The sequence below is a fragment of the Citrobacter sp. HN-141 genome (assembly GCF_033341895.1).
Lineage (GTDB): Bacteria > Pseudomonadota > Gammaproteobacteria > Enterobacterales > Enterobacteriaceae > Citrobacter.
Map to the genome: position 1 here is coordinate 171,372 of NZ_JAWPBF010000002.1, position 115,343 is coordinate 286,714.

At 52.1% G+C, this 115,343-nt stretch carries 110 protein-coding genes, 1 other RNA gene and 1 other annotated feature (1 of these 112 only partly in view); of the genes, 68 read left to right on the forward strand and 43 right to left on the reverse strand.

The features are described from left to right. Nucleotides 1–356 precede the first annotated feature (356 nt). Complete coding sequence (ehaB, locus tag RYZ59_RS03730; RefSeq protein ID WP_318044929.1) at nt 357–3,299, forward strand: autotransporter adhesin EhaB; 2,943 nt, start codon at nt 357–359, stop codon at nt 3,297–3,299. An 82-nt stretch (nt 3,300–3,381) separates the two neighbouring features. Beyond that, nucleotides 3,382–4,005, forward strand: coding sequence for a hydrogen peroxide resistance inhibitor IprA (gene iprA, locus RYZ59_RS03735; protein ID WP_318044927.1), 624 nt, complete (start codon nt 3,382–3,384; stop codon nt 4,003–4,005). Between the two features lies 1 nt (nt 4,006). Here the strand turns inward: iprA and ampH are convergent, their stop codons facing one another. After that, nucleotides 4,007–5,164 carry a D-alanyl-D-alanine-carboxypeptidase/endopeptidase AmpH gene (gene ampH / locus RYZ59_RS03740; protein WP_318044925.1) on the reverse strand — a complete coding sequence of 386 codons (1,158 nt, stop codon included), beginning with the start codon at nt 5,162–5,164 and terminating at the stop codon, nt 4,007–4,009. Between the two features lie 381 nt (nt 5,165–5,545). Between ampH and sbmA the strand changes: the two genes are divergently transcribed. Both sbmA and RYZ59_RS03750 read left to right on the forward strand, forming a co-directional pair. Continuing rightward, a complete protein-coding gene (sbmA, locus tag RYZ59_RS03745) occupies nt 5,546–6,766 on the forward strand; it encodes a peptide antibiotic transporter SbmA (protein WP_040232769.1) in 1,221 nt (406 codons plus the stop codon). A 14-nt stretch (nt 6,767–6,780) separates the two neighbouring features. Then, a complete protein-coding gene (locus tag RYZ59_RS03750) occupies nt 6,781–7,884 on the forward strand; it encodes a DUF1615 domain-containing protein (protein WP_318044921.1) in 1,104 nt (367 codons plus the stop codon). Here the strand turns inward: RYZ59_RS03750 and RYZ59_RS03755 are convergent. Continuing rightward, nucleotides 7,869–8,192, reverse strand: coding sequence for a YaiY family protein (locus tag RYZ59_RS03755; RefSeq protein WP_202039333.1), 324 nt, complete (start codon nt 8,190–8,192; stop codon nt 7,869–7,871). The genes RYZ59_RS03750 and RYZ59_RS03755 overlap by 16 nt on opposite strands. A 263-nt stretch (nt 8,193–8,455) precedes the next feature. On the opposite strand from RYZ59_RS03755, the gene RYZ59_RS03760 reads away from it, so the two are divergent. Next, the gene (locus tag RYZ59_RS03760) at nt 8,456–8,677 is read left to right on the forward strand and encodes a DUF2754 domain-containing protein (RefSeq protein WP_137384665.1); all 222 of its coding nucleotides are present in this window, start codon (nt 8,456–8,458) and stop codon (nt 8,675–8,677) included. A 22-nt stretch (nt 8,678–8,699) separates the two neighbouring features. On the opposite strand, the gene ddlA is transcribed toward RYZ59_RS03760, so the two are convergent. Continuing rightward, nucleotides 8,700–9,794 (reverse strand): D-alanine--D-alanine ligase, encoded by a 1,095-nt coding sequence (ddlA, locus tag RYZ59_RS03765; RefSeq protein WP_318044918.1) that lies wholly within the window; start codon nt 9,792–9,794, stop codon nt 8,700–8,702. Between the two features lie 301 nt (nt 9,795–10,095). Here ddlA and RYZ59_RS03770 point away from each other — a divergent pair, with 301 nt between their 5' ends. The 5 genes from RYZ59_RS03770 to adrA all read left to right on the forward strand — a co-directional run bounded on the left by RYZ59_RS03770 (nt 10,096) and on the right by adrA (nt 14,978). Further along, a complete protein-coding gene (locus tag RYZ59_RS03770) occupies nt 10,096–11,292 on the forward strand; it encodes a multidrug efflux MFS transporter (protein ID WP_202039330.1) in 1,197 nt (398 codons plus the stop codon). Nucleotides 11,293–11,540: 248 nt separating this feature from the next. Then, nucleotides 11,541–11,783: a sigma-S stabilization anti-adapter protein IraP gene (locus RYZ59_RS03775; protein ID WP_202039329.1), complete on the forward strand. Its 243-nt coding sequence runs from the start codon at nt 11,541–11,543 to the stop codon at nt 11,781–11,783. Between the two features lie 104 nt (nt 11,784–11,887). Continuing rightward, nucleotides 11,888–13,303 (forward strand): alkaline phosphatase, encoded by a 1,416-nt coding sequence (phoA, locus tag RYZ59_RS03780; protein WP_318044915.1) that lies wholly within the window; start codon nt 11,888–11,890, stop codon nt 13,301–13,303. 147 nt (nt 13,304–13,450) lie between these two features. Further along, entirely contained in the window at nt 13,451–13,771 is a 321-nt protein-coding gene (psiF, locus tag RYZ59_RS03785; protein ID WP_048212462.1) for a phosphate starvation-inducible protein PsiF, read from the forward strand. 91 nt (nt 13,772–13,862) lie between these two features. Next, nucleotides 13,863–14,978, forward strand: a complete 1,116-nt coding sequence (gene adrA, locus RYZ59_RS03790) for a diguanylate cyclase AdrA (RefSeq protein WP_137384661.1) — start codon at nt 13,863–13,865, stop codon at nt 14,976–14,978. A 14-nt stretch (nt 14,979–14,992) separates the two neighbouring features. Here the strand turns inward: adrA and proC are convergent, their stop codons facing one another. Further along, nucleotides 14,993–15,802: a pyrroline-5-carboxylate reductase gene (proC, locus tag RYZ59_RS03795; RefSeq protein WP_318044912.1), complete on the reverse strand. Its 810-nt coding sequence runs from the start codon at nt 15,800–15,802 to the stop codon at nt 14,993–14,995. Between the two features lie 189 nt (nt 15,803–15,991). On the opposite strand from proC, the gene RYZ59_RS03800 reads away from it, so the two are divergent. The 4 genes from RYZ59_RS03800 (at nt 15,992) to ppnP (ending at nt 18,489) form a co-directional block, all read left to right on the forward strand. Beyond that, nucleotides 15,992–16,447: a YaiI/YqxD family protein gene (locus RYZ59_RS03800; protein WP_101741820.1), complete on the forward strand. Its 456-nt coding sequence runs from the start codon at nt 15,992–15,994 to the stop codon at nt 16,445–16,447. A 184-nt stretch (nt 16,448–16,631) separates the two neighbouring features. Beyond that, nucleotides 16,632–17,177 (forward strand): shikimate kinase AroL, encoded by a 546-nt coding sequence (gene aroL, locus RYZ59_RS03805; RefSeq protein ID WP_318044908.1) that lies wholly within the window; start codon nt 16,632–16,634, stop codon nt 17,175–17,177. 278 nt (nt 17,178–17,455) lie between these two features. Continuing rightward, nucleotides 17,456–18,133 carry an AroM family protein gene (locus RYZ59_RS03810; protein ID WP_137384659.1) on the forward strand — a complete coding sequence of 226 codons (678 nt, stop codon included), beginning with the start codon at nt 17,456–17,458 and terminating at the stop codon, nt 18,131–18,133. A 71-nt stretch (nt 18,134–18,204) separates the two neighbouring features. Next, a complete protein-coding gene (gene ppnP, locus RYZ59_RS03815; protein WP_003021477.1) occupies nt 18,205–18,489 on the forward strand; it encodes a pyrimidine/purine nucleoside phosphorylase in 285 nt (94 codons plus the stop codon). A gap of 93 nt (nt 18,490–18,582) precedes the next feature. Here ppnP and rdgC read toward each other — a convergent pair whose 3' ends face one another. Beyond that, nucleotides 18,583–19,494 carry a recombination-associated protein RdgC gene (rdgC, locus tag RYZ59_RS03820; RefSeq protein WP_137384658.1) on the reverse strand — a complete coding sequence of 304 codons (912 nt, stop codon included), beginning with the start codon at nt 19,492–19,494 and terminating at the stop codon, nt 18,583–18,585. A 91-nt stretch (nt 19,495–19,585) separates the two neighbouring features. Between rdgC and mak the strand changes: the two genes are divergently transcribed. Then, entirely contained in the window at nt 19,586–20,494 is a 909-nt protein-coding gene (gene mak / locus RYZ59_RS03825) for a fructokinase (RefSeq protein WP_318044905.1), read from the forward strand. A 4-nt stretch (nt 20,495–20,498) separates the two neighbouring features. Here mak and araJ read toward each other — a convergent pair whose 3' ends face one another. From araJ to sbcD, 3 genes are all read right to left on the reverse strand, one after another. Further along, nucleotides 20,499–21,668 (reverse strand): MFS transporter AraJ, encoded by a 1,170-nt coding sequence (gene araJ, locus RYZ59_RS03830; RefSeq protein WP_202039732.1) that lies wholly within the window; start codon nt 21,666–21,668, stop codon nt 20,499–20,501. A gap of 194 nt (nt 21,669–21,862) precedes the next feature. Next, complete coding sequence (sbcC, locus tag RYZ59_RS03835) at nt 21,863–25,006, reverse strand: exonuclease subunit SbcC (RefSeq protein WP_318044903.1); 3,144 nt, start codon at nt 25,004–25,006, stop codon at nt 21,863–21,865. Further along, a complete protein-coding gene (sbcD, locus tag RYZ59_RS03840; RefSeq protein ID WP_318044901.1) occupies nt 25,003–26,205 on the reverse strand; it encodes an exonuclease subunit SbcD in 1,203 nt (400 codons plus the stop codon). The genes sbcC and sbcD overlap by 4 nt, the downstream gene beginning before the upstream one ends. A gap of 190 nt (nt 26,206–26,395) precedes the next feature. Here sbcD and phoB point away from each other — a divergent pair, with 190 nt between their 5' ends. The 5 genes from phoB to malZ all read left to right on the forward strand — a co-directional run bounded on the left by phoB (nt 26,396) and on the right by malZ (nt 33,571). Continuing rightward, nucleotides 26,396–27,085, forward strand: coding sequence for a phosphate response regulator transcription factor PhoB (phoB, locus tag RYZ59_RS03845; RefSeq protein ID WP_003021496.1), 690 nt, complete (start codon nt 26,396–26,398; stop codon nt 27,083–27,085). Nucleotides 27,086–27,135: 50 nt separating this feature from the next. Next, nucleotides 27,136–28,431 (forward strand): phosphate regulon sensor histidine kinase PhoR, encoded by a 1,296-nt coding sequence (gene phoR, locus RYZ59_RS03850; protein WP_137384654.1) that lies wholly within the window; start codon nt 27,136–27,138, stop codon nt 28,429–28,431. A 407-nt stretch (nt 28,432–28,838) separates the two neighbouring features. Beyond that, on the forward strand, nt 28,839–30,158 hold the full coding sequence (gene brnQ, locus RYZ59_RS03855) for a branched-chain amino acid transporter carrier protein BrnQ (RefSeq protein WP_318044899.1): 1,320 nt from the start codon (nt 28,839–28,841) through the stop codon (nt 30,156–30,158). 81 nt (nt 30,159–30,239) lie between these two features. Then, a complete protein-coding gene (gene proY / locus RYZ59_RS03860; protein ID WP_318044897.1) occupies nt 30,240–31,613 on the forward strand; it encodes a proline-specific permease ProY in 1,374 nt (457 codons plus the stop codon). A gap of 140 nt (nt 31,614–31,753) precedes the next feature. After that, entirely contained in the window at nt 31,754–33,571 is a 1,818-nt protein-coding gene (gene malZ / locus RYZ59_RS03865) for a maltodextrin glucosidase (protein ID WP_318044895.1), read from the forward strand. Here the strand turns inward: malZ and RYZ59_RS03870 are convergent. Further along, nucleotides 33,565–34,467 (reverse strand): LysR family transcriptional regulator, encoded by a 903-nt coding sequence (locus RYZ59_RS03870; RefSeq protein ID WP_318044894.1) that lies wholly within the window; start codon nt 34,465–34,467, stop codon nt 33,565–33,567. The two genes, malZ and RYZ59_RS03870, sit on opposite strands and share 7 nt — an antisense overlap. A 273-nt stretch (nt 34,468–34,740) precedes the next feature. Here RYZ59_RS03870 and RYZ59_RS03875 point away from each other — a divergent pair, with 273 nt between their 5' ends. From RYZ59_RS03875 to RYZ59_RS03885, 3 genes are all read left to right on the forward strand, one after another. Beyond that, entirely contained in the window at nt 34,741–35,382 is a 642-nt protein-coding gene (locus RYZ59_RS03875; RefSeq protein ID WP_047416914.1) for a hydrolase, read from the forward strand. 172 nt (nt 35,383–35,554) lie between these two features. Continuing rightward, nucleotides 35,555–36,100, forward strand: coding sequence for an antibiotic biosynthesis monooxygenase (locus RYZ59_RS03880; RefSeq protein WP_005125120.1), 546 nt, complete (start codon nt 35,555–35,557; stop codon nt 36,098–36,100). 21 nt (nt 36,101–36,121) lie between these two features. Beyond that, complete coding sequence (locus RYZ59_RS03885; protein WP_202039317.1) at nt 36,122–37,990, forward strand: amidohydrolase; 1,869 nt, start codon at nt 36,122–36,124, stop codon at nt 37,988–37,990. A 60-nt stretch (nt 37,991–38,050) separates the two neighbouring features. Here RYZ59_RS03885 and RYZ59_RS03890 read toward each other — a convergent pair whose 3' ends face one another. Then, nucleotides 38,051–38,653 (reverse strand): peroxiredoxin, encoded by a 603-nt coding sequence (locus tag RYZ59_RS03890; RefSeq protein ID WP_048212444.1) that lies wholly within the window; start codon nt 38,651–38,653, stop codon nt 38,051–38,053. Between the two features lie 168 nt (nt 38,654–38,821). Beyond that, a complete protein-coding gene (acpH, locus tag RYZ59_RS03895; protein ID WP_318044888.1) occupies nt 38,822–39,403 on the reverse strand; it encodes an ACP phosphodiesterase in 582 nt (193 codons plus the stop codon). A 90-nt stretch (nt 39,404–39,493) separates the two neighbouring features. On the opposite strand from acpH, the gene queA reads away from it, so the two are divergent. The 5 genes from queA to secF all read left to right on the forward strand — a co-directional run bounded on the left by queA (nt 39,494) and on the right by secF (nt 45,106). After that, the gene (gene queA, locus RYZ59_RS03900) at nt 39,494–40,558 is read left to right on the forward strand and encodes a tRNA preQ1(34) S-adenosylmethionine ribosyltransferase-isomerase QueA (protein ID WP_202039315.1); all 1,065 of its coding nucleotides are present in this window, start codon (nt 39,494–39,496) and stop codon (nt 40,556–40,558) included. 208 nt (nt 40,559–40,766) lie between these two features. After that, nucleotides 40,767–41,894 (forward strand): tRNA guanosine(34) transglycosylase Tgt, encoded by a 1,128-nt coding sequence (gene tgt / locus RYZ59_RS03905; protein WP_045440480.1) that lies wholly within the window; start codon nt 40,767–40,769, stop codon nt 41,892–41,894. Between the two features lie 22 nt (nt 41,895–41,916). Beyond that, nucleotides 41,917–42,249, forward strand: a complete 333-nt coding sequence (gene yajC / locus RYZ59_RS03910; RefSeq protein WP_061155582.1) for a preprotein translocase subunit YajC — start codon at nt 41,917–41,919, stop codon at nt 42,247–42,249. Between the two features lie 27 nt (nt 42,250–42,276). Next, complete coding sequence (secD, locus tag RYZ59_RS03915) at nt 42,277–44,124, forward strand: protein translocase subunit SecD (protein WP_137384646.1); 1,848 nt, start codon at nt 42,277–42,279, stop codon at nt 44,122–44,124. 10 nt (nt 44,125–44,134) lie between these two features. Continuing rightward, nucleotides 44,135–45,106: a protein translocase subunit SecF gene (gene secF, locus RYZ59_RS03920; RefSeq protein ID WP_202039313.1), complete on the forward strand. Its 972-nt coding sequence runs from the start codon at nt 44,135–44,137 to the stop codon at nt 45,104–45,106. 111 nt (nt 45,107–45,217) lie between these two features. On the opposite strand, the gene RYZ59_RS03925 is transcribed toward secF, so the two are convergent. Together RYZ59_RS03925 and RYZ59_RS03930 are read right to left on the reverse strand one after the other, a co-directional pair. Next, on the reverse strand, nt 45,218–46,099 hold the full coding sequence (locus RYZ59_RS03925) for a nucleoside-specific channel-forming protein Tsx (protein WP_318044880.1): 882 nt from the start codon (nt 46,097–46,099) through the stop codon (nt 45,218–45,220). 298 nt (nt 46,100–46,397) lie between these two features. Further along, complete coding sequence (locus RYZ59_RS03930) at nt 46,398–46,937, reverse strand: DUF3251 domain-containing protein (protein WP_137384643.1); 540 nt, start codon at nt 46,935–46,937, stop codon at nt 46,398–46,400. Nucleotides 46,938–47,091: 154 nt separating this feature from the next. Between RYZ59_RS03930 and nrdR the strand changes: the two genes are divergently transcribed. From nrdR to pgpA, 6 genes are all read left to right on the forward strand, one after another. Next, nucleotides 47,092–47,541, forward strand: a complete 450-nt coding sequence (nrdR, locus tag RYZ59_RS03935; RefSeq protein ID WP_003021571.1) for a transcriptional regulator NrdR — start codon at nt 47,092–47,094, stop codon at nt 47,539–47,541. A gap of 3 nt (nt 47,542–47,544) precedes the next feature. After that, nucleotides 47,545–48,648 (forward strand): bifunctional diaminohydroxyphosphoribosylaminopyrimidine deaminase/5-amino-6-(5-phosphoribosylamino)uracil reductase RibD, encoded by a 1,104-nt coding sequence (gene ribD / locus RYZ59_RS03940; RefSeq protein WP_318044878.1) that lies wholly within the window; start codon nt 47,545–47,547, stop codon nt 48,646–48,648. Between the two features lie 86 nt (nt 48,649–48,734). Further along, nucleotides 48,735–49,205 carry a 6,7-dimethyl-8-ribityllumazine synthase gene (gene ribE / locus RYZ59_RS03945; RefSeq protein ID WP_003021575.1) on the forward strand — a complete coding sequence of 157 codons (471 nt, stop codon included), beginning with the start codon at nt 48,735–48,737 and terminating at the stop codon, nt 49,203–49,205. A 19-nt stretch (nt 49,206–49,224) separates the two neighbouring features. Next, nucleotides 49,225–49,644 (forward strand): transcription antitermination factor NusB, encoded by a 420-nt coding sequence (gene nusB, locus RYZ59_RS03950; protein ID WP_000801129.1) that lies wholly within the window; start codon nt 49,225–49,227, stop codon nt 49,642–49,644. A gap of 76 nt (nt 49,645–49,720) precedes the next feature. Continuing rightward, the gene (gene thiL / locus RYZ59_RS03955) at nt 49,721–50,698 is read left to right on the forward strand and encodes a thiamine-phosphate kinase (protein WP_202039309.1); all 978 of its coding nucleotides are present in this window, start codon (nt 49,721–49,723) and stop codon (nt 50,696–50,698) included. Continuing rightward, a complete protein-coding gene (pgpA, locus tag RYZ59_RS03960; RefSeq protein WP_318044873.1) occupies nt 50,676–51,194 on the forward strand; it encodes a phosphatidylglycerophosphatase A in 519 nt (172 codons plus the stop codon). Before thiL ends, pgpA begins: the two co-directional genes overlap by 23 nt. Nucleotides 51,195–51,251: 57 nt before the next feature. Here the strand turns inward: pgpA and yajO are convergent, their stop codons facing one another. The 4 genes from yajO to xseB are packed head-to-tail and all read right to left on the reverse strand — an operon-like array spanning nt 51,252 to nt 55,312. Continuing rightward, entirely contained in the window at nt 51,252–52,226 is a 975-nt protein-coding gene (yajO, locus tag RYZ59_RS03965; protein ID WP_318044870.1) for a 1-deoxyxylulose-5-phosphate synthase YajO, read from the reverse strand. Nucleotides 52,227–52,282: 56 nt separating this feature from the next. Next, nucleotides 52,283–54,145, reverse strand: coding sequence for a 1-deoxy-D-xylulose-5-phosphate synthase (gene dxs, locus RYZ59_RS03970; RefSeq protein ID WP_318044867.1), 1,863 nt, complete (start codon nt 54,143–54,145; stop codon nt 52,283–52,285). Between the two features lie 24 nt (nt 54,146–54,169). Next, nucleotides 54,170–55,069 (reverse strand): (2E,6E)-farnesyl diphosphate synthase, encoded by a 900-nt coding sequence (gene ispA / locus RYZ59_RS03975; RefSeq protein WP_202039307.1) that lies wholly within the window; start codon nt 55,067–55,069, stop codon nt 54,170–54,172. Then, the gene (gene xseB, locus RYZ59_RS03980; RefSeq protein WP_096759458.1) at nt 55,070–55,312 is read right to left on the reverse strand and encodes an exodeoxyribonuclease VII small subunit; all 243 of its coding nucleotides are present in this window, start codon (nt 55,310–55,312) and stop codon (nt 55,070–55,072) included. It lies immediately after the preceding gene. A 196-nt stretch (nt 55,313–55,508) separates the two neighbouring features. On the opposite strand from xseB, the gene thiI reads away from it, so the two are divergent. After that, the gene (gene thiI / locus RYZ59_RS03985) at nt 55,509–56,957 is read left to right on the forward strand and encodes a tRNA uracil 4-sulfurtransferase ThiI (protein ID WP_045440518.1); all 1,449 of its coding nucleotides are present in this window, start codon (nt 55,509–55,511) and stop codon (nt 56,955–56,957) included. Nucleotides 56,958–57,053: 96 nt separating this feature from the next. On the opposite strand, the gene yajL is transcribed toward thiI, so the two are convergent. Together yajL and panE are read right to left on the reverse strand one after the other, a co-directional pair. Continuing rightward, complete coding sequence (gene yajL, locus RYZ59_RS03990) at nt 57,054–57,644, reverse strand: protein deglycase YajL (protein ID WP_318044860.1); 591 nt, start codon at nt 57,642–57,644, stop codon at nt 57,054–57,056. Continuing rightward, a complete protein-coding gene (gene panE / locus RYZ59_RS03995) occupies nt 57,607–58,518 on the reverse strand; it encodes a 2-dehydropantoate 2-reductase (protein ID WP_318044858.1) in 912 nt (303 codons plus the stop codon). Before panE ends, yajL begins: the two co-directional genes overlap by 38 nt. A 174-nt stretch (nt 58,519–58,692) precedes the next feature. On the opposite strand from panE, the gene RYZ59_RS04000 reads away from it, so the two are divergent. Further along, nucleotides 58,693–59,184 (forward strand): YajQ family cyclic di-GMP-binding protein, encoded by a 492-nt coding sequence (locus RYZ59_RS04000; RefSeq protein ID WP_003831002.1) that lies wholly within the window; start codon nt 58,693–58,695, stop codon nt 59,182–59,184. A gap of 46 nt (nt 59,185–59,230) precedes the next feature. On the opposite strand, the gene RYZ59_RS04005 is transcribed toward RYZ59_RS04000, so the two are convergent. Continuing rightward, nucleotides 59,231–60,595 (reverse strand): MFS transporter, encoded by a 1,365-nt coding sequence (locus tag RYZ59_RS04005; protein ID WP_318044857.1) that lies wholly within the window; start codon nt 60,593–60,595, stop codon nt 59,231–59,233. A gap of 250 nt (nt 60,596–60,845) precedes the next feature. Here RYZ59_RS04005 and RYZ59_RS04010 point away from each other — a divergent pair, with 250 nt between their 5' ends. Both RYZ59_RS04010 and RYZ59_RS04015 read left to right on the forward strand, forming a co-directional pair. Further along, nucleotides 60,846–61,178, forward strand: coding sequence for a DUF1493 family protein (locus RYZ59_RS04010; protein ID WP_318044856.1), 333 nt, complete (start codon nt 60,846–60,848; stop codon nt 61,176–61,178). A gap of 177 nt (nt 61,179–61,355) precedes the next feature. Beyond that, nucleotides 61,356–61,694, forward strand: coding sequence for a DUF1493 family protein (locus RYZ59_RS04015; RefSeq protein WP_318044854.1), 339 nt, complete (start codon nt 61,356–61,358; stop codon nt 61,692–61,694). A gap of 57 nt (nt 61,695–61,751) precedes the next feature. On the opposite strand, the gene cyoE is transcribed toward RYZ59_RS04015, so the two are convergent. The 7 genes from cyoE to RYZ59_RS04050 all read right to left on the reverse strand — a co-directional run bounded on the left by cyoE (nt 61,752) and on the right by RYZ59_RS04050 (nt 69,107). After that, nucleotides 61,752–62,642, reverse strand: a complete 891-nt coding sequence (gene cyoE, locus RYZ59_RS04020; RefSeq protein ID WP_100194043.1) for a heme o synthase — start codon at nt 62,640–62,642, stop codon at nt 61,752–61,754. 11 nt (nt 62,643–62,653) lie between these two features. Then, nucleotides 62,654–62,983 carry a cytochrome o ubiquinol oxidase subunit IV gene (locus RYZ59_RS04025; RefSeq protein ID WP_318044849.1) on the reverse strand — a complete coding sequence of 110 codons (330 nt, stop codon included), beginning with the start codon at nt 62,981–62,983 and terminating at the stop codon, nt 62,654–62,656. Next, a complete protein-coding gene (locus tag RYZ59_RS04030) occupies nt 62,983–63,597 on the reverse strand; it encodes a cytochrome o ubiquinol oxidase subunit III (protein WP_003831007.1) in 615 nt (204 codons plus the stop codon). The genes RYZ59_RS04025 and RYZ59_RS04030 overlap by 1 nt, the downstream gene beginning before the upstream one ends. Continuing rightward, complete coding sequence (cyoB, locus tag RYZ59_RS04035; protein ID WP_003021610.1) at nt 63,587–65,578, reverse strand: cytochrome o ubiquinol oxidase subunit I; 1,992 nt, start codon at nt 65,576–65,578, stop codon at nt 63,587–63,589. Before cyoB ends, RYZ59_RS04030 begins: the two co-directional genes overlap by 11 nt. 11 nt (nt 65,579–65,589) lie before the next feature. Next, nucleotides 65,590–66,546, reverse strand: coding sequence for a cytochrome o ubiquinol oxidase subunit II (cyoA, locus tag RYZ59_RS04040; RefSeq protein ID WP_202039301.1), 957 nt, complete (start codon nt 66,544–66,546; stop codon nt 65,590–65,592). 459 nt (nt 66,547–67,005) lie between these two features. Beyond that, the gene (ampG, locus tag RYZ59_RS04045; protein ID WP_318045206.1) at nt 67,006–68,481 is read right to left on the reverse strand and encodes a muropeptide MFS transporter AmpG; all 1,476 of its coding nucleotides are present in this window, start codon (nt 68,479–68,481) and stop codon (nt 67,006–67,008) included. Nucleotides 68,482–68,528: 47 nt separating this feature from the next. Beyond that, the gene (locus RYZ59_RS04050; RefSeq protein WP_005125164.1) at nt 68,529–69,107 is read right to left on the reverse strand and encodes a lipoprotein; all 579 of its coding nucleotides are present in this window, start codon (nt 69,105–69,107) and stop codon (nt 68,529–68,531) included. A gap of 306 nt (nt 69,108–69,413) precedes the next feature. On the opposite strand from RYZ59_RS04050, the gene bolA reads away from it, so the two are divergent. The 9 genes from bolA (at nt 69,414) to RYZ59_RS04095 (ending at nt 79,837) form a co-directional block, all read left to right on the forward strand. Beyond that, entirely contained in the window at nt 69,414–69,731 is a 318-nt protein-coding gene (bolA, locus tag RYZ59_RS04055) for a transcriptional regulator BolA (RefSeq protein ID WP_040232707.1), read from the forward strand. 345 nt (nt 69,732–70,076) lie between these two features. Continuing rightward, nucleotides 70,077–71,375 (forward strand): trigger factor, encoded by a 1,299-nt coding sequence (tig, locus tag RYZ59_RS04060; protein ID WP_137384629.1) that lies wholly within the window; start codon nt 70,077–70,079, stop codon nt 71,373–71,375. A 247-nt stretch (nt 71,376–71,622) separates the two neighbouring features. Then, nucleotides 71,623–72,246 carry an ATP-dependent Clp endopeptidase proteolytic subunit ClpP gene (gene clpP, locus RYZ59_RS04065; protein WP_003021624.1) on the forward strand — a complete coding sequence of 208 codons (624 nt, stop codon included), beginning with the start codon at nt 71,623–71,625 and terminating at the stop codon, nt 72,244–72,246. 126 nt (nt 72,247–72,372) lie between these two features. Beyond that, nucleotides 72,373–73,647: an ATP-dependent protease ATP-binding subunit ClpX gene (gene clpX / locus RYZ59_RS04070; protein ID WP_318044837.1), complete on the forward strand. Its 1,275-nt coding sequence runs from the start codon at nt 72,373–72,375 to the stop codon at nt 73,645–73,647. Between the two features lie 184 nt (nt 73,648–73,831). Beyond that, a complete protein-coding gene (gene lon, locus RYZ59_RS04075; RefSeq protein ID WP_003831014.1) occupies nt 73,832–76,186 on the forward strand; it encodes an endopeptidase La in 2,355 nt (784 codons plus the stop codon). Nucleotides 76,187–76,376: 190 nt separating this feature from the next. Further along, nucleotides 76,377–76,667, forward strand: coding sequence for a nucleoid-associated protein HU-beta (gene hupB, locus RYZ59_RS04080; protein ID WP_219352570.1), 291 nt, complete (start codon nt 76,377–76,379; stop codon nt 76,665–76,667). A 268-nt stretch (nt 76,668–76,935) separates the two neighbouring features. Further along, complete coding sequence (ppiD, locus tag RYZ59_RS04085; protein ID WP_318044835.1) at nt 76,936–78,810, forward strand: peptidylprolyl isomerase; 1,875 nt, start codon at nt 76,936–76,938, stop codon at nt 78,808–78,810. Nucleotides 78,811–78,957: 147 nt separating this feature from the next. After that, entirely contained in the window at nt 78,958–79,332 is a 375-nt protein-coding gene (locus RYZ59_RS04090; protein WP_318044833.1) for a helix-hairpin-helix domain-containing protein, read from the forward strand. A gap of 106 nt (nt 79,333–79,438) precedes the next feature. Beyond that, entirely contained in the window at nt 79,439–79,837 is a 399-nt protein-coding gene (locus RYZ59_RS04095; protein ID WP_005125170.1) for a YbgC/FadM family acyl-CoA thioesterase, read from the forward strand. A gap of 52 nt (nt 79,838–79,889) precedes the next feature. Here the strand turns inward: RYZ59_RS04095 and queC are convergent, their stop codons facing one another. Together queC and RYZ59_RS04105 are read right to left on the reverse strand one after the other, a co-directional pair. Further along, nucleotides 79,890–80,585, reverse strand: a complete 696-nt coding sequence (gene queC / locus RYZ59_RS04100; protein ID WP_137384626.1) for a 7-cyano-7-deazaguanine synthase QueC — start codon at nt 80,583–80,585, stop codon at nt 79,890–79,892. A 65-nt stretch (nt 80,586–80,650) separates the two neighbouring features. Continuing rightward, nucleotides 80,651–82,351, reverse strand: coding sequence for an SgrR family transcriptional regulator (locus RYZ59_RS04105; protein WP_318044828.1), 1,701 nt, complete (start codon nt 82,349–82,351; stop codon nt 80,651–80,653). A gap of 144 nt (nt 82,352–82,495) precedes the next feature. On the opposite strand from RYZ59_RS04105, the gene cof reads away from it, so the two are divergent. Then, on the forward strand, nt 82,496–83,314 hold the full coding sequence (cof, locus tag RYZ59_RS04110) for an HMP-PP phosphatase (RefSeq protein ID WP_318044825.1): 819 nt from the start codon (nt 82,496–82,498) through the stop codon (nt 83,312–83,314). Between the two features lie 51 nt (nt 83,315–83,365). On the opposite strand, the gene RYZ59_RS04115 is transcribed toward cof, so the two are convergent. Then, nucleotides 83,366–84,421: a PLP-dependent cysteine synthase family protein gene (locus RYZ59_RS04115; RefSeq protein WP_318044823.1), complete on the reverse strand. Its 1,056-nt coding sequence runs from the start codon at nt 84,419–84,421 to the stop codon at nt 83,366–83,368. A 112-nt stretch (nt 84,422–84,533) separates the two neighbouring features. Between RYZ59_RS04115 and decR the strand changes: the two genes are divergently transcribed. The 5 genes from decR (at nt 84,534) to amtB (ending at nt 90,493) form a co-directional block, all read left to right on the forward strand. Further along, complete coding sequence (gene decR, locus RYZ59_RS04120; RefSeq protein ID WP_170974431.1) at nt 84,534–84,992, forward strand: DNA-binding transcriptional regulator DecR; 459 nt, start codon at nt 84,534–84,536, stop codon at nt 84,990–84,992. Nucleotides 84,993–85,036: 44 nt separating this feature from the next. Then, a complete protein-coding gene (locus RYZ59_RS04125) occupies nt 85,037–86,809 on the forward strand; it encodes a SmdA family multidrug ABC transporter permease/ATP-binding protein (protein WP_318044817.1) in 1,773 nt (590 codons plus the stop codon). Then, entirely contained in the window at nt 86,802–88,580 is a 1,779-nt protein-coding gene (locus RYZ59_RS04130) for a SmdB family multidrug efflux ABC transporter permease/ATP-binding protein (protein WP_202039294.1), read from the forward strand. The genes RYZ59_RS04125 and RYZ59_RS04130 overlap by 8 nt, the downstream gene beginning before the upstream one ends. 256 nt (nt 88,581–88,836) lie before the next feature. Then, on the forward strand, nt 88,837–89,175 hold the full coding sequence (gene glnK, locus RYZ59_RS04135) for a P-II family nitrogen regulator (protein WP_137384619.1): 339 nt from the start codon (nt 88,837–88,839) through the stop codon (nt 89,173–89,175). 31 nt (nt 89,176–89,206) lie between these two features. After that, nucleotides 89,207–90,493, forward strand: a complete 1,287-nt coding sequence (gene amtB, locus RYZ59_RS04140; protein WP_115600833.1) for an ammonium transporter AmtB — start codon at nt 89,207–89,209, stop codon at nt 90,491–90,493. A 73-nt stretch (nt 90,494–90,566) separates the two neighbouring features. On the opposite strand, the gene tesB is transcribed toward amtB, so the two are convergent. Then, nucleotides 90,567–91,427, reverse strand: a complete 861-nt coding sequence (tesB, locus tag RYZ59_RS04145) for an acyl-CoA thioesterase II (protein WP_137384618.1) — start codon at nt 91,425–91,427, stop codon at nt 90,567–90,569. A 212-nt stretch (nt 91,428–91,639) separates the two neighbouring features. Between tesB and RYZ59_RS04150 the strand changes: the two genes are divergently transcribed. Next, complete coding sequence (locus RYZ59_RS04150) at nt 91,640–92,209, forward strand: YbaY family lipoprotein (RefSeq protein WP_202039293.1); 570 nt, start codon at nt 91,640–91,642, stop codon at nt 92,207–92,209. Between the two features lie 34 nt (nt 92,210–92,243). Here RYZ59_RS04150 and RYZ59_RS04155 read toward each other — a convergent pair whose 3' ends face one another. Further along, nucleotides 92,244–92,555 carry an MGMT family protein gene (locus RYZ59_RS04155; protein ID WP_318044805.1) on the reverse strand — a complete coding sequence of 104 codons (312 nt, stop codon included), beginning with the start codon at nt 92,553–92,555 and terminating at the stop codon, nt 92,244–92,246. Between the two features lie 162 nt (nt 92,556–92,717). Here RYZ59_RS04155 and ffs point away from each other — a divergent pair. The 3 genes from ffs to RYZ59_RS04170 all read left to right on the forward strand — a co-directional run bounded on the left by ffs (nt 92,718) and on the right by RYZ59_RS04170 (nt 93,479). Then, nucleotides 92,718–92,814, forward strand: an RNA gene (ffs, locus tag RYZ59_RS04160) — signal recognition particle sRNA small type. Nucleotides 92,815–93,012: 198 nt separating this feature from the next. Then, a complete protein-coding gene (locus RYZ59_RS04165; protein ID WP_048212417.1) occupies nt 93,013–93,264 on the forward strand; it encodes a hypothetical protein in 252 nt (83 codons plus the stop codon). Further along, nucleotides 93,261–93,479, forward strand: coding sequence for a hypothetical protein (locus RYZ59_RS04170; RefSeq protein ID WP_005125184.1), 219 nt, complete (start codon nt 93,261–93,263; stop codon nt 93,477–93,479). The genes RYZ59_RS04165 and RYZ59_RS04170 overlap by 4 nt, the downstream gene beginning before the upstream one ends. A gap of 59 nt (nt 93,480–93,538) precedes the next feature. Here RYZ59_RS04170 and RYZ59_RS04175 read toward each other — a convergent pair whose 3' ends face one another. Beyond that, nucleotides 93,539–94,966: a PLP-dependent aminotransferase family protein gene (locus tag RYZ59_RS04175; RefSeq protein WP_318044802.1), complete on the reverse strand. Its 1,428-nt coding sequence runs from the start codon at nt 94,964–94,966 to the stop codon at nt 93,539–93,541. Nucleotides 94,967–95,052: 86 nt separating this feature from the next. Between RYZ59_RS04175 and RYZ59_RS04180 the strand changes: the two genes are divergently transcribed. After that, nucleotides 95,053–95,664, forward strand: coding sequence for a hypothetical protein (locus tag RYZ59_RS04180; protein WP_318044801.1), 612 nt, complete (start codon nt 95,053–95,055; stop codon nt 95,662–95,664). Nucleotides 95,665–95,746: 82 nt separating this feature from the next. Next, complete coding sequence (locus RYZ59_RS04185) at nt 95,747–96,100, forward strand: DUF1428 domain-containing protein (protein WP_061067436.1); 354 nt, start codon at nt 95,747–95,749, stop codon at nt 96,098–96,100. A 54-nt stretch (nt 96,101–96,154) separates the two neighbouring features. Here RYZ59_RS04185 and RYZ59_RS04190 read toward each other — a convergent pair whose 3' ends face one another. Further along, complete coding sequence (locus RYZ59_RS04190) at nt 96,155–97,708, reverse strand: EAL domain-containing protein (RefSeq protein WP_318044796.1); 1,554 nt, start codon at nt 97,706–97,708, stop codon at nt 96,155–96,157. A gap of 188 nt (nt 97,709–97,896) precedes the next feature. On the opposite strand from RYZ59_RS04190, the gene RYZ59_RS04195 reads away from it, so the two are divergent. Both RYZ59_RS04195 and ykgO read left to right on the forward strand, forming a co-directional pair. Then, entirely contained in the window at nt 97,897–98,157 is a 261-nt protein-coding gene (locus RYZ59_RS04195) for a type B 50S ribosomal protein L31 (protein ID WP_202039288.1), read from the forward strand. Nucleotide 98,158: 1 nt separating this feature from the next. Beyond that, nucleotides 98,159–98,299 (forward strand): type B 50S ribosomal protein L36, encoded by a 141-nt coding sequence (ykgO, locus tag RYZ59_RS04200; RefSeq protein ID WP_005125190.1) that lies wholly within the window; start codon nt 98,159–98,161, stop codon nt 98,297–98,299. 77 nt (nt 98,300–98,376) lie between these two features. On the opposite strand, the gene RYZ59_RS04205 is transcribed toward ykgO, so the two are convergent. The 6 genes from RYZ59_RS04205 to acrA form a co-directional block, all read right to left on the reverse strand. After that, nucleotides 98,377–98,847: a YlaC family protein gene (locus RYZ59_RS04205; protein WP_318044793.1), complete on the reverse strand. Its 471-nt coding sequence runs from the start codon at nt 98,845–98,847 to the stop codon at nt 98,377–98,379. 116 nt (nt 98,848–98,963) lie between these two features. Beyond that, the gene (maa, locus tag RYZ59_RS04210; RefSeq protein ID WP_318044790.1) at nt 98,964–99,515 is read right to left on the reverse strand and encodes a maltose O-acetyltransferase; all 552 of its coding nucleotides are present in this window, start codon (nt 99,513–99,515) and stop codon (nt 98,964–98,966) included. 188 nt (nt 99,516–99,703) lie between these two features. Beyond that, complete coding sequence (locus RYZ59_RS04215) at nt 99,704–99,922, reverse strand: HHA domain-containing protein (RefSeq protein ID WP_002892050.1); 219 nt, start codon at nt 99,920–99,922, stop codon at nt 99,704–99,706. A 27-nt stretch (nt 99,923–99,949) separates the two neighbouring features. Beyond that, the gene (tomB, locus tag RYZ59_RS04220; protein ID WP_003021733.1) at nt 99,950–100,324 is read right to left on the reverse strand and encodes an Hha toxicity modulator TomB; all 375 of its coding nucleotides are present in this window, start codon (nt 100,322–100,324) and stop codon (nt 99,950–99,952) included. Nucleotides 100,325–100,812: 488 nt separating this feature from the next. Continuing rightward, a complete protein-coding gene (gene acrB, locus RYZ59_RS04225; RefSeq protein ID WP_137384610.1) occupies nt 100,813–103,962 on the reverse strand; it encodes an efflux RND transporter permease AcrB in 3,150 nt (1,049 codons plus the stop codon). Nucleotides 103,963–103,984: 22 nt separating this feature from the next. Continuing rightward, complete coding sequence (gene acrA / locus RYZ59_RS04230) at nt 103,985–105,178, reverse strand: multidrug efflux RND transporter periplasmic adaptor subunit AcrA (RefSeq protein WP_048212410.1); 1,194 nt, start codon at nt 105,176–105,178, stop codon at nt 103,985–103,987. A 141-nt stretch (nt 105,179–105,319) separates the two neighbouring features. Here acrA and acrR point away from each other — a divergent pair, with 141 nt between their 5' ends. Then, on the forward strand, nt 105,320–105,970 hold the full coding sequence (gene acrR / locus RYZ59_RS04235) for a multidrug efflux transporter transcriptional repressor AcrR (protein WP_318044784.1): 651 nt from the start codon (nt 105,320–105,322) through the stop codon (nt 105,968–105,970). Nucleotides 105,971–106,097: 127 nt separating this feature from the next. After that, complete coding sequence (gene mscK, locus RYZ59_RS04240) at nt 106,098–109,463, forward strand: mechanosensitive channel MscK (protein WP_318044781.1); 3,366 nt, start codon at nt 106,098–106,100, stop codon at nt 109,461–109,463. A gap of 39 nt (nt 109,464–109,502) precedes the next feature. Here the strand turns inward: mscK and RYZ59_RS04245 are convergent, their stop codons facing one another. From RYZ59_RS04245 to priC, 3 genes are all read right to left on the reverse strand, one after another. Continuing rightward, nucleotides 109,503–110,426: an Rpn family recombination-promoting nuclease/putative transposase gene (locus tag RYZ59_RS04245; RefSeq protein ID WP_318044779.1), complete on the reverse strand. Its 924-nt coding sequence runs from the start codon at nt 110,424–110,426 to the stop codon at nt 109,503–109,505. Nucleotides 110,427–110,495: 69 nt separating this feature from the next. After that, on the reverse strand, nt 110,496–110,663 hold the full coding sequence (gene rsmS, locus RYZ59_RS04250) for a pleiotropic regulatory protein RsmS (RefSeq protein ID WP_318044777.1): 168 nt from the start codon (nt 110,661–110,663) through the stop codon (nt 110,496–110,498). A 14-nt stretch (nt 110,664–110,677) separates the two neighbouring features. Beyond that, complete coding sequence (gene priC, locus RYZ59_RS04255) at nt 110,678–111,205, reverse strand: primosomal replication protein N'' (protein WP_318044775.1); 528 nt, start codon at nt 111,203–111,205, stop codon at nt 110,678–110,680. 69 nt (nt 111,206–111,274) lie between these two features. Here priC and RYZ59_RS04260 point away from each other — a divergent pair, with 69 nt between their 5' ends. The 5 genes from RYZ59_RS04260 to recR form a co-directional block, all read left to right on the forward strand. Beyond that, nucleotides 111,275–111,652: a DUF454 family protein gene (locus tag RYZ59_RS04260; RefSeq protein WP_008783969.1), complete on the forward strand. Its 378-nt coding sequence runs from the start codon at nt 111,275–111,277 to the stop codon at nt 111,650–111,652. 193 nt (nt 111,653–111,845) lie between these two features. Beyond that, on the forward strand, nt 111,846–112,397 hold the full coding sequence (gene apt / locus RYZ59_RS04265; RefSeq protein WP_006685676.1) for an adenine phosphoribosyltransferase: 552 nt from the start codon (nt 111,846–111,848) through the stop codon (nt 112,395–112,397). A 210-nt stretch (nt 112,398–112,607) separates the two neighbouring features. Next, nucleotides 112,608–114,533: a DNA polymerase III subunit gamma/tau gene (gene dnaX / locus RYZ59_RS04270; RefSeq protein WP_318044772.1), complete on the forward strand. Its 1,926-nt coding sequence runs from the start codon at nt 112,608–112,610 to the stop codon at nt 114,531–114,533. Further along, nucleotides 113,866–113,930 (forward strand) — a sequence feature (DnaX frameshifting element). (Overlaps the previous gene by 65 nt.) A gap of 57 nt (nt 114,534–114,590) precedes the next feature. After that, entirely contained in the window at nt 114,591–114,920 is a 330-nt protein-coding gene (locus RYZ59_RS04275) for a YbaB/EbfC family nucleoid-associated protein (protein ID WP_003021764.1), read from the forward strand. Next, nucleotides 114,920–115,343: the 5' portion of a recombination mediator RecR gene (gene recR, locus RYZ59_RS04280; RefSeq protein WP_032942553.1), read on the forward strand. 182 nt of this gene lie beyond the right edge of the window; the window shows 424 of its 606 coding nt (coding positions 1–424); it begins with the start codon at nt 114,920–114,922; the stop codon falls past the right edge of the window. The genes RYZ59_RS04275 and recR overlap by 1 nt, the downstream gene beginning before the upstream one ends.

The window sequence follows — 115,343 nt, forward strand, 5'->3', positions numbered from 1 at the left end:
TATTTTAGATATCGATTGGTTTTAATTTTGGTTCGGTTTTGCTTAATGGTTAATTAAGCCATGAAGGTTTTAGTGGTATTTATTATCTGTGTTTTTGTTTTCTTTTTAAATAATAGGGTAAATGTATGGATTTGATGTTTTTATGATTTTAATGAATTGAATTTAAATATATTTTTCTTTTCCTTATAGGGTTTTCTTAATTGTCTTATTTGTGGTCTGCTTTCGGACTTAAGGCAAAGAATAATTGAACCTTTCATCTGTGACGCCGCATAATCGTTTCCGAGAAACATTAAATGTTTTCTATGCATTGATAATTGACGGATCAACTATATTACGTCCCTGAGGAGGGATGACAAATGCACACTTGGAAAAAGAAACTTGTAGTCTCACAATTAGCATTAGCCTGCACGTTGGCAATTACTTCTCAGGCGAATGCTTCTACTGATATCTCTGGGACCACCTACACAACGTTTACCCATCATAATGATGCATCTTATGCTGATGGCGTTTACTACGATGGGTATGTCGGCTGGAACAATTACGAAGCTGATAGTATTTATAACGGTGATATTTATCCGGTAATCAATAACGCCACAGTCAACGGTGTTATTTCGACTTATTATCTGGATGATGGGCTAGCTACTAACAGCAATAACAACAGCCTGACGATCAAGAACAGTACCATTCACGGCATGGTGACATCCGAATGTATGACTACGGATTGTACTAACCGTACGGGTACCGACTATTACTACGATCGCCTGGCGATGAACGTCATCAATTCAACGATTGATGACAACTACGAACATTATACCTACAACGGTACCTATAATGACGCGGCTGACACGCACGCTGTCGACGTTTATAACCTGGGTACGGCTATCACGCTGGATCAAGAAGTTGATCTGTCTATCTCCGCTAACTCTCACGTCGCGGGTATTACGCTGACTCAGGGTTACGAGTGGGAAGATATTGACGATAACACCGTCAGCACCGGCGTAAACAGCAGCGAAGTGTTTAACAACACCATCGCGGTGACCGATTCTACCCTGACCTCTGGTTCATGGTCTGATGAAGGTACCACCGGCTGGTTTGGTAACACCGGCAATGCAAGCGACTACAGCGGCTCTCATACCGCTGACGATATTGCAATAGCAGCTATTGCAAATCCAAATGCAGATAACGCGATGCAAACCACCGCAACGTTTAGCAATTCCACGCTGATGGGCGATGTGCTGTTCTCCAGCAACTTTGATGAGAACTTCTTCCCGAGCGGTGCTGACAGTTATCGTGATACCGATGCCGATCTGGATACCAACGGCTGGGATGGTACTGACCGTCTGGATCTGACCCTGAACAACGGCAGTAAGTGGGTGGGGGCGGCACTGTCTGTGCATCAGATTGATAACGATGGTGACGGTGTTTATGACGGCTATTCTGTGGGCACTGAAGCCACCGCTACGCTGATCGACATCGCGGCCAACAGCCTGTGGCCTTCTTCAACCTACGGTATCGATAGCGGCACGACCTCTTATGACGAAGATGATCATGTGGTAGGTAACGAGGTTTATCAAAGCGGTCTGTTCAACGTCACGCTGAACGGCGCTTCACAGTGGGATACCACCAAAACTTCGCTGATTGATACTCTGAGCATTAACAGTGGTTCGGTTGTCAATGTGGGTGATTCTACCCTGATCTCCGACACTATTGACCTGACGGGTGGTTCTGCACTGAACATCAACGAAGATGGTCATGTTGCGACGGATACGTTGTCTATTGACAACAGTACCGTTACGATTGCCGATGATGTCTCTGCTGACTGGAATTCGGATGGCTGGAATTCGGAGCTGTCTAGTGCTGCGCTGTATGCCAACACCATCAACGTGACCAACAACGGAGTTCTGGATGTGGGTAACGGCACGAGCGATGCACTGCAGGTTGATACGCTGAATCTGACCAGCGACACCGACGCTTACAACCATGTTAATGCGGGCGTTTTCGACATCAACAGCGCTAACTATGTACTGAATGCTGACCTGACCAACGATCGTACTAACGACAAAACTCAGGCTAACTACGGTTATGGCGTGATCGCGATGAACTCTGATGGTCATCTGACTATCAACGGTAACGGCGATTCCGACACCTCAGGCGATCAGTCTGAAGTTGATAACTATGGTGATCGCGTAGCGGCAGCCACCGGTAACTATAAAGTTCGCATCGATAACGCCACTGGCGCAGGTTCTGTTGCTGATTACAAAGGTAATGAACTGATCTACGTTAACGATACGAGCAGCAATGCGACCTTCTCTGCGGCTAACAAAGCTGACCTGGGGGCTTACACCTATCAGGCGCAGCAGCAGAGTAACACCGTTGTTCTGCAGCAGATGGAACTGACAGACTACGCGAACATGGCGCTGAGCATCCCGTCTGCTAACACCAATATCTGGAACCTGGAACAAGATACCGTTGGTACTCGTCTGACTAACGCACGTCATGGTCTGGTTGATAACGGTGGCGCATGGGTAAGCTACTTCGGTGGTAGCTTCGATGCGGATAACGGCACCATTAACTACGATCAGGACGTTAATGGCATCATGGTCGGTGTTGATTCCAAAATTGATGGTAACAACGCTAAGTGGATTTTCGGTGCCGCAGCAGGCTTCGCGAAAGGGGATATGAGCGACCGTAGCGGTCAGGTGGATCAGGACAGCCAGACTGCCTACATCTACTCTTCTGCTCACTTTGCCAACAACATCTTTGTTGACGGTAACTTAAGCTACTCTCACTTCAACAACGATCTGTCCGCCAGCATGAGCAACGGTCAGTATGTCGATGGCAGCACCTCTTCTGATGCCTGGGGCTTTGGCTTGAAACTGGGTTACGACCTGAAACTGGGTGATGCAGGTTACGTAACGCCATACGGCAGTGTATCCGGTCTGTTCCAGTCTGGTGATGACTATAAGCTGAGCAACGACATGAAAGTTGACGGTCAGTCTTATGACAGCATGCGTTATGAACTCGGTGTCGATGCAGGTTATACCTTCGCCTACAGCGATGACCAGGCACTGACTCCGTACTTCAAACTGGCTTACGTTTATGACGATGCGGGTAACGATGCTAACGTCAACGGTGATTCCATCGACAATGGTACTGAAGGTTCTGCGGTACGTGTTGGACTGGGTACTCAGTTCAGCTTTACCAAAAACTTCAGCGCATATACCGATGCTAACTACCTTGGCGGCGGTGATGTAGATCAAGACTGGTCTGCGAATGTAGGCGTTAAATATACCTGGTAAGCATTCCTCTTAGAGGACTCGGTACTTTAATCCCAATAAGCCCGTCAAGGATTTGACGGGCTTTTATGCAAGGAATGCGTAAATGTTATCTGTAGATAAGCCTTTTCTGGAGTTTGGTAAGCTGGATAAATGTTTATCGAAATATGGTGAGCGTTTTGAATATGAAAATGAAAAACATATAATATATTCCAGTGATGTAAATAAAAACGACACTTTTGTTATTTTAGAGGGGGTTATCTCGCTGAGGCGAGGAGAAAACATACTGGTTGGCATTACACAGGCACCGTTTATTATGGGACTTGCGGATGGTGTGATGAAAACAGATGTTCAATATAGATTAATAACAGAAAGTTACTGTGCGGGTTATTATCTGCCAGCGACCAAAACGATTGGTATTATTGAACAATGTCAACTATGGCGCGAAGCCTTTAGCTGGTTAGCATGGCAACACTGCATGCTTGAATTACGCGACCTGCAATTAATTGGCAATAACTCCTACGATCAGATCCGTGCCACGCTGATATCCATGATGAAATGGGATGAGTTACTGCGCTCTCGCGTTGGTGTTATGAACTATATCCACCAGCGTACACGCATTTCACGCTCTGTCGTTGCTGAAGTTCTCTCGGCACTGCGTAAAGGCGGCTACATTGAAATGAATAAAGGCAAACTGGTGAGCATTAACCGTTTGCCTTTTGAGTATTGAATCAGGAGGCGGGGATCACTTGCGGTTTGTTGCCGCTCAGTTCGCTCACCAGATTGTTGATCCCGTCGCTCATATTGGTAAAGCGGGTCAGCGGGGAGCGGGTCACCACGACAAAGGCCCCGACGTTTTGCTGTGGGATCATCGCCATATAGGTAATGAAGCCACCGCCGCCACCGGTTTTTTGAATAATTCCTGGTCGCCCATTCTTCGGCGCCATATAGACCCAGCCCAAACCTAGCGCATCGGCTCTGCCCGGAACATCCATCCCTATCACTTTGGTTAACTGCGTACGCTGATAAATCAGCGTCTGCATCCGGTCGGCCTGCTGGCTACGATGATAAAAATCAGAGGAGAGGTACTGTTGCATCCAGCGCATCATATCGCCGGGCGTAGAATAGACGCCGCCGCTGCCCATGGCCGCCAGCGTATTGTTACACGGGCTGGCGCCTTTTTCCGCGACCATCAGACGTGCGCACTGATCGGGGGACGGGGTAAAGGTGGTGTCTTTCATCCCGAGTGGTCGGGTGATTTTCTCTTCAAACAACTGCGGATAAGGTTTGCCGGACGCGGTTCCCAGCGCATCGGCCAGCAGGTCAAACGCCAGGTTCGAATAGGATGCCTGCGAGCCCGGTGCGGCTTTTAGCGTTGCGGTTGAGAGATAGCTCCAGCGTTGCTCGCGAGTCGGCCAGACAAAGACCGGGCGTTTTGCTGCGCCGCCAGGTTGCTCACGTGGCAGTGCGCTGGTGTGCGTCGCCAGATTCACCAGCGTAATAGGCGTTCCCTGATATGTCGGAACGCGTGCGCCTGGTGGTGCATATTTACTCAATGGATCGTTGAGTTTTACTGTGCCCTGATCGAGTAATTTCACTAACACTTCGCTGGTCATTAATTTGGTCAACGACGCGATGCGAATGACGGAATCCAACTGCGGGTGAACATTATTGCCGGGGCGTGTTTCACCAAAGCTACGAAACACGCGCTGATTACCATCAATCACCACAAGCGCCATCCCTGTCGCTCCGCTGCCGTAGAAAATATGATCGGCATACCGGTCGACGATGTCAGAGGCAAAGACGGGATCGGTTATAGGCTGTGCCGCCTGGACAGATGTCAATGACGCCGCACACAGCGCGGCAGAAAAAAGCAGACTACGTTTCAACGGTGGTGTCCATGAGTTAGAGGAAATAAAAGATGACGTGCGTATGCGTATTTATACTACTCGTTGGCATATTGCAAAGCGCTTATCAGCCAATGATAGTGGGAAAAACGTAACGATGAGTAAACGTGGGCTTTTCCCGGAGAGTGGATGTTCGCTTTTGTGATCTCACGCTGTAATAATCTGAACATGCCGGAACGCTGTCGGTGTGAAAACCGCAGAAACAATTCTACAAAACCAGATAGCGAACTAAGTGCGTCGGTTCTGGTCACAATTGTCGGTTTCAGCTTGTGTTTATTGGGCGTAAGCCGTCTTGCCGCGGTAAACCACCGTGGCAAATGCACAGCAGTCGTCATAACGATAAGAAGTTAGCAGGAGAGCACTATGTTTAAGTCTTTTTTCCCAAAGCCGGGGCCGTTCTTTATTTCGGCATTTATTTGGGCACTGGTCGCTGTTGTATTTTGGCAGGCTGGAGGGGGAGCCTGGGTTGCACAGATTACCGGCGCATCGGGGGATGTACCGATTAGCGCAGCGCGATTCTGGTCGCTGGATTATCTGATTTTTTATGCGTACTACATTCTGTGCGTTGGCGTGTTTGCGCTGTTCTGGTTTATCTACAGTCCGCACCGCTGGCAGTACTGGTCGATACTCGGTACCTCGCTGATTATCTTCGTTACCTGGTTTCTGGTTGAAGTCGGCGTCGCCGTCAACGCCTGGTATGCGCCGTTCTATGACCTGATTCAAACCGCGCTCAGCACGCCGCATAAGGTGAAGATTGAGCAGTTCTATCAGGAAGTGGGGATCTTTCTCGGGATTGCGCTGATTGCCGTCGTCATTGGTGTGATGAACAACTTCTTCGTCAGCCATTACGTCTTCCGCTGGCGTACCGCGATGAACGAACATTATATGGCGCACTGGCAGCATCTGCGTCATATCGAAGGTGCGGCGCAGCGTGTGCAGGAAGACACCATGCGTTTCGCTTCCACGCTGGAAGACATGGGCGTGAGTTTTATTAACGCGATTATGACGCTGATTGCCTTCCTGCCGGTACTGGTTACGCTCTCTGCGCATGTCCCGGATCTGCCGATTGTTGGGCATATTCCCTACGGTCTGGTGATTGCCGCGATTGTCTGGTCGTTGATGGGGACCGGGCTGCTGGCTGTGGTGGGGATCAAACTGCCTGGGCTGGAGTTCAAAAATCAGCGGGTGGAAGCGGCGTACCGTAAAGAGCTGGTGTACGGTGAAGATGATGGTAATCGCGCGACGCCGCCGACGGTGCGCGAGCTGTTCCACGCGGTGCGTCAAAACTACTTTCGCCTCTATTTTCACTATATGTACTTCAATATCGCCCGTATTCTTTACCTGCAGGTTGATAACGTTTTCGGCTTGTTCCTGCTGTTTCCATCGATTGTTGCCGGTACGATTACGCTCGGTCTGATGACGCAAATCACCAACGTGTTTGGTCAGGTACGCGGTTCGTTCCAGTATTTGATTAATTCGTGGACGACGCTGGTTGAGCTGATGTCTATCTATAAGCGTCTGCGTAGCTTCGAGCGTGAACTGGATGGTCAGGAAATTCAGGCTGTTACCCATACGCTTAGCTAACAAAAGGAGATGTTATGTCGACGGTTTCCCGTCTTTACCCCTGGTCTGGTCTGGCGGCGTTGGTGCTGGTGGGGTGTAGTAGCCAACCCGCGCAGCCATTAAAAAAGGGGGAGAAAGCCGTCGATGTGGCGAGCGTGGTGCGGCAAAAAATGCCTGCCAGTGTGAAAGACCGGGACGCGTGGGCGCAGGACCTGGCGAAAACGTTTGCCAGTCAGAAGCTGGCGCCGACGATTGAAAATATCTGTTCGGTGCTGGCGGTGGCGCAGCAGGAGTCCAACTATCAGGCCGATCCGGTTGTCCCGAATTTAAGCAAAATAGCCTGGAAAGAGATTGACCGTCGCGCCGAGCGTATGCATATCCCGGTGTTTTTGGTTCATACCGCACTGAAGATTAACTCGCCAAATGGGAAAAGCTACAGCGAGCGTCTGGATTCGGTGAAGACGGAAAAGCAGCTTAGCGCCATTTTTGATGATTTCATCAATATGGTGCCGATGGGACAGACGTTGTTTGGTTCGCTCAACCCGGTGCATACCGGGGGACCGATGCAGGTCAGCATTGCGTTTGCCGAACAGCATACTTCCGGATATCCGTGGAAAATGGAAGGAACGGTACGTCAGGAGGTCTTCACCCTGCGCGGGGGACTTTGGTTCGGCACGTATCACTTGCTGAATTACCCGGCGAACTATAGCGCACCCATCTTCCGTTTCGCGGATTTTAATGCGGGATGGTACGCCAGCCGTAATGCGGCGTTTCAGAATGCCGTCAGCAAAGCCAGTGGTGTGAAGCTGGCGCTGGATGGGGATTTGATTCTCTACAACAGCAAAGAACCGGGCAAAACGGAGCTGGCAGTACGCAAGCTTGCCGGGAAGCTGGGGATGAGTGAGAGCGATATTCATCGTCAGTTGCAAAAAGGCGACAGCCTGGCCTTCGAGGAGACGGCGCTGTACGAGAAGATGTATAAGCTGGCGGAAGCGAAGGCAGGAAAAGCGTTACCACGGGAAATGCTGCCAGGTATTCAACTGGAAAGCCCGAAGATTACGCGTAATTTGACCACGGCATGGTTTGCTAAACGCGTGGACGATCGTCGGGCGAAGTGTATGGGTCAGTCATCGTTGTGATGACGATGGCGCCAGCGCATTACCGCCGCGATAACGCCAAGGATAAGGCAGCCAGTGAGGAAGGGAATCAGTCCAAACAGGGTGCCGACGCCTAAGCCAATTTCAACGCGTGGGCGTCCGGTCTCTTGCATCTGTAGCTGCATCAGTTCTTCATAGATACCGGGCGCATGGGCTAACAGATTTAAAACCTGAGCCCCGGCCCAGAAGCAAAACAGCACAAAAACGGCATACGCAATGTTGCCGGGCAGAGAGGAGGTATCTCGATGCTTGCCCTTAAACAGGGATTTTGAGAGCGTAAAATCAGCCATAGGGACCTCCAGAAATATCCTGCGTTGTCGATGCCATACCAGTAACTGACAGTGAGTCTGACAGGTGATCGGGATTGTCAATATCAGAATGATGGTAATTTCAGGTAGAGATTATTCCTGGATTTTGGTTTTTTGTTGAGCGTCACAAATATGTAACCTTAAGTTAAATTAACTCACATTTCAGAATTTCCGCACAGGACACAGACGCTCGCAGGGAAATGTGCGAGGATGCTGCTCAACGATGTACTTCCACCGGAGCTGTTATGAACCTGCCTGTAAAAATTCGCCGCGACTGGCACTATTACGCGTTTGCCATTGGGCTGATCTTTATTCTGAATGGCGTGGTGGGATTATTGGGGTTTGAAGCGAAAGGATGGCAAACCTATGCGGTGGGGCTGGTTACGTGGGTGATTAGCTTTTGGCTTGCGGGACTTATTATTCGCCGCCGCGTCGATGAGGATGAAGACGTCAAGGATGCCCAATAGCTATCGGGCATCCTGTCTGCTTTTACATGCTGGTTTTCAGCGCGCAATCGGCAGCGTGGCGCTCCAGCGCCAGCTCGATCAGACGTGTGATCAGATCGGTATAGCCTAAGCCGCTGGCCTGCCACAGTTTGGGATACATACTGATGTTGGTAAAGCCCGGCAGCGTGTTGATCTCGTTGATCACCACGTCATTCTCTGGGGTCAGGAACACATCCACCCGCGCCATCCCGGCGCAACCCAGCGTCTGGTAAGCCTGAATAGCGATCTCACGGATCTTGTCGTTAATTTCTGGCGCAATCGCCGCCGGAACCACGACTTTGGCCCCGTTATCGTCAATATATTTGGTGTCGTAAGCGTAGAAATCGCTGTTCAGGACGATCTCGCCACAGGTGCTGGCCTGCGGGTGATCGTTCCCCAGTACCGCACATTCGATCTCGCGCCCCTTGATCCCTTGTTCTACCACCACTTTATGATCGAACTCAAACGCCAGTGCAACAGCCTGGTCGTATTGCGCTTCGCTGGTGACTTTGCTGACGCCAACGGATGATCCCTGATTGGCTGGCTTCACAAACAGCGGCAGGCCCAGACGCGATTCGACCTCAGCAAAGCTGATGGCATTACGATTGGCGCGGGTGAGCGTAATAAATGGTGCGATGTTTAATCCGGCATCGCGCAGCAGACGTTTAGTGACGTCTTTATCCATGCAGGCCGCAGAGCCCAGCACATCAGAACCGACGAACGGTAAATTCGCCACGCGCAGCATGCCTTGCAGTGAACCATCTTCACCCAGCGTGCCGTGCACGATAGGGAAAATAACATCGACCGTAGGCAACGGCTGACCGTTTTGCGCATCGATCAACTGCTGTTCTTCTTTACCCGGTACCTGCGCCAGGCTGGTCGCGGAAGGGCGCAACGCAATGCGTGCCGGATCGTCAGCGTTGAGCAGATAGTTGCTGGCATCGCTCACGTGCCATTGCCCTTGTTTATCAATACCTAACAGCACAACGTCAAAGCGAGTCTTGTCGATGGCATCGACAATATTTTTTGCCGATTGCAATGACACTTCATGTTCCGCTGATTTACCACCAAATACGATTCCTACTCGCAACTTTGCCATCTTAAAAACCCATTCCTTGAATGCAAAGCACATACATTACCACGACAAAACGCAGGATTCCTCGGCTTCTGGCAGATTGTTTTGGTGGATTCCACGGGAATGAATACGCACAAACCCACAGGGCATGTTCGAAGCATAATCCCCTGCATGTAATGTGGGTTTGATGTGATGAATATCACAAATATGATGAGCGGGGAGATAAAATACTAAACTGTGAAACATCGCACCTCTGGACCCTCGTTTGAAGGCGTAATTTGTTAAGCTGCTCGCAGTTTTCAGCTACTTACCGTTATGAGTCCTTATGGAATCCTGGAGAGTTAACCTTATTTCCGTGTGGTTCGGTTGCTTTTTCACCGGACTGGCGATCAGCCAAATCCTGCCTTTTCTACCGCTCTATATCTCCCAACTGGGAGTCACCTCGCACGAAGCGCTCTCAATGTGGTCCGGGTTAACGTTTAGCGTCACGTTCCTTATTTCTGCCATTGTTTCACCGATGTGGGGCAGTTTAGCTGACCGTAAAGGGCGTAAGCTGATGCTGTTACGGGCCTCGCTGGGCATGGCCATTGCCATTTTGCTGCAGGCATTTGCCACTAACGTCTGGCAGCTTTTTCTGTTGCGCGGGGTGATGGGGTTAACGTCGGGATATATTCCTAATGCGATGGCGTTGGTGGCGTCGCAAGTCCCGCGCGAACGCAGTGGTTGGGCGTTGAGCACGCTCTCAACGGCGCAAATTAGTGGGGTGATTGGCGGGCCGCTGATGGGCGGTTTTATTGCTGACCACGTTGGCTTACGTGCGGTATTTTGTATTACCGCCGCGCTGTTGGTGGTGAGTTTTTTGGTCACACTGTTCTTAATCAAAGAGGGTGTCCGACCGGCGATTAAAAAAAGCGAGCGTTTAAGCGGGAAAGCTGTTTTTGCTTCGTTACCGTACCCCGCGCTGGTTATTAGCCTGTTTTTTACCACCATGGTGATTCAACTGTGTAACGGCTCTATTGGCCCCATTCTGGCGCTGTTTATCAAATCGATGGTGCCAGATAGCTCAAATATTGCTTTTCTCAGCGGGCTGATTGCCTCGGTTCCCGGCATATCCGCTTTGATTTCAGCACCACGTCTTGGAAAGTTGGGCGACAGAATTGGTACTGAACGGATTCTAATGGCAACGCTCATCTTCGCCGTGGTGCTGTTTTTCGCCATGTCATGGGTTACCACTCCGTTGCAATTAGGGATATTACGTTTTCTGCTCGGCTTTGCCGATGGTGCAATGCTGCCTGCGGTGCAAACGCTATTAGTGAAATACTCCAGCGAGCAGATTACCGGGCGCATCTTTGGGTATAACCAGTCGTTTATGTACCTTGGAAACGTTGCCGGACCCTTGATGGGGGCAACCGTGTCGGCCATGGCGGGTTTCCGCTGGGTCTTTATCGCTACCGCGAGCATTGTGCTTATTAATATCTGGCAACTGGCTATCGCGTTGCGACGCCGGCGTCTCGCTCGCTGAATGGCGGATTAACAACGCGGGTTGCCCGCGTTGTTAATCCATAATTGAAGATTATATATCCGAGTGACTATTAATCTCCTTACCCTTTTATATTGAATTATTCTGCAGAAAGCGTCATTCCCCCTTATTTTGTGTTGTGATTGTTTTCGCAAAACGTTTTATTTCTGCAATAAATACAACTTTCATCCTCTAGGAAGTTGTGAGTCTTAGTGATAACGTGGCCTTTATTTGGTTAAGGGAATACGAAAATGAAAAATCTCATCACTGAGTTGTTACTTAAGCTCGCCCAAAAAGAAGAAGAATCGCAAGACCTGGCCGCGCAAGTCGCAACGTTAGAACGGGTCATCATGGAAATGCTGCGCAACATGGCAACAAATGAGCAGCAAACACTGATTCGTCAAATAGAAGACGCGCTGGCAGGGGTAAGTCAAATGCCCGCATTTCTGACGACGATGCACAGTGCTGGCGAAAACGCACCTAAAACGTGTTGAGATATCTGCAGATACTTATCCACGAATTATCATAAAAGTGTCACATCAAATACTTATAGTCGCTTTGTTTTAATTTTACCGTATTTGTACATGGAGAAAATAAAGTGAAACAAAGCGCACTCGCTATTGCCCTGTTACCCTTGCTGTTTACCCCGGTTATTCATGCAGAAACATCTACCGTAGCGGCTATGGATAATCGTGCCGCACAGGGAGATATCACCACACCGGGTGGCGCGCGTCGATTAACGACGGATCAAACGGCAGCACTACGAGATTCTTTGAACGATAAACCAGCCCAAAATATTATTTTATTGATCGGCGATGGTATGGGGGATTCGGAAATTACCGCTGCGCGAAATTATGCAGAAGGGGCCGGTGGTTTTTTTAAAGGTATTGATGCGTTACCCCTGACCGGACAATACACGCACTACGCGTTGGATAAAAAAACGGGTAAACCTGACTATGTGACCGATTCCGCAGCTTCTGCGACAGCATGGACGACCGGGGTTAAAACATATAACGGTGCGCTGGGCGTTGATATTCACGAAAACGATCACGCCACTATTCTGGAAATGGCCAAAGCTGCCGGTCTGGCGACAGGCAACGTATCCACTGCTGAATTGCAGGATGCCACCCCCGCCGCGCTGGTTGCGCATGTGACATCGCGTAAATGTTACGGTCCAAGCGTCACCGCTGAGAAATGCCCGACAAATGCGTTGGAAAAAGGCGGTAAAGGCTCAATCACCGAGCAATTATTGAATGCCCGTGCTGATGTTACGCTGGGCGGCGGGGCAAAAACCTTTGCTGAGACCGCTGCAGCGGGTGAGTGGCAGGGTAAAACGCTGCGTGAACAGGCTCAGGCCCGTGGTTATCAGATGGTCAGTGATACCGCGAAGCTGGCAGCCATTACTGAAGCGAATCAGGATAAACCGCTGTTAGGCTTGTTCTCTGACGGTAACATGCCGGTACGCTGGGAAGGGCCAAAAGCGTCTTACCACGGTAATCTTGATAAGCCAGTCGTGACCTGTACGCCAAATCCAAAACGTAACGATACGGTGCCGACGCTTGCCCAGATGACGGATAAAGCGATTGAGTTATTAAGCAAGAATGAAAAAGGCTTTTTCCTGCAGGTAGAAGGCGCGTCCATCGATAAGCAGGATCACGCCGCAAACCCGTGCGGTCAGATTGGTGAAACGGTCGATCTGGATGAAGCCGTACAGCGCGCGCTGGCCTTCGCGAAGAAAGACGGCAACACGCTGGTCGTCGTGACCGCTGACCACGCGCATGCCAGTCAGATTGTTGCGCCAGACACCAAAGCCCCTGGCCTGACTCAGGCGCTGAATACCAAAGATGGCGCGGTGATGGTTATCAGCTATGGCAACTCGGAAGAGGAATCACAGGAGCATACTGGCAGCCAGCTGCGTATTGCTGCCTATGGCCCGCATGCGGCGAATGTGGTTGGCCTGACCGACCAGACCGACCTGTTTTACACCATGAAAGCGGCGTTAGGGCTGAAGTAACCTGCTATTTGGTCACTTAATTTGAATAATAAGGTGGCTATTTCTGCGTCAGCAACCAGACTTACTACACGTCATCCTTCAAGCAGCCAACGTTGAGATTGCTTGAAAGGTGACGTGTAGAGTGAATACTCACAACAGGATGGTGCTATGAAAATAACATTGCTCGTTACCCTATTATTTGGCCTGGTTTTCTTAACTACCGTCGGCGCTGCCGAGAAGACGTTAACCCCGCAACAACAACGTATGACCACCTGCAACCAGCAGGCGACGGCGCAGACCTTAAAAGGGGATGCCCGGAAGACATATATGAGTGATTGCCTGAAAAACAGTAAGTCTGCGCCTGATGAAAAGAGCCTGACGCCGCAGCAGCAGAAAATGCGTGAATGCAACGTTCAGGCAACAGAGCAGTCGCTGAAAGGCGACGATCGTAAAAAATTTATGAGCGCTTGCCTGAAAAAAGCTGCGTAATACATACGGGTGAGCGGATAAAATCGCTCACCCGAAATATCATACTTCCGCCGCCAGACCCCTTTCTATAATTTGGGAAATTTGTTTCAGAATATTCCCAAATACGATGAATGATGAAAACTTTTATCAAAAGAAGGCCGTACCGAATGAAGCATTTATATCGCTTCATCAAAACGACCACCAACGTTCCGGTCTGCGATTTGCCCGACGGATAAGACTGCCTCGCGCAGTCGGGCTGGGGGGAATGTTTTTCCCCATCGCGTCGGTATTAGTCTCGCAACCCATAACCGGAGGTTGGTGGCTATTACTGGTGGGATGGGCGTTTGTCTGGCCGCATCTGGCGTGGCAGTTGGCGAGCAAAGCGGAAGATCCGCTGTACAGTGAATTTACGAATATTAAAGCCGATGCGATCCTCGCTGGCATGTGGGTGGGGATTATGGGGGCAAACCTGCTGCCATCCACGGCGCTGCTGATGATTATCTGCATCAACCTGATGGGCGCAGGTGGGGTGCGATTATTCATCGCTGGCGTCGTGTTGATGGTGGTTTCGTGTCTGGTGACGCTACAGTTAACGGATATTCCGGTCGTGTTTAGCAGTACGCAACTGAGCGTGCTGTTGTCGCTGCCGGTACTGGTGATTTATCCGCTGCTGTTTGCCTGGGTTAGCTACCAGACGGTGATCAAATTGGCAGAGCATAAACGCCGCCTGCAGGTAATGAGTACGCGGGATGGAATGACCGGAGTTTATAACCGGCGCCATTGGGAGCTACTGCTGCGCAATGAATTTGATAATTGCCGTCGTCAGCAACGTGATGCCACACTGCTTATTATCGATATCGACCATTTTAAGAGCATCAATGATACCTGGGGGCATGACGTTGGGGATCAGGCGATCGTTGCGCTGACGCGTCAGTTGCAAATGACGCTGCGCGGCAGTGATGTGATTGGGCGTTTTGGTGGTGATGAGTTTGCGGTAATTATGTGCGGTACACCTGCAGCCAGCGCAATCGCGGCGATGTCGCGCGTCCATGAACGACTTAGCCAGTTACGCTTGTCCTGTGCTCCGCAAGTAGCCCTGCGGATTAGCGTCGGTGTTGCTCCGCTGACTTCTGAAACAGAGCACTATCGGGAATGGTTGAAGTCAGCGGATATGGCGCTTTACAAAGCAAAGAATGCCGGACGTAACCGTACTGAAGCGGCGGCCTGACGTCCGACTTGCACTCAGGATTTGCTGAGTTTCTCTGATTGTTCCATGCACTTAACCATCGCTTCGATGACTGACGAACGAAAGCCGCGTTCTTCGAGGACGCGCACTGCCTCAATGGTGGTTCCGCCAGGCGAGCACACCATATCTTTCAGTTCTCCGGGATGTTTACCCGTTTCCAGCACCATCTTCGCCGATCCCATGACCGCCTGTGCCGCGAATTTATAGGCTTGTGCGCGTGGCATGCCGCCCTGAACGGCGGCATCCGCCATGGCTTCGATAAACATAAACACATATGCCGGGGCTGAACCGCTGACGCCAACGACCGGGTGAATCATCGATTCTGCGATGACTTCGGCTTCGCCAAAGCAGCGGAAAATATTCAACACATCAGCAGTATCTTCCGGTGTTACCAGCGCATTTGGGGTGACGGACGTCATTCCTGCATTGACCAGTGACGGCGTGTTAGGCATTGCGCGGATAATTTTACGGTCATGACCCAGTGCGCGGGCGAGTTGATCGAGGGTGACGCCCGCGGCAATGGATACCACCAGAGAATCTTTGTTCAGGCTGGAGGTGATTTCACTCAGCACTTTAATCATGATGCCTGGCTTCACGGCGCCAAAGACAATATCTGCGATTTGCGCGACTTCTTGTGCAGACTGCGCTGCATTTATGCCGTACTGATCGTGCAGTGCTGCGACTTTCTCGGGAGAGGGGGTATAGACCCAGATTTGTCCGGGGAGTACCTGGCCGCTGGCGATCAGGCCGCCAAGAATCGCTTTACCCATGTTACCGCAGCCGATAAAACCAATTTTCTTGTCCATCTTGTCACTCCCTATGCGTGATATTCATTGTTTTATACCCGTTACTCTTCAATTTACTTGAATTATTTAGGGTAAATCTGGGAAAGCTAAGCTTAGCGCGGAATGAAGGCGTTCAGAAGGAGAAACAGCGCTTTGCCTGAAAGTAAAAGCACGAGACAATGTGCAATTGCACATGTGTCTGGAGGTGTTATGACGATTTGGGTGGATGCGGATGCGTGTCCGAATGTGATTAAAGACATTTTATATCGGGCTTCCGAGCGAATGCAGATGCCGCTCATTTTGGTCGCCAATCAGAGTTTGCGCGTTCCGCCTTCGCGTTTTATCCGCACCTTACGTGTTCCAGCTGGGTTTGATGTCGCCGATAACGAAATTGTGCGCCAGTGCAGCGCGGGAGACCTGGTTGTCACGGCGGATATTCCGCTGGCCTCTGAAGTCATTGAAAAAGGCGCTGCGGCACTCAACCCACGCGGTGAACGCTATACCGAGGCGACGATCCGTGAACGTCTGACGATGCGTGATTTTATGGATACGCTGCGTGCCAGCGGGATACAGACCGGAGGGCCTGACAGCCTTTCGCCGCGTGACAGGCAACATTTTGCGGCTGAACTGGACAAGTGGTGGCTGGAAGTTCAACGTAGAAAATAACAACTGTAATTTATTTTTTACACTTTCTTCGTTGTGAATTCTTGTTATAGTAGGGTTTAATCGATTTTATCGCCTTATTGGAATTTATTCTTTACACTTTGGCGGCGTACTAGTTTGATGGTATGATTATAACTTTAACAGCATCAGATCCCGCTTACCTGCGGTTCTCTGGGGAACTTCTGTGATGACACAACCGCTTTATCTTGTTGGCCCCCGGGGGTGTGGTAAGACGACAACCGGTATGGCGCTGGCGAAAGCCATCGACTTTCAGTTCGTTGATACCGATCGCTGGTTGCAATCACACGTGCAGATGACCGTGGCTGAAATTGTTGAAAGAGAAGGATGGGAAGGTTTTCGCGCCCAGGAAACGACAGCCTTGCAGGCCGTTACGGCCCCTTCAACCGTCGTGGCGACCGGCGGCGGTATTATTCTTACTGAATATAATCGTCACTACATGCGTAGTCACGGCATGGTCATCTATTTAAACGCACCGGTATCGGTACTGGTAAACCGCCTGGAAGTGGCGCCTGAGGAAGGATTGCGCCCGACGTTAACCGGCAAGCCATTAACCGAAGAAGTGCAGGAAGTTCTTGAGCAGCGCGATGCGCTGTATCGTGAAGCGGCGCATTATATTGTTGATGCGACGAATGAACCTTCGCAGGTTGTGGCCGATATTCTTGCGATACTGTCGCAAGCCCGGTCACGGCTACAGGGCGGAGCTTATCGTTAAGGACTGCCCGATATAGACCGACCTTTCCACGCCATCCTGGGCGCGCAGACAAATTATCTGTCCTCTGCCAGAGCGTGCCTGTATCACAATTTTCGAACCTCCCGGTATACCGCGGAAAGTGAAAATTAAGCGATAACAATATAGTACTGGAATGATTTGGAATCTTTACACTATGCATCGCCGATCTGCTGCTACGCTTTTGAGCATTTGTAGCGCAGGTCAGCACCCGGCATTTGTCCGGGAATTCACGGCAAAGTAAGAAGACGGTGGAGCAACAAATGAGTACGTCGTTGGCTATCCTCACGATTGGTGTTGTACCGATGTGTGAGGTGTTACCGCTCCTGACGGAATATATCGATGAACAACACATTACTCACCACAGCCTGCTGGGACAGATGCGGCGAGAAGATGTGATGGCTGAGTATGCAGTATCGCCCGGCGACGAGTCGTTATTGACGCTGCTGAGCGACCATCAACTGGCTCATGTCTCGCGCCAGAAAGTCGAGCGCGATTTGCAAAGTATTGTTGAAGTGCTGGATAACCAGGGGTTTGATGTTATTTTGCTGATGAGCACGGCCTCAATTTCCCGCCTGACGGCCCGCAATAGTATCCTGCTGGAGCCTTTACGAATTATTCCTCCCCTGGTGGCCTCAATTGTTGAAGGGCATCAGGTTGGGGTGATTGTGCCGGTCGCCGAATTGCTCCATGCCCAGGAACAAAAATGGCAGGTGCTACAGACGCCCCCCGTCTATGCCGTGGCAAACCCGATTCACGGTTCTGAGCAACAGCTGATTGATGCAGGAAAAGATCTGCTTGAGCAGGGGGCGGATGTGATCATGCTGGATTGTTTGGGTTTTAACCAACGCCATCGTGATTTACTGCAAAAGTCGCTGGATGTCCCGGTTCTTCTGTCTAACGTACTGATTGCCCGACTGGCATCCGAGTTACTTGCTTAATTTTGCGTGACAGCTACAACGTCAGGCCCCTATATTGGTTATCAACTTAATCACGAGATAGGGCCAGTTGTATGCTTCAAAGTAATGAATACTTTTCCGGCAAAGTAAAATCGATCGGTTTTACCAGCAGCAGTACTGGCCGCGCCAGCGTTGGCGTTATGGCGGAAGGTGAATACACCTTTGGTACAGCGGCACCTGAAGAGATGACGGTGGTAAGCGGTGCGTTAAATGTGTTACTGCCGGGGGAAACCGAGTGGAAAGTGTATGCCGCAGGGGACGTGTTTAACGTACCGGGCAACAGCGAATTTCATCTGCAAGTGGCAGAGCCAACATCCTATCTTTGCCGCTATCTGTAATTGTTTAGTGTCTGATAGTACTTACTTATCTGGCCTACAATAGGCGTAGGCCAGATAAGTCGCAAGGGGTGACATCTGGCAATACGACGTCACTTAGCGCTGTGCTTCGCCGCCTAATCCTTCCACCAGGCTTTTAATCAACGCGGCCAGTTCACCCGTCATCAGGATGAAATCGGCATCAAAACGTTGAGCATAGTCTTCACGGTCGATGTCTTCATTTTGATCGCGCAGTTCATCGCTGAACTTCAGACGCTTAATGGAACCGTCGTCGCACATGACAAACTGAATACGCTGCTGCCAGTCGAGCGCCAGCTTGGTGACCAGTTTGCCTGCTTCGATGTGTACGGCAATTTCATCGCAAACCAGATCCTGTTTCTTCGCGCGGATCACGCCACCATCTTCCAGCATCGCTTTCAGTTCGGCTTCATCCAGTAACTGGAAACCTTGCGCCGTCGTGCCGGAACGGACCCATTCGGTCAGCGTCAGTTCGATTGGGTTTTCCATCGTCAACGGGACAACCGGCAGTGAACCGAGGCTTTTACGCAGCAGTGCCAGCGTGTCCTCTGCTTTTTTGGCGCTTGCACAGTCGACAATGATCAGGTCATTGACAGTGTCGATCCACATCATTGTCTGGCTGAAGCGGCTAAAGGCGCGCGGCAGCAATGAGTGCAACACTTCATCTTTCAGCGAGTCTTTTTCGGTCTTTTTGAGCTTGCGACCCTGCTCAGCTTCCAGTTTGGCTATTTTTGCTTCCAGCGCCTGTTTAATAACCGGCGACGGCAGAATTTTTTCTTCTTTGCGGGCGCAGATAATAATTTGGCCATTGGCGGTATGCGTTAAAGCATCGCTGTGCGATCCCATCGGCGGCACCCAGCCCATTTTTGCCATATCCTGGCTACCGCAAGGGGTGAACGTCATTGATGCCAGCTGTTTTTCCATCTCTTCGGCACGCAAAGAAACATCGCGGCTAAGACGGTAAACCATTAAATTTTTGAACCACAGCATGATAATTTCCACGGCCTTGTCGTTAAATCCAGCGGGCATGATAGCGAATTGTCGCTATGCTTGCATTGTTAATCGGGAAGAGGAGTAAACCGTGCGTATAGGTATCGATTTAGGCGGTACGAAAACGGAAGTTATCGCGCTTGGCGATGCGGGTGAGCAGCTTTTTCGCCATCGCCTGCCGACGCCGCGTGATGATTATCGACAAACCATAGAAACCATCGCCGCGCTGGTGGAGATGGCGGAAAAAGCCACCGGGCAGACGGGAACCGTGGGGATGGGCATTCCCGGTTCAATTTCGCCTTATACCGGGGTGGTGAAAAATGCCAACTCGACCTGGCTCAATGGACAACCCTTTGACAAAGACCTGAGTACGCGACTGAACCGTGAAGTCCGCCTGGCAAACGATGCTAACTGCCTGGCGGTGTCTGAAGCGGTCGATGGCGCAGCCGCGGGAGCGCAGACCGTGTTTGCGGTGATAATTGGTACCGGCTGTGGTTCCGGTGTGGCGCTCAATGGCCGGGTGCATAGCGGTGGTAATGGCACGGCGGGCGAGTGGGGGCATAATCCACTGCCGTGGATGGATGATGATGAGTTGCGCTATCGGCAAGAGGTGCCTTGCTATTGCGGTAAACAAGGCTGTATTGAAACCTTTATCTCAGGGACTGGATTTGCCACTGATTATCATCGCCTGAGCGGAAATCCGCTAAAAGGCAGTGAAATTATCCGTCTGGTAAACGAACAGGATGCACTGGCGGAACAGGCGCTGAGCCGATATGAATTACGCCTGGCGAAATCGTTAGCGCATGTGGTGAATATTCTCGACCCGGATGTCATTGTGCTGGGCGGGGGAATGAGCAATGTCGACAGGCTGTACCAAAACGTTCCGTCACTGATTAAGCAGTTTGTCTTTGGCGGTGAGTGTGAAACGCCTCTGCGCAAGGCGTTACACGGTGACTCCAGTGGCGTGCGCGGCGCGGCCTGGCTGTGGCCGCAGGCATAAACGTTTACGTCGCGGGTGCAACCTGTTGCACACCGCGCTTCAGACGACCATAGATCAGCAGTGATGACATCGCGGAAAAAGACAGTAGCGCCGCAGGGATCGTGACGTAGTTGTAGGCAAAGCCCAGCGTCAACATTAAGCCGCCGAAGTAAGCGCCAATTGCGCTACCCAGATTAAAGGCCATTTGCCCTCCGGCCGCGCCCAGCAGTTCACCGCCCTTCGCGTTTTGCAGCAGTAAAATTTGCAGCGGCGCTGATAGCGCAAATAGTCCCGCACAGCAAATAAAGGCGAACGTCAGCGAGGCGGCTTTGATGCCGCCGAATGCAAACAGCAGCAGCAGGGCCACTACAATCACAAAATCGGTTACTACCGCAATGCGTAGCGGCGTGTAGCGACCAGACAGTCGCCCGCTCAGCAGGTTGCCCAACACCATCCCCAGCCCAACCAGCATCATGATGAAAGTCATCAGCGTTTCGGAGAAACCAGAGATGTACATCATGTAGGGTTTGACGTAGCTGAACCAGGCAAAAACACCGGCGTTCCCAAACATGGTGGCGGAGAAAATGAGCCACGGTGCGGGACTTTTCAGAAAGTGAAATTGCTCGCGTAGCCTGCCTTTTGCTTCGTCGCGGAGGTGGGGTACCCAAAAGATAACCGACAGAATAACGGCGATGTTAAACACGGCAATCAGCAGAAACGTGTAGCGCCAGCTAAACGTCTGACTCAGCCAGGTGCCAACGGGAATGCCAATCAGATTGGCGACGGTCATGCCGGAAATCATACCCGCTACGGCGGCGGTAACTTTACCAGGTCGCGCCAGCTTTGACAGGATAATCGCGCCGACGCCAAAAAATGCCCCGTGTGGAAACCCGGAGACCAGCCGGCCTACCGCCAGCATAAAATAGCTGGAAGAGAGGGTGAAGATGGCGTTCCCGACGACACAGAGTGTGACCAGAAACAGCAGAATATGCTTGAGCGAAAAACGATTGGAAAACACGGCAATAATGGGGGCGCCGATGACAACGCCAAAGGCGTAAAACGAAATCATATGTCCCGCATCGGGGATGGAAATGCCCACGTCACGCGCCAGTTCGGTTAATACGCCCATAATGCCAAACTCGGCCATGCCCAGCCCAAACGTTCCGAGGGCTAAAGAGAAAATGACTTTTTTCATACTACCTGCCAACAATAAAGACGCAGGATGTGCGCCACAGCGTCGAATGCTCGCCGCCAACAAAGGGATAGCTTGCGGATAAGAAAAAGAGATTGCCATTTCATATCCGTCTTTGTGTATTCACGATCGTGCTATGTATTATGCCGGATGGTGCTTACGCACATCCGGCTCGTGAATCCACATCCGTTGGTTGATTACTCCACCGCAAACATCTTATCGAGTTTGCTGTAACCTAATCCGTTGATTTTTTTAACCTTGATCTGCACCGGAATACGTTCTTTCATCGCTTCGACGTGGCTTATCACGCCAATGGTCTTGCCGGTGGCGTTCAGGGCATCCAGCGCGTCGAGCGCGGTATCCAGCGTTTCGCTGTCCAGCGTGCCGAAACCTTCATCGAGGAACAGAGAGTCAATGCGTGTTTTGTGACTGACCAGGTCGGACAGCGCCAGCGCTAGCGCCAGGCTTACGAGGAAGCTTTCGCCGCCGGAGAGCGTGCGGGTATCACGCACGGCATCGGCCTGCCAGGTATCCACCACTTCGAGTTCCAGCGCCTCACTGGCCTTGCGTTGCAACAGATAGCGACCGTGCAGGCGGGTCAGCTGATTGTTGGCCAACCAGACCAGGTTATCCAGCGTCAGTCCCTGGGCAAATTTGCGGAATTTATCACCTTCTTTTGAGCCGATCAGCGCATTCAGGTAGCCCCAGTCTTCGACCTGCAGTGAGGCCTTTTCAATCTCTTGCATCAGGGTCTGCTGCTGCTGGCGGTTTTCGGCATCCTGCCTGAGCTGCTGGCGAATTTCGCCCTGGCGCGTGGTGTTATCCCGTAGTTGTTGCGCGAGCTGTGCCAGTGCATCGCGAAGATAGTCCATGGTGAGTGTGAGATCCGCGCCGGCAGGCGGTTGCTGCTGATGCGTTGCCAGCGCCAGCTGAGCCTGGTTAAGCAGCGTTTGCGCCTGTTGGAGCTGGCCTTCCAGCGACTGCTTAAGTTGCTCAAGATGGTTAAATGCCTCTTCATCCAGCAGGGCGGCAAGGAAGGCGTCGCGATCGTCAAAAACACTGGCCTGCAATGCGCTATCAAACTGTGCCTGAATCTCTGCTGCGCGTTGAGCCTCCTGGGCTTCCTGTTGTTGCAGTGACTGCCACTGGCCCTGTAATGAGAGGCAGTCATCGTGCACCTGCCGCCAGTTTTCCAGCGCCAGGCTTTCTGTCGTTTCTTCCTTCGCGCCGGTTTCGGGCAAGGTTTCCAGCAATGGCGCAAGCTGTGCCATTTTCGCCTGGAGCTCGGTCAGCTCATTCTGGCGACGCTGCCACATCTGCGCTTCGCCCGCACGTGCGTTAAGCCAGGCGGTGATGTCGTCATCGGCAGGAAGCGACAGACCGTAGCGGGCTAATTCAGCGAGCAGCGTAGTCTGGCGCTGTTCAATATGCTGCTGAAGCTGGGTTATCTGTTCGGAATGCGCAGTAATTTGTGCCTGCAGGGCATGACGCAGGCTCAACTGGTGAAGCTGTTGTTCGTGTTCCTCCTGGGCTGCAAGCCAGGGGGCGATATCATCCTGCGGTTGTAACGTTATGTTCAGACGGGTAGTCAGCGCCAGCCACTCTTGAGTAAGTGCTTGCTCCTCCTGAGAAAGCGTCTGTACCTCACGTTCATCGTGCTGTAGCTGTTGGGTTATCGCGTCGAGCTGTCCGCGTAGCGTTGACCCCTCATCGGCCAGCGTTTTGACCTCTTTTTCTAATGCTTCCCGTCGCGCCTGATTGACGCTGAGCTCGAGCGTCTGATAGTGCTCAATCGCCGGATGCGTCGTGGAGCCGCAAAGCGGACAAGGCTGACCGGATTGCAGTAAAGCACGCTGGCTTTCCAGATCTTTAATCCGTGCTTCCTGCTCGCAGAGCGTTTTTACATCAGTCAGATGCTGATTTTTATCTTTATAACGCTGACGTTTTTCGGCCAGGGCCGCGTTGCGTTGCGCTTGCTCCTGCTGGCGCTGCTGAATTGTGGTGCGTAGCTGTACCAGCTGTTTTTGTTTCGGCGTAATTTGTCCATGCAGATTGCTCAGTTGTTGGCGTAATGGCCGCAACTGTGCGTGCTGCGCCAGCGCTACCGTGACCTCTTGCGCGCTAAGGGTCAGCGAGGGAAGCGGCAGTGCATCCAGCTTGCGCACATCGCTGTCGCGGAGTTTTTGCCACTGACGTAGCTGCTCGTTAGCGTCAGATTGCTGTGCCAATAGCGCTTTCCATCCCGCCAGCTCGCTGCTCCATAAGCGGAAACGGTCATGTTCGTTCAGCCAGTCGGTTAGCGTCTGCTGCTCGGTGAGCAGGGTCGCCGACTGTTTTTGTGCCTGCTGACGGATGCGCCCACGCAGCGCTAAGCTGCTTTGTAAGCGAGCATTCACTTCCTGAATATTCTGTCGTGTTCGGCCGAGCGTGGCGGATTGTTCCTGAATTCGCTCCCAGTACGGGCGCAACGTTCTGGCGGGAAGTGCCAGGCTGAGTGTCGCCAGCTGCGGTTGTGCTTTTTCTTGCGCCTCTTTTGCGGTCTGTAAGGCTTGCTGGTGGCGGCTTACTTCTGCCTGTAGCTCATTTTGTCGGATGAGCCAATTGAGATGCTGTTGCTGGATTTGCTGACGGGTAAGATACTGTTTTTCTTCGTCAGTAAGTACCTGCAAACTTTCTGTCAGGGACTGCACCTGCTCTGCGGCGAGCAGGGCTACACCGCTGGCCTGCGCCTGTAGCTTTTCCAACGCTGTGCGCGCCGCTTTATGTTTTTCGAACACCATGGCGGAGATTTGTCCATAAATCTCGGTCCCCGTCAGTTCTTCCAGGAGCTCGGCGCGTTCTTTCGGTTTGGCATTGAGAAAAGCAGCGAATTGCCCCTGAGACAGCAACATAGAACGGGTAAAGCGTCCGTAGTCCAGACCGGTAAGTTCGGCGGTCATTTCCAGCTTGTCTTTAACTTTATCGGCGAGAATTTTGCCATCCGCGCAGCGAGCCAGTTCGACACGCGGAACCTGCAGGTTACCTTCTGGCTGGTTGCGCGCGCGGTTCTGACTCCAGAATGCGCGATAGGCTTCGCCTCTGACTTCGAATTCAACTTCGGCCAGACATTCCGCCGTGTCGCGGGTCATCAGGTCATTTTGCGACTGCGAGACGGTATTGAGTCGTGGTGTTTCGTGGTACAGCGCGAGGCAAATTGCGTCCAGCAGGGTGGTCTTCCCGGCACCGGTTGGACCGGTGATGGCAAACAGCCCGTTGCTGGCAAAAGGCTCAGCCGTGAAATCAACTTTCCATTCCCCTTTCAGGGAGTTGAGGTTTTTCAGACGCAGGCTGAGAATTTTCATGCTTCGGTCTCCCCGGCGAGCGTGTGTAAGGTCGTGCTAAACAGGTGATTCAGACGCTCACGCTGCGGATCGTCGAGTTCTTCCAGTGCCAGACGGCGGTCAAACACCTCCGTCACGCTCAATTCACTCAATGTTTCGCGTCGTTCATTGGCCATGATGCGCTCGCGTTGTTCACGACTACGCCGCACCAATAAGACTTCTACCGGTAAGTCTTCGGTCAGGGCCTGGATTTTGCGCTGCATATCGTGCAGATAGTCATCGGTCGCGATTTCTATATCTAACCACACCGGCGGTTCATGTTGCGTGCCACGCCATTGCTCCAGCTGTGCGCTAATCGTCGCTAAATCGCCTTTCAACACGGCAAGCTGTTGGGTTACTGGCACGATGAGGTTTTCAACGGCGCTCAGCTTACCGTTTTCAAAGCTCACCAGGTGGACGCATTTGCTTTTGCCGCACTCGTCAAAACTGAGTGCAATCGGGGAGCCGCAATAGCGAATATGTTCTGTACCGCCGATGACCTGTGCCCGGTGAATATGTCCCAGCGCGATGTAATCCGCTGGTGGGAAATTTTGTGCCGGAAACGCATCCAGCGTCCCAATATAAATATCACGTACGGCGTCACTTTTACTGGCGCCGACGGTGGTCAGATGCCCTGTCGCAATAATCGGCAGATTCTGCTCGCCACGCAGCGCGCAGGCGTCCTGATATTGCTGTTGGTAATAGTCGGTGATTGCACCTAATAAATGCTGCTGTTTTTCGTGACCGGTTAGCCCCGCCTGGCTGGTAATGATGTCACGTGGACGTAAAAAAGGAACCGGACAGAGGATTGCGCCCGGCGTGCCGTCGCGTTGAGGGAGCACTTGCGGCGCGTGGCCCGCGCTGGCCACGACGGTGGTGTTGAGGAATGCCAGAATATCGCGGGATTCATTGAGTGTGGCGACGGAGTCATGGTTTCCTGCCAGCACCACCAGATGGCAGCCCGTTTGCTGTAGATTAACAACAAACCGGTTATACAGCTCGCGGGCGTAGCTGGGCGGTGAACCGGTATCGAAAATATCACCTGCCACAATAATGGCATCCACCTGATGGGATTGTGCCGTTTCCAGCAGCCAGTCGAGAAAGGCCTGGTGTTCAGCGGCGCGGCTCTTGCTGTAGAAATTTTGGCCCAGATGCCAGTCAGACGTGTGGAGGATGCGCATAAGAGTTCCATGACAAAAAAACGATGGCGGAGATTATAACCTTGCAAGGGCGGTAATATCTTGTTTCCGGGCTGTCATAATTCGCCTGGCTGGGTTAAACCTAGACTATCTTTTCATAAATCTGTCATAAAAGTGACGCATAATGCCACGGTATTGATGGCAAACGATTTAATTATAAACAGGGCAAATCATGGCGAGACGTATTCTGGTCGTAGAAGATGAAGCTCCAATTCGTGAAATGGTCTGCTTCGTGCTCGAGCAAAACGGTTTTCAACCCGTAGAAGCCGAAGACTATGACAGTGCTGTGAACCAACTTAATGAACCCTGGCCGGATCTCGTCCTGCTTGACTGGATGCTTCCCGGCGGCTCGGGTCTACAGTTTATTAAACACCTCAAGCGGGAAGCGATGACGCGGGATATCCCCGTGATGATGCTGACGGCGCGCGGTGAAGAAGAAGACCGTGTGCGGGGGCTGGAAACCGGCGCGGATGACTATATTACTAAGCCGTTCTCTCCGAAGGAGCTGGTGGCGCGTATTAAAGCCGTTTTACGACGTATTTCCCCTATGGCGGTGGAAGAAGTTATCGAGATGCAAGGGCTGAGTCTTGATCCTACCTCGCACCGTGTGATGACCGGAGAGGACCCGCTGGATATGGGACCTACCGAATTCAAGTTGCTCCATTTCTTTATGACCCATCCTGAGCGTGTCTACAGCCGCGAGCAATTACTCAATCATGTGTGGGGAACCAACGTATATGTAGAGGACCGGACGGTCGATGTGCATATTCGCCGGTTGCGTAAAGCGCTGGAGCATAGCGGACACGATCGTATGGTGCAGACGGTACGCGGGACGGGATATCGCTTTTCGACCCGCTTCTGACTGCAGGTAATAAGGGCCTGAGGGATTAGGCTGTAAATGGAGTAAGACGTTTGCTTGAACGATTGTCATGGAAAAGGCTGGTACTGGAGCTGATCCTCTGCTGCATACCGGCTTTTATCCTTAGCGCTTTTTTTGGTTATCTACCCTGGTTTTTACTGGCGTCGGTAACGGGCCTGCTTATCTGGCATTTCTGGAACTTATTGCGTTTGTCCTGGTGGCTGTGGGTCGACAGGAGTATGACGCCTCCACCGGGGCGTGGCAGTTGGGAGCCACTGCTCTACGGCCTGCATCAAATGCAGTTGCGTAATAAAAAGCGCCGTCGCGAATTGGGTAACCTCATTAAACGCTTTCGCAGCGGCGCCGAATCACTGCCCGACGCAGTGGTACTGACCACCGAAGAAGGCGGGATTTTCTGGTGTAACGGACTGGCACAGCAGGTTTTAGGGTTACGCTGGCCGGATGATAGCGGGCAAAACATTCTTAACCTGCTGCGCTATCCGGAATTTACGCTGTATCTGAAAACACGCGACTTTAGTCGGCCAATTAATCTGGTACTCAACACCGGACGACATCTGGAAATTCGCGTAATGCCCTACACCGATAAGCAATTGCTGATGGTGGCGCGTGATGTTACGCAGATGCACCAGTTGGAAGGTTCCCGACGTAACTTTTTCGCTAACGCCAGCCATGAGCTGCGCACGCCGCTGACGGTGTTGCAAGGTTATCTGGAGATGATGCAGGAGCATCCGCTGGAAGGGACGACGCGAGAAAAAGCGCTGCATACCATGCGTGAGCAAACCTACCGTATGGAAGGGCTGGTGAAGCAGTTGCTTACACTGTCGAAAATTGAAGCCGCACCGGCGATGATGCTCAATGAAAAGGTGGATGTGCCGATGATGCTGCGCGTGGTTGAACACGAAGCACAGACGCTGAGCCAGCATAAACACACGTTTACTTTTGATGTTGATAGCCAACTGAACGTGCGGGGCAACGAAGAACAACTGCGTAGCGCAATCTCAAACCTCGTGTATAACGCAGTGAATCACACGCCTGCGGGAACGCATATTACCGTACGCTGGCAGCATGTGGCGTCGGGAGCAGAGTTTAGCGTGGAAGATAACGGTCCGGGTATCGCTGCGGAGCATATTCCACGTCTGACTGAGCGTTTTTATCGTGTAGATAAAGCACGATCCCGACAAACGGGGGGGAGCGGATTAGGACTGGCGATTGTGAAGCATGCCCTGCATCATCACGACAGCCGTTTGAATATCGACAGCACCCCAGGCAAAGGGACACGATTTAGTTTTGTGCTCGCGGAACGTTTAATTGCCAAAAATAACGGTTAAAAGGTATTCGTAAGCTTATCTTTCCAAAAGCCAGCTCAAGCTGGCTTTTTTTGTTGCAGTCAATAAAGAGATACTGAATTTTACGACGTTTGATTGTTTTTTGTTCGCATTATTACCCATGTCTTTTTCCAGGGAATGGTGTTTTGTGCTGGCTCAATTTTTCATATCGCTATATTGTTCTGGTTTTTAGATCCCACCTTGCTTTAAAACGTTATAAGCGTTTAAATTGCGCATCAAATGCTGTCATACCGACTGCATTTACGCGGTAAATCGAAAAACTATTCTTCGCCGCGCCAGGCAGGGAGAATTTCCCGCTGGAATTGCTTAAAAATGCCGCTGTATCATCCCGCAGGGAAAGGCAGAAAATTAAACGTTTTCAACACCACATCCACAGGCAGTAAGACTTTATGACCCATCAGTTAAAATCGCGCGATATTATCGCTCTGGGATTTATGACATTTGCACTGTTCGTTGGTGCAGGTAACATTATTTTCCCCCCAATGGTTGGTTTGCAGGCAGGCGAACACGTCTGGACTGCAGCCTTTGGCTTCCTGATTACCGCCGTAGGCCTTCCGGTACTTACCGTGGTCGCACTGGCGAAAGTGGGCGGCGGCGTAGACAGCCTGAGCACGCCTATCGGTAAAGTTGCCGGTCTGTTGCTGGCTACCGTCTGCTATCTGGCCGTGGGGCCGTTATTCGCCACGCCGCGTACCGCAACGGTTTCGTTCGAAGTTGGGATTGCACCGCTGACCGGTGATTCCGCGCTGCCGCTGTTCATCTACAGCGTGGTGTACTTCGCGATTGTGATTCTGGTGTCACTGTATCCCGGCAAACTGCTGGATACCGTGGGCAACTTCCTGGCGCCGTTGAAAATTCTGGCACTGGTTGTGCTTTCCGTGGCGGCGATTGTCTGGCCTGCGGGTCCGATCAGCAATGCGATGGAAGCCTATCAAAACGCAGCATTCTCGAATGGCTTTGTGAACGGCTATCTGACGATGGATACGCTGGGCGCGATGGTATTTGGTATTGTTATTGTTAACGCCGCCCGTTCGCGTGGCGTTACCGAAGCGCGTCTGTTGACCCGCTACACCGTCTGGGCAGGTCTGATGGCGGGCGTGGGTTTAACGCTGCTGTACCTCGCGTTGTTCCGCCTGGGTTCAGACAGTGCGACGCTGGTCGATCAATCTGCTAACGGTGCGGCAATTCTGCATGCGTATGTTCAGCACACCTTCGGTGGTGCAGGCAGCTTCCTGCTGGCGGCGTTGATTTTCATCGCTTGCCTGGTAACTGCGGTTGGCCTGACCTGTGCGTGCGCTGAGTTCTTCGCACAGTATGTTCCGCTGTCTTATCGTACGCTGGTGTTTATCCTTGGCGGCTTCTCGATGGTGGTCTCTAACCTGGGCCTGAGCCATCTGATTCAGATCTCTATTCCGGTGCTGACGGCTATCTATCCGCCATGTATCGCACTGGTTGTATTAAGCTTTACCCGCTCATGGTGGCATAATTCTTCCCGCGTCATTGCACCTGCGATGTTTATCAGCCTGATTTTTGGTATCCTTGATGGCATTAAAGCTTCTGCAGTTGGCGATGTCTTACCAGCCTGGACCCAGCGTTTACCGCTGGCGGAGCAGGGGCTGGCGTGGTTGATGCCAACAGTCGTGATGGTGGTCCTGGCCGTTATCTGGGATCGCGCAGCGGGTCGACAAGTGACCTCCAGCGCACACTAATATCACTGACAATAAGTTTTAACCACGGGGCTATTAATATGGCCCCGTGGTTTTTTTATTGTGTTAACAGGTTAGGAATCGATGGAAAGTAATAACAAGCTAAAGCGTGGGCTGAGCACCCGGCACATTCGCTTTATGGCATTAGGTTCAGCAATTGGTACCGGGCTGTTCTACGGTTCAGCCGACGCCATCAAAATGGCGGGGCCGAGCGTGTTGCTGGCCTATATTATCGGTGGCGTCGCGGCGTACATTATTATGCGTGCGCTGGGCGAAATGTCAGTCCATAACCCCGCAGCCAGCTCTTTCTCGCGCTATGCGCAGGAAAACCTCGGACCGTTGGCTGGTTACATTACCGGCTGGACCTACTGTTTTGAAATCCTGATTGTCGCCATTGCCGACGTGACAGCCTTCGGTATTTACATGGGCGTCTGGTTCCCGGCCGTACCGCACTGGATTTGGGTACTCAGCGTCGTGCTGATTATCTGCGCCATCAACCTGATGAGCGTGAAGGTATTTGGTGAGCTGGAGTTCTGGTTCTCGTTCTTCAAAGTCGCCACCATCATCATTATGATTGTTGCTGGTTTCGGCATTATCATTTGGGGGATTGGCAACGGCGGACAGCCTACCGGTATCCATAACCTGTGGAGCAACGGCGGCTTCTTCAGTAACGGCTGGCTCGGCATGGTGATGTCGCTACAAATGGTGATGTTCGCCTACGGCGGGATTGAGATTATCGGGATTACCGCGGGTGAAGCAAAAGACCCGGAAAAATCTATTCCGCGTGCCATCAATTCTGTCCCCATGCGCATTCTGGTGTTCTATGTGGGGACGCTGTTCGTCATCATGTCTATCTACCCGTGGAACCAGGTGGGTACCGACGGCAGCCCGTTCGTTATGACATTCCAGCACATGGGCATTACCTTTGCGGCGGGCATTCTCAACTTTGTGGTTCTGACTGCGTCGCTGTCAGCCATTAACTCTGATGTCTTCGGTGTAGGCCGTATGCTGCACGGCATGGCGGAGCAGGGCAGTGCCCCGAAAATGTTCGCCAAAACCTCGCGTCGTGGCGTGCCGTGGGTCACGGTGATGGTGATGACCATCGCGCTGCTGTTTGCGGTGTATCTTAACTACATCATGCCGGAAAACGTCTTCCTGGTGATCGCCTCTTTGGCAACGTTCGCCACGGTTTGGGTGTGGATTATGATCCTGCTGTCGCAGATTGCTTTCCGTCGTCGTCTGCCGCCAGAAGAGGTCAAAGCGCTGAAATTTAAAGTACCGGGTGGGGTAACGACGACCATTGTTGGCCTGATATTCCTGGTCTTTATTATTGCGCTTATCGGCTATCATCCGGATACCCGCATTTCGCTGTACGTCGGCTTTGCGTGGATTCTCCTGCTGCTGGCTGGCTGGGTATTCAAACGCCGCCGCGAGCGCCAACTGGCTGAAGTACAGTAATTTGTTTGCCGGGTAAGACAGTGTCGACGCCCGGCAACATCTCCTCCCCCGTGCTCCTCCCCCAATAAACGTTAAGATGATGAGTGATCCTGCACTTCGCTATGGCAAGGTGTCGTCATTATCATCAAAGGGGATACGTGATGTTGAACGCCTGGCACCTTCCGGTTGCCCCATTTGTGAAGCAAAACAAAGATCAACTGACGATTACGTTATGGCTGGCAGGGGAAAATCCTCCTCAGCGGGTGACGCTACGTGCAGAAAACGATAACGAAGAGATTTCGCTAGCTATGCACAAGCAGCGTAGCCAACCGCACCCAGGTGTCACCGCGTGGCGTGCGGCGATCGATCTTACCAGCGGACAGCCCCGCCGACGCTATAGCTTTAAATTACTGTGGCTCGATCGCCAGTTGTGGTTCACCCCGCAGGGATTCAACCGCTTTCCGCCTGCGCGTCTGGAGCAGTTTGCCGTCGATGTACCGGATAATGGTCCACAGTGGGTGGCCGATCAGATTTTTTATCAGATTTTCCCGGATCGCTTTGCCCGCAGCCAGTCGCGTGAAGCGGCTCAGGATAACGTCTATTACCATCACGCCGCTGGACACGACATCGTGCGGCGCGAGTGGGACGAACCGCTTACGGCTCAGGCCGGTGGTTCGACGTTTTATGGCGGAGATTTGGACGGCATCAGCGAAAAGCTGCCGTATCTGAAGACGTTAGGGGTCACGGCGCTGTACCTGAATCCGGTATTTACCGCGCCGAGCGTACATAAATACGATACTGAAGATTATCGCCATGTTGATCCGCACTTTGGCGGCGATCGGGCGTTGTTGCGCTTGCGGCAGAACACGCAACGGCAGGGGATGCGCCTGATTCTGGATGGTGTTTTTAACCATAGCGGCGATTCGCATTTCTGGTTTGACCGGCATAATCGCGGGACCAACGGAGCATGCCACAATCCGGATTCCCCCTGGCGCGACTGGTACCATTTCTCTGATGATGGGGTTGCGCTGGACTGGTTGGGGTACTCAAGCCTACCCAAACTGGACTTTTCCTCTGACAGCCTGGTGAATGAAATTTATCGTGGCGAAGACAGTATTGTTCGCCACTGGCTAAAAGCACCGTGGAGTATGGACGGCTGGCGACTGGATGTCGTGCATATGCTGGGCGAAGCGGGTGGCGCACGTAATAACTTGCAGCATGTCGCCGGAATTACGCTGGCGGCGAAAGAAACCCAGCCAGAGGCGTATGTGGTGGGTGAACATTTTGGCGATGCGCGCCAGTGGTTGCAGGCTGATGCAGAAGATGCCGCCATGAACTATCGCGGATTTACCTTTCCCCTCTGGGGATTCCTCGCCAATACCGATATCTCATACGACCCGCAATCCATTGACGCTCAGACCTGTATGGCGTGGATGGATAACTACCGTGCGGGCCTGTCGCATCAGCAGCAGCTGCGGATGTTTAATCAGCTCGACAGCCACGATACCGCCCGCTTTAAATCTCTGCTGGGTAAAGACGTTGCACGGTTACCGCTGGCGGTGGTGTGGCTGTTTACCTGGCCTGGCGTGCCCTGTATTTACTACGGTGACGAAGTGGGGCTGGACGGGAATAACGATCCGTTTTGCCGCAAGACGTTCCCGTGGCAGCCTGAACATCAGGATGCTAACCTGCTGGCGTTGTACCAGCGACTGGCAAAATTACGCCACCAGAGCCAGGCGTTACGCCATGGTGGTTGTCAGGTGATTTACGCCGAGGATAACGTGGTGGTATTTGTACGCGTACTAAACCGCCAGCGCGTGTTGGTGGCGATCAATCGCGGTCACGCTTGTGAAGTCGTGCTGCCAGCCTCACCGTTGCTCAATGTCAGTCAATGGCAACACCAGGAGGGCAAGGGCCAACTCGTCGATGATATCCTGACGCTGCCCGCAATATCGGCTTCAGTCTGGATGAGTCATTGATACAAGCGCGCAATTTCCTCACTGGCCAGCAGCGCGTCTCGCCACCAGCGCTGCGCCAGTCCTTCGCTACTATTGCGCCATGCCATATAGGCGACGTCTTTTTGACGAAATGAGATAACCGTCTTTTCCACCAGTTCACCGCTGGCAATCCATGGGCTGGCAATGTGGCGGGGGAGAAATCCGCAGCCCATTCCCGCCCGCAGCAGCATCACCTTACTGTGGAAATCATCGACGCGAATCTGCGCCTGTTCATCCATCAGGTTGGTCTGTAACGGGTGGCAAAAGCGAGCGCTGTCGCTGATAACAATCGCCCGGTGCAGGCACAATTGCTCATTCGTCAGGTCATCAGGCGCGCTCGCCAGCGGGTGCCCTGGGGCGACGACAAAGACATTGTCCAGCGTGCCGAGCATTTTGTAGGACCAGGCTGCGGATGTGGGCGGTTCATTAATTGCGCCGAGGATAATATCCGCCCCGTTATGGGTCAGTTCTTCCCATGAACCCGCCAGCGTATGGTGGGTGAAGTTGAGACGAGTTTGTTTATTAAGTGCATGAAATTCATCAATAATGGGTAGCAATGAGGCAAAGGGAAAGGAGTCATCGAGCGCGATTGCCAGATCCTTTTCCCAGCCGGAACTTAGCTGTATTGCCTGCTTTTCGAGATCTTTTGCCGCACTCAGCAGTAGACGCCCTTTTTCCAGCATCATCCGTCCGGTGTCGGTGAATTTTGCCCGGTGCCCGGAACGGTCAAGCAATTCGATGTTCAGATCGCTTTCCAGCTTCTGAATCATATAGCTGAGTGCGGCAGGTGTTTTAAATAGCGATTCGGCCGCCGCGGCAAAAGAGCCGTGCTTGTCGAGTGCATCGAGGATCAGCAGAACATCCAGATTGAGGCGCATAAGCAGAAAATATCCTGATAATTAAACCCCTCTGTTGTACCGAACGGCGAAAAACAATGCCAGTGAATAAATTAGATGAGTCATGTGTATTTTTTTGATGATGACCAGGATATATCGCAACGTGAAATAATTAATTTCACGAGATGGTAAGTTTTCTTTAATAACTCGTTAGAAATTTCCCGCTATACTCAACAAGCTTTCTGATTCAGGATCCTGCTGCTGACGGCAGATACAGACCGTTGCCTTTTAACTTATTGATTAAGAAGGTGTGATATGTCTATCCGGGAACTGATTGACCCTCAAAACTCCACGCTAATTTTTATTGACCATCAACCGCAAATGTCATTTGGTGTGGCGAATATTGATCGCCAGACATTGAAAAATAATACCGTCGCATTAGCCAAAGCCGGGAAAATATTCAATGTTCCAGTAATTTATACTTCAGTGGAAACGAAAAGTTTTAGCGGATATATCTGGCCGGAATTGTTAGCCGTTCATCCTGATGTGAAACCGATAGAACGTACGTCTATGAACTCCTGGGAAGATGCCGCCTTTGTGAAGGCTGTGGCAGCGACCGGGCGTAAAAAACTGATTATTTCCGCGTTGTGGACCGAAGTCTGCCTGACTTTCCCGGCGTTAATGGCGCTGGAAGCGGGCTATGAAGTGTATGTCGTGACGGATACCTCCGGTGGTACGTCTGTGGATGCTCATGAACGTTCGATTGATCGCATGGTGCAGGCAGGGGCCGTTCCGGTCACCTGGCAGCAGGTGTTGTTGGAGTATCAGCGTGACTGGTCACGTAAAGAAACCTACGACGCCGTCATGGATTTGGTGCGTGAACACAGCGGTGCTTACGGTATGGGTGTGGATTACGCGTATACCATGGTGCATGGCGCGCCGGAACGTAAAGCCTGAGTACACGCCATTTTTCATGGTGCCTCTTTGTTGGCTTCGTTTGCGTACCCCGGTCACTGACTTATGTCAGTGACCGGGGCTACACAATCTTGCCACCTCGATGTTTCACGAATGATTGTGTATTGCTTTCATGGCTTAAGCAGGTCAATTTCCCTTTAGCAAGGAACCTTTCATGGCGCAGAACAAACATGTGACGTTGGTAATTACTCACACCCTGCGGCCTGACCAGGCGCAGCGTTATGAGCAGTGGCTGGGGAAAATCATGCCGCTGGCCGCCGAGTTTCCCGGGCATCTTGGGGCGAATGTCATTCGACCCACAGATGGACAAAACCTGTGGAACATCATTATCCGCTTCGACACCCTTGAGCATCTGTATAACTGGACTCAATCCGATACACGCCGGGAGCTGGTCGAGGAAATTGCGCCGCTGCTGGCCGAAGGCGATAAAACAGAAGTGCGCACCGAAGCGGCCTTCTGGTTTACTCCGCCAGCCCCCCATGTACGCCAGCCCAAACGCTGGAAGCAGTTTTTGATAACGCTGCTGGTGATTTTCCCCAGTACCAACCTGGTGCCGTGGCTGACCGGTATTCTGCTGCCTTCAATGAAAGGCTCGTTACTCCTGCATCTGATTAATGATGCCTGTGTGGTTGCGCTGGTGGTCTGGTTGTGGATGCCCATCGTAACCCGTCTGTTTGCCGGATGGCTGAAAAAAGCCTGACCGGTTTCTCAGGAGATTGTTATGTCTCAAACTGCCACACTGATTCTGACTCACGGAAAAATTCATACTCTCGAAAAGCAAAGCCCGCAGGTAGAGGCGGTGGCGATCGCCAACGGGAAGATCCTCGCGACGGGTAGTCACGATCGGGTAATGAGTTTTGCGACCGACGGTACGCAGGTTGTCGATCTGCAGGGACACACCGTGATCCCGGGGTTAAATGATTCACACCTGCATCTGATTCGCGGCGGGTTGAATTACAACCTGGAACTGCGCTGGGAAGGCGTACCGTCACTGGCCGATGCGCTGCGTATGCTCAAAGAACAGGCCGACCGCACGCCGTCTCCGCAATGGGTGCGGGTGGTCGGCGGCTGGAGCGAGTTTCAGTTTGCCGAACGTCGTATGCCGACGTTGGAAGAACTGAACGACGCTGCACCGGATACACCGGTATTTGTTTTGCACCTCTACGACCGGGCGTTGCTGAATCGCGCGGCGCTGAAAGCCGTTGGCTACACCAAAGCCACACCGGACCCGGCGGGGGGAGAGATTGTGCGTGACGGCAACGGTAATCCAACCGGAATGTTGATAGCCAAACCGAATGCCATGATCCTCTATTCGACGCTGGCGAAAGGGCCAAAACTGCCGTTAGAGATGCAGGTTAACTCGACCCGCCAGTTTATGCGTGAGCTGAACCGCCTCGGGCTGACTAGCGCCATTGATGCCGGCGGCGGCTTCCAGAACTACCCGGAAGATTACGAGATCATCGAGCAACTGCACGCAAACCAGCAGATGACGGTGCGTATTGCTTACAACCTGTTTACCCAGCGTCCGAAGCAGGAAGTGGAAGATTTTGAGCGCTGGACCGATATGCTCAAACCCGGGCAGGGAACCGACTTCTATCGTGCTAACGGGGCAGGGGAAATGTTGGTCTTCTCGGCGGCTGACTTCGAAGATTTCCTGCAGCCACGTCCAGATTTACCGGAAGGGATGGAAGAGGAACTGGAGCGTGTCGTACGTCATCTGGTGGAACATCGTTGGCCGTTCCGTCTGCATGCCACTTATGATGAGTCCATCAGCCGTATGCTCGACGTGTTTGAGAAGGTGAACCGTGACATCCCGTTCAATGGCCTGCACTGGTTCTTCGATCATGCCGAAACGATTACCGAACGCAACATCGAACGGGTAAAAGCACTGGGTGGCGGGATTGCGGTCCAGCACCGTATGGCGTTCCAGGGAGAGTATTTTGTCGATCGCTATGGCAAAGAGGCGGTGAAACATACGCCGCCGGTGGCAAAAATGCTGGCGGCTGATGTACCGGTTGGCCTGGGTACTGATGCTACGCGTGTGGCAAGTTACAACCCGTGGACAGCGTTGTACTGGCTGGTATCAGGACGCACCGTTGGCGGTATGGCGATGTACGATGATAACAATCGCCTGGCGCGTGATGTTGCCCTGGAACTGTGGACAGCAGGCAGCGCCTGGTTCTCCAGCGAGCAGGGTAAGAAAGGGCGTATTGAAAAGGATCAACTGGCTGATCTGGTGGTGCTGTCAAAAGACTATTTCAGCGTGCCGGAAGAAGAGATCAAAGGCATTGAGTCAGTGATGACCATTGTCGATGGCAAAGTGGTTTATGCGGCCGGACATTTCTCCCCGCTGGCCCCCCCAGCGATTCCGGTTGTCCCTGACTGGTCGCCCGTGGTGAAAGTACCAGGACATTATCGCTCAGCGCCGCCGGTTGCAGCGAAGGTTGGAGCAATGGTGCAGATGCATCAGTGCTGCGGAAGCTGTGGCGTACATGGTCATCAGCATGATATTGCGCGTAAATCAGGGATACCGGTATCAGATGACCGGGCCTTCTGGGGGGCGCTCGGCTGCTCCTGCTTCGCGTTTTAACGGACGGGTCAGCGCCAATAAAAAAGGCCGCTTTTGCGGCCTTTTTTCGATTCATGCCAATTACAGGCTGGAAACGTTTTCGGTCAGGTATTTTGCTACGCCGTCCGGAGACGCGTTCATACCTTCTTTACCTTTTTCCCACTGTGCCGGGCAAACGTCGCCGTGCTCTTCGTGGAACTGCAGCGCGTCAACCATGCGCAGCATTTCGTCGATGTTACGGCCCAGCGGCAGGTCGTTAACAACCTGATGGCGAACAACGCCGTTAGCGTCGATCAGGAAAGAACCACGCAGAGCAACGCCCGCTTCCGGGTGCTCGATGCCGTAGGCTTTCTGGATTTCGCGTTTGATGTCAGCAACCATTGCGTATTTCACTGCACCGATGCCGCCTTTGTCGACAGGGGTGTTACGCCATGCGTTGTGGACAAATTCAGAGTCAAAAGAAACGCCAACCACTTCAACGCCACGTTTCTGGAATTCTTCGTAACGCTTGTCGAATGCGATCAGTTCAGACGGGCAAACGAAGGTGAAGTCCATTGGCCAGAAGAACAGAACGGTGGTTTTACCGTTGGTATGCTGTTTGAAGTTGAAGTTATCAACAATCTCACCGCTACCCAGTACCGCAGCTGCTGTGAAATCCGGAGCCTGACGAGTTACCAGTACCATATAAATTCTCCTGCAAAGTTAAGGGTTTTTTGGAACGCAACGCGGGCCAGTATAGAGAGTGTTTGGCAATAAGACAAAGAGGCGCTGGCAATCAATGAGACAGGTTTTGACTATCAATGTTTGCCGGATAATGGCTTCGCCTTATCCGGCCTACAACGCATGCTGCAATCAAAGCGTTTTACGACGTGCCTGGTCCATCATCTGCGGGTAAAACTGCCAGAAGCGTTCTTCTAAGGCATCGTAATGGGTGTCCAGGTCGTACCATGAATCGCGCAGGGCATCGAGACGTGGACGGCGACTGGCCATCCCGTTGAGTACGTTCTGGATAAAATTCATGTCGCGGTAGCGCTCAAGCCATTTCTCTGACCACATATAATTGTTCAGATTAATAAAGCGCGGCGGTGATTCTGGCAGAATAGTGGCAACCTGGGTGTGCGCGTAGCGAACAAAATCCTTCAGCGGGAAATCGGGAGAGATTTCTGACCAGTGTCGAGACAGGAAGTGATCCCACATGACGTCCAGCGTAATCGGTGCGACGCGACGCGTTTCGCTACGAAACCACTCTCTGGCTTCACGCACCTGCGGTAAGTTATCGGTCATCACGTCGATTCGGCGGTGCATGAAAATGCCTTCCACTACGTCAGGCGAGTAGAGCGTTTCCGGATTACCGCGGACAAAATCGGCCAGCAGATTGCCGGAAAGCGAGCTATCCGCTAAATGTGCTAAGTGCAGGTGTGCAAGAAAATTCATAGTTAAACGTTTATCCAGAGGGGTAAAGGTTGCAGGGAGAACGCCCCGGCACTAGACTACCCGCCTCTTATTTTAGTCTGAGTCAGTGTCATGCGCGTTACCGATTTCACCTTTGAATTACCCGAATCCCTGATTGCCCACTATCCGCAAGCTGAGCGCAGCAGTTGCCGCTTGCTGTCACTGGATGGGCCGACGGGCGCGCTGACGCACGGTACTTTCACCGATTTGCTCGATAAGCTCAACCCTGGAGATCTGCTGGTCTTTAACAACACCCGCGTGATCCCGGCTCGTCTGTTTGGTCGTAAAGCCAGCGGCGGCAAGATTGAAGTGCTGGTCGAGCGTATGCTGGATGACAAACGTATTCTGGCGCATATTCGTGCCTCGAAAGCGCCGAAGCCGGGCGCCGAGCTGCTGCTGGGCGACGACGAAAGTATTAATGCGACGATGGTCGCCCGCCATGACGCGCTGTTTGAAGTTGAGTTTAACGACGAACGCAGCGTGCTGGATATCCTCAACGCCATCGGCCATATGCCGCTGCCGCCGTATATCGACCGTCCGGATGAAGACGCCGACCGCGAGCTGTACCAGACCGTGTATAGCGAAAAACCGGGCGCGGTCGCCGCGCCGACCGCGGGCCTGCACTTTGACGATCCGCTGCTGGCTAAACTGCGCGATAAGGGCATTGAGATGGCGTTCGTCACGCTACACGTGGGGGCAGGGACATTCCAGCCGGTGCGTGTAGACACTATCGAAGATCACATCATGCACTCGGAATACGCGGAAGTACCGCAGGATGTGGTTGATGCTGTGCTGGCGGCGAAAGCACGCGGTAACCGCGTGATTGCCGTGGGCACTACCTCCGTGCGTTCACTGGAAAGCGCAGCGCAGGCAGCCAAAAACGACCTTATTGAACCGTTCTTCGGCGATACGCAGATCTTCATCTATCCAGGTTATCAATACAAAGTGATAGACGCGTTGGTGACCAACTTCCATCTGCCGGAATCGACGCTGATCATGCTGGTTTCCGCCTTTGCAGGTTATAAAAACACCATGCACGCCTATCATGAAGCGGTAAAAGCGGAATATCGCTTTTTTAGTTACGGTGATGCGATGTTTATCACGTACAATCCGCAGGCTATTTCTGAGCGACCGTGAGAAGGCTATCTCACTTGCCATTTTGATGGCGGGCAGTGCTCGCCATCCTCACGTACTGCGTGTACGCTCCGGTGGCTGTGCGCTGGTCGCCCCCAAACTGGCTGCGCCGATTGCGCCTTCGCCAGTGGGTTAAAATATTTATACTCCGTGGAGTGAATCCATGGGGAAAGTTTAATCATCAGACTGTCTCTCTGATGCAGGAGAAAAAATGAAATTTGAACTGGACACCACCGATGGTCGCGCTCGCCGCGGCCGCCTGGTTTTTGATCGTGGCGTAGTGGAAACGCCTGCTTTTATGCCGGTCGGTACTTACGGCACTGTTAAGGGTATGACGCCGGAAGAAGTTGAAGCGACTGGCGCACAGATCATCCTCGGCAACACCTTCCACCTGTGGCTGCGCCCGGGCCAGGAAATCATGAAGCTGCACGGCGACCTGCACGATTTCATGCAGTGGAAAGGACCGATCCTCACTGATTCCGGTGGTTTCCAGGTGTTCAGCCTGGGCGATATTCGTAAGATCACCGAACAGGGTGTGCATTTCCGTAATCCGATCAACGGCGATCCGATTTTCCTCGATCCCGAGAAGTCGATGGAGATTCAATACGATCTCGGTTCCGATATCGTGATGATTTTCGATGAATGTACGCCGTATCCGGCTGACTGGGACTATGCTAAACGCTCAATGGAGATGTCTTTGCGTTGGGCGAAGCGCAGCCGTGACCGTTTTGATGGCCTTGGCAACAAAAATGCGCTTTTTGGCATCATTCAGGGCAGTGTTTACGAAGATTTACGTGATATCTCTGTCAAAGGTCTGGTAGATATTGGCTTTGATGGCTACGCTGTCGGCGGTTTGGCTGTCGGTGAGCCGAAAGCGGATATGCACCGCATTCTGGAACATGTTTGCCCGCAAATTCCGGCAGATAAACCTCGCTATCTGATGGGCGTTGGCAAACCAGAAGATCTGGTTGAAGGCGTGCGTCGTGGTATCGATATGTTTGACTGCGTGATGCCAACGCGAAATGCCCGTAATGGTCATTTGTTTGTGACTGACGGCGTGGTAAAAATTCGTAATGCGAAACATAAAAGCGACACCAGTCCGCTCGATGCCGAGTGTGATTGCTACACCTGTCGCAATTATTCGCGTGCTTACTTGCATCATCTCGACCGTTGCAACGAAATATTGGGCGCGCGACTCAACACGATTCATAACCTTCGCTACTACCAGCGTTTGATGGCGGGTTTACGCAAGGCTATTGAAGAGGGTAAATTAGAGAGCTTCGTGACCGATTTTTACCAACGTCAGGGTCGACCTGTTCCACCTTTGAACGTTGATTAATTTTAATAATGAGGGAATTTGAATGAGCTTTTTTATTTCTGATGCGGTAGCGGCAACAGGTGCTCCGGCGCAGGGCAGCCCGATGTCTCTGATTCTGATGCTGGTGGTGTTTGGTCTGATTTTCTACTTCATGATCCTGCGCCCACAGCAAAAGCGTACCAAAGAACATAAAAACCTGATGAGCTCCATTGCCAAGGGTGATGAAGTGCTGACTAACGGTGGCCTGGTAGGTCGCGTGACCAAAGTAGCAGAAACTGGCTACATCGCTATCGCGCTGAACGACACCACTGAAGTGGTTATCAAACGTGATTTCGTAGCTGCCGTTCTGCCGAAAGGCACGATGAAGGCGCTGTAATTTATTGTTTTCCCAAAGGGAACTGCCGTGTTAAACCGTTATCCTTTGTGGAAGTACATTATGCTGGTCGTCGTTATTATCGTCGGCCTGCTTTACGCACTTCCCAACCTGTATGGTGAGGATCCGGCTGTTCAAATCACTGGCGTGCGCGGTGCCGCCGCCAGTGAGCAAACGCTGATCCAGGTCCAGAAAACGTTACAAGAAGATAAAATCACACCTAAGTCTGTGGCTCTGGAAGAGGGCGCTATTCTTGCGCGCTTTGACTCCACCGATACCCAACTGCGCGCACGTGAAGTGTTGATGGGCGTGCTGGGTGATCAATACGTCGTGGCGCTTAACCTTGCTCCGGCAACACCCCGTTGGCTGGCAGCCATTCACGCAGAACCGATGAAACTCGGTCTTGATCTGCGTGGCGGCGTTCACTTCCTGATGGAAGTGGATATGGACACCGCACTGGGTAAATTGCAGGAACAAAATATCGATAGCCTGCGCAGCGATCTGCGTGAAAAAGGCATTCCTTATACTACCGTTCGCAAAGAAGATAACTACGGTCTGAGCATCACCTTCCGTGATGGAAATGCCCGTGATGAAGCTATCTCTTACCTGAGCAAGCGTCACCAGGATCTGGTGATTTCCAGCCAGGGCAGCAATGCACTGCGTGCGGTAATGACCGATGCGCGCCTGAGCGAAGCCCGTGAATACGCGGTACAGCAGAACATCAACATTCTGCGTAATCGTGTTAACCAACTGGGTGTTGCTGAACCGGTGGTACAACGTCAGGGTGCTGACCGCATTGTGGTCGAACTGCCGGGTATTCAGGATACCGCGCGTGCGAAAGAAATTCTGGGCGCAACCGCGACGCTGGAATTCCGTCTGGTAAACACCAACGTTGACCAGTCTGCTGCGGCATCCGGGCGTGTACCGGGTGATTCGGAAGTGAAACAATCCCGTGAAGGTCAGCCAGTAGTGCTGTACAAGCGCGTGATCCTGACCGGTGACCATATCACCGATTCCACTTCCAGCCAGGACGAATACAATCAGCCGCAGGTTAACATCTCGCTGGATAGCGCAGGTGGTAACATCATGTCTAACTTCACCAAGGACAACATCGGTAAACCGATGGCGACCCTGTTCGTGGAGTACAAAGACAGCGGTAAGAAAGATGCCAACGGTCGTGCCGTACTGGTGAAACAGGAAGAGGTGATTAACATTGCCAACATCCAGTCTCGCCTGGGCAACAGCTTCCGTATTACCGGTATCAACAACCCGAATGAAGCGCGTCAGCTTTCCCTGCTGTTACGTGCCGGTGCGTTGATTGCGCCAATTCAGATTGTTGAAGAACGTACCATCGGCCCAACCCTGGGTATGCAGAACATTAAACAGGGTCTGGAAGCGTGTCTGGCCGGTCTGGTGGTGTCTATCCTGTTCATGATCTTCTTCTATAAGAAGTTCGGTCTGATTGCGACCAGTGCGCTGATTGCTAACCTGGTGCTGATTGTCGGTATTATGTCGTTGCTGCCGGGTGCTACGCTAAGTATGCCGGGTATTGCGGGGATCGTCTTAACCCTTGCCGTCGCGGTCGATGCGAACGTACTGATCAACGAACGTATCAAAGAAGAGTTGAGTAACGGGCGTTCGGTGCAGCAGGCCATCAATGAAGGTTATGCGGGCGCATTTAGCTCCATCTTTGATGCGAACATTACGACGCTGATCAAGGTCATCATCCTGTACGCAGTGGGCACCGGGGCAATTAAAGGGTTCGCGATTACTACCGGTATTGGTGTGGCGACGTCGATGTTTACCGCGATTGTCGGTACACGTGCCATCGTAAACCTGCTGTATGGCGGCAAGCGCGTCAAAAAGCTGTCAATCTGAGGAGTGCGAAGTGGCACAGGAATATACTGTTGAACAATTGAACCACGGCCGTAAAGTCTGGGACTTTATGCGCTGGGACTACTGGGCTTTCGGCATTTCTGGTTTCCTGCTGATTGCGGCCATCATTGTGATGGGCGTACGCGGGTTTAACTGGGGTCTCGATTTCACCGGTGGTACGGTGATTGAAATTACGCTGGAAAAACCAGCGGACATGGACGTGATGCGCGATGCGCTGGAGAAAGCGGGCTTCGTTGATCCGCTGCTGCAGAACTTCGGCAGCAGCCACGACATTATGGTACGTATGCCGCCAACTGAAGGCGCAGACGGCGGCCAGGTGTTGGGCAGCAAAGTGTTGAGCGTGATTAACGAGTCCACCAACCAAAACGCGGCGGTGAAGCGAATTGAATTCGTGGGTCCGAGCGTGGGGGCCGATCTTGCACAAACCGGTGCGATGGCGCTGATGGCGGCACTGATCTCCATCCTGGTATATGTTGGTTTCCGCTTCGAGTGGCGACTGGCGGCAGGTGTGGTTATCGCATTGGCGCACGACGTTATCATTACGCTCGGGATACTGTCGTTGTTCCATATCGAGATTGACCTGACTATCGTTGCCTCACTGATGTCGGTAATCGGTTACTCGTTGAACGACAGTATCGTGGTATCTGACCGTATTCGTGAAAACTTCCGCAAGATTCGTCGCGGTACGCCTTACGAAATCTTTAACGTGTCATTGACCCAGACGCTGCACCGTACGTTGATTACATCCGGTACCACGTTGATGGTTATCCTGATGCTGTTCCTGTTCGGTGGCCCGGTACTGGAAGGCTTCTCGCTGACCATGCTTATCGGTGTGTCCATAGGTACAGCATCGTCTATCTATGTGGCTTCGGCTCTGGCGTTGAAGCTGGGTATGAAGCGCGAGCACATGCTGCAGCAGAAGGTCGAGAAAGAAGGGGCGGATCAACCGTCAATTCTGCCTTAACCAACGCAGGCAAAAGAACTGAAATCCCGATCGTAAGGTCGGGATTTTTTTTGCCTGTGGAACAAAAAAAGCCAGCGGTTAAGCTGGCTTGTCTTTGATAAATTTACTGGATTAGAAGTTGTAACCTACAACCAGGTAACCACCCCAACCGGTAGAACGAACGTTTTCATTCATCCAGTTCAGATCCGCGTTATCGTTCCACTGACCACCGTTGTGCCAGTAACGGGCAACGACAGAATAATGCCAGTGGTCATAGTTTAGCGCCAGAATGTGGCTGGAGGCGATAGAGTTGTTAGTTCGCTGTTTAATGCCATTCTCAGCGTAGGCGCTCTTATCACCCAGATCGGAACCCCAGTCAAAGTTGGTAAAACCGATGTAGCTCAGGTTACCGCCCCACAGTTCGGTAATCGGTACAAAGTACTTCACTTTGAAACGGTAGCCGTCCCAATCATTTTCGTTCTCAGCACCGTAGTTCTGCCACTGGTACTTAGCGTACACGTTCATGGACAGGCTCATCGGCAAGCCGGTGTCGATGTCGGTACCCAGACCCATGTACCAGGTACTCTGGCGGCCATCTTTGTTACGACCCATGTCGTAGATGTAGTTGTTCGCGAAATACCACTCTTTGAACGGACCGAAGCTCAGGTCGGTACCGGTCAGTTTGTCGATGGAGAAACGGGGTTCGATTTCCATGAACAGCGGAGAGCCGTGGTTCCAGATACCTTTCGCATCGGTGTTACCACCGAAGAATACCGGTGCATCCATGTAACCATAGAAGTCGAACCAATCTTTCTTGGCAAACGCTTCGTATTCCAGGTAGGTATCGTTACGGAGCTGCGGTCCGAAGCGAGTGTGGTAGCTACCCACAACGTTAACGCTCTGATGCCACCAGTCGGAAAGATATTGCGGTTTGTCATTTTCTGCCGCGTTTGCAACAGTCAATGACGAGGAGAGCGCCAGCACTGCACCGGCTGCAAGTAATGTTTTTTTCATATGTATGCCACTGTTTGAAATCCCTTTCGGGAGTGAAAAAGGCGCAAATTGCGTTTCTAAATATTTCGTATTTCTTCGGAGCCTATTATAAAAATCATTGTTCACAAAAATATGTCTTGTTTCACAGTTCTATCATTTACGTAATCGATTGCGTTCACGTTTGCGTACTTTAGGCGGCGAATTGTACTGGCTCCCATGAATGTTGCCAAGTTTTAACAGAAATATCGGTTATGTCAGGGGAGTAACATAATAAGGCGGATTGATGTTGCGGAACGCACAAAAACGTTCCGCAAAAAGTTTATTGACTAACAGGCTGGATGTCGTGGATGCGAACAAAACCTAACTGGTCAGGAGACAGTCCGTTTAGCTGCAACGGAATATCCACGTCGCTGGGGGCAAGGATACTTGCCGGGGCGTTTATCAACTGATTCTGTACATTCACTTCCTGATAGTTGTCTGTGGTGCCCTGAATCTGTCCGTACTCTACAGTACCGCTAAAGGCAGGGAGCGGGGTGTTCGATTCCCCCTGAATACGCAGCGTCAGGCGCGTTCCTGCCGCATTTGGCGCAATATTCACCAGCGACATACGCAACGTGCCGATCTGACTATCCAGCCGGGCAGGCGTTTTGGAACCGGGTAGCAGGTAGGCTCCGCTGGTCGATTTGGCATTCAACATATTTTGTTGCGTAATTTTTACCGTTTCCTGATTGAGCTGCGTCATCTCTTTATTCAACGTGCTAACGCTTTGATGCATCTGGCGTACTTCGCTTTGCTGCGCACAGGCGCTGAGGCTAAAGAGGCTTCCCACCAGGAGAATTCTTAGGTAACGTCTTGTCATTGTGATTACTTCCTTCATTGTCGCGATAGCATAATGGTAGTGTGCGCAGAGCACGAAGGCATCGATCCTTTGTCTCAAAAGCGCTCCGCCTTTGTTGTCACGCCAGTTCAGGGTAAAATAGATTTCTGCGAACCACTAAGGTACAGGACGCCGTATGCATTGCCCATTCTGTTTCGCCGTAGACACTAAGGTAATTGACTCTCGTCTTGTGGGCGAGGGCTCTTCGGTACGCCGCCGCCGACAGTGTCTGGTCTGTAACGAACGTTTTACCACTTTTGAGGTGGCTGAACTTGTTATGCCGCGCGTTGTAAAAAGCAACGATGTGCGTGAACCCTTTAATGAAGAGAAGCTGCGTAGCGGCATGCTCAGAGCGCTTGAAAAACGTCCGGTCAGCGCAGATGACGTCGAAATGGCGTTAAACCATATAAAATCGCAGCTGCGTGCGACGGGTGAGCGTGAGGTGCCGAGTAAGATGATCGGCAACCTGGTGATGGAGCAGTTGAAAAAGCTCGATAAAGTCGCCTACATCCGCTTTGCCTCGGTTTACCGGAGCTTCGAAGATATCAAAGAATTTGGCGAAGAGATTGCTCGCCTACAGGACTAAGCCATGCAGGATGAATTGTACATGGCGCGAGCGCTGAAGCTTGCCGCGCGCGGACGTTTTACTACTCACCCCAATCCCAACGTGGGCTGTGTGATTGTTAAAGATGGGGAAATCGTCGGTGAGGGGTATCACCATCGCGCGGGCGAACCGCATGCCGAAGTCCATGCTCTGCGTATGGCGGGAGAAAAAGCGCAGGGGGCAACGGCCTACGTTACGCTTGAACCCTGTAGTCATCATGGTCGCACGCCGCCGTGCTGCGATGCGCTGATCGCCGCCGGTGTGACGCGTGTGGTTGCTGCTATGCAAGATCCTAATCCACAGGTCGCTGGCCGTGGGCTTTATCGCTTGCAGCAGGCGGGCATTGACGTCAGCCATGGCCTGATGATGAGCGAAGTTGAGCAGCTTAATAAGGGCTTTCTCAAACGGATGCGTACCGGATTCCCTTACGTACAGCTCAAGCTGGGCGCCTCGCTTGATGGGCGCACGGCGATGGCCAGTGGTGAAAGCCAGTGGATAACCTCGCCGCAGGCGCGCCGCGATGTGCAACGCCTGCGCGCGCAAAGCCATGCCATCTTAACCAGCAGTGCCACGGTACTGGCGGATGACCCTCAGCTTACCATCCGTTGGGAAGAACTGGGGGAGTCAACCCAGGCGAGTTATCCGCAGGAAAATTTGCGTCAGCCGATCCGTATTGTACTTGATAGCCAGAACCAGGTAACACCGGCGCATCGTATTGTGCAACAGCCCGGAGAAACCTGGATCGTCCGTACCCAGGACGATTCTCGCAGCTGGCCGGAAACGGTTCGTAGCCTGAAAGTGCCGGAACATAACGGGCATCTGGATCTGGTGGTGTTGATGATGCAGCTGGGCAAGCAGCAAATTAACAGCATTTGGGTTGAGGCCGGGCCAACACTTGCAGGCGCGTTATTACAGGCTGGCGTGGTGGATGAGCTAATCGTCTATGTTGCGCCTAAACTGTTAGGCAGCGATGCCCGGGGATTATGTGTGCTTCCAGGCCTTGAGAAACTGGCTGATGCCCCCCATTTCAAATTCAACGAAATACGCCATGTAGGTCCGGACCTTTGCCTGCATTTAGTGGGCGCATGATCTCCCGGTTCGAAAGGGAAGCAGCGCACAGATTATTATGATAAAATCCGCCCCCCTGCGGGGTCTAGTGAATCCGAAGGAAGAATATGAACATTATTGAAGCTAACGTTGCTACCCCGGACGCTCGCGTCGCCATCACCATTGCGCGTTTCAACAACTTTATCAATGACAGCCTGCTGGAAGGTGCGATCGACGCCCTGAAACGTATTGGTCAGGTTAAAGATGAAAATATTACCGTCGTTTGGGTTCCAGGCGCGTATGAGCTGCCGCTGGCGGCTGACGCACTGGCAAAAACCGGTAAATATGACGCGGTGATTGCGCTGGGTACGGTTATCCGTGGCGGTACCGCACACTTCGAATATGTGGCTGGCGGTGCAAGCAATGGCCTGGCGCATGTCGCTCAGGACAGCGGTATTCCGGTAGCCTTCGGTGTTCTGACCACCGAAAGTATTGAACAAGCCATCGAACGTGCTGGCACCAAAGCCGGCAACAAAGGCGCAGAAGCTGCACTGACTGCGCTTGAAATGATTAATGTATTGAAAGCCATCAAGGCCTGATTTTTGTAAGGGGAAATCCGTGAAACCTGCTGCTCGTCGCCGCGCCCGTGAGTGTGCCGTCCAGGCGCTCTACTCCTGGCAGTTGTCCCAGAACGACATCGCTGATGTTGAATACCAGTTCCTGGCGGAACAGGACGTTAAAGATGTCGACGTTCTGTATTTCCGTGAACTGCTGTCCGGGGTGGCGACTAACAGCGCGTACCTGGATGGACTAATGAAGCCTTACCTGTCTCGCCTGTTGGAAGAGCTGGGTCAGGTAGAAAAAGCCGTGCTGCGTATTGCGCTGTTTGAACTGTCTAAGCGTAGTGATGTGCCGTATAAAGTGGCCATTAACGAAGCGATTGAACTGGCGAAAACCTTCGGCGCTGAAGATAGCCATAAATTCGTCAACGGCGTACTGGATAAAGCAGCACCTGTGATTCGCCCCAACAAAAAGTGATCCCGAGGCCGGCTGGAGGGTGGAACCTGTTTCCACTGTCCCCGGCTTTTTCTTTTTTCCTGCTGAGGCATAACGTATGGCATGTGGCGAGTTTTCCCTGATTGCCCGTTATTTTGACCGCGTAAGAAGCTCTCGTCTTGATGTCGAAACCGGTATTGGCGACGATTGCGCACTTCTGAACATTCCTGAAAAACAGACGCTGGCGATCAGCACCGATACGCTGGTGGCAGGCAACCACTTCCTCCCCGATATCGATCCCACAGACCTGGCCTGGAAAGCGCTGGCGGTGAACTTGAGCGATCTGGCGGCGATGGGGGCCGATCCTGCATGGCTGACGCTGGCAATCACATTGCCTGACGTCGATGAAGCCTGGCTTGAAGCTTTCAGTGATGGCCTGTTTGAGCTCCTGAATTACTATGATATGCAGCTGATTGGCGGTGACACCACGCGTGGGCCGCTGTCGATGACGCTGGGTATTCATGGCTACGTCCCGGTTGGGCGGGCCTTAAAACGCTCCGGTGCGAAACCGGGCGACTGGATTTACGTTACCGGTACGCCGGGCGACAGCGCTGCCGGGTTAGCTATTCTGCAAAACCGATTGCAGGTAACTGATGCCAAAGACGCTGACTATCTGCTCAAGCGACACCTGCGTCCCACGCCGCGAATTTTACAAGGGCAAGCCCTGCGCGACCTGGCGAGCGCCGCTATCGATCTCTCGGACGGTCTGATTTCCGATCTGGGCCATATCGTTAATGCCAGTGGCTGCGGCGCACGGATTAACGTCGATGCTCTGCCATATTCCACTGCGTTTACCCAACACGTCGAGCCTGAACAGGCGTTGCGTTGGGCGCTCTCGGGCGGTGAAGATTATGAGTTATGCTTTACCGTACCGGAAATGAATCGTGGGGCGCTGGACGTCGCGCTGGGGCATCTCGGCACACCGTTTACCTGCATTGGGCAGATGAGTGCGGATGTGGAAGGCATTCATTTTACGCGTGATGGAAAGCCCGTCACGTTTGACTGGAAAGGATATGACCATTTTGCCGCGCCTTAAAAAAGATGTCGCAAAAAGCCGTTTGAGCATGCGTAATCCGTGGCACCTGCTGGCTACCGGATTTGGCAGTGGATTGAGCCCGATTGTACCGGGCACCATGGGATCGCTGGCGGCGATCCCATTTTGGTATTTAATGACATTTCTGCCGTGGCAACTCTATTCACTGGTGGTCATGCTGTCGATCTGTATCGGCGTCTATCTGTGCCATCAGACGGCAAAAGATATGGGCGTGCACGATCACGGCAGCATTGTCTGGGACGAGTTTGTCGGGATGTGGATAACCCTGATGGCCCTACCGACCAACGACTGGCAGTGGGTTGCCGCTGGATTTGTGATTTTCCGTATTCTGGATATGTGGAAACCCTGGCCGATTCGCTGGTTCGATCGTAACGTACATGGTGGTACGGGGATCATGATCGATGATATCGTGGCTGGGATACTGTCCGCCGGGATACTGTACTTTATTGGCTATCACTGGCCGGTAGGGATCATTTAAAGGGGATGCCGGATGGCGGCGTAAACGCCTTATCCGGCCTACAATCTACAACCGCGCTTATTTAAATCCCACCACCGGATGCTGTTTGTACGGCATCTCCAGTTCGGCAATGTGCTCTGGTTTCAGCGTTAAATCTACCGCGTTAAGTAATTCATCCAACTGTTCTTCCCGCGATGAGCCGATAATCGGCGCGGCGATGCCTGGCTTGCTTAACAGCCATGCCAGAGCGACCTGAGCACGTGTAGCGCCCAGTTCTTCACTGACGCCAGTCAATCGTGCAGCAATTTGCGCGTCGTTTTCATCACTTTCTCTGTACAGGTTTTTGCCGACTTCATCGGAAACCAGGCGTGCGGTGGTTTCTCCCCACGGGCGCGTCAGGCGACCACGTGCCAGCGGACTCCATGGGATCACCGCCACACCTTCCTTAGAGCAAAGCGGTAGCATGTCGCGTTCTTCTTCGCGGTAGATCAGGTTGTAGTGATCCTGCATGCTGATAAATTGCGCCCAGCCGTGTTGTTTCTGCAGGGCCAGTGCCTGAGCAAACTGCGAAGCGTGCATGGAGGATGCGCCGATGTAACGCGCTTTTCCGGCTTTCACGACGTCATTAAGCGCTTCCAGCGTTTCTTCAATGGGCGTGTTGTAATCCCAGCGGTGAATTTGCAGGATATCGACATAGTCCATACCAAGACGTTTCAGGCTGTCATCAATAGAACGCAGAATTTGCGCACGGGATAATCCTTCCGGCAGGTCGCCAACACGGTGAAAAACCTTGGTCGCGACCACGACATCTTCGCGGCGGGCGAAATCGCGCAGCGCACGGCCGACAATTTCCTCACTGCTGCCTGCGGAGTAACTGTTTGCGGTATCGAAAAAGTTAATACCACCCTCAAGGGCATGTTTGATAATCGGGCGACTACTCTCTTCTGGTAGCGTCCAGGCGTGATTGCCGCGATTGGGTTCGCCAAACGTCATGCAGCCCAAACAAAGGCGGGAGACCCGAAGGTCTGTTTTTCCTAAGGTGTTGTATTGCATAAATTCGCTCCTGCTTAGCGTGTTATTTATTAAGCATAGCAGGAGCGAGGGGGGGATTATGCCAGCCAGGCCTTGATTTTGGCCTCAATTCCGGCTGCATTCAGGCCCAGTTCGGCGCGAGCCTCGTCCTGAGTACCCTGGGGAATGAAGAAATCAGGCAGACCAATGTTCAGTACCGGAACCGGCTTACGATGCGCCATCAGCACTTCGTTTACACCGCTACCTGCGCCGCCCATAATGGCGTTTTCTTCAATCGTCACCAGCATGTCGTGCTGTGCTGCCATTTCCAGAATCAGTGTTTCATCCAGCGGTTTCACGAAGCGCATATCGACCAGCGTTGCGTTCAGCGATTCCGCGACCTGAGCCGCTTCCGGCATCAACGTACCGAAGTTCAGAATCGCCAGTTTCTCACCGTGACGCTTGACGATACCTTTACCGATAGGCAATTGTTCCAGCGGCGTCAGCTCAACACCTACGGCAGTACCGCGTGGATAACGCACGACCGTTGGGCCATTGTTGTAGTGATAGCCGGTAAACAACATTTGGCGACATTCGTTCTCATCGCTCGGGGTCATAATGACCATTTCCGGGATGCAGCGCAGGAAGGAAAGATCGAATGCACCCTGGTGAGTTTGCCCATCAGCACCCACGATTCCTGCCCGATCAACGGCGAACAGGACCGGCAGTTTCTGAATGGCAACATCGTGCAGCACCTGATCGTAGGCGCGTTGCAGGAACGTGGAATAGATAGCGACGATGGGTTTATAACCACCAATCGCCAGGCCGGCCGCAAACGTCACTGCGTGCTGCTCGGCAATCGCCACATCGAAATAGCGGTCCGGGAACTTACGTGAAAACTCCACCATACCGGAGCCTTCGCGCATCGCCGGGGTGATCGCCATCAGCTTATTGTCTTTCGCCGCGGTTTCGCACAGCCAGTCACCGAAGATTTTTGAATAGCTCGGCAGGCCGCCGCTGCTTTTCGGCAGACATCCGCTGGACGGATCGAATTTGGGCACCGCGTGGAAGGTAATCGGATCTTTTTCCGCAGGCTCGTAGCCACGACCCTTTTTGGTCATGATGTGCAGGAACTGCGGGCCTTTCAGATCGCGCATGTTTTTCAGCGTAGTGATAAGCCCCAGCACGTCGTGACCGTCTACCGGACCAATATAGTTAAAGCCCAGCTCTTCAAACAGCGTACCCGGCACAACCATGCCTTTGATGTGTTCTTCGGTACGCTTGAGCAGCTCTTTAATCGGCGGCACGCCGGAGAACACTTTCTTGCCGCCTTCGCGCAGCGACGAATAGAGTTTTCCAGAGAGCAGTTGCGCCAGGTGGTTATTCAGCGCACCGACGTTTTCCGAAATCGACATTTCATTGTCATTGAGGATAACCAGCATGTCGGGCTTAATATCGCCCGCATGGTTCATCGCTTCAAACGCCATCCCGGCGGTGATGGCACCGTCGCCAATGACGCATACAGTACGGCGCTCTTTGCCTTCTTTCTCGGCGGCAACCGCAATGCCGATGCCTGCGCTGATAGAGGTTGAGGAGTGGCCAACGCTCAGTACGTCATACTCACTCTCGCCGCGCCACGGGAACGGATGCAGGCCGCCTTTCTGGCGAATAGTGCCAATCTTATCGCGGCGGCCGGTAAGAATTTTGTGCGGATAAGCCTGATGTCCCACATCCCAGATTAACTGGTCGAACGGGGTGTTGTAGACATAGTGCAGCGCGACGGTGAGTTCCACCGTGCCCAGACCAGAGGCGAAGTGCCCGCTGGAACGGCTCACGCTGTCGAGCAAATAGCGGCGCAGTTCGTCGCAAAGCTTAGGCAGGCTCTCTTTTGGCAGCAGTCTTAACTCCTGGGTGGAGTCGACCAACGCCAGGGTCGGGTATTTGGCTATATCAAAACTCATCGCAAGCTCATGGGATATGTTGGTTTATTTATCACGCTGGATTATGTAGTCCGCTAGCGCTTCCAGTGCCGAGGTATCGAGAGACTGTGCGGCCAGCAAACTTAATGACTGGCGGGCATCCTCAATTAAATCCCGGGCTTTATTCCGGGCTTGCTCAAGACCCAGAAGTGCAGGATAGGTACTTTTGCCAAGCTGCTGGTCGGCACCCTGACGTTTACCCAATGTTGCAGTATCGCCTACCACATCCAGGATGTCATCCTGAACCTGGAAGGCCAGACCGATACTTTCGGCGTATTTGTCGAGTATCGGCAGAAGTTCTCTCCCTTTATCGCCAGCACTTAACGCACCCAGACGAACGGCGGCGCGAATCAATGCGCCAGTTTTATGGCGATGAATACGCTCCAGCGCCGCCAGTTCTACCTGCTGACCTTCTGCTGCCAGATCCAGCGCCTGACCGCCACACATACCGGCGATACCACTGGCCTGAGCCAGTTCAGAGATCATCGCGATGCGGTCACGGTCGGCGACTTCCGGCATCGGGGCGTCGCTGATAATAGAGAACGCCAGCGTTTGCAGCGCATCACCGGCCAGAATCGCATTCGCTTCGCCAAACTTGACGTGGCAGGTTGGCAGACCGCGACGCAGATCATCGTCGTCCATCGCGGGTAAATCGTCGTGCATCAGTGAATAGGCATGGATGCACTCAACCGCGGCGGCGGGGGCGTCAAGCGTACTCAGGCTTACGCCAAACATCTGACCGGTCGCATACACCAAAAACGGGCGCAGACGTTTACCGCCTAATAATGCGCCATATTGCATGGTTTCGACCACGGGAGTGTTCTGAAAGGGCAGTGGCGCGATAAAACGGCTCAGTGCCTGGTTAGCCTGCTCAACGCAAGCCTGTAGCTGCTGCGTAAAATCCATTTACTCATTATCCGGTGTAAAAGGCGTGAGGGCGGCGTCTTCAGTTTCTGACAGCAGGATTTGCACGCGCTGTTCAGCCTGCTGCAATTTGACCTGTCCCTGACGCGCCAACTGTACGCCACGTTCGAATTCGTTCAGCGCCTCTTCCAGCGGCAAATCGCCGCTTTCCAGACGGGTGACAATCTGTTCCAGCTCGCTCAGCGCAGTTTCAAAGCTGGCGGGCGCTTCATTTTTCTTCGGCATAATGAATGTCTGACTCTCTGTATTGACAGCACAAGACTATGGTAACGGACTCGCACTGATAAGCAAATAACGCGCAATGTGCACAGTAGCCGCGCGATGGTGGTATACTTGCGCGCCTGGATGCAGTCGCGGGTATGGGCTGCTGTATTATTTTCCATCACAAGTCGTTCAGACTTGCCAAAGAACCATTGCCGCCATGAAGTTTATCATTAAATTGTTCCCAGAAATCACCATCAAAAGCCAATCTGTGCGTTTGCGCTTTATAAAAATTCTGACAGGGAACATCCGTAACGTTTTAAAGCACTACGATGAAGACCTTGCCGTTGTCCGTCACTGGGATCACGTTGAGGTTCGCGCCAAAGATGAAAGCCAGCGTCTGGATATTCGTGACGCGTTAACCCGAATCCCGGGTATCCACCATATTCTCGAAGTAGAAGACGTGCCGTTTACCGATATGCACGATATTTTCGAGAAAGCGCTGGTGCAGTATCGCGATCAACTGGAAGGAAAAACCTTCTGTGTGCGCGTCAAGCGCCGCGGCAAGCATGAGTTTAGCTCCATCGAGGTGGAACGTTATGTTGGCGGCGGACTGAATCAGCATATTGAATCCGCACGCGTGAAGCTGACGAAGCCGGACGTGACGGTTAATCTTGAAATCGAAAACGACCGTCTGCTGCTGGTTAAAGGCCGCTATGAAGGTATCGGCGGTTTCCCGATTGGTACACAAGAAGACGTTCTGTCGCTGATCTCTGGTGGTTTCGACTCCGGCGTTTCCAGCTACATGCTGATGCGTCGCGGCTGCCGCGTACATTATTGCTTCTTCAACCTCGGCGGGGCTGCGCATGAAATCGGCGTTCGCCAGGTGGCGCATTATCTGTGGAACCGTTTTGGTAGCTCACATCGCGTACGCTTTGTTGCGATCAACTTTGAACCGGTAGTCGGTGAGATCCTGGAAAAAGTCGACGACGGCCAGATGGGCGTGGTCCTTAAGCGCATGATGGTCCGTGCGGCGTCTAAAGTGGCTGAACGCTATGGCGTACAGGCGCTGGTGACCGGTGAAGCGCTGGGCCAGGTGTCCAGCCAGACGCTGACCAATCTGCGTTTAATCGATAACGTATCTGACACCCTGATCCTGCGCCCGCTTATCTCCCATGATAAAGAGCACATCATCAATCTGGCGCGTGAAATTGGTACCGAGGACTTCGCTCGTACCATGCCGGAATACTGCGGGGTGATCTCGAAAAGCCCGACGGTGAAAGCGATTAAAGCGAAGATTGAAGCCGAAGAAGAAAACTTCGATTTCTCGATCCTCGATAAAGTGGTTGAAGAAGCCAACAATATCGACATTCGCGACATCGCCCAGCAGACGCAGCAGACCGTGGTGGAAGTGGAAACCGTGAGCGGTTTCGGCCCGAACGATGTGATTCTGGATATCCGTTCTGTGGATGAACAGGATGATAAACCGCTGAAGGTTGAAGGCGTGGACGTGGTTTCTCTGCCGTTCTACAAGCTGAGCACTAAATTCGGCGATCTGGACCAGAATAAAACCTGGCTGCTGTGGTGCGAACGCGGGGTGATGAGCCGTCTGCAGGCGCTGTATCTGCGCGAGCAGGGCTTTGAAAACGTGAAGGTGTATCGTCCGTAGTCCCTTTTGCCTGATGACGCTGTGCTTATCAGGCCTACAAATTATACGTTTTTGTAGGTCTGATAAGGCGTTTACGCTGCCATCCGACAAGTATGCTTACTCGTAGTAGTTATAAATTCCCGCAGCCATCACCAGTTGTGATGCCACTTCGTAAGCTTTTTCGCGACTCACCAGAAGATCAATGATTTTTAAACCGAAATCGATGGAAGTCCCCGGTCCCTGGCTGGTTAACAGGTTGACACGCGGATCCCATACCACTCGCTTGTCCTGCCACTGATCGGTGGGAATTTGGTCTTTCAGCGCCGGAAAACCGGTCATGTTACCGATGGGGAAAATATCGTGCGGGACGAGCACGGTGGCGGCAGCGGCACAAATCGCGGCGACAATGCGCCCGGAACGATGGAATTGTTTCACCGTTTCGATAAGCAACGGGCTGTCGCGAAAACACTCGGCGCCTTTAATACCGCCAGGCAACACGATAATGTCGAAATCGCCGTCAGCAACTTCGACTAATGGCGCATCCGCCAGCAGCTTTACTCCGCGTGAGCACACAATCGTCAGGTTGCCATCGCTGGCGACGCTTGCGGTCGTGACCTTAATGCCGCCACGAACCAGCAGATCGATAGTGGTGACCGCTTCGGTCTCTTCACTACCAGGGGCGAGACATACCAGTGCCTGAGCGCTCATACTCACTCTCCTTTCTCTTAACCATTTCAAACAGGTGGGCATTTTCCGGGACGGCGATGCCGTGCGCACGTGCGCGTTTTAACAAATAACCGGTAATGTAGTCGATCTCAGTATGGCGCATGGCACGAATATCCTGCAGCATTGATGAGATATTTTCCGCCGTACTGTCAATCACTTGCTCGACATAATAGCGTAAATCATCCACTGATGTGTGGTGGCCTTCGCGCTCGATGACCGCCGCCACTTCCTCGCATATCAACGCTATTTTTTCTGGATGCTGACGCAGCTCGCCGTTGGGACAGTTCCAGAGTGCGGTGAGTGGGTTAATGACGCAGTTGACGGCCAGTTTGCGCCACAGCTCGGCGCGAATAGTGTCGTGCCAGGCGACATCAGGCAGGACATCTTGCAGGATTTCAGCCAGATAACTGAAATCACCATCTTGTTCACGTGCCGGGCCAATACGCGTTGTGCCCTGGGCGACATGAATAATGACGTTCCCGTCGCGGCGTGCCGCGTGAGTGGTGGTGCCCATCAGCAGAGGTTGCTTAATGTTATGCAACTCTTCAATCGTTCCCATGCCGTTGTGAATCAGCAGAATAGGAGTGGTTTCAGGCAGAATTGCGGCCAGGCCTTTTACCGCATCAGAAACCTGCCAGGCTTTGAGGGTGACTAGCAGCAGGTCGCTTTTCGCCAAAAAGTCGGGGTCGTTTGCCGTCAGGGATTCATTAAAAACGGATCCATCCGTGTCGATCAGGTTCACGCTGCAATAGGGTTGCGGTACGCGTAGCCACCCCTGCACCTCATGTCCATGTTTGCATAGCGCGGTTAGCCAAAGCTGGCCTAACGCTCCGCATCCCAGTACGGTAATTTTCATTCTTCCTCCTCACCTGCAACAGCACCAGGTGTTAATCCATATCCGCTACATCCCATTATTGTTCGCAGCTATCAGTACCACGTACAATTAAAGGATACAGCCTAGTATAGCGCTGTCTGTTGAGTAACTTTGCAGGTATTATGCTTCGCATCAAAAATGAAGGGAGAGGAAAAGATGCCATCTTTCGATATTGTTTCTGAAGTTGATCTTCAGGAAGCTCGTAACGCGGTCGATAATGCCAGCCGCGAAGTGGAGTCACGCTTCGATTTTCGTGGCGTTGAGGCCACCTTTGAGCTGAACGAGTCAAATAAGACGATTAAGGTGCTGAGCGAGTCTGATTTCCAGGTCAATCAGCTGCTGGATATTTTGCGTGCCAAGCTGTTGAAACGCGGCATTGAGGGCACGTCGCTGGACGTCCCAGAAACCTTCGTGCACAGCGGTAAAACCTGGTTTGTCGAAGCTAAGCTGAAGCAAGGCATTGAAAGCGCAGTGCAGAAGAAAATTGTCAAGTTGATCAAAGACAGCAAACTGAAGGTGCAGGCGCAGATTCAGGGCGAAGAAATTCGTGTGACCGGTAAGGCGCGTGACGATCTGCAATCCGTCATGGCGCTGGTTCGCGGTGGCGATCTCGGACAGCCGTTCCAGTTCAAGAACTTCCGCGATTAAGTCGTTATGTCAGATGGCGTGAGCCGCCATCTGACAAATCTCATCTTCAAGCCTGGCTAATCGTCTGTTCAACCTCAAATCGATTTGTCACTTTGCTGTCGATCTTCACGTAGGCCGAATGCTCTTTTGCCACCAGTAATACTTCACTGACGCCTTCTTTTGCCAGCAGACGCTGCTTCAGGGTGTCATCCGCAGCAATCTCTGGTGGGATTTCCACGCGCAGGCTGCTGACATATGGCGGCTCTTTCATTGTACTTGCCACCGCCAACCAAACTGCCGCCAGAAGTGCACCGGCCAGAAATACCGCCTGACCATCAAACATTTCGACCACCCAACCGCCGAGCGAACCGCCAATCGCCACGCCAAGAAACTGGCTGGTGGAGTAAACACCCATCGCCGTGCCTTTATAGCCAGCCGGGGACTCTTTGCTGATAAGCGAGGGGAGGAGGGCTTCCATCAGGTTGAAGGCGAGGAAGAATATTTGCACGCCGGCAATCAGACCCCAGAAACGAATGTTAGCGCTCCACAATACAATCTCTGCAATAAGGATCAGTAACACGCAGGCGAGGAACACGCGTTTCATCTTGCGCTTCACTTCGGCGTAAATGATGAACGGCACTACGGAGACAAAGGACAGCAGCATCGTCACCAGATAAACTTTCCAGTGCTCGGCGGCGGGGAAGCCCGCTTTTGCCAGTTGGCCTGGCAGAGCCACGAAGGTGGACATCAGTAAAATATGTAGGCACATGATGCCGAAATTGAGCTTCAGCAGTTTAGGCTCCGCCAGCACTTTACTGAAGCTGTCTTTGACCATGCCTGATTCGCGGTTCAGCACGTGGCTGGTGCTATTGGGAACGACCCAAATGGTCAGCACAATACCGGTGGTGGCGAGCGCGGCAATCATCCAGAACAGTGCGTGTAGTCCCAGCGCATGGGTGACGATCGGCCCAAGTACCATCGCAATCGCGAAAGTAATACCAAAGCTAACGCCGATAAACGCCATTGCTTTGGTACGATTTTGTTCGCGCGTTAAGTCGGAAAGCAGCGCCATCACGGCGGCGGCAATCGCGCCAGAGCCTTGCAGCGCCCGGCCGAGAATAATTCCCCAGATGGAATCGGAGAGGGCGGCAATCACGCTGCCGAGAACGAATACCGCCAGTCCGCCGACAATAAGCGGCTTACGACCAATACGGTCAGAGAGCAGACCAAAGGGGATCTGGAAAACGGCCTGCGCCAGACCATAAATACCGATGGCAAGGCCTATCAGCGCTTCGCTGGCACCTTGTAGCGCCATACCGTATGTGGTCAGAACCGGCAGGACCATAAACATGCCAAGCATGCGCAACGAGAATACGGTCCCTAAACCCCAGGTGGCGCGCAACTCACCGGGCGTCATTTTGTAATCGTTCATTCCCACCTCTGTATTAATTTCGCGCCTAGTGTAAAGCGGGGAAGGAATGGGGTAAACCACTACGATATGTGGAATTGTGTAGCGGGAAAATTGAAATAGTTACAATTGCAACTAATTTACTTGCGATAATTACAGGTGTAGTCTTTTTGTGGTTGTTTCTAATGGAAAGAGGGAAAAGGAAAATGGTATTTCGCGATAAATATAATCAATTGCTTCAAGCTGATGACTGTATTTAGTGGACATCAATCTAATGAGTATTCAAGACGATGTATTAAAGCTTTTCAGGGAAGAAATACCTGGGTTTTGGGATGAAAACTGGAAGGAGGTTCCTTTAGAACTCGACTCAGAATTGTTTGACGCCCCCGGTGATGATCTCCACAGTGCTCTGGATAGATATGAGAAAGAGTTCAAAGTCGATTTATCATGTGTGAACTGGAAACCTTATTATCCATGGCACAATCTGCCACTATTCACGAGATGGTTCAAAGCTAACCGGGAAGAAGTGGAAGCAACACGTTTACCGTTAACCGTAAGGATGTTTGCTGAGTCGGCTGAAGCGGGGAAATGGCTGTTTGAGATCTGACCTGATGAACAAAAAGACGAGACCTGACGCTCTCAAAATCGCGTAGTAAAAAAAGATGCCGAAGTACCCTGTTAGCATTCGCTGAATTTACCCAACCCAGGTCAACAGACTGTGTGAATTATGCATCATAAAGTCTAATGATATCATCACATTAGCGCGCCAAAAAGAACGCATTCAATGGACATCTTTCTGATGAGAAATTATGAAGCTGAAGTTATTGAGTACAGCATGAAGAATTACCCAATCAGGGAACGTTGGTTCAGACCTGGTCTTAAGCAGGTCACTAAAGAATGGACCCTTGAGGATGATTTTCAGTTTGTTCCGGAAGATGCGTATGATTTTTTAGCTGATTTATTTGAGCATTTTGATATTGAATACTCGACGTTTGATGGAAGGAATTATATTGAACAAGAATACCCTTTCTGGCGAAAAGATCCTCCTGAAATTGAGTTAAAGCCTTTGACAGTAGGTATGATTATCGAGTCAGCAAAGGCTGGGAAATGGCTCTATGACTGAATAATATTCCTGCCAATAAAAAGGGTGCCGGAGCACCCTTTTCGTATCTGCAGATTCTTACCAGACGTAAGTCAGCAAGTTCTGCGAGTTTGGCACCATAAAGTCGACGGACATCATGACGCTCAGTGCGGTAATGGCGATGATGGAGAAACCGAACAGCTTGCGCGCCCAGACTCTGTCATCTTCCACTTTATAACCGCGCAGCGCCATGCCCAACCACCAGACGCTCACCGCCGCTGCAACAATCAGGTATTTATATCCTGCATAGCCGCCCAGGGTTAGCATCAGCGTGGCGATAGCAAACGCCACGATGTACAACGTGATATGGTTCTTCGCGACCGAAATACCTTTCACCACCGGCAGTACCGGGATGTTGGCTGCCTGATAATCCTTGAAGCGGAAAATCGCAATCGCGTAAGAGTGCGGCATCTGCCACAGGCTGAAAATAGCCAGCAGAATCAGCGCACCGCTATCAAACACACCGGTTACGGCGCAGTAGCCAATCACCGGCGGCGCAGCGCCGGAGAGTGAGCCAATCAGCGTACCGTAAACGGAATGGCGCTTCATATACAGGCTATAGACACCCACATAGACCACGAAGCCCATTACCCCCAGCCAGCAGGCCAGAGGGTTTGCGCCAAACCACAGCAGCATAAAGCCAGCAATACCCAGCAGGGTGGCGTAGACCAGTGAGACCGCAGGGGAAATCAGACCTTTAACCAGCACGCGGTTTTTGGTCCTCTCCATCTTCCTGTCGATATCCCTGTCGATGTAGTTGTTAAATACACAACCCGACGCCACAACCAGTGACACCCCAACCAGCGTGTAGATAAACAGGGGATAATCAATGCTGCCTTTTGAGGCCAGCAGGAATCCCCCAATCACCGAGATCAGGTTGCCAAAGATGATGCCTGGTTTCGTTACTTGCAGGTATTGCTTAAACATCATAATCGCCGCTCTTAGTGCATCATCATGTTGTAGTTAAGGTTCCACATAATCCAGATGGAGCCCACAACTAGGATGGCGATGATTAGCACAGTAAAGACAAAGGCCGTCATGTTCCAACCTTCATCAGATTTGCTATTCATGTGCAGGAAGCACACCAGGTGCACCAGAATCTGTACCACTGCCATTACCAGAATAGTTCCCAGAATGACGGCCGGAGAGGCAGAACCTGTCATCACCATCCAGAACGGAATGACCGTCAGGATTACCGACAGGATAAACCCTGTCATGTAGGTTTTTACGCTGCCATGGGATGCGCCGCCGCTCTCGTTAGAATGACTCATTACATCGCCCCCATCAGATAAACAACAGTGAACACACAGATCCACACCACATCCAGGAAGTGCCAGAACAGGCTCAGGCACATGATGCGGGTACGGTTAGTACTGGTCAGGCCGCGACGAGCAACTTGCACCATCAGCACAGCCATCCAGATAAGACCGGAGGTGACGTGCAGACCGTGAGTACCGACCAGCGCGAAGAACGCAGACAGGAAGCCGCTGCGATCCGGGCCCATACCGTTAACAATCAGGTGATGGAATTCATAGAGTTCCATCCCGATGAATCCGGCACCGAACAAGAAGGTCAACGCCAGCCAGGAGATAACCTGGCTCTTGTTGTTCTTGTACATGGCAATCGCTGCCATGCCGTAAGTAATGGAGCTGAATAACAGCAGGAATGTTTCAACCAGAACGAACGGCAGTTCAAAAATGTCCTTACCTGTCGGGCCACCTGCGGTGCCGTTCACCAGAACGGCATAGGTTGCAAACAGAATAGAGAACAGAATGCAGTCGCTCATCAGGTAGACCCAGAATCCGAAGATCTTGGTCTGGCCTGCATCGTGGTGCCCGTGTTCGTGCGCGTGGGCAGTCGCGTGCGTTAAAGTATCAGTTGCCATTTTTCAGCCCTGCCTTAGTAATCTCATCGAAATGCTGGTTTTCCAGTTTTTCGACTTCCGGGACCGGCACGTAGTAATCCACGTCTTCATCAAAGCTTTTCACAATCCAGCTGATGATCATGCCTGCGAAGCTTGCAATCGCCAGCCACCAGATATGCCAGATCATGGCGAAACCAAACAGTGTTGCGAAGGCGGTAATGACGATACCAGCACCGCTGTTCTTCGGCATATGAATTTCTTCATAGTGCGCAGGCTGCTTGTACGCTTCACCTTTTTCTTTCATTTCCCAGAAGGCATCACGCTCGTGAACGTGCGGCACAACGGCAAAGTTATAGAACGGAGGCGGGGAAGAGGTTGCCCACTCCAGCGTACGACCACCCCATGGGTCACCGGTCAGGTCACGGTTCTGCTCGCGGTCGCGAATAGACACGTAGATCTGAATCAGCTGGCACAGGATACCCAGTGCAATCAGCGCGGCACCGCAGGCGGCAACGACCAGCATTGGATGGAACTGCGGGTCAATCTGCTGGCTGAGGCGACGGGTCATACCCATAAAGCCCAGCACGTACAGCGGCATAAATGCCACGAAGAAGCCGATGATCCAGAACCAGAATGCGCGTTTACCCCAGGTTTCGTTCAGCGTGAAGCCAAACGCTTTTGGCCACCAGTAGGTCATACCTGCGAAGCAACCAAATACGACGCCGCCGATAATAACGTTATGGAAGTGCGCAATCAGGAACAGGCTGTTGTGCAGTACGAAGTCCGCACCCGGCACCGCCAGCAGTACGCCGGTCATACCGCCGACTGAGAAGGTGACGATGAAGCCAATCGTCCACAGCATCGCTGAGTGGAATACGATACGGCCCTGATACATGGTGAACAGCCAGTTGAAGATCTTCACCCCGGTCGGGATGGCGATAATCATGGTGGTAATACCGAAGAAGGCGTTTACGTTAGCGCCCGCACCCATGGTGAAGAAGTGGTGCAGCCAAACAACGAACGACAGAACGGTGATACACACGGTTGCCCACACCAGCGAGGTGTAACCAAACAGGCGTTTACGCGAGAAGGTTGCCGCGATTTCGGAGAACACACCGAACACCGGCAGAACCAGAATGTACACTTCCGGATGGCCCCAGGCCCAAATCAGGTTGATGTACATCATCATGTTGCCGCCCATATCGTTGGTAAAGAAATGGGTGCCCAGATAGCGATCCAGGGTTAGCAACGCGACGGTAACCGTCAGGATTGGGAAAGAGGCGATAATCAGGATGTTTGCGCACAGAGATGCCCAGCTAAATACCGGCATCTTGAACATGGTCATTCCTGGTGCACGCATCTTAATGATGGTCACAAAGAAGTTGATACCGGTCAGCGTTGTACCGATACCGGACAACTGGACCGCCCATATCCAATAATCGACCCCGACGCTTGGACTGTACTCTATTCCCGAAAGTGGCGGATACGCCAGCCAACCGGTCTGCGCGAATTCACCCACGCCCAGAGAAAGGTTAACCAGGATTACGCCGACAACGGTGAACCAGAAGCTCAGGTTGTTCAGGAACGGGAATGCAACGTCACGTGCGCCGATCTGCAGCGGAACCACCAGGTTCATCAGACCGATAACAAATGGCATTGCCACGAAGAAGATCATAATCACGCCGTGAGCCGTGAAGATCTGGTCGTAGTGGTGAGGAGGCAGGAAGCCTGCTTCACCTGCAGAAGCCAGCGCTTGCTGACTACGCATCATGATGGCGTCGGCAAAGCCACGAATCAACATGACGATTGCGACGATGACATACATGATGCCAAGGCGTTTGTGGTCAACCGAGGTTAGCCACTCTTTCCACAGGTAGGTCCACTTACCGAAGTAAGTGATAAGGCCGAGTAAGGCCGCACCACCGATGATAATGGCAGCGATCGTAACCATGACGATTGGTTCATGGAACGGAACTGCATCCAGTGTTAATTTTCCGAACATCGTATTCTTCCTCAGCCCCTTGAGTTCGCGGATTCCGCGTGGCTCATGTCCATGCCTTCCATTCCTTCATGTGCGCTGTGCTCACCTTCGGGTTGGGTCATGTCCATGCTCTTACCGTGAGCCATAAATTTGTTAATAACGTCTTTAAACAAATCCGGTTTCACGTTGGAGAAGTATTCCACCGAGTTGTATTCGCTTGGCGCAGCCACTTTCTCGAACGCAGCCATGTCGCTCATGGTGTTCGTGGACTGTTTAGCTTTAGCAACCCATTGGTCGAATTCGGCGCGGTCCTTTGTTGCGATAGCCTTGAACTTCATACCGGAGAAGCCTGGTCCGCTATAACTTGCGGAGATACCATCATAAGTACCGACTTCGTTGGCGATCAGATGCAGTCGAGTCTGCATGCCGGCCATGGCATAAATCTGGCTACCCAGACGCGGGATAAAGAAGGAGTTCATCACGGAGTTGGATGTCACTTTGAATTCAACCGGAGTATTCGCCGGGAAGGCGATTTCATTCACGGTAGCGATACCTTGTTCCGGATAGATGAAGAACCATTTCCAGTCCATGGAAACCACTTCGATGGTAATGGGCTTCTCGTCATGCGCCAGCGGTTTGCTTGGCTCAAGAGCGTGAGTGGTTTTCCAGGTCAGAACGGCAAGGAAAATGATGATTAAGATAGGCACCGTCCAGACCACAGCTTCCACTTTATTGGAGTGTGACCAGTTCGGGCTGTACTTCGCATCTTTATTGCTTGCACGGTACTTCCAGGCAAAACCAACAGCCATCAAGATGGCAGGAATAACGACAATCAACATCAGGCCAAATGCCGTCAGTATCAATGACCGTTGTTCCAGTCCAATCTGTCCTTTAGGGTCAAGCAGCGCAGAATTACAGCCACTGAGTAATGCAGTGCCTGCAATTAATGACAACCATCCCAAACTTTTATTGTATTTCCTGAGTCTCATTTAACGACCTCAATTCCACGGGACCGGGTGGCGTTTAAAGTGTGAGGGCATTTTACGGGAAGGTTACATTACTGTAAACATCATTGGATCTGTGTTACCGGGTTCTGCCGCGCATGTCACATATGTTGCAATATATGTCGCTTCGGCTTTAAGAACCTGTTGCAACATCACGTTATAACGAAAGCGGGTGAGCAGGGGCGCTGTTGAGGGCAATTGGTATAACCAATACGAAAATAAAACAATTGTTTAACAATTGATTATCAATAAAAAGACAAATAAAGAACAAAAAATAAATGTGATTCGGCTGAATCGAGTAAGGGAAATAGAATTTATAAAAGGAGTCAATAATTTCCAAATTCTATGGCGCACAAAACAACAAATATTATTTTCATTAACTGCTGTTTATTTAGCCGTTATAATTACGCAAGGTGATTACAACGGCCAAATTAATGTGAAAAATTACATCAGACGTGTTTTTCGTAGTGCAAGATAGTCCAGTAACCCACCAAATACGACGCCACAGATGGCGACCGCGACTGAGACTTCAAGCAGCTCAGCCAGGAAAGAGAAGTTGGTGTAATCCAGTGCGTTCATGGTGAGCAGCAACAGCCAAACAGCCAGCAAACAGCAGCCCGTCACCAGCGTCATCAAAGCAAGATTGTACGCCCCACGGAACTCTGTGCGTGGAATAAAACTCTCATTTTGCCAGCTATGTTCCAGCGTCTGGCGACAAACCAGCAGCAGCAGGAGTCCAGGGATCGCGGCAAACACGGAAAACAGATAAAATGTGGGCCAACCGTGTGCTTCGACAAACCAGCCTGCCACCGGGCCGACATAAACGCGCCCCACAGCGGAAAGCGCGGAGAGCAGGGCGAACTGCGTTGCGGAGAAGGATTTATTACACAGCGTCATTAATAAGGCGACAAACGCCGCCGTGCCCATCCCGCCGCACAGGTTTTCGAAGAAGACGGCGGCTGCCATACTGAACATGTGCTTGTCGGTAATAGAAAGCAGCCAGTATCCGGCATTCGATACGCCCTGCAGAATGCCGAAAATCAGCAATGCGCGAAACAGCGAAAGACGCTGCATCAGGACCCCGCCGTACAGCGCACCGACTATTGTCGCCAACAGCCCCAGCGTTTTATTGACCACTCCGACTTCACCGGCATCAAATCCGACGCCGCGGATTAAAAACGTGGTGGTCAGGCTCATGGCGAACGCATCGCCAAGCTTGTACAGCACAATCAGCAGCAAAATCAGCCAGGCGTTGTTACGACCAAAAAAGTCACGCAGTGGCGCAGCAACCGCTTGTTCCAATGTTTTAGGCACGGGAATGGTGTCAGTGGGTTCGGGCGCTAACAGGGTGGCGATAATGCAGGGAATCAGTAACGCGGCCATCAGCCAGTACATACCTTGCCAGCCTAGCCAGCGGTCGGCCATCCACAGGGCCAGACCACCGGAAACCAGCATCCCCAGGCGGTAACCCAGTACGCTGATTGCTGCACCGGTACCGCGTTCTTCTGCCGGTAAAACGTCTGTTTTCCAGGCGTCAAAAACAATATCCTGCGACGCCGAACAAAATGCGATCACCACTGCGAGTGCCGCCATCCAGCGTAACTGCGTGCCAGGTTCCAGAAAACCCATCGCGGCGATGGAAATAAGAAGCAATACCTGGGTAGTCAACAGCCAACCGCGACGACGACCTAAAAACGGTGGGGTATAGCGGTCCATTACCGGGGACCAGAGAAACTTAAATACGTAGGCCTGGCCGACCAGAGAAAAGAAACCGATAGTTTTTAGATCGATATTTTCGACCGTCATCCACGCCTGAAGCGTACCGGAGGTCAGGGCGAGCGGTAAACCGGAAGCAAAACCTAGCATCAGCAGAATCGCTGATTTTGGTTGCTGAAAAATACGTAAATAATGATTGGACATGGGCATTAAAAGCTGACCCGGCGAAATGCCGGGTCAGGGGGCTTAAATTAGCGAGCGTTCTGCTTGATGAAATCGTGAACGCTGGTGTCCTGGGACATATCAGCGATGGTGTCGGTCAAGACGCTGTTAACGGCATCAGCAATATTTTTGTTAGAGGCCTGGAATGCGCCTTCAACAGAGTAGCTTGCACGGTAGTTTTTGGTCATCTTATTGCCGTTGGCCGCCGTTGCAATAATGGCGATGTCTGCTTTGGTGGCGATGTTATAGCGCACGCTACCTTGAGACACATCAGCGTACAGCTGGCTTACGATGATTTGCAGGTTAACTGCACCGTTTGGACCCACCATATAACCGCGTGCAGTCATCTGTTTTTCCAGCACTTCTTGCAGCAGGAAGCGCAGATCGCGAGACGCAGTCAGCGTAACCAGTTGATTGTCGCGGGTCACTTTTGCCAGCGCCTGATCCTGACGCTGGTCAGCGCCGTTGATGCTGACAGTTACTCCCATCAGACTCGGATCCTGCTGTGGCAGGGTAATTTTCGGCGATACGTTGATGGTAGTGGGCGGAGTTGCGCAGCCAGCCAACATAAACAGCGCGACTAAAGGGAAGAGGATTTTTTTAAACATGCCAGGGCTCTCAGCGAATCTAAATTGTATGGTTAGAGAAAATTCCCGCCATCATAACATCGCCAACGATGAGGGGAAGTGGGTAACGCATGTAAATTCATCATGTTGTCCGTTTGATGATGTTGTAGAGACCATAAATGGCCTTTTTGCAATGACGCGAACACAAGAATCAGTGAACTTCATTCGTTTGGGTGAGAAAATCAGACAAGCGCTAATTTTTTGTTGCTAAGGTGTAATGAAAACGGTAAAAGCGGCTAGTATTTAAAGGGATGGGTGACATCTCAGCGTTGTCGGAGGAAAAATTTCATGATGATTCGTGAGCAAATAGAAGAAAAATTAAGGGCAGCGTTCCAACCCGTGTTCCTCGAAGTTGTGGATGAAAGCTATCGTCACAATGTCCCGGCAGGTTCTGAAAGCCACTTTAAGGTTGTGCTGGTCAGCGATCGCTTTACAGGTGAACGTTTTCTTAATCGTCATCGGATGATTTACAGCACGTTAACGGCGGAGCTTTCCACAACCGTACATGCTCTGGCCCTGCATACCTACACCATTAAGGAGTGGGAAGCGTTGCAGGACACCATTTTTGCATCACCCCCGTGTCGTGGGGCGGGAAGCATCGCCTAAAAAACGGATTTGCAACAACCGGCGCTTTTCCAGTATGTTGCTACAGATTATGTGAAAACGGCCTGCGGGCCGTTTTGTTTTGTCTGAATTCTGAGTAGGTCGTCCAGTATTCAGACAAAAATTAGCCGGGAATTGTGAAAAAAGCCGCAGCAACGCGCAATAACCGTTCTCGACTCATAAAAGTGATGCCGCTATAATGCGCGTCTTATTTTTCGGAATGTCTTCGGGATGATTCTGACGACAGGGAATGTGATTGATTATGAGAACATCCCAGTTCCGCGAAGCCAACAACCTGTGCTTGCGGAGAAGAGTTGACCGAGCACTGTGATTTTTTGAGGTAACAAGATGCAAGTTTCAGTTGAAACCACTCAAGGCCTTGGCCGCCGTGTAACGATTACTATCGCTGCTGACAGCATCGAGACCGCTGTGAAAAGCGAGCTGGTCAACGTAGCGAAGAAAGTGCGTATTGACGGTTTCCGCAAAGGAAAAGTACCGATGAATGTCGTTGCTCAGCGTTATGGCGCTTCTGTTCGCCAGGACGTTCTGGGTGACCTGATGAGCCGTAACTTCGTTGATGCCATCATCAAAGAAAAAATTAATCCGGCTGGCGCACCGAACTACGTTCCGGGCGAATACAAACTGGGTGAAGATTTCACTTACGCGGTAGAGTTCGAAGTTTACCCGGAAGTTGAGCTGACCGGTCTGGACGCAATCGAAGTTGAAAAACCGGTTGTTGAAGTTACCGACGCTGACGTTGACGTTATGCTGGATACCCTGCGTAAGCAGCAGGCTACCTGGAAAGACAAGGACGGCGCTGCTGATGCAGAAGACCGTGTAACCATCGACTTCACCGGTTCCGTAGACGGCGAAGAGTTTGAAGGCGGCAAAGCGTCTGACTTCGTACTGGCGATGGGCCAGGGTCGTATGATCCCGGGCTTTGAAGAAGGCGTTAAAGGCCACAAAGCAGGCGAAGAATTCACCATCGACGTGACCTTCCCGGAAGAGTACCACGCTGAAAACCTGAAAGGTAAAGCCGCTAAATTCGTTATCAACCTGAAGAAAGTTGAAGAACGTGAACTGCCGGAACTGACCGAAGAATTCATCAAACGTTTCGGCGTTGAAGATGGTTCCGTAGCAGGTCTGCGCGCTGAAGTGCGTAAAAACATGGAACGTGAGCTGAAAGGCGCTGTGCGTAACCGCGTTAAGTCTCAGGCGATCGAAGGTCTGGTTAAAGCCAACGACATCGACGTTCCTGCTGCACTGATCGACAGCGAAATCGACGTTCTGCGTCGTCAGGCTGCACAGCGTTTCGGTGGCAACGAGAAGCAAGCTCTGGAACTGCCGCGTGAACTGTTCGAAGAACAGGCTAAGCGTCGCGTAGTTGTTGGTCTGCTGCTGGGCGAAGTGATTCGTACCAACGAACTGAAAGCTGACGAAGATCGCGTGAAAGGCCTGATCGAAGAGATGGCTTCTGCTTACGAAGATCCGAAAGAAGTTGTTGAGTTCTACAGCAAAAACAAAGAGCTGATGGACAACATGCGTAACGTCGCTCTGGAAGAGCAGGCTGTTGAAGCGGTTCTGGCGAAAGCGAAAGTGACTGAAAAAGCCACTACTTTCAACGAACTGATGAACCAGCAGGCGTAATTCGTCGCTTTTATAGCACGAAATTCGCACATAAACCCGTCACCTTCTGGTGGCGGGTTTTTTTTTGTCACGCATTTTGCATGGGAAGGGTGCGAAAACAGCGTTTCAGTGTTAGCGTTACAACAAAAGATTGTTATGCTTGAATTATGGCGATGTCGTACCCATTACAGAGGGACTAGCTGATAATCCGTCCATAAGGTTACAATCAGCACAGCAGGTTTTTTCAAATTTTATCCAGGAGACGGAAATGTCATACAGCGGCGAACGAGATAACTTTGCACCCCATATGGCGCTGGTGCCGATGGTCATTGAACAGACCTCGCGTGGTGAGCGCTCTTTTGATATCTATTCTCGTCTACTTAAGGAACGCGTCATTTTTCTGACCGGCCAGGTCGAAGACCATATGGCTAACCTGATTGTGGCGCAGATGCTGTTCCTGGAAGCAGAAAACCCGGAAAAAGATATCTACCTGTATATTAACTCCCCTGGTGGCGTGATTACTGCAGGGATGTCTATCTATGACACCATGCAGTTTATTAAGCCGGACGTTAGCACCATTTGTATGGGCCAGGCGGCCTCAATGGGCGCGTTCCTGCTGACGGCCGGGGCGAAAGGTAAACGTTTTTGCCTGCCTAACTCTCGCGTCATGATCCACCAGCCTCTGGGCGGTTACCAGGGCCAGGCAACGGATATTGAAATTCATGCCCGTGAAATCCTGAAGGTAAAAGGGCGCATGAACGAACTTATGGCGCATCATACGGGTCAATCTCTTGAGCAGATTGAACGTGATACCGAGCGCGATCGCTTCCTCTCCGCTTCTGAAGCGGTGGAGTACGGTCTGGTCGACTCGATTTTGACCCATCGTAATTAATGCCCAGGGCGCAGGTGTGCCGCTATAATTACCTGGAGCGGCACAACGCTGACTAGCGTCTTGCGCCTGAGAATGGCATTTGCGTCGTCGTGTGCGGCACAAAGAACAAAGAAGAGGTTTTGACCCATGACAGATAAACGCAAAGATGGCTCGGGCAAATTGTTGTACTGCTCTTTTTGCGGCAAAAGCCAGCATGAAGTGCGTAAGCTGATTGCCGGACCATCCGTGTATATCTGCGACGAATGTGTTGATTTATGTAACGACATCATTCGCGAAGAGATTAAGGAAGTAGCACCGCACCGTGAACGCAGTGCGCTGCCGACGCCACATGAAATTCGCAACCACCTGGACGATTACGTTATTGGTCAGGAACAGGCGAAGAAAGTGCTGGCGGTCGCGGTATACAACCATTACAAACGTCTGCGCAACGGCGACACCAGCAATGGCGTCGAGTTGGGCAAAAGTAACATCCTGCTGATTGGCCCGACGGGTTCTGGTAAAACGCTGTTGGCTGAAACGCTGGCGCGTCTGCTGGACGTTCCGTTCACCATGGCCGATGCCACCACCCTGACCGAAGCCGGTTATGTGGGTGAAGATGTTGAAAATATTATTCAGAAGCTGCTGCATAAGTGCGATTACGACGTGCAGAAAGCGCAGCGCGGTATTGTCTATATCGACGAGATCGACAAGATTTCGCGTAAATCAGACAATCCGTCTATTACGCGTGACGTTTCCGGCGAAGGCGTACAGCAGGCGCTGTTGAAACTGATCGAAGGTACGGTTGCCGCCGTTCCGCCACAGGGTGGACGCAAACATCCGCAGCAGGAGTTCTTGCAGGTTGATACCTCCAAGATTCTGTTTATCTGTGGCGGTGCATTTGCCGGTCTGGATAAGGTGATTGCTAACCGTGTTGAAACCGGCTCCGGCATTGGTTTTGGCGCGACGGTAAAAGCCCAGTCCGATAAGGCCAGCGAAGGTGAACTGCTGTCGCAGGTTGAACCGGAAGATCTGATCAAATTTGGTCTGATTCCTGAGTTCATCGGTCGTCTGCCCGTTGTGGCAACGCTGAGCGAACTGAGCGAAGAAGCGCTGATCCAAATCCTGAAAGAACCGAAAAACGCCCTGACTAAGCAGTATCAGGCGCTGTTCAATCTTGAAGGTGTGGATCTGGAATTCCGCGAAGAAGCGCTGGATGCTATCGCCAGGAAAGCGATGATTCGTAAAACCGGTGCGCGTGGTCTGCGTTCTATCGTCGAAGCCGCGCTACTCGACACCATGTACGATCTTCCTTCTATGGAAGACGTTGAAAAAGTGGTGATCGACGAGTCTGTGATTGGCGGCCAGAGCAAGCCGTTGCTGATTTACGGTAAGCCGGAAGCACAGCAGGCATCTGGCGAATAATTCATCAATTCATACAGACGTTTAACCAAAAAGGGGGGATTTTATCTCCCCTTTTATTTTTCCGTAAACATGGCGTTGAATGTGTGGGAAACATCCCCATATACTGACATACATGTTAAAGGTGGTATGAAGCACAGTCGTACCACCTGATTACCTGGCGGAAACTAAACTAAGAGAGAGCTCTATGAATCCTGAGCGTTCTGAACGCATTGAAATCCCCGTATTGCCGTTGCGCGATGTGGTGGTTTATCCGCACATGGTCATACCCTTATTTGTAGGGCGGGAAAAATCTATCCGTTGTCTTGAAGCGGCTATGGACCATGATAAAAAAATCATGCTGGTCGCACAGAAAGAAGCGTCAACGGATGAGCCGGGTGTAAACGATCTTTTCACCGTCGGGACCGTGGCCTCTATTTTGCAGATGCTGAAACTGCCTGACGGCACCGTAAAAGTGCTGGTTGAGGGGTTACAGCGCGCGCGTATTTCTGCGTTGTCAGACAACGGCGAGCATTTCTCTGCGAAAGCGGAGTACCTTGATTCGCCTGCTATTGATGAGCGCGAACAGGAAGTGCTGGTACGTACCGCTATCAGCCAGTTCGAAGGCTATATCAAGCTAAACAAAAAAATCCCACCAGAAGTGCTGACGTCGCTGAACAGCATTGACGATCCCGCACGTCTGGCGGATACCATTGCTGCCCATATGCCGCTGAAGCTGGCGGATAAGCAGTCCGTGCTGGAGATGTCCGACGTTAACGAACGTCTGGAATATCTGATGGCAATGATGGAATCCGAAATCGATCTGCTACAGGTTGAGAAACGCATTCGCAACCGCGTGAAAAAGCAGATGGAAAAATCCCAGCGTGAGTACTATCTGAATGAGCAGATGAAAGCGATTCAGAAAGAGCTCGGCGAGATGGACGATGCGCCGGATGAAAACGAAGCGCTGAAACGTAAGATCGACGCGGCGAAGATGCCGAAAGAGGCAAAAGAGAAAGCGGAAGCAGAGCTGCAGAAGCTGAAAATGATGTCTCCGATGTCGGCGGAAGCGACGGTCGTGCGTGGCTACATCGACTGGATGGTACAGGTGCCGTGGAATGCGCGTAGCAAGGTCAAAAAAGACCTGCGTCAGGCGCAGGAAATCCTCGATACCGACCATTATGGTCTGGAGCGCGTGAAAGACCGTATTCTTGAGTATCTTGCGGTCCAGAGCCGTGTGAACAAAATCAAGGGACCGATCCTGTGTCTGGTTGGACCGCCGGGGGTGGGTAAAACCTCTCTGGGTCAGTCCATCGCGAAGGCGACAGGGCGTAAATACATCCGTATGGCGCTGGGCGGCGTGCGTGATGAGGCTGAAATTCGTGGTCACCGCCGGACCTATATCGGTTCGATGCCGGGCAAACTGATCCAGAAAATGGCCAAAGTGGGCGTTAAAAACCCGCTGTTCCTGCTTGATGAGATCGACAAAATGTCTTCTGACATGCGTGGCGATCCGGCATCAGCACTGCTTGAGGTATTGGATCCAGAGCAGAACGTGGCGTTCAGCGATCACTACCTGGAAGTGGACTACGACCTCAGCGACGTCATGTTCGTTGCGACGTCGAACTCCATGAACATTCCGGCACCGTTGCTGGATCGTATGGAAGTGATCCGTCTGTCCGGTTATACCGAAGACGAGAAGCTGAATATTGCTAAACGTCACCTGTTGCCGAAACAGATTGAACGTAATGCGCTGAAAAAAGGCGAGCTGACGGTTGATGATAGCGCCATTGTGGGCATCATTCGTTACTACACCCGTGAAGCGGGCGTGCGTAGTCTGGAGCGTGAAATCTCCAAACTGTGCCGCAAAGCGGTTAAGCAATTGTTGCTCGATAAGTCACTGAAACACATCGAGATCAATGGCGATAACCTGCACGACTACCTGGGTGTGCAGCGCTTTGACTATGGCCGTGCGGATAACGAAAACCGCGTCGGTCAGGTTACGGGGCTGGCATGGACGGAAGTGGGCGGCGATCTGCTGACCATTGAAACCGCCTGTGTACCGGGCAAAGGTAAGCTGACTTACACCGGATCGCTCGGCGAAGTGATGCAGGAATCCATTCAGGCAGCGCTGACCGTGGTGCGTGCGCGTGCGGAAAAACTGGGTATTAACCCGGACTTTTACGAAAAACGCGACATCCACGTTCACGTACCTGAAGGCGCGACGCCAAAAGATGGCCCAAGTGCGGGTATTGCCATGTGCACCGCGCTGGTTTCATGTCTGACCGGTAACCCAGTTCGTGCCGATGTGGCGATGACCGGCGAGATCACCCTGCGTGGTCAGGTTCTGCCTATCGGTGGTTTGAAAGAAAAACTGCTGGCGGCACACCGTGGTGGCATTAAGACGGTCTTAATTCCAGACGAAAACAAACGTGACCTGGAAGAGATTCCGGACAACGTCATTGCCGATCTTAATATTCACCCGGTGAAACGTATTGAGGAAGTTCTGACTCTTGCGTTGCAAAATGAACCCTCTGGAATGCAGGTTGTGACAGCAAAATAGTGACCTCGCGCAAAGAGCATTAATAAAAACAGGGCTGGCAGGCCATTTCGGGCTTGCCAGCCTTTTTTTGTATAGCTAATTTAGATAACGGATTGGGCTTGCCATCATTATCGGGTGTTGTAAGGGCATGGCAGGCCTGATATAACTGCTGCGCGGTCGCACTTTGAAGGATTCTGGTGCGATATATATTATAAAGAGGAAGAGAAGAGTGAATAAATCTCAACTGATCGACAAAATTGCTGCAGGGGCTGATATCTCTAAAGCTGCGGCTGGACGTGCGTTAGATGCAATTATTGCTTCTGTTACCGAATCCCTGAAAGAAGGTGATGACGTAGCATTGGTAGGTTTTGGTACTTTTGCCGTTAAAGAGCGTGCTGCCCGTACTGGTCGCAACCCGCAAACAGGTAAAGAGATCACCATCGCCGCGGCTAAAGTACCGGGCTTCCGTGCAGGTAAAGCACTGAAAGACGCGGTAAACTAAGTGATTTCCCCTTTGGGGATGTGACTAAGTACAAGGGCGCATCAACCGATGTGCCTTTTTTATTTCTGATTCCGGTACTTTCTATGCGTTGTGGGCTGACAATTGCCCCAGTTTCTTGTCACAATAGGCCTTTGTGCGCAGCGTTCAGGAAACGCTATGCTGCGTGAAGCATATATACTCAAAATCCTTGCCGCCGTTGTTGTAACCAACGCGGAGGCGGCCTGAAGGATAACGCGTATAGTCATCTACAGCGGAGTGTGGTTACACCATGATGGACAGCTTACGCACGGCTGCTAACAGTCTCGTGCTCAAGATTATTTTCGGTATCATTATCGTGTCGTTCATTTTGACCGGCGTGAGTGGTTACCTGATTGGCGGGGGCAATAACTACGCCGCTAAAGTGAATGGCCAGGAGATCAGCCGCGGGCAGTTCGAGAATGCGTTCAACAGCGAACGTAACCGCATGCAGCAACAGCTGGGCGATCAATATTCTGAGCTGGCGGCGAACGAAGGTTATATGAAAACGCTGCGTCAGCAGGTGCTGAATCGTCTTGTGGACGAAGCGCTGCTGGATCAGTACTCCCGTGAGCTTAAGCTCAACATTAGCGACGATCAGATTAAGCAGGCTATTTTCGCCACACCGGCTTTCCAGGTTGACGGTAAATTTGATAACAACCGCTACAACGCGATTGTGAATCAGATGGGAATGACTGCAGAACAGTATGCTCAGGCATTGCGTAACCAGCTCACCACGCAACAGTTGATCAACGGCGTTGCCGGGACCGACTTCATGCTGAAGGGGGAAACGGACGAACTGGCTGCACTGGTTGCACAGCAGCGTATCGTGCGCGAGGCGACAATTGACGTTAACGCTCTGGCCGCGAAGCAGTCTGTTACCGAGCAGGAAGTTGCCAGCTACTACGAGCAGAATAAAAACAACTTTATGACGCCGGAACAGTTCCGTGTGAGCTATATCAAGCTGGACGCTGCAGCAATGCAGGAAACCGTCAGCGATGCTGATATTCAGTCTTATTATGACCAGCATCAGGATCAGTTCACTCAGCCGCAGCGTAACCGCTACAGCATCATCCAGACCAAAACGGAAGATGAAGCAAAAGCGGTGCTTGATGCGCTCAACAAAGGCGGTGATTTTGCGACTCTGGCGAAAGAAAAATCTGCTGATATCATCTCTGCCCGTAACGGCGGTGATATGGGTTGGCTGGAAGACTCCACCACCCCAGATGAGCTGAAAAATGCCGGTCTGAAAGAAAAAGGCCAGCTGTCAGGCGTGATTAAGTCTTCTGTTGGCTTCCTCGTGGCGCGTCTTGACGACGTACAGCCTGCGCAGGTTAAACCGCTGAGCGAAGCGCGTGACGACATTGCGGCGAAAGTGAAGCAGGAAAAAGCGCTGGATGCCTACTATGCGTTGCAGCAGAAAGTCAGCGATGCCGCCAGCAATGATAACGAATCTCTGGCGGGTGCGGAGCAGGCTGCAGGGATGAAAGCGGTTGAAACGGCCTGGTTTAGCCGTGACAGCTTGCCGGAAGAACTGAATTTCAAACCTGTCGCTGACATCATTTTCAATGGTGCTCTGATTGGCGAGAACGGTACGCCGGGCAGTAACTCCGACATCATCACCGTGGACGGCGATCGTGCGTTTGTGCTGCGAATTAGCGAACACAAAGCAGAAGCAGTTAAGCCGTTAGCGGAAGTGAAAGAGCAGGTTACCGCGCTCGTTAAGCACAATAAAGCTGAGCAGCAGGCGAAACTGGATGCGGATAAACTGCTGGCCGATCTGAAAGCCGGTAAAGGCGATGAAGCGCTGAAAGCGGCGGGTCTGCGCTTTGGCGAAGCGAAAACGCTGAGCCGTACCGGGCAGGACCCGTTGAGTCAGGCGGCCTTTGGCCTGAGCCTGCCTGCGAAAGACAAGCCGAGCTACGGTGTTGCGAACGATATGCAGGGTAACGTTGTATTGCTGGCGCTGGACGAAGTAAAAGCAGGCTCTATGCCAGAAGCACAGAAAAAAGCGATGGTTCAGGGGATTACTCAGAACAACGCGCAGATTGTTTTCGAAGCACTGATGAGCAACCTGCGTAAAGCGGCAAAAATTAAAGTCGGTGACGCGCTGGAACAGCAGCAATAACCGAGTCTGCTCGCAAATAATTGCAAAAAGTTGTATCTACCAAAGGCCGCTTTCGCGGCCTTTTCCATTTCTGAAAATTGCCATTTGTCTGACGTTTATCCCCCCGCTATCGTGGCTCCACTGTTAACTAACAAGGAGCAAAACAGTATGAAACATGGAATTAAAGCCCTGCTTATCACCTTTTCATTGACCTGCGCCGGTATGGCTCAAACTGCACTTGCAGCGGAACCTGCCGTCAAAAGTCAGGCGGTTCAGACCAAAGCGGATGCCTCAGGAAGTACACACAGCAAAGCCACGCCAGCGACAAAGGCGGGCGATGATGAAGGCACCAGGGTAAGCATCAACAGCGCCTCAGCGGAGGATTTGGCGCGAGTGATGAATGGGGTTGGGTTGAAAAAAGCACAGGCGATTGTCAGCTATCGTGAGGAGTACGGACCGTTCAAAACGGTGGAGGACTTAAAGCAGGTACCGGGCATGGGCAGTTCGCTGGTTGAGCGTAACCTGGCAGTTTTAACACTTTAATAACTTGCAGAGCGCTGAAAGTTTGCCAGACTGTAGAGGTCATACCAGTTATGGCCTCTTTACCCTGAAGTCTGTTCCTATAAAAACAACGTAAGGCGCCAGCGCTATGCAAACACAAATCAAAGTTCGTGGTTTTCATCTTGATGTCTATCAGCACGTAAACAATGCCCGCTATCTGGAGTTTCTGGAAGAAGCCCGCTGGGATGGTCTGGAAAACAGTGACAGTTTTCAATGGATGACTGCACACCACATCGCGTTTGTGGTGGTTAACATCAATATCAACTACCGCCGTCCTGCCGTGCTGAGCGATCTGCTGACCATAACCAGTCAGGTCCAACAGCTAAATGGCAAAAGCGGCGTATTAAACCAGACCATCACTCTGGAGCCAGAGGGACAGGTAGTGGCTGATGCGTTGATTACTTTCGTCTGTATTGATTTGAAAACGCAGAAAGCGCTGCCGCTGGAAGGGGAATTACGCGAGAAACTGGAGCAGATGGTGCAGTAGTGGCATTGAGTACATGTAGGCCGGATAAGCAAAGCGCCATCCGGCAATACAATCACTTTAAGCCGGTTTTCTGCTTCATCGCCGCCATCACCGCCGGCTTATCCGCCAGATAATGGTTCAGACCATTGGCTCGCAGATTACAGGCAGCACAATGGCCGCAACCATTGCCCTTGATCCCGTTATAGCAGGTTAGCGTCTCTTCACGCACCAGGTCTAGCTTGCCCCAGTAGTCGGCTAACGCCCAGGTTTCGGCTTTATCAATCCACATCAATGGGGTTTCGAAACGGATGTCTTTTGCCATTCCCAGACTGACGGCATGATTCAGGGCTTTGACAAACTCGTCACGACAGTCCGGATAACCAGAGAAATCGGTTTCGCAAACGCCGGTAATGACCGCCTCTGCCTGTACCTGGTAAGCGTAAATTGCAGCCAGCGTTAAGAACAGAATGTTACGACCTGGCACAAAAGTATTCGGGATACCGTTTGTGTCCGGTTCATAATCGGGGACCGGGATATTGTCGCGGGTCAGGCTGCTGACAGCCAGTTCGCTGAGCAGCGTCACGTCGAGAACTTTGTGCGCACGGGCGCCGAGTTTTAAGGCCAGATCACGTGCGACGTCAATTTCAGCGCGATGACGCTGACCATAATCAAAGGTCACGCAGTGCACTTCATCATACTGATGTAGCGCTTGCGCCAGACAGGTCGTGGAGTCCTGGCCTCCACTAAAGACAACAACGGCACGTTTCATGGCTTTTCCTGACAAATAACGAAAGCGCTTATGGTAGCGCCTGGGCGCGTCGCCGACCAGCTTCTTCACGCTGAAGGCGGCGGTAGCCAGGCCTCGGTGAACTCAAACCAGCCACGCGGATTCAAACGTACGCCATTTACGCCCGGTGGAGCGCTAATTCGATAGTGATAATTAAACAGCGGCGTAAGCGTGGCGTCATGCATTAACGTTGCAAAAACCTGCTGTAAAGCCGCATGACGATCGTCCTCATCGGCCTGAATTTGCAAAGCATCCAGCGTGGTCTGCAGATGAGTATATGCGGGGGCATTCAGAACGTGTGACCATAGCTGATCGCAACGCAACCACTGTTCGAGGGTATACTCGGGGGCTTCACCAATCAGCCTGTCTCCCATCATCAGATCGGCCTCGGCTAAAGGATGATCGCCATCCCAGTTTTTAGCATTATGAAAAATAAGCGTTAATTCACAACCCAGTTTGGCCAGTGCCTGGCGAAGCTGTTCCGCCATTGCATGCAGTTCTACCGGCAGATGATAGGCCAGCGTCAGTTTTTTCGGCAACGCCACCTCGTCCAGCGCATCCCATTGTGGGATCGTCCATCCTGGCAGCAGGGCATTGCTGGGGGTAATGAGGTTTTCATCCACCTCCAGCGTCTGTAGCAGCGAAGAGCGGTGGATAATATTGACCAGTCGACGGGCCTGCTGTGTATTCAGTCGCGCACTTTTTCTGAGCGTGAGATAGCAAAAACCGAGGCTGATCCCGCTACTCACCTGGCTTAGCATGGGAAGTTCCTCTGGTTTACCTATCGCAATTTGTACCGGATGGCGACAGCTGGTGCCCAAGTCCTGGGAGAAAAGCTGCGGGGTTATCCAATATTCAATGGCTTTCAATAGCGGATGACTTAGGTGGTAGTGATCGTGACTCTCGATGCGCACCAGCTCAGGGGTAAACAGCGTCAACCGGAACGGGCCGGTACCCACAAACGGATGGTCCGGATGCGCCAGGTGACTGCTGTAGCTTGCCAGACGATGCGCCAGCCAGAAATCGGGGCGATGCAGAATAAAGGTCAGGCACTGGGGATGCGTCACCTCAATGCGTTTTACGCTGATAAACAGCTTATTCAGCGTGGGTAGCGCTAACAGCTTCAATAGCTGTTGATGTAGCTGTGTGCTGCTGACCGCATCGCCGTTATGCCAGTACAGGGTGGAACGAATATAGAAATCCCAGCGCAGACCGTCAGCAGAGATATTCCAGTGGTGGGATAAATCGCCGCAGGGGCGTTGCGTGTGACTGTCAAAACGTGTCAGGCCAGAGAATACCTGTCCGGCAAGGTGCTGCTCTGCACGGCCGGGCAGGAATCCAGGATGCAAAGGTTCGAGCTGGCGATAATAGGGGATACGCAGGGTTGGCGTATCATTTTGCCATTGCCCGCCCATAAACGGCTGCAGAAGGGTTCTTAATTCCCCGGGGGCCAGTTGAGCCAGTTCCAGTACGCTGAGCTGCTCACCCTTTTGCAGTGCCTGCTCCATCATCGTGTTGCGCAGCGAGTCCGGAGTGACCAAAAAACGTAATGCTCCGCGTTTCCCGCGTCCGGACTGAGCGTGCCACTCCAGCCAGCCAGCATCCTGCGCTTGCTTTAGCAGGGTTCGCACGTGGCGCTCGCTGCAAAAACAACGTTCGGCCAGTTCCCCGACGGTGACTGACTGCGGCTCTCCGTTCGAAGGCTGCCACAGGCGTTGATACTGGTTCAGGCGATTAAGCAAACGCATTGATACTTTATCCTTCAGGATGCCCGTTAACGGTTTTTGCGCAGAAAAACCCGGAACAATTTATATTATCTATTCACTATTACTTCCGTATATCTCAGGAGATACTGAATCACAAGTTAACCGCGTCACAGTGTGGAGAAAGAAATGGCTCGTCTGGCTGCATTTGATATGGATGGCACCCTTTTGATGCCGAATCACCACTTAGGTGATGAAACCCTTTCGACGCTGGCACGCCTGCGTGAACGAGATATCACGCTGACGTTTGCGACCGGTCGTCATGTGCTGGAGATGCGCCATATTTTGGGCTCGATCTCGCTGGACGCCTTTTTAATCACCGGTAACGGGACGCGTATTCACTCGCTGGAAGGTGATGTATTGCATCGTCAGGATCTGGCTCCCTCGGTTGCCGATATCGTATTGCACCAACGGTGGGAAACGCAGGCCAGCATGCATGTTTTTAATGACAACGGCTGGTTCACCGGGCAAGAGATTCCGTCACTGTTGCAAGCGCATGTGTACAGCGGATTTCATTATCAGATAGTGGATGTGAAGCGTATTCCTGCTCATCAGGTCACAAAAATCTGCTTCTGTGGCGATCATGACGATTTGGTTCGCCTGCGTATTCAGTTGAATGACGCGCTGGGCGAGCAGGCAAATCTCTGTTTTTCTGCGGTTGATTGCCTTGAAGTGCTGCCGCTGGGCTGTAACAAAGGCTCTGCACTGGCAGTGCTAAGCGAGCACTTGGGTTATTCCATGGCTGACTGCATGGCGTTTGGCGACGCCATGAACGATCGTGAAATGTTGGGCCGGGTTGGGCGTGGTCTGATTATGGGGAACGCGATGCCGCAACTGATTGCTGCGCTGCCTCATTTATCGGTGATTGGGCATTGCCGCAATCAGGCGGTATCACACTTTTTGACGCATTGGCTGGACAATCCAAATCTACCTTATTCCCCCGAATGAGAGATCCCTTCCAGCAAGCCAGACCTTAGCGTCTGGCTTTTTTTTGACCGATTAATGGGTGTTCAGCAGGCGGGTAAGTTCTGCTTTCGATGGCGTTAAATCACCGATGTGTGCCTCGACCCATTGCGGGTTGTAATAGGTTTCCAGATAGCGTTCGCCGCTGTCGCACAGCAACGTAACCAGCGACCCCGTTTCTCCTGCATCGCGCATCCGAGCGGCAAGTTGTAACGCTCCCCACATGTTGGTTCCGGTTGAGGCGCCCACTTTACGGCCTAGCTGCGTCTCCAGCCAGTGCGCGGTGGCCACGCTTGCGGCATCCGGAACGCGCAACATTTCATCAACCACATCAGGAATGAAAGAAGGCTCTACGCGTGGGCGGCCAATGCCTTCAATTTTGCTGCCGACCGGGCTACGTAACGACGCATCGCGATCCTGCCAGTAAGGCAGAAAGACCGAGTTCTCCGGGTCCACTACCATCAGTTGAGTGTCGTAACCCTGACAGCGAATATAACGGCCAATGGTTGCGGATGTACCACCGGTTCCTGCGCTCATCACGATATGGCGAGGCACGGGGTGTGGCTCACACTGCATCTGGCGGAAGATACTGTCGGCAATATTGTTGTTACCACGCCAGTCAGTCGCGCGTTCAGCGTAGGTGAACTGGTCCATATAATGCCCGTTCAGTTCATGTGCCAGCTGTTCAGAAGCTGCATAGATTTCACAGGCGCTTTCCACGAAGTGGCAACGACCGCCATAGAATTCAATCTGTTCAATTTTTCGTTTTGCCGTACAGGAAGGCATAACGGCAATAAACGGCAGTCCAAGCAGACGGGCGAAATAGGCCTCAGAGACCGCCGTTGAACCGGATGACGATTCGATAATCGTGGTGCCTTCTTTAATCCAGCCATTACACAGTCCGTAGAGAAACAGTGAACGTGCCAGGCGATGTTTCAGGCTACCGGTTGGATGCGTGCTCTCATCTTTCAAATAGAGCTGAATACCCGGAAACGCCGGAAGCGACAGGCGAATAAGATGCGTATCGGCAGAACGCTGGTAATCCGCATTAATTTCATTGATGGCGTTTTTAACCCAGGAGCTATTCATCATTAATATCCATTTGTTATTTTGTGCCCAGAATAGCGAAAAGCACGGAAAAAATTGTTGCCATTTAGCCTTTAAAATAGAATGTAAGGAGAAAATTCTTCTCTGTGGAGTGGATATGTTAGACAAAATTGACCGTAAGCTGCTTGGCCTACTACAACAAGACTGCACCCTTTCTTTGCAGGCGCTAGCCGATGCCGTTAATCTGACGACCACCCCCTGCTGGAAACGACTCAAGCGGCTTGAGGATGACGGCATTCTGCTGGGCAAGGTTGCTCTTCTGGATCCAGAAAAACTGGGGCTGGGCTTAACCGCGTTTGTGCTGATTAAAACCCAGCATCACAGCAGCGAATGGTATTGCCGCTTTGTCACCGAAGTGAGCGGGATGCCAGAGGTACTGGGTTTCTGGCGAATGGCTGGGGAGTACGACTACCTGATGCGGGTGCAAGTTGCTGATATGAAACGCTATGATGATTTCTATAAACGTCTGGTGAATAGCGTACCGGGCCTGTCTGATGTTACCTCCAGTTTTGCGATGGAACAGATTAAATACACGACTGCTCTACCTATTGAATAACTCTCCCGGTGGTCATTGCCGGAAATCTTGTCAGGACATAACGCGTGCGATTATTTGCTCAATTAAGCTGGTACTTCCGCCGGGAGTGGCGTCGCTACCTCGGGGCGGTGGCCTTGCTTATCATCATCGCTATTCTTCAGCTTATTCCGCCAAAAGTGGTCGGTATCATCGTGGACGGCGTGACGACACAGCGCTTCACCACCGAGCGACTGCTGATGTGGGTCGGCACGATTGCCCTGATTGCGGTGGTGGTCTATTTGTTACGCTATGTCTGGCGCGTACTGCTGTTCGGCGCATCCTACCAACTGGCAGTTGAACTGCGCGAAGACTATTACCGCCAGTTGAGCCGCCAGCACCCTGAATTTTATCTGCGTCATCGCACTGGCGATCTGATGGCGCGTGCAACTAACGATGTTGATCGAGTGGTGTTTGCGGCTGGCGAAGGCGTATTGACGCTGGTGGACTCACTGGTCATGGGGTGCGCGGTGTTGATCGTGATGTCTACGCAAATCAGCTGGGAGCTGACGCTGATCGCACTACTCCCAATGCCGGTGATGGCGATAATGATCAAGCGTTACGGCGATCGACTGCATAACCGCTTTAAGGTTGCGCAAGCAGCGTTCTCCAGCCTTAACGATCGTACTCAGGAAAGTCTGACCAGTATCCGTATGATTAAGGCTTTTGGTCTGGAAGACCGACAGTCGGCGCTATTTGCCGCAGATGCTAAAGATACCGGCAAGAAAAACTTGCGGGTCGCCCGCATTGACGCCCGTTTTGACCCCACGATTTATATCGCCATTGGTATGGCTAACCTGCTGGCTATCGCCGGGGGAAGCTGGATGGTGGTGCACGGCTCTCTGACGCTCGGTCAGCTTACCAGCTTTATGATGTATCTCGGTCTGATGATTTGGCCGATGCTGGCACTGGCATGGATGTTTAACATTGTTGAGCGAGGCAGCGCCGCGTATAGCCGTATTCGCACGATGCTGGCTGAAGCCCCCGTGGTGGATGATGGGACAGAACCCGTACCGGAAGGACGTGGCGAGTTAGTGGTGGCCATTCGCGAATTTCGCTACCCGCAAACGGCTCATCCGGTGCTGGAGAATGTGAATTTCCAGCTTAAGCCTGGGCAGATGCTGGGCATTTGTGGCCCAACTGGGGCAGGGAAAAGTACCGTACTATCGCTGCTCCAGCGCCACTTCGATATCACTCAAGGCGATGTGCGTTTTCATGATATTCCGTTAACGCGCTTGCAGCTTGATAGCTGGCGTAGCCGCCTGGCAGTGGTCAGCCAGACACCTTTCTTGTTCTCGGATACGGTCGCCAACAACATTGCGCTTGGACGCCCGCAGGCCACACAGGATGAAATTGAACATGTTGCACGTCTGGCCAGCGTGCATGAGGATATTTTACGTCTTCCTCAGGGGTATGACACCGAAGTGGGTGAACGCGGCGTGATGCTGTCCGGTGGACAAAAACAGCGTATTTCTATTGCTCGTGCGCTGCTGCTGAATGCTGAAATCCTGGTTCTTGACGATGCGTTATCGGCGGTGGATGGTCGTACTGAACATCAAATCCTGCATAACCTGCGCCAGTGGGGAGAAGGCAGAACCGTGATAATCAGCGCTCACCGTTTATCTGCGCTGACAGAAGCCAATGAAATTATCGTGATGCAGCACGGACATATTGCTCAGCGTGGCGAACACGATGCGCTGGCGCAACAACCTGACTGGTATCGTGATATGTACCGTTATCAGCAACTGGAAGCGGCATTATCTGATGCGCCGACGATCGACGAGGAGGCGGCTAATGCGTAGTTTTGGGCAATTATGGCCGACCCTGAAAAGGCTGCTGGCGTACGGCTCGCCGTGGCGAAAACAGCTGTCTATCGCGGTTGTCATGCTGTGGGTAGCGGCAGCGGCGGAGGTGAGTGGTCCGCTGCTCATCAGCTATTTTATCGATAACATGGTAGCGAAGAACAATCTGCCGTTGGCGATGGTCGCCGGGCTGGTGGCGGCATATGTCGGTCTGCAACTGTTGGCGGCGGGCCTGCATTACGCGCAGTCGCTGTTGTTTAACCAGGCAGCCGTCGGTGTGGTGCAACAGCTACGTACCGATGTGATGGACGCTGCGCTGCGCCAGCCGTTAAGTGAGTTTGACACCCAGCCAGTCGGACAGCTTATCTCCCGGGTGACCAATGACACCGAAGTGATCCGCGACCTGTACGTGACGGTGGTCGCGACGGTACTGCGCAGCGCCGCCTTAATCGGTGCCATGCTGGTCGCGATGTTCAGCCTCGAGTGGCGGATGGCGCTGGTGGCGATGGCTATTTTCCCGGCGGTGCTGGTGGTGATGGTGATTTATCAGCGCTATAGTACCCCCATTGTGCGTCGCGTTCGCGCCTATCTGGCGGATATTAACGATGGCTTTAACGAAGTCATCAACGGTATGAGCGTTATCCAGCAGTTCCGCCAGCAGGCGCGTTTTGGTGAGCGAATGGGCGAAGCCAGCCGTTCGCACTATATGGCGCGCATGCAAACGCTGCGACTGGATGGCTTTTTGTTGCGCCCGTTACTCAGCCTGTTTTCTGCCCTAATCCTCTGTGGTTTGCTGATGCTGTTTAGCTTTACCTCCGGCACGTCCATTGAGGTTGGGGTGCTGTATGCGTTTATCAGCTATCTGGGGCGTTTGAACGAGCCGTTGATCGAGCTGACCACCCAGCAATCCATGCTGCAGCAAGCGGTTGTCGCCGGTGAGAGGGTATTCGAGCTGATGGATGGGCCTCGTCAGCGCTACGGTGAAGATGATCGACCGCTCAAAAGCGGAGATATTGAGGTGGATAACGTTTCATTTGCCTATCGCGACAACAATTTGGTGCTGCAAAACATCAGTCTGTCCGTGCCTTCGCGCAGCTTTGTGGCGTTGGTCGGACACACCGGTAGCGGCAAAAGTACGCTGGCCAGCCTGCTGATGGGGTACTACCCGTTGACGCAGGGTGAAATTCGTCTGGACGGGCGACCGCTGTCTTCATTGAGCCACAGTGTGTTACGCCAGGGCGTTGCGATGGTGCAGCAAGATCCGGTGGTGATGGCGGATACCTTCCTGGCCAACGTCACGCTGGGCCGCGATATCTCAGAAGAGCGGGTATGGCAGGCGCTGGAGACCGTGCAACTGGCGGAGCTGGCGCGCGGGCTGAGTGACGGTATTCATACCCGATTGGGCGAGCAGGGCAATAATCTCTCCGTTGGGCAGAAACAGCTGCTGGCGCTGGCGCGGGTATTGGTTGAAACGCCGCAGGTGCTGATCCTTGATGAAGCCACGGCCAGTATTGATTCCGGTACTGAACAGGCTATTCAGCAGGCGTTGGCGGCGGTGCGTGAGCACACCACGCTGGTGGTGATTGCGCATCGGTTATCGACGATTGTCGATGCGGATACCATTCTGGTGCTGCACCGGGGGCAGGCCGTTGAGCGCGGCACGCACCAGCAACTGCTTGCCGCACAGGGCCGCTACTGGCAAATGTACCAGCTACAGTTGGCGGGTGAAGAGCTGGCGGCTAGCGTAAACGAAGATTCGGCAATTGCCTGATGGCGCTGCGTTTATCAGGCCCACAGCCAGTGTGGTTTCGTAGGCCTGAAGAAGCGTTTTCGCCGCCATCCGGAAATCAACAATCTGGTGCAAAAATGTAACGCACTATGCACCGTTATAGTGCGTTTTTTCTTTTTCTATCCTCGCCGTACCCCGTGCGGCTGAATCATCCCGCGTTTTTCATTCCTGGCACACCCCTTGCAATGTTCAGCATGTGTATCTGCAGCCACTACTGAATTCTGACTGGAGGGGATCTATGAAGCTGGTTACCGTGGTAATCAAACCGTTCAAACTGGAAGACGTCCGTGAAGCATTGTCGTCTATGGGTATTCAGGGGCTGACCGTCACCGAAGTGAAGGGGTTTGGCCGACAAAAAGGTCATGCTGAGTTGTACCGGGGAGCGGAATACAGCGTCAACTTCTTACCCAAAGTGAAGATTGATGTGGCAATTGCTGATGACCAACTGGATGGCGTAATTGATGTCATCAGTAAGGCCGCCTACACCGGAAAAATTGGCGATGGCAAAATTTTTGTCGCCGAGCTGCAACGTGTGATTCGTATTCGTACCGGCGAAGCCGACGAAGCCGCACTGTAACGTCTGGCACACAGTGATAGGAAACCAAAAAATGAAGATAGCAACGATGAAAACGGGTATTGCATCACTGGCGCTGCTGCCGGGACTGGCGATGGCGGCACCGGCGGTCGCGGATAAAGCCGATAACGCTTTTATGATGATCTGTACCGCGCTGGTGCTGTTTATGACAATCCCTGGCATTGCGCTGTTCTACGGCGGTTTGATTCGCGGTAAGAACGTGCTGTCAATGCTGACCCAGGTTACGGTGACATTCGCTCTGGTCTGTATTTTGTGGGTGGTTTATGGCTACTCGCTGGCTTTTGGCGAAGGGAATAATTTCTTCGGCAACTTCAACTGGGTCATGCTGAAGAATATTGCACTGACGGCGGTGACGGGGAGCTTCTACCAGTACATCCACGTTGCTTTTCAGGGGTCATTCGCCTGTATCACCGTTGGGCTGATTGTCGGGGCGCTGGCTGAACGTATTCGCTTCTCAGCGGTGCTGATTTTTGTGGTGGTGTGGCTGACGCTGTCCTACATCCCTATTGCACACATGGTCTGGGGCGGTGGTTTGCTGGCTACGCACGGTGCGCTGGATTTTGCTGGCGGCACGGTAGTCCATATCAACGCTGCGATTGCCGGCCTGGTTGGGGCTTATCTGATTGGTAAACGCGTCGGTTTTGGCAAAGAAGCGTTTAAGCCGCATAACCTGCCAATGGTCTTTACCGGTACGGCTATTCTCTATATCGGTTGGTTCGGCTTTAACGCGGGCTCCGCGGGTATGGCGAATGAAATTGCCGCACTGGCCTTCGTGAACACCGTTGTTGCTACCGCGGCCGCTATTCTCGGCTGGATCTTCGGTGAATGGGCGCTGCGTGGAAAACCATCATTGCTGGGAGCCTGTTCTGGTGCCATTGCGGGTCTGGTTGGTGTGACGCCTGCCTGTGGTTACATCGGTGTTGGTGGGGCGTTGATCATCGGCGTGGTTGCCGGTTTGGCGGGGCTGTGGGGAGTGACGATGCTGAAGCGCTTTCTGCGCGTTGATGACCCGTGTGATGTCTTCGGTGTTCACGGCGTGTGTGGCATTGTCGGCTGTATCCTGACTGGCGTATTCGCCGCCAGCTCTTTAGGCGGAGTGGGCTTTGCCGAAGGCGTTACCATGGGGCATCAGCTGCTGGTGCAACTGGAAAGCGTGGCGATCACCATTGTCTGGTCCGGTGTCGTAGCCTTCATTGGCTATAAGCTGGCGGACATGACGGTAGGTCTGCGCGTACCGGAAGAGCAGGAGCGCGAAGGGTTGGATGTGAACAGCCACGGCGAAAACGCCTACAACGCCTGATGTTTCAATCTGCCGGATGGCGTTAAACGCTTATCCGGCCTACGACGATGTAGTCTGTAGGCCGGATAAGACATCAATTGCGATTACGCATGACCCCTTCCTGCACGGTAGAGGCGACCAGCACGCCGTCCTGGGTATAAAACTCCCCGCGTACAAACCCTCGGGCACCGGAGGCCGATGTACTTTCTACGTTGTACAACAACCACTCATTGATATTAAAAGGACGATGGAACCACATAGAATGGTCGATCGTAGCGATCTGAATCCCTTTTTCCAGAAAACCAATGCCATACGGTTGTAAAGCAACGGGCAGGAAGTTCAGATCCGAGGCGTAACCCAGCAGATACTGATGTACGCGAAGATCGTCCTGCAGCGTGCCGTTCGCGCGGATCCACACCTGGCGAGTCGGGTCGGCAACGTGACCTTTTAACGGATTATGAAATTCCACCGGACGGACTTCCAGCGGGCGGTCGTTGATAAATTTTTCTTTCAACAGCGGCGGCAGCAGGTGTGCGACCGAACGGGCGATCTCAGTTTCTGATTTAAGCTCTTCAGGGCCAGGCGCGGCCGGCATCTCTTTTTGATGCTCAAACCCATCTTCTGGTGCCTGGAAAGAGGCAGTCATATAAAAAATGGGTTTCCCATTCTGGATCGCGGCAACGCGGCGGGCGCTGAAGCTGTTACCATCGCGCAGCACTTCGACATCATAGATGATGGGCTTTTGGCTATCGCCCGGACGTAAAAAGTAGCTGTGGAAGGAATGCACCAGACGCTCTTCCGGCACGGTCTCTTTCGCGGCGTACAACGCCTGACCGACAACTTGTCCACCAAAAACCTGACGTAACCCTAAGTCTTCACTTTGGCCCCGAAAGAGTCCTTCTTCAATTTTTTCCAGATTTAACAATGTCAGCAAATTTTTCAGTGCCAGACTCATACGTGCTCTCCAGGTAATAGCGTTCTCGCAGCGAGGTAGGCAGAGTATAACGCAATTTTAAAAGTGGTCCGATGGGTGCAATTGTCTGAATTACAGGCCTATTACAAGCAGAAATTGCTAATTTGTGCCACACTTAGTCATGTTATGTTTTTGTTAACCACTCTTCTGGCGAGGAAAGTTCTCGCTGGTGCATAGATGAGAAGGAGAATTTAATGAAACTCGTGCACATGGTAAGTGGTTTAGCGGTTGCGGTCGCTCTGGCGGCTTGTGCTGGTAAAAGTGCAGATATTCAAACACCTGCGCCAAGTCCTAATACGTCAATTGCTGACACACAGTCAAAAATTCAACAGCCGAATGTGTCTGGTACGGTATGGATCCGCCAGAAAGTGGCCTTACCGCCGGATGCTGTGCTGACCGTCACACTGTCAGATGCATCGCTTGCCGATGCGCCGTCAAAAGTGCTGTCGCAAAAAGTTGTACGTACCGAGGGTAAACAAGCACCATTCAGCTTCGTGCTCCCGTTTAACCCGGCAGATATTCAGCCGAACGCCCGTATTCTGCTGAGTGCGGCGATTACGGTGAATGATAAACTGGTCTTTATTACTGATACCGTCCAGACGGTGATCAATCAGGGGGGGACTAAAGCCGACCTGACCCTGGTCCCGGTTCAGCAGACGGCCGTTCCAGTACAGCCGAGCGGCGGCGCCGCGACAACGGTACCGTCAACGTCACCCACGCAGGTGAATCCGTCTTCCGCAGTTCCTGCCCCGACACAGTACTAAGGGCATTATTCTAACCCTCTCCATCTGGAGGGGGTTAGTACACCCAGCGATAGCGCTGTAAATCGATTTGTCCACTCCCTGAAACCACAATACCTTCCGCCAGCAATGCCTGACGTTGTCGTTGCAGGTCAGGCCCTGTCAGTGAAATCATTCCGTGACGATTAACCACTCGATACCAGGGCAGGGTGCTACCTTCGGGCAGCCGCTTAAGTACACCTCCCACCTGGCGTGCAGCGCGCGGTGAGCCAGCAAGCCTGGCGACATCGCCATAGGTGGTGACGAATCCTTCGGGGATTGAGGTAACGATTTGCCAGACGCGTTGAGGGAAAGAGTCTTGTATATCCATCGTTTATTCCTGCGCTAATCCCCCAGCATAATCCCGAATGACGAGGTAGTGAAGCTTCATTGCACAAGAAAACAGCATCCGATGCGGGATGGGTTGCAATTACAGGGTGCAGCAGTGATAATGCGCCTGTGCGTTGGTTAACAACGTTCTCAATGGGGGCTCTGTTGGTTCTCCCGCAACGCTACTCTGTTCACCAGGTCAGGTCCGGAAGGAAGCAGCCAGGGCAGATGACGTGTGTGCCGGGATGTAGCTGGCAGGGCCCCCACCCAATTCTGCCGTTCGGCAATCTCGGTTCTTCTCATCTTCTTTTCTTTGTCATCGTATTGTCATTTTATTGTCATCAAATGCTGTCAATGTGTTTCGGGGATGTTATTTGATGCTTTTGCCGCTGCCATCGCGCTGTAACGACAGGGTCTTACATCCGGTGTGTTTTGGCTGACCACAAGGATTTTCTACGATGTCGACCGCAGTATTGAATGTCAAAATTGATGAGGCGCTAAAAGAAAAGCTGCGTCATTACGCTGAAGTGAATAATGAGAACCTAAGTATCTCGACGGAAAAATTGCTGCTTATCGCGTTTTCCGCCATTGAAGAGGCGGGAGTCTCCGCTGACGATATTGATAGCCAGCATACGGAAGAATCCGTGGTTGAAGCACTGACTCCTAAAGAAATCAAAGCGCTGCGCAGATTACTGAAGAAGAAAAAATGAAACAACAACCGCTCTCAACCGCCTGTAATTATGGCGAAGCCTGTGAATTGCTCCGTTCCGGTTACGTGAAACATGTTCGTCTGAGCTGGAATGTCGGTAGCGATGAATTTTTCCGTATTGCTTCTGACTGGTGCGATGCCGGGGCGAAAATTAAGAAAGACGGCGAGAATTTTGTGATTTCCCTGAAGGGGTTCCCGGTTCCTCCCCAGCGGTAATATTGCCGGGACATCCTCGCCCATCACGCCATTCAAGGACGAGTCCTGTGACTCGTCGCTCATATTATTTTGCGCATTTTCCCGTGACTTGCCTGTAAACGCAGGTTGTCCCAAATGGGTTGCAACGTCCGGAAGGCCGCGCGCATTGTGTCATCGGGCAGTGCGAAGGGCATGCGTAAGAAGCGATCGAAGGCGCCATCCAGGCCGAAGCGCGTCCCGGTACCTAACTGAATACCTGCACTTTCGGCGCGGGTGGCAAACAACGTCGCCAGCGTATCGGGTAATTCAACCCAGAAAGAGAGTCCCCCCTGCGGTTGAGTAAACTGCCACTCCGGGAAATGTGTCTTCATCAGGTTATGGCACAGATCGCGCCGGGTGGTGAGCAATTGCCGTCTGCCGGGAAGAAAATCGGCCGCATTGTCCAGCAACCAACCCGTGGCAAGCTGTTCAAGCACTGGTGATCCTAAATCAAATGTGTCGCGAGTCTGTACCAGCGCGGCAATGGTACGCGACGAAGCCCGAATCCATCCCAGACGCAGACCTCCCCAAAAACTTTTCCCCGCAGACCCCAGCATGATGATGGGCGCGTCATCATGGAATGCCGCCAGCGGTGGCGGTGGCGGGGCGTCATACCACAGATTGACCATGGTTTCGTCCACCACCAGTGTCGTGCGGGTTCTGGCGGAGATATCGGCGATAGCCTGGCGCGTCGCCGTATCCATACAACGTCCGGTAGGATTGTGAAAATCTGGCATCAGATAGGCCATTCTCGGCGCGGTTTGCGCAATAGTGGCAACAAGGCCCGATGTATCCCAACCGTGTTCTGGCAGCGACACGCCAACGGGGCGGCAGGATGCACCCTGAATGGCTGCTATGGCGAGCGGATAGGTAGGATGATCGACCAACACACGATCGCCGGGACCCGTGAGCAAACGCAGGATCAGCGCCAGGCCGCTGACTGCGCCATTCACCACCATTATTTCATCCGGCTGTGTGGGTAATCCGCGTTCGCAATAATGCCGGGCAATAGATTCGCGCAGCGTTGGTAATCCCTGGGGTAAATACCCTGAACTTAGCAAATGCTGTGGCATCGCGAGCAGGGCTTGCTGGTATGCATGATGAATTTCGGGCCCGGCGCTGAGCGCCGCTGTGGACAAATCCAGCGCGGTGCTGGTGCCGGTTCGCGTCGGAACATGGCGGATATGTTCCGGCAGGATCACGCGTGAACCACTTCCATGGCGGCTTTCCAGATACCCTTCTTCCCGCAGTTGCGCCATTGCGCTGGCAATCGTCGTGCGACTGACTTCAAGCACGGCGGCCAGCTCGCGTTCGCCGGGTAAGCGGGTATCCAGCGCCAGTCGACCATCCAGGATCAGCAGGCGCAGTGCCTCTGCCAACTGTCGCCAGATAGGTGTACGCGAGGGGGTCTCCTGCCAGTGCCCAAGCAGGCGCTGCAGGGACTGGCTTCCATAACGGCGAGATGACATAGCAGTCCACTTTTTGAAAACTGGACATTAATCATAGTGCCAATTGCGGTGAAGATGAAAGCTATCTGAGAGGGGAGGAGAACATTATGCTGCGTCGTTTACTTCAGCTGTATGTCGGACTGGCGCTGTACGGCGTTTCGACGGCGATGTTTGTACGTGCAGATTTAGGGGCTGACCCGTGGAACGTATTTCATCTGGGCGTGGCAAATCTATTATCGATGAATATCGGCCTGGTGATCATCGCCGTGGGGGTACTGGTCCTGCTGGCATGGATACCACTGCGCCAGCGCCCCGGATTTGGCACTCTCAGCAATGTCATTATGATTGGTTTGGCGGCAGATGCTGCGCTGGCGGTGATCCCAGGATTTGAATCGCTACTGACGCGCAGTGGACTGCTGGTGGCGGCGGTTATCTTGAATGCGCTAGCGACCAGTCTGTACATCGGTGCCGGTTTTGGAGCGGGCCCGCGTGACGGCTTGATGACCGGTATTCATGCGCGTACTGGTTGGCCTGTACGGACTATCCGGACCGCAATCGAGGTGTCGGTTTTGCTCAGCGGTTGGCTTCTTGGCGGAACCGTGGGTGTTGGAACGGTACTGTATGCGTTAGCTATTGGACCGTTAATTCAGATTTGCCTGCCGTGGTTTCGTCATCAGCCGCAGTCACGTATTCGTGTTCGGAATGAGCCTACGGCGTGATTGCCTGCTGACGACTAAACTTAACCTCGACTGACGCGGCCGGAATCGGCTTGCCGCGCAGTACACTTCGGAGGTTTATCTGATGAAGTATGTTGATGGTTTTGTTGTTGCCGTTCCTGCCGAAAACAAGGAGGCATATATCGCGATGGCGGCAAAGGCTGCACCGCTTTTCAAGGAATTCGGCGCGCTGCGCGTTGTGGAGTGTTGGGCTGATGATGTTCCCGACGGGAAGTTGACCGATTTTCGTATGGCGGTCAAAGCGCAGGATCATGAGGAAGTGGTATTCAGCTGGATTGAATACCCTTCCAAAGAAGTCCGCGATGCGGCGAACCAGAAGATGATGTCCGATCCCCGTATGAAGGAGTTTGGTGAATCTATGCCATTTGATGGCAAGCGAATGATCTACGGTGGATTCTCGCCCATTATGGAAGAGTGACGTGACTGGCTGTGCGGCGTGCCGCCAGCCATCTCAATACACGCCAGTGCCATGTTAGAGCCGTTTTTCCGCCCACAGAATAAATTCCGCCTTTGGCAGTGCTTTGCTGTACAGCCAGCCTTGACCATACTGTACGCCATGCTGACGTAGCCAGCTTTCCTGGTTCTCGGTCTCGATGCCTTCTGCCACCATTTCCAGCTTCAGCGTTTTGGCTATCTCGATAATATGTGGCGTGACGTTATTGTATTCCAGCGCATCAACAAACGATTTGTCTATCTTCAGGATGTCCACATCCAGATCCTGCAAATAACTCAGGCTGGAATAGCCTGTACCAAAATCATCAATATAAATAGGGTGGCCAGCCTGGCGGTATTTGGCGATAGACGGTGCGCTGTTTTTCGGGTCGGCAAATTCACGCTCAGTCAGTTCCAGGGCAATTTGTGCGGGTTTTAGTTGCCAGTGGTTAACCATGCGGCTTAACAGTGCCGGAAGCGTTTCGGACTTCAAATCGGCCGACTCAAGGTTGAAGGATATATGCTGTTGAGGATGTTGATGCAGCCATTTACCCAGATCCTCGAAGACGTTTTCAATAATCAAATGTGTGAGAGGTTCTGTCAGGCCGGTCTCTTCGGCCAGGGGGATAAAAATATCGGGTGAGAGATAGCTACCGTCAGCTTGTCGCCAGCGGGCCAGTGCTTCTGCACCCACGACCTTTCCCGTTTTGAGCGAAATAATGGGCTGGTAATGGACCTTGATAGCCCGGTTCTGAATGGCGTCTTGCAATTGGTGATGGGGGGACTGCAAGCGGCGCAAAATACGCAGAATAAAGAAGGCGGTGAGCAGGCCAATAATAATCCCTGCCGGGAGCCAGATAAGCGCCTGTCGGTGCCAGGATTTTTGCAAAGGTAATGTCGACGCCCAGCTGACGATCGTGATACCCAGTTCGGGGAAAGGGCGAGAATTATAAATACTGCCCTCTTTTTGAAAATGGCTGATAGAACTGTCTTTTCGCAGTTGATGCAACACGTCCAAGGGGAGATCGGCACTACTGGCCACCACGACGTTGCTTACTGTACCCACAATGGCGACTTCGATAGGCCATGAACCAAATGGGATAACATCAATGAACGATCCCGGATCGATCATCACCACATAATGTTCGCTGCCAAGCGCCGCCATAAAACGTTGTATTCCGAGGTCGTTTTGCGAGGTTAACCAGGCGCGATAGCCATCAGGTGTCATTTTCATTGGCGGCGGAAACGCAGCAGCCTGGCTCCTTTTCTCAAGGGAGGAACATTGTGGAACATTGTCTTTGAGGTACATCACTTCCTGAATATAACGGTAGCTGTAGGACAACCGGCGCATTTCCAGCAAATGTTCCTCTGAGCAGGGCACCCCCTGGAAGGCTTCTATTTTGCGTAGCGCTTTTTTGGCCTGCTCGCCAACGCGTTCCGTACGCAAAGCGACCCGGCTGGAAAATGAATCAAGCTCATCTATAAATTTCGTTTCGACCTGACGATGTGCCAGCCACAGGCTTAAACACACCGGTACGAGGATAGACAGAACCAGTATTCCCGCTACCAGGCCAATCAGATGTCGTGTTGTCACAGTGATATCCTTATTAACACAGCGTAGAGAAAGTATATCCGAAAGCTAAAAAAGCAATTCGATTGGCATCATATATTTAAGGCCATTTATCACTCCGATAAATTACCCATAGCATAAATCAGGTTGAGATCTGTACGGGAGTGGTGTATTTTGATGGATATGTTATAACGTAACAAATTGAGGTTACCATGAAACCGGATATCCATCCTTTTTATCGCCCAGTGGTGTTTCACGATACCAGTGCCAATGAATACTTTAAGGTCGGTTCGACGATCAAAACCGAACGAGAGATTGAGTTCGAGGGACAAATCTACCCGTACGTAACGCTTGATATCTCGTCTAAGTCACATCCGTACTACACCGGTAAACAAAAAACCTTCGATAACGAAGGCAGCGCGGCGCGTTTCCAGAAACGTTTCGGCCACTTTATTGGCACTAAGCGAGGTTAAGATGCAGGTACTCAATTCACTTCGCAGCGCCAAACAGCGGCACCCTGACTGCCAGATAGTCAAACGCAAAGGGCGTTTGTACGTCATCTGCAAAACGAATCCGCGGTTTAAAGCGGTACAGGGCCGTAAAAAAAGACGTTAGTCACTTTGCCAGCATTACAGGGACTGAAGTGCGTTCCCCTCGGGGGACGCACTTTTTTTGTTTGTGGCAGGGCGTGATTACTGACTGGCCTGCGCGCGGGTGAGTGTGAAGACATCATAAAATGACAGTTCGCCTTTCCGCGTTATCATTTTTTGCAGTTGGGCCTTATGCTCACTGTCGACGTGGGGAGAGTGCAGGATAGTGTCGATGAGCGAGGGGGGCACAAAGCGCGTGTTGTACCATTCACCGTTATAGCAGACTCTGAAATCCAGTACGTCAATGTCTTCAAAGCGGTAACGCGGCGCAACATCAAAAAAGAAAAAGGCATTGAGTAAGGCGAACAGTACAACCAACAGCCATACCGAATCGACCAGCGTTTCTGATTGCAGCATTACCGCCAGCGTGGCAAAAAACGCAACATACATGCCGATAAATAGCCCTGGATGTTTACGAATAAAGCTGATGCTAAAGCGCGGTTTGTTGTCGCGCTTTTCGCGAATATTTAAGTCGTCGATGGTTTCGGTAAGCAGGCGTTGTATTTCTGTCATCTCTTGCCTTCGTGAAATCTGCAATAGTCAGGAGGGATCGGCCCATTTTAAAAGGGGATACTGTCTGAGAAAAGTAACAGATTAACCACAATTTAGCATAACAGTTACATATCAGATCACAGTGTTTTGATGATCCGTGCCGGATTGCCTCCGACGACGGTGTTTGCCGGAACGCTTTTAGTCACCACTGCACCTGACGCCACAACCACGTTGTCGCCCAGTGTTACACCCGGATTAATGACTGCTCGCCCTCCGATCCAGACATTATTCCCGATAGTTACAGGTTTCCCTAGTTCAACCCCACTGTTGCGTTCGTTAGCGTCCAGTGGATGAGTTGCCGTATAGATATGGACTCCCGGTGCCAGCATACAGTTATCACCGATGTGGATTGGGCAGACATCAAGCATGACGCAGTCGAAGTTGGCGTAAAACGCTTTGCCGAGATAAATGTTATACCCGTAGTCGCAACGAAAAGAGGGCTCAATGTAAGCGTCTTCGCTTTGACCCAACAGATCGCGCAAGATAGCCTGACGTTCACTCTGCGCATCGGGTGCGGTGGCATTGTATCGGTGGACGAGTTGACGTGCGCGGAGACGGTCGTTGCGCAACGTTTCATCTGCCGGGCGATACAATTCGCCGGCGATCATCTTTTTCTTCTCTTCACTCATTACGAACTTTCCCGTTTACTGGTAGGCAGTCACAGTACAGTAAAACGCAATGCAGGGAAGGGGAACGTTCCCGTTTTCTCGCTGTGATCGCAATCACGTGATTTGAATTAAATAATGGTTGTTGGTACGGGAAATGGTCAGTCAGACAAACAAATGTTTCGCGATACCTGACTTAACCTCATGAGCAATTAACGAATAAATTTCCAAACAGATGTTGGGATCTTGTCGTAGAGCTTATTCATGGTCAATTCAGCAAGACGATGATCGGCGGCTGAGTAAAATACAGCCAGTTCATTGTCAGATAATTCATATTTATTTTTCTCAATAACACGTTCAAGCGTGTCAATTGTTTGACAGCGTCGCAGGCGCATCAAATAATCTGTTTTAGTTAATGGTTTATCGGACATAACTCTTACCTATGATTGTAATAATTTTTAACAAGACAAACTGACAGGATTAGCCCTGGTTGCATTGACAAAACAGCGAAACAGTCGATTACCTGACTTCCGCCATTTCTGCAGATCCTGCGTATTAATACCATAACTACTGAACAACATAAAAGTGTCATCCAGGTATTCATCAATCTGCGCGATCAGCTTATTGTCCTCATTGTACTTAATTTTATAATTAAGTGCGAAGGTTGCAATATGCTCTATCAGTTCATTGAGCTGCAAGCTGGTTGCAGAGGTAGGGTCATTTACCCAACCATGGTTGCTTTGTTCAAGGTTTGCAAGACAGTCATGATACAGGGTTTCACAGAGAAATTTAAGCTGCGCGATATCATGTCTTTTCGGTGAGTATTCATCCATAACGCATCCCCTTCTTAGTGGTTTAGACTAACCGAACACCTTTCGGGATGGATACAACAAACGACCTGGAACTTGCCCGCGACTCCTGATGATTTAACTATAATCTACTCTAAAAAAGATTTCATCGTCATATCACGAAAAATTACAATTATGTAAAATTATGATGCAGTCCCATTTTTACATTTTAACAGATGAATGCCGGTATTCGAAATGGAACAACTTCGTTATTCTCGGCCAATCATCACGTTATCTTGTTTAGGTTTAGCAACGAAAGGTGACAACCGACTCTGTGAACGAAAACCAGGAATAGTCTTAATGTTTATTTAGGTAAATAAGGGTTCGTGACGTTTTTTAAGAATAGCCTCTAAGCTCATAAGGATTATATCGCTTATTTAAACCAGAGAAAATAAACGAAATCGCAATAAGCGCTTTTTATGATTTTTTTCCAGAAAAAAGGCCGCTTGCGCGGCCTTATCTTTAGGAATGTATCAATGATGCTCAACTGAGTGGCTATGTTCAACATCTTCGTTCTTGCGGCTAAAGCGGCGGCGGACCACCACAAAGAACACCGGAACAAAGAAGATAGCCAATACGGTTGCTGTGACCATCCCGCCCATTACGCCAGTACCGACGGCGTTCTGCGCGCCACTACCAGCACCGGAGCTGATAACCAGCGGCATTACGCCGAGGATAAAGGCTAACGATGTCATCAGAATCGGACGTAAACGCATACGAACCGCGTCCAGCGTCGCTTCTACCAGGCCTTTACCTTCTTTATCCATCAAGTCTTTGGCGAATTCGACGATCAATATCGCGTTCTTCGCCGACAACCCAATGGTTGTGAGCAGGCCCACCTGGAAGTAAACGTCGTTGGTCAAACCGCGGAACGTTGCCGCCAGCAGCGCACCGATAACCCCCAGTGGGACGACCAGCATAACGGAGAACGGAATTGACCAGCTCTCGTACAATGCCGCCAGGCACAGGAAGACGACGATCAGTGAAATCGCATACAGGGCAGGAGCCTGGTTACCGGACAGTCGTTCCTGGTAGGACATGCCCGTCCAGTCATAGCCAATACCGGATGGCAGTTTGCTGGCCAGTTGCTCCATCATTGCCATCGCTTCACCGGTACTTTTACCCGGTGCGGCCTGGCCCAGGATTTCCATGGATGGCAGACCATTGTAGCGTTCCAGACGCGGTGAACCATATTCCCAACGTGAGGAAGAGAACGCAGAGAACGGCACCATTTGTCCATCGCTACCGCGGACATACCAGTTTCCAATATCTTCCGGCAACATACGGTATTTGGCTTCAGACATGACGTAAACTTTCTTCACACGACCACGGTCGATGAAGTCGTTCACGTAGCTTCCGCCCCATGCTGCGCCCAGTGTTGTATTAATGTCACTAATGGAAACACCCAGAGCCTGCGCTTTTTCCTGATCGATATCGATCTTGAATTGCGGAGTATCTTCCAGACCGTTAGGACGTACGCCCACCAATAGATCAGGATGTTTCGCGACTTCACCAAACAGTTGGTTACGCGCCTGAGTCAATTTTTCATGGCCCAGACCGGCCTGGTCAATCAACTGGAAGTCGAATCCCGTCGCGGTGCCCAGTTCTACGATTGCTGGCAGGTTAAAGGCGAATACCATGGCGTCTTTAATCTGCGAGAACGCCCCCATCGCACGCTGAGTAATCGCTTCTACCTTGTTCTCTTCACCTGGACGTTCACTCCAGTCTTTCAGAGAGACGAATGCGATACCGGTGTTCTGACCACGACCAGCAAAGCCGAAGCCGTTAACCGCAAATACCGATTCAACGTTCGCTTTTTCTTTGGTCAGGTAGTAATCCGTCACTTCATCCAGCACTTTCTGGGTACGCTCTTGCGTTGCACCCGCTGGCAGCTGAGCCATGGTCAGGAATACACCCTGGTCTTCATCTGGCAGGAAGGAGCTTGGCAGGCGCACAAACAGATAGGCCATGCCGACGACGATGATCAGATACAGCGCCAGGTAACGACCGGTGCTGCGCAGAATACCGCCTACGCTATCGGTGTAGTGGTGCGTGCTCTTATCGAACATGCGGTTGAACCAACCGAAGAAACCCGTTTTGCCTTCGCCATGATCGCCTTTAGCAATCGGTTTAAGCATGGTTGCACACAGGGCAGGGGTCAGAATCAACGCCACCAGCACAGACAACGCCATTGCGGAAACAATGGTGATGGAGAACTGACGGTAAATCGCACCGGTAGACCCCCCGAAGAAGGCCATTGGGATAAATACCGCTGACAGTACCATCGCGATACCCACCAATGCGCCCTGAATCTGGCCCATTGATTTACGCGTTGCTTCTTTCGGTGGTAGCCCTTCTTCGGCCATGACACGTTCAACGTTCTCGACCACCACGATGGCATCATCCACCAACAGGCCGATGGCGAGCACCATCCCGAACATCGTTAGCGTGTTTATCGAGAAGCCGAAAATCGCCAGCACAGCAAAAGTACCCAATAAGACGACCGGGACGGCGATGGTCGGAATCAACGTCGCACGGAAGTTCTGCAGGAACAGATACATAACCAGGAACACGAGGATGATTGCTTCCGCCAGCGTCTTCACAACTTCGTGAATAGAGATTTTCACGAACGGTGTTGTGTCATACGGATAAACAATTTTCAGGCCTGATGGGAAGAACGGTTCCATCTTCACCAGTTCAGCACGGATAGCCGCTGCGGTATCCAGGGCGTTCGCACCGGTAGCCAGTTTGATACCCAGACCAGACGCAGGCTTGCCGTTGAACTTCGCAATGATGTCGTAGTTTTCACCACCCAGTTCAATCTTCGCTACATCGCGCAGACGAACCTGGGAGCCATCCTGGTTCACTTTCAGCAGAATTTTGCCGAATTCGTCGGTGGAGGTCAGACGCGTCTGAGCAATGATAGAGGCGTTCAGTTGCTGGCCTTTCACGGGTGGCGTACCACCAAGCTGGCCGGCTGCAACCTGGGCGTTCTGTGCTTTAATCGCGGAAATCACATCTACCGGCGTAAGCTGGTATTTGTTCAGTTCGGTTGGGTCCATCCAGATACGCATCGCGTACTGTGAACCGAACAGCTGCACGTCACCGACGCCTGAAGTACGGCTGATGGTGTCTTTCATGTTAGCGGCGACGTAATCCGAGATATCTTCCTGCGTCATGGTTCCATCGGTGTTGATAACACCAACAACCATCAGGAAGCTGCTGGATGACTTCTCAACGCTAACCCCTTGCTGCTGTACTTCCTGAGGCAGCAACGGCATGGCCAGTTGCAGTTTGTTCTGCACCTGTACCTGCGCGATATCTGCATCAGTACCGGACTGGAAGGTTAAGGTGATCTGCACGGTACCCGTGGAGTCACTGTTTGAGGACATGTACATCAGGTTATCGATACCGTTCATATTCTGTTCGATAACCTGCGTAACAGTATCCTGTACTGTTTTGGCATCAGCGCCAGGGTAGGTCGCGGAGATCGTCACTGCCGGAGGTGCAATAGTAGGATATTGCGCTACCGGCAATTTGAGGATCGCGAGCCCCCCTGCCAACATGATGATAATGGCGATCACCCACGCAAATATGGGGCGATCGATAAAGAAATTAGGCATGTCTTAACGGCTCCTGTTTAAGTTAAGACTTGGACTGTTCAGGCTGGCTACCGCTTGCGGCTGGCTGGTTATTATCCGCGGTGACTTCCTGCGCTTTAACCTGAGCGCCAGGACGAACTTTCTGCAGCCCACTTACAATCACACGGTCGCCCGGCTTAAGTCCTTCAGTGACTAACCATTTGTCGCCAATTGCTTGTGCTGCCACAATTTGACGCGTTTCAACTTTGTCATCAGCACCGATAACCAATGCACTGGCATCGCCACGCGGTGTACGGGTAACGCCTTGCTGTGGAACCAGTAACGCCGTTGGGTTTGTCCCTTCTTCCAGACGCGCACGGACGAACATGCCCGGCAGTAAGGTGTGATCCGGGTTCGGGAAGATTGCGCGTAACGTAATTGACCCAGTGGTTTGATCAACCGTCACATCCGAAAACTCCAGCGTACCGGACTGCGGGAATTTAATACCGTCGCTGGTCACCAGTTCGACTTTCGCTTTACCGTTCTCTTGTTTCAGCGTGCCATTGGCCAACTCTTGTTTCAGGCGCAGGAAATCGTTACTTGACTGCGTCACATCGACATAGATGGGATCCAACTGCTGAACGGTCGCCAGTGCGGTCGCCTGACCGTTTTGCACCAGTGCGCCTTCCGTAACGGATGATTTACCAATGCGGCCGCTGATTGGCGACGTGACTTTGGTATAGGCCAGATTGATACGTGCGGTTTCTACCGCGGCTTTCGCAGCGACAACAGCAGCGTTCGCCTGTTGTGCATCTGCCTGCGCGCTATCGTAGTCCTGTTGACTGATGTACTTCGTACCTAACAGTTTCTGATAACGTTTAACCGTCAGTTGAGCGATATTTGCCGCTGCTTGTGCTTTGGCCAGATCGCCTTTTGCACTTTCGTACGCGGCCTGGTAAGTAGCAGGATCAATCTGATAGAGAGACACACCCGCTTCAATGTCGCCGCCTTCGGTAAAGTTACGCTTCAGGATAATACCGCTGACCTGAGGGCGAACTTCCGCAATGCGAAAAGCACTGGTGCGACCTGGGAGTTCAGTTGTGATCTGTAGAGGTTCAGTTTTGAGCGTCACAACTCCAACTTCTGGCATCTGCTGGCCCCCTTGTTGGGCCTGTTTGTCGTCACATCCTGTTAGCGCTAAGCTGCCTGAGAGCATCAGAACGACTGCCAGAGGCGTTAACCCTCTGTTTTTGTTCATATGTAAACCTCGAGTGTCCGATTTCAAATTGATCAATGGCTTAAAGCCCATAAACCCATTGCTGCGTTTATATTATCGTCGTGCTATGGTACATACATTCACAAATGTATGTAAATCTAACGCCTGTAAATTCACTGACATATGGCACGAAAAACCAAACAACAAGCACAGGAAACACGGCAGCACATTCTGGATGTTGCCCTGCGTTTGTTTTCGCAGCAAGGGGTATCATCCACCTCGCTTGCGGAGATCGCAAAAGCCGCTGGTGTAACTCGCGGTGCTATCTATTGGCATTTCAAAAACAAGTCGGATTTATTCAGTGAAATCTGGGAGCTAGCAAAACCTAACATTGATGAGTTAGAAACTGAGTATCAGGCAAAATTCCCCGACGATCCACTATCAGTATTAAGAGAAATATTAGTTTACGTTCTTGAAGCGACTGTGACTGAAGAACGCCGACGTTTATTGATGGAGATTATATTCCACAAATGCGAATTTGTCGGGGAAATAGCAACAGTTCAACTGGTTCAACGCAGCCTGTGTCTTGAAAACTATGATCGAATCGAACAAACGCTGCGACACTGTATGGCTGCAAACATGTTGCCGGAGAATCTGAATACGCGCCGTGTGGCAGTGCTACTGCGGAGTTATATCTCCGGGATCATTGAGAACTGGTTATTTGCGCCCGAATCGTTTGATTTGCGAAAAGAGGCGCGCGAATACGTTGCGGTGCTACTGGAGATGTGTCTGCTTTGTCCGACACTGCGTGTGAAGGTCGCAGAGGCGAGCTAACTTTCGGACCTAATACCAGGAATTCTCCTGGAGGGTTTCCCTCCTGCTATTCTGTCCGTCACAGCCGTGATATTCTTGCCGCTTGACTATTTTCGGTCACTTTTCCGGTTCAGAAACGTTCATTCTCATGACTATGTTGCAGCTCTATAAACGTTCACAGCATCTTATTGCTATAAGCATTCTTTTCTTTATTCTACTGCTGTCCAGCCAGTCATCAGCATTTGCGCGGGCGCAACAGAATGGTGAACTGCCGACAAAAGCGGATATTCAGAGCCAGTTGGATACGCTGAATAAACAAAAAGATCTTTCCGCGCAGGACAAACTGGTTCAGCAGGATCTCATCGATACTATCGCCACACTGGATAAAATAGATCGCGTAAAAGATGAGACCGTACAGCTTCGTCAGAAAGTGGCTCAGGCGCCGGAGAAAATGCGCCAGGCAACGGATGCGTTGAATTCACTCAGCGATGTCGATAATGACGATGAAACGCGAAAAACGCTGAGCACGCTCTCTCTGCGCCAGCTTGAATCTCGTGTCGCCCAGGTGCTGGACGATCTGCAAAGCGCGCAAAACGACCTTGCAGCCTACAACAGTCAGTTGGTTTCGCTGCAAACGCAGCCAGAGCGTGTGCAAAATGCGATGTACACCGCATCACAGCAAATGCAGCAAATCCGTAATCGCCTGGATGGGACTAATGTGGGTGAGGCGGCATTACGCCCCAGCCAACAGGTGTTGCTGCAGGCGCAGCAAGCGTTGCTGAGCGCGCAGATCGATCAACAGCGTAAGAGTCTGGAAGGCAACACTGTTTTGCAGGATACCTTGCAGAAACAGCGTGATTATGTAACGGCGAATACGAATCGTCTTGAACATCAGCTTCAGTTGCTGCAGGAAGCGGTGAACAGCAAACGTCTGACGCTAACCGAAAAGACGGCGCAGGAAGCGGTAACACCAGACGAAGCGGCGCGTATCCAGACCAACCCGCTAGTTAAACAAGAACTTGATATTAACCATCAGCTCAGTCAGCGTCTGATATCTGCCACCGAAAACGGCAACGCGCTGATGCAGCAAAACATTAAAGTCAAAAACTGGCTTGATCGTGCGCTGCAATCCGAACGCAATATTAAAGAACAAATCGCCGTGCTGAAAGGCAGCCTGCTGTTGTCACGTATTCTGTACCAGCAGCAGCAAACGCTGCCGTCGGCAGATGAACTTGCCGATATGACCAACCGTATTGCCGACTTACGTCTGGAGCAATTTGAGGTCAACCAGCAGCGTGATGCGCTATTCCAGAATGATGCGTTTGTCGCCAAACTAGAAGAAGGGCACAGCAATGAAGTGAATGGCGAAGTCCATGATGCCCTGCTGCAGGTTGTGGATATGCGTCGTGAACTGTTGGACCAGCTGAATAAGCAGTTGGGTAACCAATTGATGATGGCCATTAACCTGCAAATTAATCAGCAGCAGTTAATGAGCGTATCGAAAAACCTGAAAGGGATCCTCACGCAGCAAATCTTCTGGGTAAACAGTAACCGCCCGATGGACTGGGACTGGATCAAGGCGTTTCCGCAAACGCTTAAAGACCAGTTTAAGTCGATGAAAATTACCGTGAACTGGGAAAAAGCCTGGCCGGCGGTATTCATTGCGTTCCTGGCCGGTCTGCCGTTGCTGCTTATTGCCGGGCTCATCCGCTGGCGCCTGAAATGGCTGAAAGAGTATCAGGCAAAACTCGCCGCTGCGGTGGGTAACCTGCGTAATGACAGCCAGCTTAATACGCCAAAAGCGATACTGATTGATTTGATCAGAGCCTTACCCGCATGTCTGATAATTCTCGCCGTAGGCTTGATCCTGCTGACGATGCAATTAAACGTCAGCGATCTGCTGTGGGAATTCAGTAAGAAGATGACCGTTTTCTGGCTGGTGTTTGGTCTGTGCTGGAAGGTACTGGAAAAAGATGGCGTGGCGATACGTCATTTTGGCATGCCAGCGAAACAGACCAGCCACTGGCGTCGCCAGATTGTGCGTATTAGCCTTGCGCTGTTGCCGCTTAATTTCTGGTCGGTTATTGCTGAACTGTCGCCGCTTAATCTGATGGACGATGTATTAGGGCAAGTCGTTATTTTCTTCAACCTGCTGCTGATCGCCTTCCTGGTGTGGCCAATGTGCCGTGAAAGCTGGCGTGACAAAGAGTCGCACGGTCTGCGTCTGGTCACTATCACCGTACTGTCTATTATCCCGGTTGCGTTGATGGTGCTGACGGCGACCGGTTATTTCTATACCACGCTGCGCCTGTCCGGTCGTTGGATTGAAACGGTTTATCTGGTTATTGTCTGGAACCTGCTATACCAGACGGTGCTGCGTGGGTTGAGCGTGGCGGCACGCCGCATTGCATGGCGGCGTGCGTTAGCACGTCGTCAGAATCTGGTAAAAGAAGGGGCCGAAGGCGCAGAACCGCAGGAAGAACCGACCATCGCGCTGGAGCAGGTAAACCAGCAAACGCTGCGTATTACGATGCTGTTGATGGTGGCTCTGTTTGGTGTTCTGTTCTGGGCAATTTGGTCCGATCTGATCACCGTGTTTAGTTATCTCGACAGCATTACGCTTTGGCATTACAACGGTACTGAAGCGGGAGCAGCGGTGGTGAAAGATGTCACCATGGGCAGTTTGCTGTTTGCCATTATTGCCTCGATGGTGGCGTGGGCGTTGATCCGCAACTTACCCGGTCTGCTCGAAGTGCTGGTGCTGTCGCGACTCAAAATGCGCCAGGGCGCATCGTATGCCATCACCACGATCCTCAATTACGCGATTATCGCTATCGGGGCAATGACAGTCTTCGGATCGCTCGGCGTATCGTGGGACAAACTCCAGTGGCTGGCAGCGGCCCTGTCGGTTGGTCTGGGCTTTGGCTTACAGGAAATCTTCGGTAACTTCGTCTCGGGCCTGATTATTCTGTTTGAACGTCCGGTACGTATTGGCGATACGGTTACCATTGGTACGTTCTCCGGTACGGTCAGCAAGATCCGTATTCGTGCCACAACGATTACCGACTTCGATCGTAAAGAGGTCATTATCCCGAATAAGGCGTTTGTGACGGAGCGTCTGATCAACTGGTCACTGTCCGATACCACCACACGTTTGGTTATTCGTATTGGTGTGGCTTATGGTTCAGATCTGGATAAAGTGAAGAAAGTGCTGCTGCAGGCGGCAACAGAACATCCGAAAGTGATGCACGATCCGGAACCCGCAGTGTTCTTTACGGCTTTCGGCGCCAGCACGCTGGATCATGAACTGCGTTTATACGTTCGCGAACTGCGGGATCGCAGCCACACGGTTGATGAACTGAACCGCGCGGTTGATCGTTTATGTCGTGAAAACAATATTGATATCGCCTTTAACCAACTCGAAGTGCACCTGCATAATGCCAAAGGCGACACAGTGACAGAGGTTAAGCGTGACATCATCAAAGGCGACGATCCGACGCCTTCAGTAGGTTAAGTTGCAATCAGGGCGGCAAATATGCCGCCCTGATTGCATTTAGTGCGTCAGCGCGACCAGTTCTTCCTGCGTCAGGCCCGTAAGGTGCGTAATCAGATCCGGTTCCAGGCCGCGGGCGAGCATTTTTTGTGCGATATTACGCGCTTCAACCTGCCGACCTTCTTCTAACCCTTTTTTCAGACCTTGCTGCATGCCTTCTGCTCTACCTTTTTCTTCCAACCATTCGGCAATTGTCATCAGCTGTTCCTTGTACTGTGGCGCACTCTGCGCCAGTTGGCGGACAAGTACGCCGGGTTCCGTGGTATTTCCTGCTTTAAGCATGTAATTAATCAAAACGTCGATTTGATATTCTGTCAGATGCTCTTGCGTTAAGAGCGTAATAAGTTGATCCAATAATTCGCTTAGATCCCGTCGACGAATATGTTTTTGCAGGAGTTCCAGCATCGCTACCCGTTGATGCTGCAGGATCTGATTATCTGGCATTACGGTCAGGTCTACCAGTGCAAATTCATTGCCATAAAGCGCTTGCGTAAGCTTTGGCTCGCTAAACAGGTGATGCCAGTTAAGGGTATAGGGCCACGGACTTTCCATGCCATGGTAAAACAGGGCAGGGACAACCAGAGGTAACGTTTTATGCCCGGCGTTAAGGTGATGCTGCATGGCGGCAATAGCGTAGCGCATCAGGCGAAAGGCCATGAATTTATCGGGTTTGCTCTGATGTTCAATCAGCGCGTAAACGTAGCCGGGTCCATGTTTTGTTTGTAGGGAATAGAGGATATCTGAATAGCAGGTGCGTAAATCGTCCTCAATAAAGCTGCCTGATTCCAGCGTTAATGTCGCCATATCGCATATATTGAGAAATGCTTCAGGCAAATGGATTTGCAAAAAATCTCGGGCGACCTCTTTTTGCGTCAGCATTTGCCGAAAGACCGCATCGTGCGGTGTGGTGGGGAGTCGTTCCATGATCGGTCCGTTATCGTCGTGATGTTGCGACGACTCTGACACCGAAGCCAATGGCAGACCAGAGGGCAATTAATCAGTTTGCGAGGTGTCTTCCGCAGTTTTAAGCTTGTTTTCATAATCACGCATAACGATCTCCAGCGCGCGTAGCACTGTGCGCGCTGGTAGCTGATTCTCCTCAAGTAAAACAATCAAATCGACGGCCAGTTTGACGTCGTCCGGGGCGTTTTCAAGGGACATAAATTCTCCGGTGATTAGCGGGTTAAACGTGCCAGCACGTTTTCAATTCTTGCCAGCGCATGACGGCAGCGTGCCAGTCGTGCTTCGAACGCCTCGACTTCTCGGTGCAGCTTTTGTTGCTCCTCAAAACCCGAGGCCTGAGCTAATCGCTCTTTACGGTCACGTGTCATCTCAACCAGACGCCGTTCAAATTCCTGATGCTGAACGCGTTTACGTTGCCAGCGAGCAAGACCCGGCGAGGCGCTGTCCCACTCGCGGAGCGACCAGGTGGCGGATTCGCGTGAAATCGCCTCTAACTGTGAGGCAAGGTGTTCCGCAAGCCAGGTGATTTGTGGGAGTTGTTGCTGCTCAACGGCGCGACGTAGGGCAGTAAGATTCTCGTCAGCTTCATCCAGGCAGGACTGCAGCAACGTGCTGCGCGTGTGAAACAGATGCCTGTCAAAGCGGGCGCTAAGCGTTGTGTGATGCGCCAGCGGAGCACAACGCTGTCGCAGGCGGTTAAGCTGGTTTTCGAGCGTCTGTAACAGCATGGCGGTTTTCACAACAACACTCCGATGAAAATGAGAACCGTTATGCTAAAGTAGCGATTCTCTGTGTTAAGTACTCATATTATGCAACGTATTATTCTAATCATCATTGGCTGGATAGCGGTAGTGTTAGGAACGTTGGGCGTTGTATTGCCTCTGTTGCCTACTACGCCATTCATCCTGCTGGCCGCCTGGTGTTTTGCCCGCTCATCGCCGCGTTTTCACGACTGGTTGCTATACCGTTCGTGGTTCGGCGGGTATTTGCGCCACTGGCAAAAACACCGTGCGATGCCACCGGGGGCAAAACCGCGCGCCATTTTGTTGATCCTGGTGACGTTTGGCATTTCGCTCTGGCTGGTTAATATGATGTGGGTGCGCGGCCTGCTGCTGGTTATTCTCGCCTGTTTACTGATTTTTATGTGGCGGATCCCGGTGATTGATGAAAAACAACAAAAGCAGTAAAGCGCAATAATCGCTGTTGCAATTGTCTCTCACAGCCAGTAAATTCGACCGTTTTCGAGCACAGGCGCAGGTGGTCAAAGGTTAAGCAAGTGTAACCTTGACTCTTATATAGACACAAAATCATTCAAGATACGTCGAGGATGAAGTGTATAGTGCGCCGTGAAGTAATACTGTATTAATCAGGCACAAACTTATGACCGCGACTGCACAGCAGCTTGAGTTTCTCAAAAATAGCATCAAAAGCATCCACGACTACCCGAAACCGGGCATTCTTTTCCGTGATGTCACCAGTTTGCTGGAAGACCCGAAAGCGTACGCGCTCAGCATCGAATTGTTGGTTGAGCGTTACAAAAATGCGGGTATCACTAAAGTAGTCGGCACTGAAGCGCGTGGCTTCCTGTTTGGCGCACCGGTCGCGTTGGGTCTGGGCGTCGGGTTCGTTCCCGTGCGTAAACCGCGTAAGCTTCCGCGTGAAGTCATTGCTGAGAGCTATGAGCTGGAATACGGCACCGATCAGCTGGAAATCCACGTTGATGCCATCAAACCGGGCGATAAAGTTCTGGTCGTCGACGATCTGCTGGCAACCGGCGGCACGATTGAAGCGACCGTGAAGCTGATCCGCCGTCTGGGTGGTGAAGTCACTGATGCCGCTTTTATCATTAACCTGTTTGATCTGGGCGGCGAACAGCGTCTGGAAAAACAGGGGCTGACCTGTTATAGCCTGGTTCCATTCCCGGGCCACTAATTTAGGGCTATCTTTTTTGCCATTTTGGCCCCGGTCAGTGCTCGAAATCCTTACGTACTGCGTGTACGCTCCGGTTTCTGTGCGCTGCCCGAAACCAAACTGACTGCAACGATAACGCCCGAATATAACGTGTCAACCTCGCCGTCGCTGCGAGGTTGTGTTAGCATTACCCCCTTGTGAATCCACCCTCCAGCCTTTCAGAGCCTGCCAATGAGTTATCAGGTCTTAGCCCGAAAATGGCGCCCACAAACCTTTGCTGACGTCGTCGGCCAGGAACATGTGCTGACGGCACTGGCGAACGGCTTGTCGTTAGGGCGTATTCATCATGCATATCTTTTTTCCGGTACCCGTGGCGTCGGAAAAACCTCTATCGCCCGTTTGTTGGCGAAGGGACTGAACTGTGAAACCGGCATCACGGCCACGCCTTGTGGTGTATGTGATAACTGCCGTGAAATCGAGCAGGGGCGTTTTGTCGATCTGATTGAGATCGATGCTGCGTCGCGCACCAAAGTCGAAGACACCCGCGATCTACTGGATAACGTCCAGTATGCGCCAGCGCGTGGTCGCTTTAAGGTCTATCTGATCGACGAAGTGCACATGCTGTCGCGCCACAGTTTTAACGCCTTGTTGAAAACGCTCGAAGAGCCGCCCGCGCACGTTAAGTTCCTGCTGGCGACTACCGATCCGCAGAAGCTGCCGGTGACTATCCTGTCACGTTGTCTGCAATTCCACCTGAAGGCGTTGGATGTTGAGCAGATTCGTCATCAGCTTGAGCATATCCTCAAAGAAGAGCATATCGCCCATGAACCACGTGCGCTGCAACTGCTGGCTCGCGCCGCGGACGGCAGCCTGCGTGATGCGCTGAGCCTGACCGATCAGGCGATCGCCAGCGGCGATGGTCAGGTCTCGATCGACGCGGTCAGCACCATGCTCGGCACGCTGGACGACGATCAGGCGCTCTCGCTCGTTGAAGCGGTTGTTGCTGCAGATGGTGAGCGCGTCATGACGCTGGTGAACGACGCCGCCGCGCGCGGTATCGAATGGGAAGCGCTGTTGGTTGAGATGTCGGCTTTGCTGCATCGTATTGCCATGGTTCAGCTTTCGCCTGCCGCGCTCGGCAGTGATATGGCCGCAATTGAGCAGCGTTTACGCGAACTGGCGCGGACCGTGCCTCCGACCGATGTACAGCTTTACTACCAGACGTTGTTAATCGGGCGCAAAGAACTGCCGTATGCGCCGGACAGGCGAATGGGCGTCGAAATGACGCTGCTGCGTGCGCTGGCTTTTCATCCGCGCATGCCGCTCCCGGAGCCTGAAGTACCGCGACAGTCGTTTGCTCCGGCCGCCCCCACCGCGGTGCTGACCCCGACGCAGGTCCCACCGCAACAGTCTGCACCGGTGCATCATGATGTGCCGTTATCTGACGCTACCAGCCAGGTGCTGGCGGCACGTAGTCAGTTGCAGCGCGCTCAGGGAGCGACCAAAGCAAAAAAGAGTGAACCGGCAGCCGCTTCCCGCGCGCGGCCGGTGAATAATGCTGCGCTGGAAAGACTAGCTTCGGTGTCTGAACGTGTTCAGGCGCGCCCTGCGGTCTCTGCGCTGGAAAAAGCGCCGGCGAAAAAAGAAGCCTACCGCTGGAAAGCGACCAATCCGGTTGTAGAAGTCAAAGAAGTCGTCGCCACGCCGAAAGCGCTGAAAAAAGCGCTGGAGCACGAAAAAACGCCAGAGCTGGCCGCTAAGCTTGCGGCTGAAGCCATTGAGCGCGACCCGTGGGCTGCGCAGGTGAGTCAGCTTTCATTGCCCAAACTGGTGGAGCAGGTAGCGCTGAACGCCTGGAAAGAAGAAAATGGCAATGTGGTTTGCCTGCATCTGCGTTCTACGCAGCGCCATCTTAATTCCAGCGGCGCGCAGCAAAAACTGGCTGAAGCACTGAGTTCCTTAACGGGGTCAACGGTTGAATTGACCATCGTTGAAGATGATAATCCAGCGGTGCGTACGCCGCTGGAGTGGCGTCAGGCCATTTATGAAGAGAAGCTCGCGCAGGCGCGTGAGTCGATTATTGCGGATAATAACATCCAGACGCTGCGTCGTTTTTTCGATGCGGAGCTGGACGAAGAGAGTATTCGCCCCATTTGATCGTGAGCCTAATGGTTTGACGGTCGTCATCCCTTAACGTGATTGAGAGAGAAGCCTATGTTTGGTAAAGGCGGTCTGGGTAACCTGATGAAACAGGCCCAGCAGATGCAAGAAAAAATGCAGCAGATGCAGGAAGAAGTCGCCAAGCTGGAAGTGACCGGCGAATCTGGCGCGGGTCTGGTAAAAGTGACCATCAACGGCGCGCACAACTGCCGTCGTGTGGAGATCGATCCAAGCCTGCTGGAAGACGACAAAGAGATGCTGGAAGACCTGGTTGCTGCGGCATTCAACGACGCTGCACGTCGCATTGAAGAGACGCAGAAAGAGAAGATGGCCTCTGTTTCCTCTGGAATGCAGCTGCCGCCTGGCTTTAAGATGCCGTTCTGATGCAAACCAGCCCGCTGTTAACTCAGCTTATGGAAGCACTGCGCTGTCTGCCGGGCGTTGGCCCGAAGTCAGCGCAGCGCATGGCGTTCACGCTACTTCAGCGCGATCGCAGCGGCGGGATGCGTCTGGCACAGGCGTTAACGAAGGCAATGTCGGAAATCGGCCACTGTGCCGATTGCCGCACCTTCACTGAGCAAGACGTCTGCAACATCTGCTCGAACCCGCGTCGCCAGGAAAATGGTCAGATTTGCGTGGTGGAAAGTCCGGCGGACATCTACGCCATTGAGCAAACCGGGCAATTTTCCGGACGTTACTTCGTGCTGATGGGACACCTGTCGCCGCTGGACGGTATTGGCCCTGATGATATCGGGCTGGATCGTCTCGAACAGCGACTGGAGTCTGAGCACATCAACGAACTGATCC

Coding starts and splice junctions, on each gene's coding strand:
- ampG (WP_318045206.1), bottom strand. CDS start 68,481: ATGTCCAATCATTATTTACGTATTTTTCAGCAACCAAAATCAGCGATT.
- RYZ59_RS03800 (WP_101741820.1), top strand. CDS start 15,992: ATGACGATTTGGGTGGATGCGGATGCGTGTCCGAATGTGATTAAAGAC.
- acrA (WP_048212410.1), bottom strand. CDS start 105,178: ATGAACAAAAACAGAGGGTTAACGCCTCTGGCAGTCGTTCTGATGCTC.
- RYZ59_RS04050 (WP_005125164.1), bottom strand. CDS start 69,107: ATGTTTAAAAAAATCCTCTTCCCTTTAGTCGCGCTGTTTATGTTGGCT.
- yajO (WP_318044870.1), bottom strand. CDS start 52,226: ATGCAATACAACACCTTAGGAAAAACAGACCTTCGGGTCTCCCGCCTT.
- cyoA (WP_202039301.1), bottom strand. CDS start 66,546: ATGAGACTCAGGAAATACAATAAAAGTTTGGGATGGTTGTCATTAATT.
- dnaX (WP_318044772.1), top strand. CDS start 112,608: ATGAGTTATCAGGTCTTAGCCCGAAAATGGCGCCCACAAACCTTTGCT.
- brnQ (WP_318044899.1), top strand. CDS start 28,839: ATGACCCATCAGTTAAAATCGCGCGATATTATCGCTCTGGGATTTATG.
- dxs (WP_318044867.1), bottom strand. CDS start 54,145: ATGAGTTTTGATATAGCCAAATACCCGACCCTGGCGTTGGTCGACTCC.
- iprA (WP_318044927.1), top strand. CDS start 3,382: ATGTTATCTGTAGATAAGCCTTTTCTGGAGTTTGGTAAGCTGGATAAA.
- RYZ59_RS03925 (WP_318044880.1), bottom strand. CDS start 46,099: ATGAAAAAAACATTACTTGCAGCCGGTGCAGTGCTGGCGCTCTCCTCG.
- bolA (WP_040232707.1), top strand. CDS start 69,414: ATGATGATTCGTGAGCAAATAGAAGAAAAATTAAGGGCAGCGTTCCAA.
- RYZ59_RS03755 (WP_202039333.1), bottom strand. CDS start 8,192: ATGGCTGATTTTACGCTCTCAAAATCCCTGTTTAAGGGCAAGCATCGA.
- RYZ59_RS04015 (WP_318044854.1), top strand. CDS start 61,356: ATGGACATCTTTCTGATGAGAAATTATGAAGCTGAAGTTATTGAGTAC.
- glnK (WP_137384619.1), top strand. CDS start 88,837: ATGAAGCTGGTTACCGTGGTAATCAAACCGTTCAAACTGGAAGACGTC.
- ppnP (WP_003021477.1), top strand. CDS start 18,205: ATGCTTCAAAGTAATGAATACTTTTCCGGCAAAGTAAAATCGATCGGT.
- RYZ59_RS03770 (WP_202039330.1), top strand. CDS start 10,096: ATGGAATCCTGGAGAGTTAACCTTATTTCCGTGTGGTTCGGTTGCTTT.
- yajC (WP_061155582.1), top strand. CDS start 41,917: ATGAGCTTTTTTATTTCTGATGCGGTAGCGGCAACAGGTGCTCCGGCG.
- maa (WP_318044790.1), bottom strand. CDS start 99,515: ATGAGTGAAGAGAAGAAAAAGATGATCGCCGGCGAATTGTATCGCCCG.
- RYZ59_RS04000 (WP_003831002.1), top strand. CDS start 58,693: ATGCCATCTTTCGATATTGTTTCTGAAGTTGATCTTCAGGAAGCTCGT.
- RYZ59_RS04275 (WP_003021764.1), top strand. CDS start 114,591: ATGTTTGGTAAAGGCGGTCTGGGTAACCTGATGAAACAGGCCCAGCAG.
- RYZ59_RS04030 (WP_003831007.1), bottom strand. CDS start 63,597: ATGGCAACTGATACTTTAACGCACGCGACTGCCCACGCGCACGAACAC.
- mscK (WP_318044781.1), top strand. CDS start 106,098: ATGACTATGTTGCAGCTCTATAAACGTTCACAGCATCTTATTGCTATA.
- queA (WP_202039315.1), top strand. CDS start 39,494: ATGCGCGTTACCGATTTCACCTTTGAATTACCCGAATCCCTGATTGCC.
- rdgC (WP_137384658.1), bottom strand. CDS start 19,494: ATGCTGTGGTTCAAAAATTTAATGGTTTACCGTCTTAGCCGCGATGTT.
- RYZ59_RS04130 (WP_202039294.1), top strand. CDS start 86,802: ATGCGTAGTTTTGGGCAATTATGGCCGACCCTGAAAAGGCTGCTGGCG.
- ehaB (WP_318044929.1), top strand. CDS start 357: ATGCACACTTGGAAAAAGAAACTTGTAGTCTCACAATTAGCATTAGCC.
- rsmS (WP_318044777.1), bottom strand. CDS start 110,663: ATGTCCCTTGAAAACGCCCCGGACGACGTCAAACTGGCCGTCGATTTG.
- sbcC (WP_318044903.1), bottom strand. CDS start 25,006: ATGAAAATTCTCAGCCTGCGTCTGAAAAACCTCAACTCCCTGAAAGGG.
- acrB (WP_137384610.1), bottom strand. CDS start 103,962: ATGCCTAATTTCTTTATCGATCGCCCCATATTTGCGTGGGTGATCGCC.
- cof (WP_318044825.1), top strand. CDS start 82,496: ATGGCTCGTCTGGCTGCATTTGATATGGATGGCACCCTTTTGATGCCG.
- tomB (WP_003021733.1), bottom strand. CDS start 100,324: ATGGATGAATACTCACCGAAAAGACATGATATCGCGCAGCTTAAATTT.
- phoB (WP_003021496.1), top strand. CDS start 26,396: ATGGCGAGACGTATTCTGGTCGTAGAAGATGAAGCTCCAATTCGTGAA.
- thiI (WP_045440518.1), top strand. CDS start 55,509: ATGAAGTTTATCATTAAATTGTTCCCAGAAATCACCATCAAAAGCCAA.
- RYZ59_RS04105 (WP_318044828.1), bottom strand. CDS start 82,351: ATGCGTTTGCTTAATCGCCTGAACCAGTATCAACGCCTGTGGCAGCCT.
- cyoE (WP_100194043.1), bottom strand. CDS start 62,642: ATGATGTTTAAGCAATACCTGCAAGTAACGAAACCAGGCATCATCTTT.
- RYZ59_RS04195 (WP_202039288.1), top strand. CDS start 97,897: ATGAAACCGGATATCCATCCTTTTTATCGCCCAGTGGTGTTTCACGAT.
- proY (WP_318044897.1), top strand. CDS start 30,240: ATGGAAAGTAATAACAAGCTAAAGCGTGGGCTGAGCACCCGGCACATT.
- aroL (WP_318044908.1), top strand. CDS start 16,632: ATGACACAACCGCTTTATCTTGTTGGCCCCCGGGGGTGTGGTAAGACG.
- RYZ59_RS03775 (WP_202039329.1), top strand. CDS start 11,541: ATGAAAAATCTCATCACTGAGTTGTTACTTAAGCTCGCCCAAAAAGAA.
- queC (WP_137384626.1), bottom strand. CDS start 80,585: ATGAAACGTGCCGTTGTTGTCTTTAGTGGAGGCCAGGACTCCACGACC.
- cyoB (WP_003021610.1), bottom strand. CDS start 65,578: ATGTTCGGAAAATTAACACTGGATGCAGTTCCGTTCCATGAACCAATC.
- RYZ59_RS03760 (WP_137384665.1), top strand. CDS start 8,456: ATGAACCTGCCTGTAAAAATTCGCCGCGACTGGCACTATTACGCGTTT.
- ribD (WP_318044878.1), top strand. CDS start 47,545: ATGCAGGATGAATTGTACATGGCGCGAGCGCTGAAGCTTGCCGCGCGC.
- clpP (WP_003021624.1), top strand. CDS start 71,623: ATGTCATACAGCGGCGAACGAGATAACTTTGCACCCCATATGGCGCTG.
- amtB (WP_115600833.1), top strand. CDS start 89,207: ATGAAGATAGCAACGATGAAAACGGGTATTGCATCACTGGCGCTGCTG.
- malZ (WP_318044895.1), top strand. CDS start 31,754: ATGTTGAACGCCTGGCACCTTCCGGTTGCCCCATTTGTGAAGCAAAAC.
- RYZ59_RS04010 (WP_318044856.1), top strand. CDS start 60,846: ATGAGTATTCAAGACGATGTATTAAAGCTTTTCAGGGAAGAAATACCT.
- araJ (WP_202039732.1), bottom strand. CDS start 21,668: ATGAAAAAAGTCATTTTCTCTTTAGCCCTCGGAACGTTTGGGCTGGGC.
- RYZ59_RS03870 (WP_318044894.1), bottom strand. CDS start 34,467: ATGCGCCTCAATCTGGATGTTCTGCTGATCCTCGATGCACTCGACAAG.
- ppiD (WP_318044835.1), top strand. CDS start 76,936: ATGATGGACAGCTTACGCACGGCTGCTAACAGTCTCGTGCTCAAGATT.
- acrR (WP_318044784.1), top strand. CDS start 105,320: ATGGCACGAAAAACCAAACAACAAGCACAGGAAACACGGCAGCACATT.
- acpH (WP_318044888.1), bottom strand. CDS start 39,403: ATGAATTTTCTTGCACACCTGCACTTAGCACATTTAGCGGATAGCTCG.
- RYZ59_RS04245 (WP_318044779.1), bottom strand. CDS start 110,426: ATGGAACGACTCCCCACCACACCGCACGATGCGGTCTTTCGGCAAATG.
- nrdR (WP_003021571.1), top strand. CDS start 47,092: ATGCATTGCCCATTCTGTTTCGCCGTAGACACTAAGGTAATTGACTCT.
- RYZ59_RS04170 (WP_005125184.1), top strand. CDS start 93,261: ATGAAACAACAACCGCTCTCAACCGCCTGTAATTATGGCGAAGCCTGT.
- RYZ59_RS04025 (WP_318044849.1), bottom strand. CDS start 62,983: ATGAGTCATTCTAACGAGAGCGGCGGCGCATCCCATGGCAGCGTAAAA.
- RYZ59_RS03885 (WP_202039317.1), top strand. CDS start 36,122: ATGTCTCAAACTGCCACACTGATTCTGACTCACGGAAAAATTCATACT.
- sbmA (WP_040232769.1), top strand. CDS start 5,546: ATGTTTAAGTCTTTTTTCCCAAAGCCGGGGCCGTTCTTTATTTCGGCA.
- RYZ59_RS04180 (WP_318044801.1), top strand. CDS start 95,053: ATGCTGCGTCGTTTACTTCAGCTGTATGTCGGACTGGCGCTGTACGGC.
- decR (WP_170974431.1), top strand. CDS start 84,534: ATGTTAGACAAAATTGACCGTAAGCTGCTTGGCCTACTACAACAAGAC.
- thiL (WP_202039309.1), top strand. CDS start 49,721: ATGGCATGTGGCGAGTTTTCCCTGATTGCCCGTTATTTTGACCGCGTA.
- lon (WP_003831014.1), top strand. CDS start 73,832: ATGAATCCTGAGCGTTCTGAACGCATTGAAATCCCCGTATTGCCGTTG.
- ispA (WP_202039307.1), bottom strand. CDS start 55,069: ATGGATTTTACGCAGCAGCTACAGGCTTGCGTTGAGCAGGCTAACCAG.
- RYZ59_RS04095 (WP_005125170.1), top strand. CDS start 79,439: ATGCAAACACAAATCAAAGTTCGTGGTTTTCATCTTGATGTCTATCAG.
- RYZ59_RS04205 (WP_318044793.1), bottom strand. CDS start 98,847: ATGACAGAAATACAACGCCTGCTTACCGAAACCATCGACGACTTAAAT.
- RYZ59_RS04215 (WP_002892050.1), bottom strand. CDS start 99,922: ATGTCCGATAAACCATTAACTAAAACAGATTATTTGATGCGCCTGCGA.
- RYZ59_RS04005 (WP_318044857.1), bottom strand. CDS start 60,595: ATGAACGATTACAAAATGACGCCCGGTGAGTTGCGCGCCACCTGGGGT.
- RYZ59_RS04185 (WP_061067436.1), top strand. CDS start 95,747: ATGAAGTATGTTGATGGTTTTGTTGTTGCCGTTCCTGCCGAAAACAAG.
- apt (WP_006685676.1), top strand. CDS start 111,846: ATGACCGCGACTGCACAGCAGCTTGAGTTTCTCAAAAATAGCATCAAA.
- yajL (WP_318044860.1), bottom strand. CDS start 57,644: ATGAGCGCTCAGGCACTGGTATGTCTCGCCCCTGGTAGTGAAGAGACC.
- panE (WP_318044858.1), bottom strand. CDS start 58,518: ATGAAAATTACCGTACTGGGATGCGGAGCGTTAGGCCAGCTTTGGCTA.
- RYZ59_RS04165 (WP_048212417.1), top strand. CDS start 93,013: ATGTCGACCGCAGTATTGAATGTCAAAATTGATGAGGCGCTAAAAGAA.
- ykgO (WP_005125190.1), top strand. CDS start 98,159: ATGCAGGTACTCAATTCACTTCGCAGCGCCAAACAGCGGCACCCTGAC.
- psiF (WP_048212462.1), top strand. CDS start 13,451: ATGAAAATAACATTGCTCGTTACCCTATTATTTGGCCTGGTTTTCTTA.
- pgpA (WP_318044873.1), top strand. CDS start 50,676: ATGACCATTTTGCCGCGCCTTAAAAAAGATGTCGCAAAAAGCCGTTTG.
- RYZ59_RS03810 (WP_137384659.1), top strand. CDS start 17,456: ATGAGTACGTCGTTGGCTATCCTCACGATTGGTGTTGTACCGATGTGT.
- RYZ59_RS04115 (WP_318044823.1), bottom strand. CDS start 84,421: ATGATGAATAGCTCCTGGGTTAAAAACGCCATCAATGAAATTAATGCG.
- RYZ59_RS03890 (WP_048212444.1), bottom strand. CDS start 38,653: ATGGTACTGGTAACTCGTCAGGCTCCGGATTTCACAGCAGCTGCGGTA.
- RYZ59_RS03930 (WP_137384643.1), bottom strand. CDS start 46,937: ATGACAAGACGTTACCTAAGAATTCTCCTGGTGGGAAGCCTCTTTAGC.
- ribE (WP_003021575.1), top strand. CDS start 48,735: ATGAACATTATTGAAGCTAACGTTGCTACCCCGGACGCTCGCGTCGCC.
- tig (WP_137384629.1), top strand. CDS start 70,077: ATGCAAGTTTCAGTTGAAACCACTCAAGGCCTTGGCCGCCGTGTAACG.
- RYZ59_RS04260 (WP_008783969.1), top strand. CDS start 111,275: ATGCAACGTATTATTCTAATCATCATTGGCTGGATAGCGGTAGTGTTA.
- ddlA (WP_318044918.1), bottom strand. CDS start 9,794: ATGGCAAAGTTGCGAGTAGGAATCGTATTTGGTGGTAAATCAGCGGAA.
- tgt (WP_045440480.1), top strand. CDS start 40,767: ATGAAATTTGAACTGGACACCACCGATGGTCGCGCTCGCCGCGGCCGC.
- RYZ59_RS03880 (WP_005125120.1), top strand. CDS start 35,555: ATGGCGCAGAACAAACATGTGACGTTGGTAATTACTCACACCCTGCGG.
- proC (WP_318044912.1), bottom strand. CDS start 15,802: ATGGACAAGAAAATTGGTTTTATCGGCTGCGGTAACATGGGTAAAGCG.
- sbcD (WP_318044901.1), bottom strand. CDS start 26,205: ATGCGCATCCTCCACACGTCTGACTGGCATCTGGGCCAAAATTTCTAC.
- RYZ59_RS04175 (WP_318044802.1), bottom strand. CDS start 94,966: ATGTCATCTCGCCGTTATGGAAGCCAGTCCCTGCAGCGCCTGCTTGGG.
- tesB (WP_137384618.1), bottom strand. CDS start 91,427: ATGAGTCTGGCACTGAAAAATTTGCTGACATTGTTAAATCTGGAAAAA.
- xseB (WP_096759458.1), bottom strand. CDS start 55,312: ATGCCGAAGAAAAATGAAGCGCCCGCCAGCTTTGAAACTGCGCTGAGC.
- RYZ59_RS04155 (WP_318044805.1), bottom strand. CDS start 92,555: ATGGATATACAAGACTCTTTCCCTCAACGCGTCTGGCAAATCGTTACC.
- clpX (WP_318044837.1), top strand. CDS start 72,373: ATGACAGATAAACGCAAAGATGGCTCGGGCAAATTGTTGTACTGCTCT.
- RYZ59_RS03875 (WP_047416914.1), top strand. CDS start 34,741: ATGTCTATCCGGGAACTGATTGACCCTCAAAACTCCACGCTAATTTTT.
- RYZ59_RS04150 (WP_202039293.1), top strand. CDS start 91,640: ATGAAACTCGTGCACATGGTAAGTGGTTTAGCGGTTGCGGTCGCTCTG.
- RYZ59_RS04090 (WP_318044833.1), top strand. CDS start 78,958: ATGAAACATGGAATTAAAGCCCTGCTTATCACCTTTTCATTGACCTGC.
- RYZ59_RS03750 (WP_318044921.1), top strand. CDS start 6,781: ATGTCGACGGTTTCCCGTCTTTACCCCTGGTCTGGTCTGGCGGCGTTG.